The sequence below is a fragment of the Inquilinus sp. 2KB_23 genome (assembly GCF_052115705.1).
In the GTDB taxonomy this organism is placed as follows: Bacteria; Pseudomonadota; Alphaproteobacteria; order DSM-16000; family Inquilinaceae; genus Inquilinus; species Inquilinus ginsengisoli_A.
Genome location: NZ_JBFRHF010000005.1, coordinates 52089 through 163892 on the forward strand (window position 1 = coordinate 52089; position 111804 = coordinate 163892).

The window sequence follows — 111804 nt, forward strand, 5'->3', positions numbered from 1 at the left end:
CCCGGTCAGGAAGGCGGCGGCGCGGCGCGTCGCCTCCGCCGTCAGGGTCGCGACGGCGGCGTCAGGTGCCAGGCTTGCGAGGCGTTCGGCGGCGCGGCGCAGCGGCTCCGGCCAGGGCGGATTCGAGCTGGGCGACACGCTGTTCCAGAGCGGCAAGGCGGCGATCCCGCTCGTCCAGCTCAGGGCGGCCGCGCCCAGGTGCAGCGGCAGCGGCCGGGGGCCTAGCCTTGTCATCGCCGCCGGCTCCGGCCGCGCCGCCCAGCCCTGCCAGCCAGCGCGATGCATGGGCCGGGTCGAACAGGGCGGCCCAGCCTCGCAGCGTCTCGGGATCGGTCAGGGTTGCGGTCCAATGCTCTTGCCAGAGATCGAGGAAACGGCGGGCGAGGGCCTCGGGGCTGTCGCCGTCGCCATGGGGTGAATTTGGGGGGGCTGGATTCGGGGGAGGCGGTTTCGGCGCGGTCATGGCGGGCGATCATAACCACTGCAGGCATCCCTGCCTATGCCCCTGGTCCCGGGGTTCGGCGTGCTGCGATGCGAAAGGATCGTGACATGCCGATCCGGTCGGACCAGTATAGGCTCAAATCAGCGAAAGCGGCCGTGTCCGCGGCCCGAAGAAGCGATAGGGACCACCATGCCGACCACGCAGGCCGCGCCCAATCCCGCCCCGTCGGCCGAGGAGCCGAAGGCCGCTCCCATCACCATCAAGAAATACGCCAACCGCCGCCTCTACAACACGGCGACGTCGAGCTACGTGACGCTCGAAAACCTGGCCCAGATGGTCAAGGACGGCGCCGAATTTCTGGTCTTCGACGCCAAGTCGGGCGAGGACATCACCCGTTCGGTGCTGACCCAGATCATCGTCGAGGAGGAAGGCAAGGGCGGGCAGAACATGCTGCCGATCGGCTTCCTCCGGCAGCTGATCGCCCTCTACGGCGACAACCTGCAGTTCATGGTGCCGCGCTATCTGGAATCCTCGATGGAGGCCTTCGCCCGCAACCAGGACCAGATGCGGACCTACTTCAAGGATGTCAGCGGGGTGTTCCCGTTCGGCGCCTTCGAGGAGATGAGCAAGCAGAACATGGCGCTGTTCGAGCGCGCCATGCAGATGTTCACGCCCTTCGCCGTCCCCGGCACCGGCCCGGGCGCCGGCGGCAAGGCCCCCGGCCAGCCGGCCCAGCCCGCCTCGGCTGAAGCCACCGCAGCGCCGGAGACCGGCTCGCTCGACACGCTGCGCCAGCGCCTCGACGACCTTCAGCGCCAGCTCGACGCCATCAACAAGCCGAAGCGCTGATCGGCTGGAGCGCTCGCGTAGGTTGGGTTCGCCGAGGCGAACCCAACATCGTGTCGCCCGAGCCGCCGTTGGGTTCGCAAGAGCGAACCCAACCTACGAAGTCCCAATGCAATAGAAAAAGGCCCCGCCGAAACGGGGCCTTGCCGAGACTTGATCTGATGAGCCGACTTCAGCTCTCTTCGCTGGACACCAGCTGGATGTAGTTCTGCACGCCCATCTGGCTGATCAGGTATTGCTGCGATTCGATCCAGTCGATGTGCTCCTCGGTGTCATCGAGGATCTTCAGCAGGATGTCGCGGGAAACGAAGTCGCGCACCGATTCGCAGTGCACCATCGCCTCCTTCACCGTCTTCTGGTTGAAGGTCTCGAGGCCGAGGTCGGAGGCCAGCATTTCCGGCACATTCTCGCCGATACCGAGCTTGCCGAGATCCTGCAGGTTCGGCAGGCCCTCCAGCATCAGGATGCGCTCGATCAGCAGATCGGCGTGCTTCATCTCGCCGATCGATTCCTCATACACCTTCTTTGCCAGGCGCTTGACGTCCCAGTTCTTCAGCATCCGGGCGTGCAGGAAATACTGGTTGATCGCGGTCAGCTCGTTCTTCAGCACCGCATTCAGGTGGGTGAGAACCTTCTTGTCGCCCTGCATGGTCGCCTCGGCTTGTGTCTGTCAGTATCACGGGCCGCACCTTAGAACGATTACAAGAGTCCGTAAAGTTTTACTTGTGTGATTGAGAAACAGTCGCAGCATTACTGAAAGTCATTCCCAATATCCGCCGGCGACACCATGCCGAGCGCCAGCAACACCAGGCTTTCGGCGGCCAGCGGATAGGCGGTGGCCGCCGGATCGAACTGCGGCACGCTGGGCGTGCGCGCGGTGTCCAGCCAGGCGTGCCAGGCGCCCAGCGCCGGCAGGGTGAAGTCGACGTCCCCGGCGCCGGCGTTGAACAGCAGCAGCAGGGGTGGGGCGGTCGGTTCGCTCAGCAGCATGCCAAGGACGGCGTCCGGGGCGTCCCAGTCGCCACCGGCCATGGCCTGGCCGTCCGGCCGCAGCCAGGCCAGGTCGGGCAGGGCGTCCCCGGTGCCGGAGGTCGCTCCGCTCGGGGCGCCGTGCAGGAAGTCGGTGCGGCGCAGCGCCGGATGGGCCCGGCGCAGCGCCACCACGCGGCCCATGAAGTCGATGAAGGCCGGGTCGGCGCCGGCCCAGTCCAGCCAGGTCAGGGGACCATCCTGGCAATAGGCGTTGTTGTTGCCCTGCTGGCTGTGGCCCAGCTCGTCGCCGGCCAGCAGCATGGGGGTGCCTTGGCTGAACAGCAGCGTCGCGATCAGGTTGCGCCGGCGCCGCAGCCGCCGGGCCAGGATCGCCGGATCGTCGGCCGGGCCTTCGGCGCCGAGATTGTCTGAATGGTTGTCGCCGGTGCCGTCGCGGTTGCGCTCGCCATTCGCCTCGTTGTGCTTCCCGGCGTAGCTGACCACGTCGGCCAGGGTGAAGCCGTCATGGGCGGTGACGAAGTTGACGCTGGTGCGGGCGCCGCGCCCGTCATGGTCGAACAGGTCGGCGGAGGCGGACAGGCGGCGCGCCAGCTCCGGCCGCTGCCCGGCGTCGCCGCGCCAATAGCGCCGGATGCCGTCGCGATAGCGGTCGTTCCACTCCGACCAGCCGGTCGGGAAGCCGCCGACGCGATAGCCGCCGGGGCCGATGTCCCAGGGCTCGGCGATCAGTTTGCACGGCGCCAGCACCGGATCCTGCGCCGCCGCCTGCAGGAAGGGGGCGGCGGAGGTGAAGTCGCCGCCGACCCGGGCCAGGGTGGTGGCCAGGTCGAAGCGGAAGCCGTCGACATGCGCCGCCTCCACCCACCAGCGCAGGCTGTCCATCACCAGCTGCAGCACCCGGGGATGGCCGAGGTCGAGCGCGTTGCCGGTGCCGGTGGGGTTGAACGGCTCGCGCCGGTCATGCGGCGCGTGCTGGTAGTAGGACAGGTTGTCGATGCCGCGGAAGTTCAGGGTCGGGCCGAAGACATCGCTCTCCACCGTGTGGTTGTAGACGACGTCGAGGATGACCTCGATCCCGGCCCGGTGCAGCGCCTTGACCGCGTTGCGCAGGGCGTCGAGCGGCTGCAGGGCACCGGCATAGGCGGGATGGACGGCGAAGAAGGCGGCGGTGTTGTAGCCCCAGTAGTTGCGCAAGCCCCGCTCGAACAGCGCGCGCTCGTCGAGGAAGGCGTGCACCGGCATCAGTTCGACCGCGGTGACGCCGAGCCGGCGCAGATGGTCGACCATGACCGGATGGGCCAGGCCGCCCAGGGTGCCGCGCAGCGGTTCGGGGATGCCGGGGTGGCGCATGGTCAGGCCGCGCAGCTGGGCCTCGTACAGCACGGTCTCGCCCCACGGCGTGCGCGGCGCCTCGTCGCCCTCCCAGTCATGCGCCGGGTCGATTACCACCGATTTCGGCACGAAGGGCGCGCTGTCGCGTGGGTCGAAGGACAGGTCGGCCTCCGGGGCGCCGCGGCTGTACCCGTGCACGGCGTCATCCCATTGGAAGCCGCCGGCCAGCGCCTTGGCGTAGGGGTCCAGCAGCAGCTTGTTCGGGTTGAAGCGGTGCCCGTCCAGCGGCGCATAGGGGCCGTGGACGCGGTAGCCGTAGACGGTGCCTGGGCCGGCCCCCGGCAGCATTCCGTGCCAGACCTGGTCCGTCCGGGCGGTCAGGTCGCGGCGTGCGACCTCCTGCCGCCCCTCGGCATCGAACAGGCACAGCTCGACCCGCTCGGCATGGGCGGAGAACAGGGCGAAGTTCACGCCCCCTTCGGCGAGGGTGGCGCCAAACGGCCAGGGCTGGCCGGCCGGGAGGCGGTCGGGCAAGGGCATCGTGGATTCCTTCTGTCCGATCGGCAGGATGGGGCGTGCGGCGGGACCCGTCCACCGACCATCGCGATGGCCCTCGCGACCGGCCGGCGCGACGAGACGCCCTTGGCCTATGACACGATTTCACCAAGTTTCGTGGCTAAGGCATCTCGCCATCCGACGCGCCTTCGTCAACCGTCATCGCCGCCCCAATCGTCCGTTGAAAGGACCGTCCGCGTGACCCTCGCCGATCCCGATCACAGCCCGGCCGACCCGGCCGACCTGGCCGAACCCGCCCCGAAGCGCGATGCCGAGGCGCCGCGAATCGCCATCGCCGCCGCGATCATCGTCGCCTTCGTCGCGCTGGTCGCTGCGATCTATCTCGGCGTCGAAAGCCGCAGCGCCAGCCAGGCGCGCGACGCGGTGCAGGCCAAGCTCGGCGCCACGCAGCAGGAGCTGGCGGCGCTGAAGCAGGCCGGCGCCGAGCGTGATGCGCTGAAGGCCGAAGCCGCCCAGCTGCAGACGCAGATCGACCGCGGCCGTGACGCTGTGACCGAGGCCGAGTCCCGCCGTGCGGCGGTGGGCAAGGAGGCCGATGCGGTCGGGCTCCGGGTCCAGGCCGCGCAGGCCCGCGCGACCGAGGTCGAGGCCGCCGCCGCGGCGAAGCAGGCCGAGGTCGACAGCCTGGCCGGCCAGCTCGACCAGCTGCGGTCGCAGGAGGCGGCGCAGCGCGACAGCTACGCCCGGCTGAACGCCGATGCCGCCGCGGTGAACGGGCAGGTCGCCCAGGCCACCGACCAGCTCAGCAAGACCCAGGCGGACCTCGCCGCGGCGCGGCAGCAGCTGGCGGACCTGCAGAGCCAGATCGCCCGCACCGCCGACGAACTGAAGCGCCAGGCCGAGACCGTCAAGCCGTAGCCGGAGGGCGGGCCCTCAGCCCGCCCATTCGAACAGCACCGTCGCCAGCGGCGGCAGGGTCAGCAGCAGCGAATGCGGCTGGCCGTGCCAGGGCGAAGCCTCGGCCTCGACCCCGCCGAAATTGCCCAGGCCGGAGCCGCCATAGCCGGCGGCGTCGGTGTTCAGCCGCTCGATCCAGCGGCCGCCATGGGGCACGCCGATGCGGTAGCCCTGGCGCGGCACCGGGGTGAAGTTCGACACCGCCAGCACCGGCCGGTCGCCGTCATGGCCCAGGCGCAGCCAGGCCAGGATCGAATCGGTGCTGTTGCTGGCGTCGATCCAGGCGAAGCCTTCCGGCTCGCAGTCGCGCGCATGCAGCGCCGGGACCTCGCGGTACAGGCGGTTGAGGTCGCCGATCAGCCGCTGCATCCCGGCATGCCGCTCGTCACCCAGCAGGTGCCAGTCCAGGCTGCGGTCGTGGCTCCACTCCGCGGGTTGCGCGAACTCGCCGCCCATGAACAGCAGCTTCTTGCCGGGATGGGCCCACATGAAGCCGTAGAAGGCCCGCAGATTGGCGAATTTCTGCCAGTCGTCGCCCGGCATCTTGCCCAGCATCGAGCCCTTGCCGTGCACCACCTCGTCATGGCTCAGCGGCAGCACGAAGTTCTCGCTGAAGGCGTAGAGCAGGCCGAAGGTCAGGTCGGAATGGTGCCAGGTCCGGTGGATCGGATCCTTCTGCATGTAGCGCAGGGTGTCGTTCATCCACCCCATGTTCCACTTGTAGCCGAAGCCCAGCCCCCCGAGATGGGCGGGCCGCGACACCGCCGGCCAGGCGGTCGATTCCTCGGCCACCGTGGTCACGCCTTGATGCCGGCCGAAGACCTCGACATTGGTCTGGCGCAGGAAATCCACCGCCTCCAGGTTCTCGCGCCCGCCGAAGCGGTTCGGCACCCATTCCCCGGCCTTGCGGCTGTAGTCGAGATACAGCATCGAGGCGACGGCATCGACCCGCAGCCCGTCGACATGGAAGCGGTCGAGCCAGAACAGCGCGTTGCCGAGCAGGAAGTTGCGCACTTCGGCCCGGCCGTAATTGTAGATCAGCGTGCCCCAGTCCTGGTGCATGCCCTGGCGCGGGTCGGCGTGCTCGTACAGCGCGGTGCCGTCGAATCGGGCCAGGCCGTGCTCGTCGGTCGGGAAATGCCCGGGGACCCAGTCCAGCAGCACGCCGAGGCCGGCGCGGTGGCAGCGGTCGACGAAGCCGGCGAAATCCTCCGGCGGGCCGAACCGGCTGGTCGGGGCGTACAGCCCGATCGGCTGATAGCCCCAGGACCCGTCGAACGGGAACTCGCTGATCGGCATCAGCTCGATATGGGTGAAGCCCAGCCCGACGGCGTAGGGGATCAGCTGGTCGCCCAGTTCGCGCCAGGACAGCGGGCGGTCACCCTCCTCCGGCACCCGGCGCCAGGACCCGGGATGCACCTCGTAGACGCTGATCGGCGCGTCGCGCCGCTGCGCCGCGGCACGGCTGTCCATCCAGGCGGCGTCGTCCCAGTCATAGCGGGGCAGGCCGTGCACGATCGAGGCGGTGGCCGGTGGATGCTCGGCGCGGAAGGCGAAGGGGTCGGTCTTCGGCGGCAGCAGGGTGCCGTCCGGGCCGCGGATCTCGAACTTGTAGGTGGCGCCGGGGCCGATTCCGGGAAGGAAGATCTCCCACACGCCGATGCCGGGATGCAGGCGCATCGGATGCAGACGGCCGTCCCAGCGGTTGAAGTCGCCGACCACGGCGACGCGGCGGGCGTTGGGCGCCCAGACCGCGAAGACGGTGCCGTCGACGCCGTCCAGCGTCCTGGGATGGGCGCCGAGCCGTTCGTAGAGCTCGAGATGGGTGCCTTCGCCGAGCAGATGCAGGTCGAGCTCGCCGAAGCTGGACGGGAATCGGTAGGGGTCCTCGACCTCCCACACCCCGCCCGCCGCGCCGTAATCGATGCGCAACCGGTAGCGGGCGGGGAAGGGGGCGTCGATCCGGCCGTCGAATACGCCATCCGGATGGCGCCGCTCCAACGCGGCCAGCACCACGCCGCTGTCCGGGTCGATGGCTTCGATCGCTGCAGCGTCGGGGCGGAAGCAGCGCAGCACGGTGCCGCCGGCCGCGGGATGGGGGCCGAGCACGCCGAAGGGGTCGCGGTGGTCGGAAGCGACCAGCGCCGCGACGTCGGCGGCATCGGTCAGACCGGCCTTGGGCGGGAGGTCCGGGGCGGTCGGGGGACGGGGGGGCGCGGTCCGGGTCATCGAAGCCTCCATCGGCCCGTGATCTTGGCCGGTTCTCTCCTGAAACAACAAGGGCGGATCCCGGAAGGATCCGCCCTCATGGTCACGACAGGACCGGTTTCGCCGTCAGCCGCCCGGTGTTGTCGGGGCTGCCGGGGCGGCCTGGCCGTCGGCCGGCGGCGTCGCCGGTGCCGCAGGGGCGGCCGCCGGTGCCGGCTGGTCGGTCGGGGCGGCGGGCGCCGCGCCCTGGCTGCCTTCCTGCTTGGCCTTCTCCTCGACCAGCGCCATCTGCTTTTCGATGAAGTCGCCGAGCTTCTTCGACGCGTCCTCGGACAGCGACTTCTCGGCCAGCAGGCTCTGGTGGAAGAAGGCGGTGTAGTAGTTGTCGTCGAGGGTGAAGACCAGCGACGCGCTGATCGCCTGCTCGCCCATCTTGCAGCTTAGCTCGGCCCGCTTGATCGCGTAGGGGCCGTTGACGACGGAGGGCTGGTCGCTGCTCTGCCAGTCGGTGGCGCAGACCGACTTCATGATCTCGAGATAGCGCTTGGCGAACTGGTCGATCTCGATCGCGTCGCCACGCGGCTCCTGGTGCAGGCCGCCGACGACCTTGCCGTCGGTGCCGACCTGCCAGGCCTGGTTGATCTGCAGCGGGTCGCGCGGCAGCTTGCGCGGATCGGCGATGGCGACGTTCTCCAGCCCGGCGGCGTGGAGGGTGTCCTGCAGCGCGCCGACCGGCATGCCGAAGCCCTGGGCGCCGATCAGGGCGCGCGGATCGTTGTTCGCGGCAGCCGGCGCGCCCCCGCCGGCAGGGGCGGCGCCCTGCGCCGAGGCGATCAGCTTGCGCGCCGCCTCGTTGCAGTCGCGCAGCGCGTTGAGCCCGGCCAGCGTGCCGCTGAGCGGGAAGGTGAACTCGCCCTTCGGCGTGGTCACGATCGCCTTGCTGCCCTTGGCCAGCGCCTGGAACAGGTCGCCATTCTGACCGGTCGGCACGACATAGGCTTCCGGGCTGCCCGGGACCGCGTCGAATTTCTTGTCGTAGGTGGCGTCGACCCGGATGCGGGCCTGGCCCTTGTCGCCTTCCTTCAGCCCCCAGCCCTGCTTCAGCACGGCCAGGTTGAAGTTGTAGTTGGGGTTCATCTGGAAGACCAGAGTCAGCCCGGCGTCATAGACCTTCTGGATGCCGCAATAGCTGAACTGCCGGGTGTTCGGGTTGGCGAAAGCGCCACCCTTCCAGCCGCCGGCGTCGATCAGGAATTCCTTGGGCGTCGGGGCCTGCTGACCCTGTGCCGCCGGCGGCTGGGTCTGGGCGGCGGGTGCCGCCGGGGCCGGGGCTGCGGGCTGGGCCGGGGCGGCGGGCGCCGCCTCCGCCGGCTTTGCGGGGGTCGTGGCCTGCTGCGCGATCGCCGGAACGGCGAACAGGAGCGGGAGCAGCGCCACACCGGCGCGGAGGGTCGAAAGCTTCATTCCAGGACGCGTCCGTTCATTTTTCCGGGAGGAGAGTCTCGAGCCTCCCCTTCGGGGCGGGCCACACTCGTCCACAGCGGCGCGGCTTGTCAATGCGCCAGAACGCAGCGAAGCGGCTACCAGCGCAGCCAGAGTGCCAGGAACATGTAGGCCGAAAACACCAGCAGCAGCACGCCGGCGACCCGGTCGATCCACAGCAGCGTCCGCGGCGTCAGGCGGCCGCCGGTCGCGCTCACCACCAGGCTCAGCGCGGTGAACCAGGAGGCGGAGCCGAGGAACACCCCGGCGACGAGGATCAGGCCCGAGGCGAAGGACAGCGTCTCCGCCAGCCCGACCGCGGTGAACGCGGTGGCGAAGGTCAGGATCGTCATCGGGTTGCTGAGGGTCAGGAGGAACGCGCTGGCCACCGCCCGGATCTCACCGCCTTCGGTGCGGCCCTTCTCCGGATCGCGCTCGATATGGCCGGCATGGAGCAGGGTGCGGATGGCCAGAACCAGCAGGACGGTGCCGCCGATCAGGTGCAGCCCGGTCTTCAGGCTGATCAGCCAAGTGCTCAGCGCCACCATGCCGAAGGCGGCGATCAGGCCGAACACCCCGTCGGCAAGGGCCGCGCCCACGCCGGTCAGGATGCCGTGGCGGGGGCCGTGGATCAGCGTCCGTCGGATGGTCAGCACGCCGATCGGACCGACCGGCGCGGCAATGGCGATACCGAGCGCGATGCCCTTGGCGAACAGGAAAGGATCGATCATCACGGTCTTGTTAGCCGTCCGCCTCGTGTCAGAACAGAGAGATCGCGAATGGTGGTTCGCCGATCCTTCGATTAAACCAATGCGAGATCGAAACCAACGGGGGCGATTCGGATGGACGCGAAACTCCGCCTCGACGCCATCGGGCGCACCCTCGTGCTGGCCCTGCAGGAGAATGCCCGGGCCAGCTATGCCGAGCTCGGCCGGTTGGTCGGGCTGTCGCCCCCGGCGGTGGCCGAGCGGGTGAAGCGGCTCGAGGACCAGGGCATCGTCAAGGGCTTCCGCGCCGAGATCGACCGCGGCCGGCTGGGCTACAGCCTGTCGGCCTTCGTCCGGCTGCGCTGCCGCGCCGACAGGTTCCCAGCGGTCGAGGAATTCGCCCGGTCGGTGCCGGAGGTGGTGGAATGCCATGAGGTCGCGGGCGAGGACGCCTATGTCTTCAAGGTCGTGGCCCGGTCGATCCAGCACCTCGACGAGACGCTGCTGCGTCTCGCCGCCTTCGGCGCCACCACCTCGTCGATGATCCTGTCGTCGCCGGTCGCCAACCGCGTCCTGGCGCCGACGGGGGATTGATCCGCTTTGCTGTTGCGGCGCAGCGTGGGTGCGCCACAATCGACGCTTCGCTGGGAAGGCCGTAGACAGGGATGATGTTCGACAAGATCCTGATCGCCAATCGCGGCGAGATCGCCTGCCGCGTCATCCGCACCGCGCGGCGCATGGGCATCAAGACCGTCGCGGTCTATTCCGACGCCGATGCTGACGCGGTGCATGTCCGGATGGCCGACGAGGCGGTGGCGATCGGCCCGGCGCCGTCGTCCCAGTCCTACCTGCTGATCGACCGCATCGTCGAAGCCTGCCGCACCACCGGCGCCCAGGCGGTGCATCCCGGCTACGGCTTCCTGTCCGAGAATCCGCGCTTCTGCGCCGCGCTCGAGGCCGCCGGCATCGCCTTCATCGGCCCGGGCGTGCCCGCCATCGAGGCGATGGGTGACAAGATCGAATCGAAGAAGCTGGCCCAGGCCGCCGGCGTCTCGACAGTCCCCGGCCATCTCGCGCCGATCCTCGACGACGAGGAGGCGGTCGCCGTCTCCCGCCGCATCGGCTATCCCGTGATGATCAAGGCCTCGGCCGGTGGCGGCGGCAAGGGCATGCGCGTCGCCAACAACGACGAGGAGGCGCGCGAAGGCTATCGCTCCGCCCGCAACGAGGCGCGGTCCTCGTTCGGCGACGACCGCGTCTTCGCCGAGAAGTTCATCGACGAGCCGCGCCACATCGAGATCCAGGTGCTGGCCGACAGCTTCGGCAACACCGTCTATCTCGGCGAGCGCGAGTGCTCGATCCAGCGCCGCCACCAGAAGGTGATCGAGGAGGCGCCGTCGCCCTTCCTCGACGCGGCGACGCGCAAGGCGATGGGCGAGGAGGCCTGCGCCTTGGCCCGCGCCGTCGGCTACCGCTCCGCCGGCACGGTCGAGTTCATTGTCGGCGCCGACCGGTCCTTCTACTTCCTGGAGATGAACACCCGGCTGCAGGTCGAGCATCCGGTGACGGAGGCGGTGACCGGGCTGGACCTGGTCGAGCTGATGATTCGCATCGCCGCCGGCGAGGAACTGCCGTTCGGCCAAGAGGATGTCCGGCTGAAGGGCTGGGCGATCGAGGCCCGGGTCTATGCCGAGGACCCGCTGCGCGGCTTCCTGCCCTCGATCGGCCGGCTGACCCGCTACCGCGCGCCGGAGGAGGGGCCGCACGTCCGCGTCGACACCGGCGTCGAGGAGGGCGGCGAGATCTCGATGCACTACGACCCGATGATCGCCAAGCTGGTCGGCATCGGCGCCGACCGCAACGCCGCGATCGCCTCGATTCGCGGCGCGCTGGACGGCTTCGTGATCCGCGGCGTCAGCCACAACATCCCGTTCCTGGCGGCGCTGATGCACCATCCGCGCTTTGTCGCGGGCCGGCTGACCACCAGGTTCATCGCCGAGGAGTTCCCCGACGGCTTCCACGGCACCATGCCGGCGGGCGAGGTCGCCGAACGGCTGGCCGCCCTGGGGGCCGCGCTGCTGCACCGCCAGGCGTTGCGCGGCACGGTCGACGGCCCACGCAGCTGGGTGCTGCGCAGCGGCCGCGCCAACCGGCCGGTGACGGTGGAGGAGGCGACGGGCGGCTGGCGCGTCCTGCTCGACGGGCGCCTGTTCGTGGTCCATGGCGACTGGCGGCCGGGCGGCATGCTGTTCGACGGCACGGTCGAGGGCGAACGCGTGGTCGCCCAGATCGACCGGCGCCCGGTCGGCCTGCGCCTGACCCATGCCGGCGGCGAGGTCGACATGGTGCTGCTGACGCCGCGCGCTGCGGAGCTGTCGGAGCTGATGCCGGTCAAGGCCGCGCCCGACATGTCCCGCTTCCTGCTGTCGCCGATGCCCGGCCTGCTGGTCTCGCTGGCGGTCGCGGCGGGCGAGCCGGTCCGCGCCGGGCAGGAACTGGCGGTGGTCGAGGCGATGAAGATGGAGAACATCCTGCGCGCCGAACGCGACGGCGTGGTCGGGACCGTGCACGCCAAGCCGGGCGACAGCCTGGCCGTCGACCAGAAGATCCTTGAGTTCGCAGCGGCCTGAGAGCCGGGAGAGCGCCATGCCGAACCGATCCGCCCATCTCGTCCTGCCGGTGCTGCTGCTGCTGGCGGGATGCGGCGACTACTTCATCCCGCCGGAGAATCCGGGGCCGCCGCCGCCGGTCGGCGCCATCAAGGACGACGACCTGCACCCGCCGCCCGGCCCCTCCGACCCCTACATGATCCGGGTCGACGAACGGGCGATGGGCGCCTGGGCCGACTACTGCACCCGGATCAAGGACCTGGCCGGCCCGAAGCGCCCGCCCAGCCCCGAGAAGACGCGGATCGAGGGCGACCTGCGCAAATGCGAGGAGATCTTCGCCCAATGATCGTCCAGGCTCTGATGAGCGTCCGGGCTTGAGCAAGGGCGCCGCGGACGAGGTCGAGGCCCGCACCGGCTGGTTCGCCGACGTGATGGCCGGCAAGGGCGAGGGCGGCCGCCTGCGCGGCGCCGTGACGGTCGGCGACCACACCCAGGCGCTGCTGGTCGAGCTGGAGACCGTGTTCGGCGCCGGGGCCTGGGTCGCCACCGTGATCCTGGCCGTGGCGGTGGTCGAGGCGCATCTGCGCGAGCAAGCGATGGCGGCGGGCTGGGCGGTCGACCCTTACCTCAGCGCCGGCAGGCTGTTCGCCGAGGCCGGGCTGGACGAGCGCTTCGACACGCTGCGCCGGGCCCGCAACCGGGCGCTGCACGTCTCCGACCCGCCGACGCTGACGGTCGACATGTTCTGGTTCGAGGCCGAGCGGCTGGAGGCCGAGGCGCGCTATGCCATCCGCCTGGTCGCCACGGCGCTGTATGGCGGCGACCTGCCGGAAGCGCCGGAGCGGGATGCATGAGCGCAGACCGCAAGACGCTGTCGCTGCGCATCACCGGCCGGGTCCAGGGCGTCGGCTACCGTGCCTGGCTGGCCGGCGAGGCCGAGGCGGCGGGGCTGGACGGTTGGGTGCGCAACCGCCGCGACGGGTCGGTCGAAGCGCTGCTGTCCGGCCCGGCCGGCGCAGTGGATGTGGTGGCGGCCGCCTGCCGCCGGGGCCCGAACGTCGCGCTGGTCGACCGGGTCCAGATCGCCGAGGCGGCGGCTCCCGATCACCGAGGGTTTGCCCAATGGCCGACGCTGTGACCGATCCCGCCGCGACGGCGGTCCCGCGCCTCGGCGTCGGCGCCTTCATCCTGGACGACTACGACCGGCTGCTGCTGGTGCAGCGCCGGCGCGAGCCGGAGGCCGGGCATTGGGGCCTGCCCGGCGGCAAGGTCGATTTCGGCGAGACGGTCGAGGCCGCGGTGGCCCGGGAGATCGAGGAGGAGCTGGGCATCGCCATCCGGCTCGACGGGCTGCTGTGCCTGGTCGACCAGATCGACATGGCGGCAGGCACCCATTGGGTGGCGCCGGTCTATCGCGCGGTGATCGCGAGCGGGGCGCCAGTCAACCGCGAGCCGGCGGCGCTGGCCGAGATCGGCTGGTTCGCGCTCGATGCGCTGCCCGAGCCGCTGACCCTCGCCACCCGTGTCGCGCTGGCCGCCGGGGCCCGTTCCGCCGCGACGACGGCCCGCTCCAGGAAACCGTCGAGCCTGGCGATCTCGACCAAGCGTCGGTCGCGGATCTTCCGATAGCGCGTGCCGGCTGCGCTTCAGGGCGCGAAGAATAGAAGCCCAGCCCGGCACGAATGCCGGGAACCGCTACGCCGCGGCGGCCGCCCGCTCCAGGAAGTCGTCCGGCCCCTCGACCTCGACCAGGCGGCGGTTGCGGATCTCCAGGTAGCGCGTGCCGATGCCGCGCAGCATGCGCCGGTCATGGGTGACGAAGACGCAGGTGGTGTCGTCGCGCGACAGCAGGTCCTCCAGCCGCTCGCGGCCGGCGATGTCGAGATGGTTGGTCGGTTCGTCCAGCAGGTAGATGTTGGGCTGGCGCAGGCGCAGCAGCAGGAAGGTGACGCGCAGCTGCTCGCCGTAGCTCAGATTGCCGATCGGCGTGGCCTGCTTCTCGATCGGGATGCCGATGTTGTGCAGTTCGCGCACCAGCTCGGCGTCGCGCAGGGTCGACGCCGCCTGCAGCGCCCGGTTGACCGGCAGCTGCCGCGGCAGGTCGGACAGGTGCTGGTCGAGATAGCCGGGCCGCAGCTGCGGGTTGGCGGTGATCGACGCGCCGATCGGCGCGTCGCCTGCGATCGCCCGGGTGATCGCCGCCATCAGGTCCCGGATCAGGTGTGACTTGCCGGTGCCGTTCAGGCCCAGCAGCGCGATACGGTCGCCGCGGCGCACGAACTCCTGCTCGATGCGCAGCAGCTCGCGCCCGGTCTCGGTGCGCACGACATGGTCCTTGATCCGGATCAGCGTCGCGCGCTGGACCTCTGACGTGTCCAGGTTGATGTCCCGCCGGGCCTCTCGATGCGCCACCGTTGCCTCCGCCCGGCGCTGCTCGGCGCGCGACGCCACTGCCTTGGCCCGCTGGGCCATGCCGGGGTTGTGCCCCTTCAGGTTGGCCCACAGCATCAGCCGCTTGGCCGCGCGCTCCAGCCGATCGACCTCCTTCTCGTCGCGCTCGGCCTGCTGCATCGCCGCCAGGTCCTCGCGGATCAGCTCCTGCCTGGCCTGAGAGAACGAGGCGCCGTAGCTGCGTACCCGGTCGCCGCGCAGGATGATGGTGCGGTCGGTGACCCGGTCCAGGAACTCCCGGTCATGCGACACCAGGAGGAAGGGCAGGCGCAGATGCTCGGTCAGCCAGCGCTCCAGCCGCATCACCTTGCCGACGTCGAGATGGTTGGTCGGCTCGTCGAAGATCAGCAGGTCGGGCTCGGCCAGAGTCGCCCGCGCCACCAGCAGCAGGCGCTGCCAGCCGCCCGACAGCTCGGCGACTTTCTGCCGGTGCCACTGCTCCGGCTCGATCCCCAACTCGTCCAGCACCATGTCGGCGCGCCAGGCCTGATCGTCGCGGGCCTGCTCCGACAAGGCCTGGACCAACGCCTCGTGCAGGGTCAGGGGCATGATCGCGACCGGCACCGCCTGGGGCACATGGCCGATCACCAACCCGCGCCGGCGCATGATGCGGCCACGGTCGAGTTCGATCTCGCCCAGCAGCGCCTGGATCAGGGTCGACTTGCCGCTGCCGTTGTCGCCGACCAGCCCGACCCGCTCGCCGGGATGGATGGCGAAGCTGGCATCCTGGAACAGGGCCCGGCCGCCGATCTTGAGCGTGATGGTCTCGGCCTGGAGGAGCATGATGGGCCTCTGGACGGATGCGTCTATCGGACGGGGGAGGGTATCAGATGCCCGATCAGGATAAGGCGAAAGATTGTGACCCGACGGAGGCGGCCGATGCCGGCAGGCGCCGGGAGGCGGTGCTGTGGAAGGAGCGGAACGCCGAGGCGATCGCCAGCCACAACGAATGGGTCGAGCGGGAAGGTTTGAGCCTGGAGAAGCTTCGGTTGTTTTGATCCTTTGGATCTTCGGATTGGTTCGGTTCGGTAGGCCGAGTAGCACTTGCCATGCGCATAAACTTGCGCATAGATTTATCCATGTCCAAGCTCGATAGCCGCCAGAATCTGGATCGGGCGTTGCGCCGTCCGACCAATCTCAACCTCTCGGTCGAAGCCACTCGCCGAGCCAAAGAGTATGGGCTGAACGTGTCTCGGATCGCTGAGGACGCCATCGTTGAGGCCGTGCGCCGCCGCGAAGGCGAGCTTTGGAAAGAACAGAACGCGGAGGCGATCAAGAGTCACGTCGAAAGGATCAAGCGAGAGGGCACAATTCTCGCGAAGTATCGGCGCTTCTGATGCGATTCGATGTGCATCGGCTGAAAGGGGCCGATGACGTGCTGGCACTGGGCGTCCAATCGGAGTTTCACGACCACCTTCAGACGAGGATCATCGTCCCGATGGTCCCTGTCGGTTCCTATCCTGCGAAGCCGATGGTTCGGTTGGAGCCAATCTTGTCGGTCGACGGGCAGCAATACGTTCTCGTGACAACCGACATGGCCTCTATCCCGATCGGCGAACTGGGCGATGTCGTCGCCTCCCTGGCCGATCAGCACTCGGTGATCGTCGATGCCCTGGACTTCCTGCTCCAGGGCTTCTGAGGCCTACCCCTCGAACACCTCGTCCCAGGCTTCGCGCAGGGCCAGGTCGACATCGGCCATCGTCACCGGCAGGCCGAGATCGACCAGCGAGGTGACGCCGTACTGGGCCAGACCGCAGGGCACGATGCCGGCGAAATGCGACAGGTCGGGGTCGACGTTCAGGGCCACGCCGTGGAAGGTCACCCATTGCCGCACGCGCACGCCGATCGCCGCGATCTTCTTCTCGAAACCGTCGCGCTCGACCCAGATGCCGACCCGGCCCTCGCGCCGCTCGCCCTTCACCTGGAACCGCGCCAGGGCGCGGATCAGCCACTCCTCCAGCGACTGGACGTAGCGGCGCACATCCGGGTTGCGCCGCTTCAGGTCGACCATGACGTAACCGACCCGCTGTCCCGGCCCGTGATAGGTGTATTGGCCGCCGCGGCCGGTGCGGTAGACCGGGAAGCGGTCGGGGGTCAGCAGGTCCGCATCATGGGCGCTGGTGCCGGCGGTGTAGAGCGGCGGGTGCTCCAGCAGCCACACCAGCTCCGGCGCGGTGCCGGCGCGAATCGCTGCGACCCGGGCCTCCATCGCCGCCAGGGCCTCGGGGTAGGGCACGGCCCCGTCGTCGAATCGCCAGTCCGGGCTGTCTCGGAGGGCGGTTTCGGGAGCGACTGACGACGGAATCGCGATCATCTCATCGGGCTGCTTGATCGGGCGCATCCGATCTGCTAATCCCCCCGCACCTCGGAAGGCAAGGCCCTCTTGGTCCTGTCTGCCGTGCGGTCGTGGCGGAATTGGTAGACGCGCAGCGTTGAGGTCGCTGTGGGCTAACCCCCGTGGAAGTTCGAGTCTTCTCGACCGCACCATTATCGTAAGGCCCGCCCTAAAGGCGGGCCTTTCGCGTTTCGCGCCACTGCGCCCCGTTGCGGCCCTTCCGCCAGGGCGGAACGCTCCCTATAACGGGTCGACCCGAAACGCTTTCCGGATCCCGCGAATGTCCAGCGATCTGCGCGAAGCCGCGCTTGACTACCACCGCCTGCCGACGCCCGGAAAGATCGCGGTCACGCCGACCAAGCCGCTGGCGACGCAGCGCGATCTGGCGCTGGCCTATTCGCCCGGCGTTGCCGCGGCCTGCGAGGCGATCGTGGCCGATCCGGCCCAGGCGTCGCAGATGACCAGCCGCGCCAACCTGGTGGCCGTGATCACCAACGGCACCGCGGTGCTCGGCCTCGGCAACATCGGCCCCCTGGCCGCCAAGCCGGTGATGGAGGGCAAGGGCGTCCTGTTCAAGAAGTTCGCCGGCATCGACGTCTTCGACATCGAGGTCAACGAGACCGACCCGGACAAGCTGGTCGACATCATCGTGGCGCTGGAGCCGACCTTCGGCGGCATCAACCTCGAGGACATCAAGGCGCCGGAGTGCTTCGAGGTCGAATCGAAGGCCCGAGCCCGGATGAACATTCCGGTCTTCCACGACGACCAGCACGGCACCGCCATCATCGTCGCCGCCGCCATCACCAACGGGCTGCGCGTCGTCGGCAAGGATTTGAAATCGGTCAAGCTGGTGGCCTCCGGCGCCGGCGCCGCGGCGCTGGCCTGCCTCGACCTGCTGGTCGACATGGGGCTGCCGCTGGAGAACATCTGGGTCTCCGATGTCGTCGGCGTGGTCTGGGACGGCCGCAACGAGCTGATGGACCCGCGCAAGCAGCGCTACGCCCGCAAGACCGAGGCGCGGACGCTGGGCGAGGTGATCGGCGGCGCCGACATCTTCCTCGGCCTGTCGGCCCCGCGGGTGCTGACCGGCGAGATGGTCGCCAGCATGGCCGACCGCCCGATCATCATGGCGCTGGCCAACCCGACGCCGGAGATCATGCCGGAGGAGGTCAAGGCCATCCGTCCGGATGCGGTGATGGCGACCGGCCGGTCGGACTATCCGAACCAGGTCAACAACGTGCTGTGCTTCCCGTTCATCTTCCGCGGCGCGCTCGACGTCGGCGCGACGGCGATCAACGAGGCGATGAAGATCGCCGCGGTGAAGGCCATCGCCGATCTTGCGATGCAGGAGGGGTCGGACATCGTCGCCACCGCCTATGGCGACCAGCAGCTCAGCTTCGGCCCGGAATACCTGATCCCCAAGCCGTTCGACCCGCGGCTGATCATCAAGATCGCGCCGGCGGTGGCGAAGGCGGCGATGGATTCCGGCGTGGCCACCCGGCCGATCACCGATTTCGACGCCTATGTCGGCAAGCTGGAGGAGTTCGTCTTCCGCTCCGGCCTGGTGATGCGCCCGGTGTTCAACCTGGCCAAGCAGGAGCCCAAGCGCATCGTCTATGCCGAGGGCGAGGACGAGCGCGTGCTGCGCGCCGCCCAGGTGGTGCTCGACGACCAGCTGGCCAAGCCGATCCTGATCGGCCGCCGTGGGGTGGTCGAGCGCCGGATCGAGAAGCTGGGCCTGCGGCTGAAGCTGGACCGCGACGTCGAGCTGGTCGATCCCGAGGACGATCCCCGCTACAACGAATACTGGCGCCTGTACCACCAGCTGCTGGCCCGGCGCGGCGTCTCGCCCGACGTGGCCCGCACGGTGGTGCGCACCAACAGCACGGTGATCGCCGCGCTGATGGTGCAGAAGCAGGAAGCCGACGCCATGATCTGCGGCAGCTTCGGCCCGTACCGGCCGCATCTGCGCGACATCGTCAGCGTCATCGGCCTGCGCCCCGGCGTCACCGCCCCGGCGGCGATGAGCGCCCTGGTGCTGCCGCGCGGCACCTTCTTCCTGGCCGACACCTACGTCACCCCCGACCCGACGCCGGAGCAGATCGCCGAGACCACGCTTCTGGCGGCGGAGGAGATCAAGCGCCTGGGCATCGTGCCCAAGGTGGCGCTGCTGTCGCATTCCAACTTCGGGACCATGGACGGCGCGTCGCCGGTCAAGATGCGCCATGCCCTGTCGCTGATTCGCACGCAGGCGCCGGACCTCGAGGTCGAGGGCGAGATGCACGCCGACGCGGCGCTGTCGGAGGAGATCCGCCAGCGCATCTTCCCGGACAGCAAGCTGACCGGCACCGCCAACCTGCTGGTGCTGCCCTCGCTCGACGCCGCCAACATCGCCTTCAACATGCTGAAGGTGCTGGGCGAGGCGATCTCGATCGGACCTCTGCTGCTCGGCGTCGCCCGGCCGGCGCACATCCTGACCCCGTCGGTCACGGTGCGCGGCCTGGTCAACGTCACCGCGATCGCGACGGTCGACGCCCAGCTGGCGGGGGCGGTGTGCCCGATCGACACCCATGCCCGTCAGGCGTCGCACCTGGCGCTCGAAGCCCTGTCGGTGTGAGGTGACTTCGGGGCCTGACGTCGACACGGCCACGGCCGAACCCCAGGAGTACGGCCTGCCGCCCGGCTTCGTGCAGGCAATCGAGGAGGCGCTGGACGCCCAGCGCTTCGCCGAGGTGGAGGAGCGGCTGGCGCCGCTCCACTCCGCCGACCTGGCGGCGCTGCTGGAGGCCCTGCATCCCGACGACCGGCGCGTCGTCGTCGGCCTGATCCGGGTCCAGCTGACCACCGACGCCGAGGCGCTGACCTGGCTGAACGAGGACGTCCGCGAGGAGGTGCTCGACCTGCTCGGGCCGCGCGACGTCGCGGCGGCGGTGCAGGAGCTCGATTCGGACGACGCCCTCGCCCTGATCGAGAATCTCGATGAGGACGAGCGGCGCGAGGTCCTGGCCAACATCCCGGCGGAGGAGCGGCGGGTCCTGCTCGAAGGGCTCGACTTCCCGGAATATTCCGCCGGCCGCCTGATGCAGCGCGAGCTGGTGTCGGTGCCGGACTACTGGACCGTGGGCAAGACCATCGATTGGCTGCGCGCGGCCGAGGAGCTGCCGGACGAGTTCTATAGCCTGTTCCTGGTCGACGTGCACGGCAAGCCCAGCGGCCAGCTGCCGCTGTCGCGCTTCCTGCGCGGCCGCCGCCCGGCCAAGCTGGCCGAACTCGGGCTGGAGGACATCCACCCGATCCAGGCGGAGACGGACCAGGAGGAGGTGGCGCTGCTGTTCCGGCGCTACGGCATGGTCTCGGCGCCGGTGGTCGACCAGAACGGCAAGCTGCTCGGCGTCATCACGCTGGACGACGTGGTCGACGTCATCGACGAGGAGGCGGAGCAGGACATCTTTCGGCTGGGCGGCATCGGCGAGCAGAGCGACCTCTACCGCGACGTCGCCGCCACCACCCGCTCGCGCTTCTCCTGGCTGTTCGTCAACCTGTTCACCGCGGTGCTGGCCTCGGCCGTGATCGGCCTGTTCGAGGACGTGATCAGCCGGGTGGTGGCGCTGGCGGTGCTGATGCCGATCGTCGCCTCGATGGGCGGCAATGCCGGCACCCAGACCCTGACCGTCGCGGTGCGGGCGCTGGCGATGCGCGAGCTGACCGACAGCAACGCCGCCCGCATCCTGTGGAAGGAGGTGCTGGTCGGCGTGATCAACGGCCTGCTGTTCGCGGGGATTGCCGGCGGGGTGGTGTGGCTGTGGTTCGGGGATCCGCGCCTGGCGGTGGTGATCGGCGCGGCCATGATCATCAACCTGCTGGCGGCGGCGTTCTCGGGCACTGTGATCCCGCTGGCGATGCAGCGCTTCGGGATCGATCCGGCGGTGTCCAGCGCCGTGTTCCTGACCACCGTCACCGACGTGGTCGGCTTCTTCGCCTTTCTCGGCCTGGCGGCCCTGATCCTGCTGTGAACCGTCGCCCCATCCCGCCGGACGCGGGATGGGGGCTGGATCCGCATCCGCCTCAGGCGGTGCCGACGGTGCCGGCGATGCTGGCGTTCTTGGTCTCGCGCGCGGCCTTGATCACGTTGGAGGCGATGTTGACCGCCGGGATCGTGAGATTCTGACCGCCGGGCACGCCCTTGGTTAGGTGCTCGACGAGCTGCTTGACCTTCTCCTCGCTCACCGTCTCGACGCCCGGCAGCAGCGCCACCAGCGCCGCCAGTCCGACGACCTGGCCGAAGCGCAGATCGCTCGCGACCGCGAGCTTCTTCAGCGCGTCGCGCAGTTCGGCTTCGCCAATGCCCGTGGTCTCCATGGTCAACACGCCTCCATCAATCGGATCTGGGCCGACTGCACGATTGCAGTGCATAACCCGTCATGAATACTCAGGGTTGTAAGGGGCCATCATCGCTTCTGTCCAGCCGTTCCCGCAAGGTCAATGCGATGCGGCCCCCCAACACGGGCCCTGTTGCTCAGGGCAGGGCGATCGTCACCTCGCCGCGCTTGCCGGCCTCGACCTCGACCGGCTGCTCCGCCTTGCGGCCGTCGAGCTCGACCTGGACCAAGTAGCCGCCGGCCGGCAGGATGAAGCTGGCCTCGGCGTCGAAGCTGTAGCCGAACTCCTTGCGGTTGCCCTGGATGTCCGCCTGGGCCGAGACGATCTTCCAGCTCAGGCCCTTCTCCGCCGGGGTGCCACCAGCCGTGGCCTGCAGCACCACCTCCGGCTGCACCGTGGCGCCCGACCCGACCTCGACCGGCAGGCCGACCTCGGTCTGGCCGACCTCGAGCGACAGCAGGTACTTGCCCGCCGGCACGGTGAACACCGGCCGCGATGACCGCCTTCGCCATGATGCGCATAGTACTGCCCTCTCGGCGTCCATCCCCGGACCAGACGATAGCATGGCTTTTCGGGCGTGACTTGCCCGGCCGCAAGACCATGCCAAGAGCAGAGACCGCCGCGCGCTGGCGACGACTGACTGTTGATCCGTTGGACAGTATTGCTTTCGGTCGGCCGGCCGTAGCCGCTGCGCGCCAGGGTTGTGTTTGATACGTTCCGGATTCGGGCGCTGGGGCGATGGCCCCGGCGCGTGCGGTTCGACCCTGGCGGGATCCAGAGCGGCTTTGCGTATCAAACGGTCGCTTTCGATTGGAATTTGGAAATTAATTTATATTCGTAAGTTAATAAAATAACTGCAGGTGTGAAAATAAAGAACTCAACCTGCAGATAGAACTTATATGGAATCAAACTCATCTATCTATTTCGTCATTGAAAAGTAAAAAACGAGAATTTCTATGGACAGCCCTATCGTTTTTTGCCTGAATGCCGGCTGGCTGGCCCTGTGGGCGGCGGCCGGGCTGTCAGCTTGGCAAGGGTTTCTTGGAGGAGGAATTAGATGGGTCTTCTTGACGGCCTGCTCGGAGACGGCGGACTGCTCGGCGGATTGCTTGGCAACGACGGTCTCCTCGGCGGCCTGCTCGGCAGCGACGGCCTACTCGGCGGTCTGCTCGGTGGCGATGGAGCGCTCGGGGATCTCCTGAGCGAGGATCTTCTCAGCGGCGTGATCGGAACCGTGAAGGGCGTTCTGGGCGCGCTTGACGGCGTTCTCGGCAGCGGCGAGGGCGAAGGCCTGCTCGGCGGCGTGTTCGGTCTGGTCGACGGCCTGCTCAACGGCCTGCTCGGCGGGGCCCTCGGCACCGGGCTGACCGACGGCCTGCTCGGCTCGGTCGAGGATCTGCTGCACAACATTCTCGGCGGCGACCTGCTGGGCGGCGTGCTCGGCGGCGTGCTCGAGACCGTCAACGGCCTGCTCGGCGGCCTGCTCGGTGGCGGCCTGCTCGGCGGCGCCGCGGCTGACGGCGCCCTCGGCGGCGCGCTCGACACCGCGCACGGCCTGCTGGACGGCATTCTCGGCGGCAGCGACCTGCTTGGTGGTCTGCTGGACGGCGACCTGCTGGGCGGCGTGCTCGACACCGTCGGCGGCCTACTGAACGGCGTGCTCGGTGGCGACCTGCTCGGCGGCGGCCTGCTGGACGGCCTCCTCGGCGGCGATCTGCTCGGCGGCCTGCTGGATACCGTGAGCGGCCTGCTCGGCGGCATCCTCGGCGGCGACCTGCTCGGCGGCATCGGCGGCAGCAACGATCTCCTGGGCGGCGTGCTCGACCTGGTCAGTGGCCTGCTTGGTGGCCTGACCGGCGGCGGCGACCTGCTCGGGGGTCTGCTCGGCGGCGATCTGCTCGGTGGCCTGCTGCAGACGGTCGAAGGCCTGGTCGGCGGCCTGCTCGGTGGTGACCTGCTCGGCGGCGACCTGCTCGGCGGCCTGCTCGGCACGGTCGGCAACCTGCTGAGCGGCCTGCTCGGCGGCGACCTGCTCGGCGGCGTCGGCGGCGGGATCCTGGACGGCAACCTGCTCGGCGGCCTGCTCGGCACGGTCGAGAGCCTGCTCGGCGGCGTGCTCAGCGGCAACCTGTTGGGCGGCGACCTGCTCGGCGGCATCACCGACACGCTGCACGACCTGCTCGGCAACCTGCCGATCGGCGGCGACCTGCTCGGCGGCATCCTCACCACGGTCGAGGGTCTGCTCGGCGGCCTCACCGGCGGCAACCTGCTCGGCGGCGACCTGCTGGGCGGCCTGCTCGGCACGGTCACCGGCCTGCTCGACGGCCTGCTGGGCGGCAATGTGCTGGGCGGCCTCGGCGGCACCGGCGGCCTGGGCAACCTGGGCGGCGTGGTCGAGGGCATCCTCGGCGGCGTGCTGTCGACGGTCGAAGGCGTGGTTGGCGGCCTCCTGGGTCAGGACGGCGTCGGCAGCCTGCTGCACATCAACGACCTGCTGTCCGGCCTGCTCGGCGGCGGCAACACCCTCGAAGCGGCGCTCGACACCATCCTGTCCTCGATCGGGGACGCGCTGGGCGGCATCGACGTCAGCGGCCTGGGCCATGTCGGCCCGCTCAGCGCCGTCACCGGCCTGCTCGGCTCGGTGCTGAACGTGGTCGGCCTGGGCGCCAACAGCCTGGCCAACATCGTCGGCGACGTGGCCGGGTCGAGCGACCACATCAACGGCACCGCGAATGCCGACATCCTGAACGGCTATCTCGGCAACGACCTGATCCATGGCAACAACGGGTCCGATCGCCTCGATGGCGGCACGGGCAACGACACGCTCTATGGTGATGCCGGCAACGACACCATCACGGGCGGCCTGGGCAATGACGTCATCGTCGGCGGTGCCGGCGCGGACATCATGATCGGCGGCAGCGGCAACGACGTCTACTATGCCGACAACAACGGCGACCGGACGCAGGAGCTGGCCAACGGCGGGCTCGACACGGTGGTCGTGGCGAAGAACTGGGTGCTGAGCGATAACGTCGAGAACCTGCTGTTCGTCGCTCATGGCGGCAACAACGGCGTCGGCAATGCCCTGAACAACAGCCTGACGGGCAATGAGCTTGCCAACGGCCTGGCCGGCCTGGCCGGGAACGACATCCTCGATGGCAAGGCCGGGAACGACATCCTCGACGGCGGCGCAGGGACCGATACCCTGACCGGCGGCCTGGGCGCCGACACCTTCCGGTTCCTGTCGATCGGCCAGACCACGGTCGGCGCGGGTCGGGACGTGATCCTCGACTTCACGCACGGCCAGGGCGACAAGATCGACCTGCACTTCATCGACGCCAGCACCAAGGTTGTGGGCGACCAGGCCTTCAACTTCATCGGCGCGGCGAACTTCTCGGGTGTGGCCGGTCAGCTGCACTTCCAGAACGGGATCCTGAGCGGCGACATCAATGGCGACGGCCATGCCGATTTCGAGATCCAGGTGAAGGGCGCGACCGCGCTGGTCGTGACCGACTTCGTGCTCTGATCGGCTTCGGCTGATCGGGGGATCGGCCCCAGGCGCCTGGCCCACGGGCGCCTGGGACTCCGATCCCGTTGCGGGGGACGGGCCGCGCGATGCTTCCACATCGCGCGGCTTTTCTTTTGCCTCAGGGGCTGGGCGATGTCCCGGCATCGCAGGGCTTTTCATTTGTTGCCCGGGCTTTGCTACAGTGCGGCCAAACACGCTGTGACTGGGAGCGACGCCCGCCATGATCCCCAATGCGCCGCAAGGCCTCGACTTCATGCTCGGCGAGACCGCCGACATGCTGCGCGATTCGGTCCGCAGCTTCGCCGACGCCGAGATCGCGCCGCGCGCCGCCGCGATCGACCGCGACAACCAGTTCCCGATGGACCTGTGGCGCAAGATGGGCGACCTCGGCGTCCTCGGTGTGACCGTGGAGGAGGAGTATGGCGGCGCCGGTATGGGCTATCTCGAGCACATGGTGGCGATGGAGGAGATCTCCCGCGCCTCCGCCTCGGTCGGCCTGTCCTACGGCGCCCACTCCAACCTCTGCGTCAACCAGATCAAGCTGAACGGCAGCGACGAGCAGAAGCGCCGCTATCTGCCGAAGCTGATTTCGGGCGACCATGTCGGCGCCCTGGCGATGTCGGAGACGGGGGCCGGTTCCGACGTGGTCGGCATGAAGCTGAAGGCCGAGAAGAAGGGCGACCGCTTCGTCCTCAACGGCACCAAGATGTGGATCACCAACGGCCCGGACGCCGACACGCTGGTGGTCTACGCCAAGACCGACCCGGCGGCCGGGCCGCGCGGCATCACCGCCTTCCTGGTCGAGAAGGGGTTCAAGGGCTTCTCCACCGCCCAGAAGCTCGACAAGCTCGGCATGCGCGGCTCCAACACCTGCGAACTGGTGTTCCAGGATTGCGAGGTGCCGGAGGAGAACGTGCTGGGCCAGGTCGGCGGCGGCGTGCGGGTGCTGATGAGCGGCCTGGACTATGAGCGCACGGTGCTGGCCGCCGGCCCGCTCGGCATCATGCAGGCCTGCCTCGACATCGTCCTGCCCTATGTCCGCGACCGCAAGCAGTTCGGCCGGGCGATCGGCGAATTCCAGCTGATGCAGGGCAAGGTGGCCGACATGTATGTCGCGCTCAACGCCAGCCGCGCCTACGTCTACGCCGTCGGCCAGGCCTGCGACCGCGGCCGGGTCACCCGCCAGGATTCGGCCGGCGCCATCCTCTACGCCGCGGAGAAGGCGACCTGGATGGCGCTGCAGGCGATCCAGGCCCTCGGCGGCAATGGCTACATCAACGAATTCGCCACCGGGCGGCTGCTGCGCGACGCCAAGCTGTACGAGATCGGCGCCGGCACCTCCGAGGTCCGCCGCATGCTGATCGGCCGCGAGGTGATCGGGCTGCGGGGCTGAAGGGTCGGCGGATCGGACATGGGGGAGGGGACGGAGATGCCGTTGAGACTGCGGATGCTGGTCGCGGCCGTGCTGTTGCAGCCGGCGATCTTCGGCGCGGCGCTGGGGCAGACGACGGGGAATGAGGCGGCCGTCGCCAGCAAGGCGGCGGTCAAGGCCCTGATCGGCAACACGCTCGTCTTCGTCACGCCCGGCGATCCCGGCGACAAGGTCGCCCTCTACATCCTGGCGGACGGGACCGGCCGGTTCACCACGGATGGCGGCGACGCCGCAGGCCGGCCGAAATCCATCCACTGGTCGATTCGGGAGGATGGAATGTTCTGCGTGGTCGAAACCGGGGAAACGCGCAAGGACGGGGACTGCGTTGCACTCTCGATCGCCGGCAACACCGTGACCCTGAAGCCGCAGGGCGACCCGGCCATCCTCGGCAAGATCCTGAAGGGCAACGCCCGTAAGCTGTAGCACAGGCCGGGGAACGGCCGGCCCGTCGCCCGGCCGGCCGCTCTTTCCGGTCTATTTGTCGAAGGTGGTCAGCGTCGCGCCGTCGTCGCCGACCGCGATGGCCACCAGCTTCGCCGGCTCCGTGGTGCTGGCGTTCTCGCTGACGCCATGGGCCGAGCCGGGCGGCTCGATCCAGAACTGGCCGGCCTGGAACACCTCGGTCGGGCCGCCATTGACCTGGGACCGGATGGCGCCGGACACGACATAGGCGAACACCGTGGCCGAGGCGGCGTGGTGATGCGCCGGCGAGGCGCCACCCGGCGCGTAGTCGACGGTCAGCGCCGTCAGCGTCTTGCCCGGGATGTTGGCCAGCTTCTGCGCCGTCAGCGGGGTAACGGTCTCGCCACGCGCCGCCGCGGCGACAGCCGTCCAAGCCTGGCCGCCGGCGAAGCCCAGCGCCAGCATTCCGGCCAGGGCCGCGGTGGCGAGGACTCGCTTGGAATTCGAGGTCATGTCGTCTCTCCAGGACGGGCCGGGGCCGCACACCGCGTCCGTGCCCGTTCAGAGACAGAGACGAGACAGCCCGCACGGATGTGACGGTGGTCCCGGCGGCCTGTTGCACCGCCCGCCGGTTTCTGCACACTTGACCGGTTGGTCAGAACGACAAGAAACAGGGGGCATCGATGCTGGGACGAATCGGACGCCGCGCCGTGCTGGGCGTGGCCGCGTTGGCGCTGGGCGCCGCGACGCTGCCGCAGGCCTGGGCGGCGGACAAGCTGGCGGTGGCGGCGGTCTACACCGTGCCGGTGGAACAGCAATGGGTCAGCCGGCTGCACAAGGCGCTGAAGGCGGCCCAGGACCGCGGCGAGATCGACTACGTCTATTCCGAGAACGTGTCGAACACCGACTATGAGCGCGTGATGCGCGAATACGCCGAGGGCGGCAAGAAGCTGATCATCGGCGAGGCCTTCGGGGTCGAGCGCGGGGCCCGCGCCGTGGCCAAGGACTATCCCGACACCGCCTTCCTGATGGGCTCCAGCCTGCCGCCGGCCGAACCGAACTTCTCGGTGTTCGACAACTACATCCAGGACGCCTCGTACCTCACCGGCATGGTCGCCGGGCTGAAGACCAAGTCGAACAGGATCGGCATGGTCGGCGGCTACCCGATCCCCGAGGTCAACCGCCTGATGCACGCCTTCATGGACGGCGTGCTGGCGGTCAACCCGCAGGCGAAGTTCTCGATCACCTTCATCGGCTCCTGGTACGACCCGCCCAAGGCCAAGGAGGCGGCCTTCGCCATGGTCGATGCCGGCGCCGACGTGCTTTACGCCGAACGCTACGGCGTCTCCGACGCGGCGAAGGAGCGCAAGGTGCTGGCCATCGGCAACGTCATCGACACCCAGGCCGAATACCCCGGCACCGTGGTGGCCAGCGCGCTGTGGCAGATGGAGCCGACCATCGACCGCGCCCTCAAGGCGGTGGCCGGCGGCAGCTGGAAGGCCGAGGATTACGGCCCCTACAGCAGCATGAAGGCCGGCGGCGCCTCACTCGCCGCGCTGGATCCCAAGCTGGTCGACCAGGCCATCATCGACAAGGTCCTGGCCCGGCAGAAGGAGATCGAAAGCGGCGCCTTCACGGTCAAGGTCGACGACAGCGAGCCGAAGCCGACGCTGTGATGATCACCCCGGAGGCCGCGCAGGCCGCGCCGGCCCTGCGCCTGCGCGGCATCACCCGGCGCTTCGGCGCGCTGGTCGCCAATGACGGCATCGATCTCGACCTCGCCCGGGGCGAGGTGCTGGCGCTGCTCGGCGAGAACGGCGCCGGCAAGACCACGCTGATGAACATCCTGTTCGGCCATTACGTCGCCGATGCGGGAACGGTCGAGGTGGCGGGGCCGGGCGGCGGCCTGGTCCCGCTGCGCCCGGGCTCGCCCCAGGCGGCGCTGGCCGCCGGCATCGGCATGGTGCACCAGCACTTCACCCTGGCCGACAATCTCAGCGTCTTCGACAACATCGTGCTGGGGTCGGAATCGCTGTGGCGCCCGGCCCAGCGCCGCGCGAGTGCGCGGGCGAAGCTGGCGGCGCTGATCGAAAGCTCCGGCCTGGCCGTGCCGCTCGATGCCTCCGTCGCGTCGCTGTCGGTCGGCGAGCGCCAGCGGGTCGAGATCCTGAAGGCGCTGTACCGCGACGCCCGCATCCTGATCCTGGATGAACCGACCGCGGTGCTGACGCCGCAGGAGGCCGAAGGGCTGTTCGCCACACTGCGCCGGCTGGCGGAACAGGGCCTCGCCATCGTCTTCATCTCGCACAAGCTGGCCGAGGTGCTGGCGATCAGCCGGCGGGTGGTGGTGCTGCGCGGCGGCCGGGTGGTGGCGGAGATCGCGACCGCCGGCGTCGACCGCGCCGCCCTGGCCGAGGCCATGGTCGGCCGCCCGGTGCCGGTGACCCAGAAGCGGCCGGCGGCGCCTGGAAGCCCCGTGCTGGCGCTGGACGGCATCCGCCTGCGCGGACCCGACGGCCGGCTGCGGCTCGAGGATGTCTCGCTGCAACTGCGCGGCGGCGAGGTGCTGGGCATCGCCGGGGTCTCGGGCAATGGCCAGGCGGCGCTGGCCGGGTTGGTCTCCGGCCTGGCGATGCCCGAATCGGGCCGCATCGTGCTGTTCGGCGGCGCGGCCCCGGTCGGCGTCTCCGCCGCCATGGTCGCGGCCGGCGTCGGCCGCATCCCGGAGGACCGCCACCATGATGGCGTGGTCGGCGACATGGCGGTGTGGGAGAATTTCGCGCTGGAGGATTACCGCCGGCCCGATTCCCAGCGCTGGGGCCTGCTGCGCCGCGGCGCGCTGCGCGCCCGCGCCCGCTGGCTGATCGGGTCCTACGGCGTGAAGTGCCAGGGGCCGGAGGCGCGGACGCGGTTGCTGTCCGGCGGCAACATCCAGAAGCTGATCCTCGGCCGGGTGCTGGACCGGTCGCCCGGGTTGGTGCTGGCCTGTCAGCCGACCCGCGGCCTCGATGTCGGCGCGGTGGCCGAGATCCACGCCCGGCTGCTGGCGGCCCGCGACCGCGGCGCCGGGGTGCTGCTGATCTCTGAGGATCTCGACGAGATCTTCGCCCTGTCCGACCGTGTCGCCGTGCTGTATCGCGGCCGCCTGACCCCGCCCTGTCCGGCCGAGGGCCTCACCATCCGCGCGCTCGGCCTGATGATGGCCGGGCAGGAGCCGGAGTTCGCTCATGCGTCTTGAGCCGCGCGAGCGGGCCTCATCCTTGCTGGTGCTTGGCGTCTCGGTCGGCGCCGCAATCCTGGCGCTGCTGCTCTGCGCCATCCCGCTGCTCTGGGCCGGGGCGCCGGTGCTCGACGCCTACCGGGTGATGGCCGAAGGGGCGTTCGGCTCGCGCTTCGCCGTGGCCGAGACCCTGTCGCGGGCCACGCCGCTGATCCTGACCGGCCTGGCCGCCACCGTCGCCTTCCGCGCCAAGCTGTGGAACATCGGTGCCGAGGGCCAGCTCTATCTCGGCGCGCTGGCGGCGGCGGCGCTGGGCTCCGGCGCGCTCGACCTGCCCGGCTGGGCGCTGCTGCCGCTGGTGCTGGCCGCGGGCGCGGTGGCGGGCGGCCTGTGGATGCTGGGGCCGACCCTGCTCAAGACCCGGTTCGGCGTCGACGAGGTGGTGACCACGCTGCTGCTGAACTTCGTGGTGCTGCTGTTCGTGTCGATGATGCTGGAAGGCCCGATGAAGGACCCGATGGGCATGGGCTGGCCGCAATCGGCGCCGCTGCTCGACGCCGCCGCCCTGCCCAAGCTGATCCCGCGCACCCGCATCCATGCCGGGCTGGTGATCGCCGTCGCCGCGGCCGTGCTGGTCTGGCTGATGACCACGCGCACCGTCTGGGGCTTCGAGATGCGCGCCACCGGCGCCAACCCGGCCGCGGCGCGCTTTGCCGGCATGCCGGTCGGCCGGGTGATGCTGCGCGTCGGGCTGATCTCCGGCGCCCTGGCCGGCCTGGCCGGGGTGGGGGAGGTGGCGGGGCTGAAGGGCTACCTGACCCTCGACCTGTCGCCCGGCTACGGCTATGCCGGCATCGTCGTCGCCATGCTGGCGCAGCTGCATGCGCTGGGCGTGTTGCTGGCAGCGCTGTTCGTGGCCGCGGTGTTCGTCGGCGCCGACAGCATGAGCCGGGCGATCGGCGTCTCCAGCTACATCGCCAACCTGATCGTCGCCACCTCGCTGCTGACCGTGCTGCTGTCCAGCACCATCCTGCGCTACCGGGTGCGCTGGCGATGAGTGCTGTGCTCGACATCCTGCTGGCCGCCAGCTTCTGGGCCGCGGCGCTGCGCATCGCCACGCCGCTGATCTTCGGCACGCTGGGCGAGCTGATCTGCGAGCGCGCCGGGGTGCTGAACCTCGGCATCGAGGGCATCTTCACCGCCGGGGCCATGGCCGGCTGGATGTGGGTGTACCAGGGCGGCGACCTGTGGACCGGGGTGATCTTCGCGGCCGGGGTGGGCGCTGCCTTCGGCCTGTTGCACGCGCTGCTGACCGTGCCGCTCGGCCTGTCGCAGCACGTCACCGGCATCGGTGTCACCCTCTTGGCCAGCAGCCTGTCCTATTTCACCTACCGCATGGTGCTGCCGAATGCCTCGACCCCGCCGCGGATCGAGCCGTTCCAGCCGGTCGCGGTGCCCTTCCTGTCCGACCTGCCCTGGATCGGGCCGGTCCTGTTCCAGCAGACGCCGCTGACTTATCTCGCGCTGGCCGCCGTCGCCGCCACCGCCTGGGTGCTGTACCGCACGCCGTTGGGCCTGGCGCTGCGGGCGGTGGGCGAGAACCCGGCGGCGGCCGAATCCCAGGGGGTCGACGTGGTCGCGGTCCGCCTCGGCGCGGTCATGGCCGGGTCGGCGCTGATGGCGGTGGGCGGCGCCTTCCTGACCATGTCGGCCTTCAACGCCTTCTTCTTCGAGATGGTGGCCGGGCGCGGCTGGGTTTGCATCGCGCTGGTGGTGTTCGCCTCCTGGCGGCCGGGCAAGGCGCTGCTCGGCGCCGTGCTGTTCGGCGCCTTCGACGCCTTCCAGGTGCGGCTGCAGCAGCTGGCCGGCGGGGTGGTGCCGTACCAGGTCTTCCTGATGCTGCCCTATCTCCTCAGCATCCTGGCGCTGATCGCGATGTCGCGCCGCGCCGCGGTGCCCAAGGCCTTGATGGTGCCCTATCGCAAGGGTGAGCGTTAGACTGCGGTCCGGACCCGTGCTAGGGAAGGCGCGGATTGCGAGCCGGTCGCAAAGTGGGAGTGTGGGAATGAGCGAACCTCTGCGCCTCTATGTCGGATACGATTCGCGCGAGGACATCGCCTGGCAGGTCTGCCGCTATTCGGTGCTGCAGCACGCGTCCAAGCCGGTCGAGGTGACGCCGCTGAAGCTGCCGGAGCTGCGGGCCCGGGGCATCTACACCCGGCCGGTCGACACGCTGGGCTCCACCGAATTCACCTTCAGCCGCTTCCTGGTGCCGGCCCTGGCCGGGTTCGAGGGCTGGGCGGTGTTCTGCGACTGCGACTTCCTGTGGTTCGGCGACATCGCCGACCTGTTCGCCCAGGCCGACGACCGCTATGCGGTGATGGTGGTGCAGCACGACTACCAGCCGAAGGAAGCGGTGAAGATGGACGGCAAGGCCCAGGCCGCCTATCCCCGCAAGAACTGGTCCAGCCTGATGCTGTTCAACTGCGGCCACCCCTCGAACAAGACCCTGACGCCGGAGGTGGTGAACCGCGAGACCGGCGCCTTCCTGCACCGCTTCCAGTGGCTGTCCGACGACCAGATCGGCTCGCTCGACACCGGCTGGAACTGGCTTGAGGGCTGGTACCCCAAGCCGGCGCAGGGCACGCCGCAGGCGGTGCACTACACCCGCGGCGGCCCGTGGTTCGAGAACTACCAGGATGTCGACTACGCCCAGGAGTGGCGCGATACCGCCGAAGAGGTGAAGCGGCTGGGGATCAAGGCCTGAGGGCCGTCAATCCTCCTCCGCCCCGGTCACGCTGCGCCAGCCTTCGGTGATCGGCAGCAGCAGGCCGGCGGCCTGGGGCAGGTATTGTTCGGCGAAGAAACGGGCATGGGTCAGCTTGGCGGCGCGGAAGGCCGGATCCCCCTCCTTGCTCCCGTTGGCGTCGTGCATCACCGTCAGCGCCGCCCGCGCCATCAGCCAGCCGCCGGCCACCAGCCCGAACATGCGGAGGTAATGGACCGCGCTGGCCGCCACCGCCGCCGGATCCTCCGGCGCGGTCTCGACGACCCAATCGGTCGCCGCCATCAGCGCCGCCAGGCTTTCGATCAGCCGGTCGCGGATCGCCGCCGCCGCGGAGTGGTGGGCGCCGGCCAGCTCGGCCTGGGTCCGCGCCATCTCGTCGAACAGCACCCGGGCGGCGACGCCGCCGTCGCGCGCCACCTTGCGGAACACCAGGTCGTTGGCCTGGATGCCGTTGGTGCCCTCGTAGATCGGCGTGATCCGGGCGTCGCGCAGGTGCTGGGCGGCGCCGGTCTCCTCGATATAGCCCATGCCGCCATGGACCTGGATTCCGGTCGAGGCGACCTCGCAGCCGGTGTCGGTGCACCAGCCCTTCACGACCGGGGTCAGCAGGTCGACCCGCGCCTGCGCCTTCGCTCGCTCGATCGGGTCGGGATGGCCGCGGGCGAGGTCCAGCGCGGCGCCGGCGGCATAGGCCAGGGCCCGCATCGCCTCGGTCTGGCTGCGCATCGACAGCAGCATGCGGCGGACATCGGGGTGGGCGGCGATGGGGGCCGGAGCATCGAGCCCGATCGGCTTGCCCTGGACCCGGGTGGCGGCATAGGCCTCGGCGGCCTGGGTGGCGCGCTCGGCGATCGCCACGCCCTGCAGCCCGACGGTCAGCCGGGCGTTGTTCATCATCGTGAACATGTATTCGATGCCGCGGTTCTCCTGCCCGATCAGGAAGCCGGTGGCGCCGCCGCCGTCGCCATAGGCCATGACGCAGGTCGGGCTGGCATGGATGCCCAGCTTGTGCTCGAGGCTGACGCAGCGCAAATCGTTGCGGGCGCCGGGGTTGCCGTCGGCATCGGGCAGCAGCTTCGGCACCAGGAACAGGCTGATGCCCTTGATCCCGGCCGGCGCCTGCGGGGTGCGGGCCAGCACGAGATGGACGATGTTCTCGGCCATGTCGTGGTCGCCATAGGTGATGAAGATCTTCTGGCCGGTGATGCGCCAGGTGCCGTCCGCCTGCTTCTCCGCGCGGGTCCGCACCGCGCCGACGTCGGAGCCGGCCTGCGGCTCAGTCAGGTTCATGGTGCCGGTCCACACGCCGGAGACCAGCTTGGGCAGGTAGGTCTTCTTCTGCTCGTCCGAACCATGGGCCTGCAGCGCCTCGACCGCGCCCTGGTTCAGGACCGGGCACAGGCCGAAGGCCATGCTGGCCGACTGCCACATCTCCGACACCGCCATCGCCACCGCCCAGGGCAGCTCCTGCCCGCCCCATTCCGCTTCGAAGGGCAGGGCGTTCCAGCCGCCGTCGCGGTACCGGGCATAGGCGTCGCGGAAGCCGGGGGCGGTGCGCACCACCCCGTTCTCCAGCGTGGCGCCGGCGCGGTCGCCGCCGGCGTTCAGGGGCGCGATGACCTCGCCGGCCAGCCGCCCGGCCTCGTCCAGCACCGCCTCGACCAGCTCCGCCGTGGTCTCCCCCTTGCCGGGCAGGGCGGCGATGCGGTCCAGCCCGACCAGGTGCCGCAGCACGAAGCGCATGTCGGCCAGCGGCGCGGCATAGGCGGTCATCGGACGATTCCTTGGCTTCCGTTTTGGTTGGGATTTCCGTTTACGTAAACGGGAGATTTCCCCGAAGCGGCGACGGAATCAAGTCCCAGTCGCCGGTCGAGGAAGCCCAGCGTCCGCCGCTCGGCGTCGTCGACCGGGGTCCAGCTCGGGCTCAGGGCCGGCGGATCGGCGATCGGCGTGGTGCGGTCCAGCAGCGCCGTGGTCGGGGCGGTGAAGTCGAAATTGTGCTGCTGGCCGGGATAGACGATCAGGCTGACCGCAGCACCCTTCGACAGCCAGGCGCCGAACAGCGTGCCGCAGGCGGCGGCCGGCGTCACCGTGTCGGCCGACCCCATCAGCACCAAGAGCGGCGTGTCGCCGACCGGCTGGGTGTTGGTCATGTACTGGTCGCAGCGCGGGTACAGCGCGATCGCCGCGGCGAAATGCGGGGCGGTCTTGGCGATCAGGGACTGGCGCATCGTCGCGGTGGCGGCGACGGCGGTGGTCGCACCTTGAGACCAGCCGAGAACGGCGATCTCCTTCGGATTGATTTCCTTGCGGGTCTGCAGATATTCCAGCGCCCCGACCGCGTCCTTGACCCGCAGCTCGACCGGGACGGTCGACAGCCCGACCGAGATGATCTCGCGGTAGCCGCGCGGGGTGTAGCTGTCGACCAGGAACATGGCGTAGCCGCTGGCGGTCAGCCGGGTCGCCCAGCGGTCATGCGCCGGGGCGTAGCCGCCCGACCCGTGCAGCCCGACCACGGCCGGGAAGGGGCCGGCGCCCTGGGGCAGGAACAGGCGTCCGGTGATGACCTCGCCGGACAGGCTCTTGAACATGACGGTTTCGGCCGGCGCGACGCCCTGGGCCTGGGCGGCGGGGATCCGGACGACCGAGGCCGTCAGCAGCAGGATGGCGATGCAGAGACGAAACACGGTCGATCCAACCCTCCAGGCGGGAGTGTTCCACGAATTCGCTGTCCCCGGGAGCAACGAATCCATTCCCCCGGGAAATGACGAATTTTCCGGGGATTTGCGGCATTCATTTCCCAGGGAACCTCGCCTGCGATGAAGCGTTCCCTCAATGCATCGTCATGTCGCGCGATGCAGGCCGGAGTGGTGAAATGACCGCACAGAAGCCGGTGCGGGACGTTCGGATCGATTTCTTCCGTGGTCTCGCGCTGATCATCATCTTCATCAACCATACGCCGGGAAATATCGTCGGATATTTCACGCCGCGGATGTATGGATTGAGCGATGCGGCGGAGATCTTCATCTTCCTCGCCGGCCTGTCCTCGGCCGTGGCCTTCGGCCGCAGCTTCGGCCGGGCCGGATTCCTGGCCGGGCTGGGCCGGGTGGCCCTGCGCGTGTGGCAACTCTACCGCGCCCATATCGGCCTGTTCATCCTGATCTGCGGCATCATCGTCACCGCCGACCGCATCTTCGTCACGCCGAACTACGTCTCTCAGCTCGGCCTCGACCGGTTCTTCCAGGATCCGGGCGGGTCACTGGTCGCCCTGCTGTCGCTGCACTACGTGCCGCATTATTTCGACATCCTGCCGCTCTACATCCTGCTGCTGACGGCGGTGCCGGTGATGGTGCTGCTGGCGCGGATCTCGCCGGTGCTGGTGGTGCTGGCCTCGGCCCTGCTCTATGTCGGCGCGGTGGTCGAGCGCTGGAACCTGGTGGCCGACACCACCGAGGGCCGCGGCTGGTTCTTCAACCCATTCGCCTGGCAGGTGCTGTTCGTCGCCGGCTACGGCTACGGCGCCGGCTGGTTCGAGGTGCCGCAGGCGACGCGGGCGCGCATCACCGCGGCGCTGGTCTACATGGTGTTCTGCGCCGTGTTGGCGCTGTCGCTGGTGCGGCTGGACGGCGGCCTGTTCGCCGGCATGCGCGACATCCTGGAGCCGATGGCGCGGAAGACCGATGTCGGCCCGCTGCGCCTGCTGCACTTCTTCGCCCTGGCCTATCTCGTGGTGTCGCTGCTGCGCGCCGCGCCGGACCTGATCACGCCGCGGCGGGCCGAGCCGGTGGCGCTGATGGGGCGGCATTCGCTGTCGGTGTTCCTGCTCGGCATGGCCCTGTCCTTCGTCGGCGGCATCGTGTTCGACCAGGCCGGCACCGGGATCCTGCCGCATCTCGCGGTCAATCTCGGCGGCATCGGCCTGCTGTGGGCCTGGGCCCGCGGCGCCGCCTGGTTCAACGGCCAGCCCTGGAAGCGTGGCCGCGACCTGCCGGCCCGGCCGGTCCCGGCCACTCGGATGCGGCCCGCCCGCACCGCCCCGATGCCGGCCCCGGCCATGGCCCGGCTGCGCCTGGCGCCGCGGCGGGGGTTGTAGGCTGCGGCGGAGCTGTCCTTGTGCCGTCGCCGGCCTGAACCTGGCTTTCCATGTCATTGCCCGGCTTGACCGGGCAATCCAGGGGCCACGAAGAGCGCTCTCGCCGCCCCTGGATGCCACGGTCAAGCCGTGGCATGACGAGTGAGGGGGGCGACGTCGCTCCGGATTCTGCTGCCGCCCGTCCGCTCCGGCCGTCCCCTGACCCCGAACATAGCGGACCGCCGACAAGGCGCTTTACGCCGCCGCCAATTAAGGATACTTAAGATCCTTAAGGATTCTTCATATCCTTAATGACTTTGGCCGACGGCCCCCGTTCGCCCGGGCCCTGCCGGCCCTGCGTGCCACCCGGGAGATCGAGAATGTTCACCAGAATCCTCTGCGGCCTCGCTTTCGCAGGCCTCCTCGTCACCGTGGCCTCGGCCGATGGCTGGGCGGCCGAGAAGGCCAAGGTGTCGGTGGTGTTCGACCGCGCGCTGCCGAACGTGCCGGGCAAGAGCATGAAGGGCGTGCTGGTCGAGTACCAGCCGGGGGGCGCGTCGCCCGGGCACACCCATGCCCACTCCGCCTTCATCTACGCCACGGTGCTGCAGGGGGCGATCCGCAGCAGCGTCAACGGCGCGCCGGAGAAGGTCTATCACGCCGGCGAGAATTTCTACGAAGAGCCGGGCGCGCATCACGGCGTCAGCGCCAATGCCAGCGCGACCGAGCCGGCGAGCCTGCTGGCCGTGTTCGTGGTCGACACCGACGAGACGGTGCTGACCACCGACGACAAGTAGGGCAGGCGGCCACGTCCCGGGCCCGGATCGTGGTTCCGTTGATCGCTGCGGGGAATTGCATCACCATCGGCCGCGCGACCGCACCGGGCTCATCCGACGCATCGGTCGGACCGGATAAGGCAGGACCCAGCGCATGCAGTTGAAAAGCCAGGTCGAGTGGGCGCTGCACTGCTGCGCCATACTCTCAGGGCTCCCGGCCGGCCGGTACCTGGCGACCAAGGTCCTCGCGGAATTCCACGGCGTGCCGAAGGAATACCTGTCCAAGGCGCTGCAGGGCCTGTCTCAGGCCAAGATCGTCGAAAGCACCCTGGGTCCAGCCGGGGGCTACCGCCTGGCCAGGGGGCCGGACCGGATCAGCTTCCTCGACATCGTCGAGGCGGTGGAGGGCAAAAGCTCCACCTTCGTCTGCAGCGAGATCCGGAAGAACAACCCCTGCCGGCCCACGGGACATTGCGAGACCAAGGCCTGCTCCATCGCCCGGGTGATGTGGCAGGCGGACCAGGCCTGGCGGAATTCGCTGAAAGGCGTGCTGCTGTCCGATCTGGGCAAGATGCTCGAGACGGACATCCCGGCCGATCTCTACCGGAAAAGCTTCGAATGGGTGCTGGCGCGGGCCTGATGGCCGGCCAGGTGCTGCGGCGCAGGCTTACACCGGGGGTGCAAAGCCACCCCCTTCATTGTCATTGCCCGGCTTGACCGGGCAATCCAGGGGCCACGAAGAGCCGCTCTGGCCGCCCCTGGATGCCACGGTCAAGCCGTGGCATGACAAGCAAAGGCGGTATGCTCAGGCCCGGACCACCTTGCCCGGGTTCATGATCCCGGCCGGATCGATCGCCTGCTTGATCCGGCGCATCAGCTCGATCTCGATCGCCGGCTTGCGCTCCGCGACCTCGTCGCGCTTCAGCAGGCCGACGCCGTGCTCGGCGCTGATCGACCCACCCATCGCGGCGACGATGTCGTGCACCCGGTGGTTGATCTCCGCCCAGCGCCCCATGAAGGCGGCACGGTCGGCGCCCTCAGGCTGGTTCAGGTTGAAATGGATGTTGCCGTCGCCGAGATGGCCGAACGGCACCACCCGCGCACCGGGAATCGCGGCCTCGACCGCCGCCGTGGCCCGCTCCAGGAACGCCGGCACCCGCGCCACCGGCACCGCGATGTCGTGCTTGATCGACCCGCCCTCGTGGCGCTGGCCCTCGACGATYGCTTCGCGCAGGTGCCAGAAGGTGCGGCGCTGGGCCTCGCTGGCGGCGATGACGGCGTCGTCCACCAGACCGGCCTCCAGGGCGTGGGCCAGGATCGATTCCAGCTGCTGCGCCAGCGGCGCGTCGGCCGCGGTGGAGGACAGCTCCAGCAGCACGTACCAGGGGTGGGGTTCGGCCAGCGGGTCGATGACGCCGGGCACGTGGCGCAGGGCGAAGTCGATCGCCAGGCGCGGCATCAGCTCGACCCCGGTCACCGCGCCGCCGGCCTCGGCCCGGGCGCGGCCGAACAGGGCCACGGCCGCCGCCGGGTCGGGCACCGCCACCAGCGCCGCAGCCACGCTGCGCGGGCGCGGAAACAGCTTCAGCACCGCCGCGGTGATGACGCCCAGCGTGCCCTCGGCGCCGATGAAGATCTGCTTCAAATCATAGCCGGTGTTGTCCTTGCGCAGGGCCCGCAGCCCATCCCAGACCCGGCCGTCGGGCAGCACCACTTCCAGCCCCAGCACCAGGTTGCGCATGCTGCCGTAGCGCAGCACCGCGGTGCCGCCGGCGTTGGTCGACAGGTTGCCGCCGATGCGGCAGCTGCCCTCGGCGCCCAGGCTCAGCGGGAACAGCCGGTCGGCCGCCTCCGCCGCCGCCTGGACCTGGGCCAGGACCACCCCGGCCTCGACCGTGATGTGGTCGCCCTCGGCGTCCAGCTCGCGGATCGCGGTCAGCCGGTCGGTGGCCAGGATGATCTGGCCGGCCTCGGCCACGGCGCCGCCGACCATCCCGGTGTTGCCACCCTGCGGCACGATGCCGATGCCGCGGCCGGCGCACAGCTTGACCACCGCCGCGACCTCGGCGGTCGACCCCGGCCGCACCACGACCCCGGCAGTGCCGCGGTAGTTGCCGCGCCATTCCTGCAGATAGGGTTCCAGGTCAGCAGCATCGCGCAGCACGGCCTGGGGGCCGATGAGGGCGATCAGCTGGTCGATCAGCGCGGCATCGTTCATGGTCCGGTTCCCTACGGGCGGGGTGCCGCGGCGCGGCGCAGGCGGTCGTTGATCGCGGCGCCCAGGCCGGTCTCGGGGATCGGCACCACCGCGATGGTGCCGGCGCCGGTCTTGTCCAGTGCCCGCAGCATGGCGAACAGGTTTGCCGCCGCTTCGGCCAGGTTGCCCTTGTCGCTCAGGTTCATCACTTTCGGGCCGCTGCGCAGGTCGGGGCCGAAGGTCAGCAGCACTTCGCCCGGGCCGATTGCGCCGGCGTTCAGCCGCACCTGCGCCCGCGGGGCGTAGTGGCTGGCCAGCTGGCCGGGCGAGGCCGGGCGGTCCGGATCCTTCTCCGGCACCGCGATCGGGCCCAGCAGGGCGGTCAGCTCCTCCACCGTCACCCCGCCGGGGCGCAGCAGCACCGGCTGGTCGCCGGTCAGGTCCAGCACGGTCGATTCCAGCCCGACGGCGCAGCGGCCGCCGGCCACCACCATCGCCACCCGGCCGGACAGCCCGTCCAGGACATGCTGCGGCGTGGTCGGGCTGACCGCGCCCGAGACATTGGCGCTGGGCGCCGCCACCGGGCGGCCGACCGCGGCCAGCAGCTTGCGCGCCGCCGGATGCGCCGGCACCCGGATGGCCAGGCTGTCCAGCCCGGCCGAGGCCAGCAGCGACACGCGCGCGTCCGCGCGCCGCGGCAGCACCAGGGTCAGCGGCCCCGGCCACAGCGTCTCGGCCACGCGCCGGGCGCGGGCGTCGAACAGCACCAGGTCCTCGGCCTGCTCGGCCTCGGCCAGGTGGCTGATCAGCGGGTTGAAGCTGGGCCGCCGCTTGGCCTCGAAGATCGCGGCCACGGCGCGGTCGTCGGTGGCGTCGCCGCCCAGGCCGTAGACGGTTTCGGTCGGGAAGGCCACCAGCCGGCCCTCGCGCAGCAGCGCGGCGGCGCGCGCGATGCCGCTGGGGCCGTCATCGACGATCTCGGTCCGGATCGGGTCGGTCTCGGGGGTGCTCATGCGTCGTTCTATAGCCCGATCCGGCGCCGGGGTGCCATGCGCAGACAGTGAATCGGACATCCCCGACGCAGGGCCGAAGGCCTGCGGTGATATCATGTTGCACTGCAACAAAAGTCGCGCGACAGTGCTTCCACAGCAGGAGAACAAGAATGGCCGGTCGAACCATCACCGTGGCGCAGCAGAAGGGCGGGGCCGGCAAGACCACGCTGGTCGCCCATCTCGCCGTCGCCTTCGTCCGGTCCGGCCTCACGGTCGCGGTGATCGACATCGACCCGCAGGCCAGCCTCAGCCGCTGGGTCGAGGCGCGCGGCGCCAACCCCGGCTTCAGCCACCAGCACATCACCGGCTGGCGCGTGCCGGCCGAGGTCGACAAGGCCCGCGCCAGCCACGACGTGGTGCTGATCGACAGCCCGCCGCACGCCTCCTCCGACGCCCGCATCGCGGTGCGCGCGGCGCAGCTGCTGCTGGTGCCGGTCCAGCCCAGCCCGATGGATCTGTGGGCGACCCAGCCGACCCTGGCCCTGGCGGCGGCGGAGAAGGTGCCGGCCCTGATCGTGCTGAACCGGGTGCCGGCGCGGTCCAGCATGGCGGATGCGCTGGAGGTCGAGATCGCCAAGCTCGGGATTCCGGTGCTGGCCGAGCGCATCGGCAACCGCACCGGCTTCGCCGCGGCGATGCTGACCGGCCGCACTTTGGTCGAGACCGCGCCCAGCACCAAGGGGGCGGACGAGATCCTGGCCCTGGCGCACGCGCTCAGGGGCTGACGTCCGGTCAAGGCTTGCCCCATCCGTCGTTTCCAGCGAGGCTGCGGCCCTCCCGCCCGCCCGTCGCTGAACGAGTCCGTCCGATGACCGCCGATCCCTTCGTCGCCTTCGCCGAAAGCCTCGCCGACGCCGCGCGCCCGGTGGCGATGCGCTGGTTCCGCACCGGCATCGCGGTCGAGGACAAGGCCGACGCCTCGCCGGTGACCCTGGCCGACCGCGCGGTCGAGCGCCAGCTGCGCCAGATGATCGGCGAGCGCTATCCCGAGCACGGCATCCTGGGCGAGGAGCAGGGCGGCGAGGGCATCGACCGCGACCTGGTCTGGGTGCTGGACCCGATCGACGGCACCCGCGCCTTCATCGCCGGGGTGCCGATGTTCGGCAGCCTGATCGCCCTGGTCCGGAACGGAACCCCGGTGGTCGGGGTGATCGAGATGCCGGCGCTGGGCGAACGCTTTACCGGCCATGCCGGCCACCCGACCCTGGCCGACGGGAAGGTGTGCCACACCCGCGACTGCGGCGGGCTGGACCACGCCATCCTGTCCGCCACCTCGCCGGAGATGTTCTCGGGCGCCAGCGCCGAGGCCTTCGGCCGGCTGGCCAGGGCGGTGAAGCACCGCCGCTACGGCCTCGACTGCTACGCCTTCGCCCTGGTGGCGCTGGGCTGCATCGACCTGGTGATGGAGCGCGACCTGCAGCCCTATGACTACATGGCGCTGGTGCCGGTGATCGAGGGCGCCGGCGGGGTCATCACCGACTGGCAGGGCAAGCCGCTGGGGCTCAATTCGACCGGCGAGGTGCTGGCCGCCGCCACCCCGGCGCTGCACCGCGCCGCCCTTGCCGTGATCGGAGCCGCCTGATGCCGCGCCTGTATTTCGCCGCGCCGCTGTTCTCGGCGGCCGAGCTGGTGTTCAACGCCGTGCTGGTCGAGCGCATCGAGGCGCTGGGCTTCGACGTGTTCCTGCCGCAGCGCGATGGGGTCGAGAGCCGCCGCGAGCCCTGGGCCTCGATGACGCCGGAAGACCGCCGCCGCGTCCTGTTCGACACCGACCGCGACCAAGTCTTCGCCTGCGACGTGCTGCTGTATGTGCTCGACGGACGGGTGCCGGACGAGGGTGCCGCGATCGAGCTCGGCATGGCCTATGCCCATCGTCAGCTGACCAAGCCGGGGCGCCGCCTGGTCGGGCTGCACACCGATTCGCGGGCCGCCTTCCTCGGCGCCCGGCTGAACCCGATGCTGGCGGGCGCGCTCGACGTCGTGTTCGAGGATGCCGACGCGCTGTTGGGATATCTCGCCGGCATCCGCTGAAGGCTGGTCCCCGGCCGGGCCGCCGCTCTCCGCGCGGCGGCCCGGCCGCGCGGACGCTCAGCGATAGTAGCCATACGGGACAGGATGGGCATAGACCACGGCCGGCCGGGCGTAGTAGGCGGGCCGCACGGGATAGACGACACAGCCGGCCAGGGAAGCGGCCGCGGCCAGGGCGGCGGCGAGCTTGAGCAGACGTGCAGGCGTGGGCGACATCACGAGGGTTCTCCGGTTGCGGTCCACACCCGATCGGGGGTGCATGGACTTCACGCCGGATAACGTCGTGTCCGTCGAAAAGATCCATTCCTTACAAGGAGTTAATCGTCCTCCGGAACGGCGCCGACCGTCTTCGGCGTCTCGAAGGCCACCAGCCGGCCGCTGCCGCCGGCCTCGGCCCAGCGATCGATCGGCAGCTCGATCACCGCCAGCCCCGCGGTCGGCACCTTGCCCGCCAGCCGGGCCAGCGCCGCCGCTTCGCCCTTGGTCGTCAGCCGGCGCGCCAGCTGCTCGGTGTCGGGGTTGTGGCCGACCACCATCACCACCGCCGCGGCGTCCGGCGCCTGGCGCAGCCGGGCCAGCACCCCGGCGCCGCCGACCAGGTAGAGGCCGCGGTCGAACGCCGTCTCCGGCGCGATGCCCCAGGCCTCCAGCGCCAAAGTCAGGGTCTGCCGGGCGCGGGTGGCGGTCGAGCACAGCACGAGGTCGGGCACCGGGCCATGCGCCTTCAGCCATTCGCCCATCTTCGGCGCCGCCTCGCGGCCGCGCGCCGCCAGCGGCCGGTCGTGGTCGGCCAGCTCGGGGTCGTCCCAGTCGGATTTCGCATGCCGCAGCAGGATCAGGGTCTTCATTGTGCCTCCCAGCCGTCATACCCTGCGCGACGGGCGGACCATCGTCCAGACATGTCGGCCGCATGGCCGTGGGAGACAGGATGAGCGACCAGACCGGGCTGTATTTCGCCAAGGGCCAGCGCGAGCACCAGCTGCTGCTCGGCCTCGGCAACCGGCACGGGCTGATCGCCGGCGCCACCGGCACCGGCAAGACCGTGTCGCTCAAGGTGCTGGCCGAAGGCTTCAGCCGCGCCGGCGTGCCGGTCTTCGTCGCCGATGTGAAGGGCGACATCGCCGGCATCTGCCAGCCCGGCACGGCCAATCCGAAGCTGGCCGAACGGGCCGCGGCGCTCGGCCTCAGCGACCTCGCCTTCCAGGGCTTCCCGACCGTGTTCTGGGACCTCTACGGCAAGCAGGGCTACCCGATCCGCGCCACGGTGGCGGAGATGGGGCCGCTCTTGCTGTCGCGCCTGCTGCAGCTGAACGACACCCAGGAGGGTGTGCTCAACATCGCCTTCAAGGCGGCGGACGAGAACGGGCTGCTGCTGCTCGACCTCAAGGACCTGCAGGCGCTGCTGGCTTATGTCGCCGAGAACGCGTCGACCTTCACCGGCACCTACGGCAACGTCTCCAAGGCCTCGGTCGGCAGCATCCAGCGCCAGCTGCTGGTGCTGGAGCAGCAGGGGGCGGAGGCGTTCTTCGGCGAGCCCGCGCTCGACCTGATGGACCTGATCCGCACCGGGTCGGACGGGCGCGGCGTGGTCAACGTGCTGGCGGCCGAGACCCTGATCCAGGCGCCGCGGCTCTACGCCACCTTCCTGCTGTGGCTGCTGTCCGAGCTGTTCGAGCGCCTGCCCGAGGTCGGCGATCCCGACAAGCCGAAGCTGGTGTTCTTCTTCGACGAGGCGCACCTGCTGTTCGACGACGCGCCCAAGCCGCTGGTCGAGAAGGTCGAGCAGGTGGTGCGGCTGATCCGCTCCAAGGGCGTCGGCGTCTACTTCGTCACCCAGAACCCGATCGACGTGCCGGACAAGGTGCTGGCCCAGCTGGGCAACCGCGCCCAGCACGCGCTGCGCGCCTTCACCCCGCGCGACCAGAAGGCGCTGAAGGCCAGCGCCGACACCTTCCGCACCGAAGGCAAGCTCGACGTCGTCAAGGCGCTGCAGGAGCTGGCGGTGGGCGAGGCGCTGGTCTCGTTCCTCGACGGCAAGGGCATCCCCGAGGTGGTCGAGCGGGCGCTGGTCTGCCCGCCGGTGTCGCGCATCGGCCCGATCACCGATGCCGAGCGCCGCACGGCGATCGCGGCCGGCGGGTTGGACCTCAAATACGCCACCGCCATCGACCGCGAGTCGGCCTATGAGAAGCTGACGGCGCGGGCGGCCGAGACCCAGCAGCAGGCCACGACCGCCGCCGAGGCCAAGGCCCAGGCGAAGGCCGGGCCCAGCATGGTGGAATCGATCTTCAAGGACGTGGTGCGCAGCGCCGGCAGCTCGGTCGGCACCCAGCTCGGTCGCAGCCTGGGGCGCAGCGTCGGCGGCACCGCCGGCGGCACCTTCGGCAGCTCGATCGGCCGCGCTTTGGTGCGCGGCGTGCTCGGCTCGCTGTTCGGCGGACGGCGGTAGGGACCTTTCAGGACTCCTAAACATCGTCATTGCGAGCGCAGCGAAGCAATCCATGCCAGGCGGCACCATGGATTGCTTCGTCGGCTTCGCCTCCTCGCAATGACGATTGAGGAGAGGTATGCTCCGGCCATGCACGACAACGACGCCCTGTTCGACGCCCTGCGCCGCTCGGCCGACGCCGGCGTGGTCGACGCCATCGAGGACCTCGTCCGCAACGGCCGCGACGAGGAGCTCGCGCGCCTCAACGCCCTGGGCCTCGCCACTGCCTGCGGCCTGGATGAGGAGAAGGTGATCGCGGCCCTGCTGCACGCGTCGCGGCTGGGCCTGTTCGAGATGTCCTGGAACATCCTGTGCCCCAGCTGCGGCGGCGTGCTCGGCGCCAACGCCACGCTGAAGAGCGTGCGGCAGCAGGATTATCATTGCGCGTTCTGCGCGCTGGACAGCGAGCCGACGCTCGACGACACGGTCGAGGTCAGCTTCACCGTCAGCCCCCGCATCCGCAGCATCGGTGCCCACGACCCCGACAGCCTCGGCTTCTGGGACTACCACCGGCAGGTGTTCTACGGGTCCGGCCTGGCCTTCCCCGAGCCGGGCATGTTCGACGCGCTCAGCCGCAAGGCCCTGCTGGAGGCCGTCGAGCTGAAGGCCGGCGAACGCATGATCCTGGCCCTGCAGCTTCCGGCCGAGACCGTCATCATCTTCGACCCGGTGACCCACACGGCGCATCTGGTCGAGAGCGCGGGCGAGCCGACGGCGGACCGTCGCGAGATCACGATGATCTTCACCAGCGCCCGTGCCGAAGTCGGCCGCACCACCCTGGCCCCGGGGCCGCTCCGCCTCCTCTTGGACAACCGCACCGAGCGCCGGGCCCTGGTCGGCGTCTATGTCGCGGGCCCGGAGATGTGCAGCCTGATCGGCGGCCGCCGCCCGTTCCTGACCGCCAAGCGGCTGCTGACCAACCAGACCTTCCGCGACCTCTACCGCACCGAGACGCTCGACGTCGAACAGCGGCTCAAGATCATGAGCCTGACCTTCCTGTTCACCGATCTGAAGGGGTCGACCGACCTGTACGAGCGGGTCGGCGACCTCGTCGCCTACGACCTGGTGCGCTCCCACTTCCAGGTCCTGCACGAGATCGTGGCGTCCGAAGCCGGCGCCGTGGTCAAGACCATCGGCGATGCCGTGATGGCGACCTTCCCGGAGCCGCGCCGCGCCGTCTCGGCCGCGCTGCGCATGCGCGACTCGATGCGCCAGCTCAACGCGCGGCGGGGGGCGGAGGAGCTGATCCTGAAGATCGGCATCCATGAGGGGCCGTGCCTCGCGGTGAACCTCAACGATCGCCAGGACTATTTCGGCCAGACCGTCAACATCGCGTCGCGGGTGCAGGCGCTGGCCACCGAGGACAGCATCTTCGCCACCCAGGCGATCGTCCGGGACGCGGATTCGGCCCGGCTGCTGTCCGCGCGCGGGGTGGACGCCACGCTGCAGGCCCTGACCCTCCGCGGCGTCGGCGACCGCGTGCCGGTGTTCGCGATGACCTGACGGGGGCGGTTGCGTCCGGATGGCGTCGCCTTTCCGCCCCCTCATCGTCATTGCGAGCGCAGCGAAGCAATCCATGCCAGGCGGCGCCATGGATTGCTTCGTCGGCTTCGCCTCCTCGCAATGACGGAGGGGGAGGGGCGGCGCGCCCGTCGTCCCGTAAACACTTTGTTCATTGCGCAAGCGGTCCGTTTTGTTCATGATATGTTCCATGGACACCGCGCCGATCGACGCCGCCCCTGCCGAGACCCCGCCGGTCGACCCCGACCGGGCGTGGACGGTGTGGGCGCTGGGCACGCTGCGCGAGCTGGTCGACATCGACATGCGCACCGCCCGCCGGCTCGAGGGCCAGCACATCGTGGCCGGGAACCGGTCCGAGCCGCCGGTGATCGACTTCGCCTTGTCGCAGGCGCGGATCGCCCGTGCCGTCCGCCTGACCATCGCCATGACCGAGCGCATCCGCGAGGCCTACCGGACCCGCAAGGACGCGGCGGAGAAAGCCGCCGCCGAGATCCAGGAGCGCCGGCAGCGGCGGCGGGCGCAGGTCGCCCGCGCCGTGGCCGAGGCGCTGGGGCCCGAGCGGCCGGCTGACGGCACCAAGAGCCCGGCCGCCGCACCGCGGGAGAGCCTGACCGAGACCGAGCCGCTGGACGTCGAACTCGACACCCTGCCGATCGACGAGATCGTGCGGCGCATTTGCCGCCGCCTCGGCCGCGAGCCGGGCCGGTTGCCCCAGGGCTGGGACGAGGTCATCGCCGGGGACGAGGCCGCCGAGCCGCTGGACGAGGCGCTCACCGATCCGCCTCCCGAAGCGCCCGAGCCCGGCGAGCCCGCCCCGCCGGCCCGCAAGCCAGATAGCAGTTGAGGGGCGCTCCGTTCGCGTTGCCTCTCCCGCTTGCGGGAGAGGTCGGAGACGCGAAGCGGCTCCGGGTGAGGGCTCTTTGTCGAGGCCTGGGCCCGCCCTCACCCGGTCGTCCTGCGGACGCCCGGCCTCTCCCGTCAGGCGGGAGAGGCAACGCGAAGAGCTGTCTGAGTCGCCTCACCCGCCCCCCCAATCGTCATTGCGAGGAGGCGAAGCCGACGAAGCAATCCATGGCGCCGGTACGAGCGGCCCGATGGATTGCTTCGCTGCGCTCGCAATGACGAGGGAGGGGTGGCGGGAGAGGCGCCGCGCCTTTCCTCTCGGGTCGGAAAAGGACGTCGGCCCATCATTTCATCGGCCGGACCGGCCCGACCGGCGACGGCTGTCACCAAACTGCATAACCTTCCAGGTACATGGGGGTGAGCAGCAGGAGACAGGCACATGACCGAGCTGAAAGACACCGGGACCCGCAGCTGGCTCGAGATCGAGCTCGAGGACGACATGGACGAGGAGCTCGAGCAGGCGGTCGACGACGCCCGCATCGCGCCCGAGCTGCGCGCCCTGCTGGCGACGCGCAAGAAGCACAGCCTCGACCGCCACACCTATTTCAACGAGCTGCTGCGGCTTCAGAGCGAACTCGTGAAGCTGCAGGACTGGGTGCAATACAAGGGCCTCAAGATGGTGGTCCTGTTCGAGGGCCGCGACAGCGCCGGCAAGGGCGGCGCCATCAAGCGCATCACCCAGCGCGTCAATCCGCGCACCTGCCGGGTGGTGGCGCTGCCCGCCCCCTCCGACCGCGAGAAGACCCAGTGGTACTTCCAGCGCTATGTGCCGCACCTGCCGGCGGCCGGCGAGATCGTGCTGTTCGACCGCAGCTGGTACAACCGCGCCGGCGTCGAGCGCGTCATGGGTTTCGCCAGCGAAGGCCAGGTCGAGGACTTCTTCCGCGACGTGCCGGAGTTCGAGCGCATGCTGCTGCGCTCCGGCATCATCCTGGTGAAGTACTGGTTCTCCATCACCGACGAGGAGCAGCAGCTGCGCTTCCTGATGCGCATCCACGACCCGATCAAGCAGTGGAAGCTGTCGCCCATGGACCTGCAGTCCCGCGTGCGCTGGGAACAGTACACCAAGGCCAAGGAGGCCATGTTCGAGCGCACCAGCATTCCCGAGGCGCCCTGGCACATCGTCGAAGGCAACGACAAGAAGCGGGCGCGCCTGAACTGCATGTCGCACCTGCTGTCGGTGGTCCCCTATGAGGAGGTGCCGCATGAGGAGATCGCGCTGCCGGAGCGGGTGTTCGACCCGAACTACGAGCGCCGCACGCTGCCGGAGGAACTCTACGTGCCCCACCGCTACTGAGGCACAAGAGCCGGGCGCGGCGACACCGCGGACGTGGAAGCCTCAGGGAAGCATTCATCGATAAGGACGTTGCGCAAATGGATTTCGGTGTGCCGATCAATATTGGATTCGGCTTCGAATCTTGACGTAAAAGGGTAACAGTCTTTGTGTAACCGTGGCGCGCGCAACTATCAGCCCCCCATTCTCTCGCGCTGACATCTCCCCGAGGTCGCACCCCATGGTCACACAGAAACGCCGTGATTTCCTTCGCATGAGCGCCGCCTCGGTGGGCGTCGCCGCGGGCGGTTCCGCCTGGCTGGACCTCGTCCAGCGGGCACTGGCCACCGAACCTCATCGCGTCCACAACGACATCCGGGATGTCGAACACGTCGTCATCTTCATGCAGGAGAACCGGTCGTTCGACCATTACTTCGGCATGCTGCCGGGCGTGCGGGGATTCGGTGACCCGCGGCCGGTTCCGCTGCCGAGCGGCAAGCCGGTCTGGTACCAGCCCGAAGGCACCAATCCCACCGTCAAGATCAGCGACCACGTCTCGCATGACAAATGGACCGCGAAGGACACGTGGTATCAGCCGGATCGCAGCAAGCGGCAATCCCGCTACGTCCTGCCGTTCGCACTCAGCGGCACGGCCGGAACCGCCAACTTCCAATACGCCGGCGACCTGGACCACAGCTGGAAGGCATCCCAGGACATCTGGCAGGATTGGGACGTCTGGGTCCCGCTCAAGAGCAAGCAGACGATGGGGTATCTCACCCCGGAGGATCTGCCGTTCTACACTCTGCTGGCGAACAACTTCACGGTCTGCGACGCCTACCATTGCTCCGTCTTTGCTGCGACGGACCCCAATCGGCTCTATCTCTGGTCCGGCACCTGTCCTCCGCCGATGAATTTCCCGGACAACTACAGCCGGGACGACAAGGGCAATGAGGTCTACGTCGCCGATATCCGCAACGACAACAATTCCAAGATCACCCCTGCCATGTATGGCGATTCGCCGACCGCCAAGAAGACGGCAGTCGCCGCCGGCGTGGCGGATTGGCTGACTTATGCCGAGGTGCTGGAGAAGAACGACGTCAGCTGGAAGGTGTTCCAGGAATACGACAATTACGGCGACAACTATCTGCAGTACTTCAAGAATTTCCGCATCGACAGCACCGGAAAGCCGATCAGTCAATCGCGGGACGACAGATTCAAGGGCCTCTATGAGCACGGCCGGACCTTCGCCGCTTCGAGCACGGTGCTGGGAGAGAGTGTGATCGACCAATTCCAGAAGGCGATGGAATCGCCCGAGGGCCTGCCGCAGGTGTCCTGGATCGTGGCGCCCTACAAATATTGCGAGCATCCGTCGGCGGCTCCGGGGGATGGGGAGAACTTCACCGCGGCCATCCTGAACGCCCTCGTCCAGAACCCGAAGGTGTGGGCCAAGACCGTCTTCCTAATCATGTATGACGAGAACGACGGCTATTTCGACCACGTCCCGGCTCCCATCCCGCCGATCACCAACGCCTATGGCCAGACCACGCTGGCGCAATGCGGCGCGGATGAAATCATGACCGGGACGACCCCGGTCGGCCTGGGGCCGCGCGTGCCGATGCTGGTGATCTCGCCCTGGAGCGTGGGCGGGCGGGTGTGTTCCCAGCTGTTCGACCACACCTCGGTGCTGCGCTTCCTCGAGGAATGGCAGATCGCCAAGGGCGCCGATCCCCGCAAGATCCGGTGCCCGAACATCTCCCCGTGGCGCCGGACGGTGTGCGGCGACCTGACATCGGCCTTCGACTTCAGCGGCGGGAAGAATTGGCCGGCGGCGGTGAAGACCGTGCCGACCCCGCTGAAAAATGGCACTGGCCCCCTGGCGGTGCCGAACCCTCAGGCCCTCCCCAGCGTCACCTATCCGTTCAAGCGGGCGGCCTGCCCGCTGCCATATCGTTTCTTCGTCCACGAGAACGTCACGCGCGACGGCGAGTTCGGCATCGATTTCGACAATCTCGGAAAGGTCGGCGCCCACTTCATCGCCTACCGGAACCCGGGGCAGGATCGCCAGGCGGCCTACCACTACACGGTCGAAGGCGGGAGATCGCTCACCGCCACCCTGCAGCCCGACGACGTGGACGGCCAGTATCACTGGAGCGTCTTCGGCCCGGATGGCTATCTCGCGGAGTTCAAGGGCATCGCGGATCAGCCCAATCGGCGTCGCAAGCCCGAAGTCCGGCTCGACTACGACCGGGATGGCAGGGGGGTTCGGGTGACGTTGCGGAATTCCGACGACCGGCCGTGTGAATTCGAAGTGTCCGAGGCCTACAATTCCCTGACCAGAACGCAGTCCGTCAGGGCCCGGTCCACAGAGGAACTGCATTTTTCAGTGTCGAGGTCGTTGTCCTGGTTTGACGTGAGCGTCCGGCTGAAGTCGGAACCGGGCTTCCTGCGGCGCTTCAGCGGCCGTGTCCAGACCGCGGACGAAGCCTGGAGCGACCCGGCCATCGGGAAACCCCAGCCGGCCTAGCGGATTGCCGGCCCGGCCTCGCCGTCCTCCATCGCGGCGGCGAGGCCTGCCTCGAAAGCAGCCACGGCCGCGGCGCTACTGGTCGAAGCGCCGCGGGTCGACCTCGGCGAAGCTGCCGCCACGGGAGAAGTCGTCGAACCTCACCACCAGCGGGTTGGGCGACGGGTCGCGATAGGGCCCGAACTTGAAGTACTGGGCGCCGCCATCGCGGAAGCCGACCGGGCCGCGGATGGTGACGATCGGACGGCCGTCGGCCCAGATCTCGATGAGGTCGTCGGGCCCGGCGGCGACGCGCAGATGCACCACCATGTCGACCCAGGCGCCGAAGGGCGACGGCAGCGGCCCCTTGCGGTCGATGGTCAGCCCATGGCTGCAGTCGCCGCGGCGGTCGGTCGGCAGCCTGCCGCCGACGGTGTCCTCGCCGCCATGCAGGAAGCTGGGATAGCCCGGGAAGTCCGAGAAGTCGTAGCCGTCCTGCCAGGCCACCAGCACCCGGCATTGCTGTCCCGGCGTCGGGCCCTCCTGCTCGACCGTGATGTGGAAGGCGCCGTTCTTGAAGCGCTGCGCCAGGATCGGGCTGTGGCCGCCGCTCTGCTTCCACTGGCCGATGATCAGGCGGTTGCCGTCGGTCCGCACCGGCTCGTCGATGCGGAAGCTGAAGCCGAACCAGCGGTCGGCGCCGTTCGGCTCGGCCGGCTGCAGCCACAGCTCGGCGCGCTGGTCGCGCTCCGGCGCGAACACCGCGCCCGGCATGGTGTCCATGCAGCCGCTGCGCCGCCGCCTGGCCTCCATCGGCGGGATCGCGGCCGGCACCGCATCCCCCGGCAGCAAGGCCATGCCGGCGGCGTAGCGGCCGGACCGGACCACCGTGTCGTCGATGAAGAAGCGGTTCTCCTGGCGCGGGCAGGGGGCCCAGACCTTCGGGTCGATGCGCCCCGATTCGAAGCCGTCCGAGATCTCGGCCGCCATCGCCGGCGCGGCGGTCGGGAGCAGGCTGGCCAGGAGCAGGACGACCGGCAGCATCGGCTGCCGCAACAGGGCTGCGAGCATGATCATCGCGGTTGGTGTCGGGCCACGCACGATAGGGGCCCGCCCGGGTGCCGCCAAGCCGCGCCGGGCCTATTTGTCGAAACGCCGCGGATCGACCTCGTCGAAGCTGTGGCCCAGGCCGAAATTGTCGAGGCGGACGACGACCGGCGTGTCCGCCGGGTCGCGATATGGCCCGATCTTGAAGTACTGCTTGCCGCTGTTGCGGTAGCCCAGCGGGCCGCGGACGGTGACGATCGGCTGGCCGTTGGCCCACACCTCAACGATGTCGTCGGGCGTCGCGGAAATGCGCATGTGCACCACCATGTCGACCCAGGCGCCGAAGGCCTGCGGCAGCGGTGCCTTGCGGTCGATGGTCAGGCCACGGGTGCAGTCGGCGCTGTAGTCGGGCGGCAGCTTGTTGCCGTCGCCGTCGAAGCCGTCATGCAGGAAGGGGCGGCGGCCGGGGAATTCCGAGAAGTCGTAGCCGTCCTCCCAGGCGATCGGCACCCGGCACTGCTGGAACGGCGCCGGGCCGTCCTGCTCGACTGTCAGGTAGAATTTCCGGTTGCGGAAGCGCTGCCCCAGGATCGGGCTGTACGGGCCGCTCTGCTTCCATTGGCCGACCACCAGGCGCCTAGCATCGGCCTCGGGCGACGGCGGCGCGTCGACGCGGAAGCTGAAGCCGTACCACAGGTCGGTGCCCTTCGGCGCGGTCGGCTGCAGCCACAGCTCGGCCCGCTGGTCATGGCCGGGGTCGAACTCCACCATCGGCATCGGGTCCCGGCAGCCGCTGCGGCTGTGGTCGATGTCCAGCGGCTCGATCGCCGGCGGCAGGTCCGGCGTCGGCAGCAGGGCCATGCCGGCGGCATAGCTGCCGGAGCGGACCTGCGACTGCTCGATGAAGAAGTAGCCCTCGTCGCGCTGGCAGGGGGCCCAGACCTGCGACATGATCCGGCCGCCCTCGAAGCCGTCGCTGAAGCTGTTCTTGACGTCCATGGCGGCCGCCGGGGCGGCGGCGCCCAGCACAAGGGCGATCGGCAGCAGGAGGCGCTGCAGCAAGGCAAAAGGCATGGATCTGTCGCAACCGCCGAATCGGAAGGGAAACGGCAGGATAGTTCAGCGCGGTGGCCGGCTGGCGCCCAACAGCCGCGGCAGGTCGCCGCGCCACGCCACCAGCGAGAACACCAGCGCCGCCACCACCACGAACAGCGCCGTCACCGCTGCCATCACGGGGGTGTAGCCGTAGCGCAGGGCGTTGAAGATCTTGATCGGCAGCGTCTCCACGGTCGACCCCGCCACCATGTAGGCGATGATGTACTCGTTCAGGCTCAGCACGAAGGCGAAGGCGTAGCCGGAGATGATGTAAGGCCTGACCGAGGGCAGTACGATGGTGCGGAACACCGTGCGCTCGTCGGCGCCCAGCGTGCGCGCCGCCTCCACCGCCGCGCGGTCGATCGAGGCCAGGCCCAGGGCGATGTTCACCAGCGGCAGGGTGACGAAGAAGATGCCGTGCGAGACGATGGTGGCGGCGATGTGCCCGTACAGGCCGACGATCTGCCAGAAGATCAGGAAGCCCAGGGCCGAGACCACCGGCGGCAGGATGAAGGGGGCGATGCCGAGGGTGTAGAGGGCGCGGCCCCAGCGCGGGTTCCAGCGCCACAGATACCAGGCCATCGGCAGCGCGATCGACACCGACAGGGCGGCGGCCAGCACGGCGATGATCACGCTGTGGCCCAGCGCGCCGACCCATTCCGGGTCCCGCAGCATCTCGCCGTACCAGGCGACCGACAGGCCCTGCGGCGGAAACAGCAGGCGCTTCTTCTCGTTCAGCGACACGCCGATGATGACGATGATCGGCGCCAGCAGGATGGCCCCGATCAGGCCCATATAGAGGCGGGAGAGGACGCGGCCCATGGTCAGCGCCCCCCGGCCGGCTTGCGGCCCTGGCCCAGCAGCAGGGTCAGCCCGATCAGGGCCAGGCTGACCAGCACCAGGAACACCGCCAGCGCCGCGGCGAAGGGGATGTTCGACTGGTAGATCGCCTGGTCGGTGATCAGCACCGACAGGGTCCAGTGCTCCGGCTTGCCCAGCACCTGCGGCAGCACATAGCAGCCGAGGGTGAAGACGAACACCAGGATGGCGGTGGCCAGGATCGCCTGGCGCAGCGACGGGATCACCACGGTGAAGAAGCCGCGCAGCGGCGAGGCGCCCAGAGTGCGGGCGGCCTCGGTGATCTCGGGGTCGAGGCGGTTCACCGCCGGGTACAGCATCAGCACCGAATAGGGGAAGCCGATGAAGCACAGCCCCATCAGCAGGGCGCCGAAGCTGGGCGTCCAGGCCTCGGGTGTATCAAGGATGCCGAGCGTGACCAGCAGGTTGGACAGCCCGGCCGACCGCGACAGCAGGATCGACCAGGCGAAGCCCATGATGACCTCGGACAGCGACAGGATCGACAGGATGCAGACCAGCCAGGCCACCTGCGCCCGACGGGGCGTGCGGCTGAGGCACCAGGTGAAGGGTACCGCCGCGACGACGCAGACCACGGCGGCCAGACCGCAGATCATCAGCGAGAAGCCCAGCACCCGGGTGAACAGTGGCGTCCAGAACCGGGCATAGTTGTCGAGCTCGAAGGCCGGCTCGTACAGCCCGCCCTCGACCCGGTGGTAGAAGCTGAACGCCACCATGATCAGGAACGGGACCAGGAAGAACACGCACAGCATCGCCGCCGGCCACAACGCCGGCAACCGGGCGACCAGGCCATGAGGGGCGTTATGGGTTGTCGCCGGGGCGGCCGAGGCCGTGGTCATGGCCGGTGCGGTCATGCCGCCAGCACCACGCAGGATTCGGGCGGCAGCTCGACCGTGATGCTCTGGCCGGCCGCGATCGGCGGCAAGTCTTTGCGCGCGGCGGCGGCGACCAGCCGGGTGCCGGCGCAGTCGACATAGACCTCGACCGAATTGCCGACATCGCGCACGAAATCGACCGTGCCCGCGACCCGGTTCGGGCCCGCCTCGCCGGCCGGGCGCAGTTGCACCTCCTCCGGCCGCACCAGGAGGGTGGCGCCGGCGCCGGAAGCGAGACCGCCCAGCCCCTCGCTCGCGGTCAGCACGGTGTCGCCGAGGCGTAAGGTCCCGCCGTCGACCCGGACCGGCAGCAGGTTGCCGGTGCCGATGAAGTCGGCGACGAAGGCATTGGCCGGGCGGCGATAGATCTCCAGCGGCGCGCCGGATTGCTGGATCCGGCCCTTGCCCATGACGACGATGATGTCGGCCATGGTCATGGCCTCGCGCTGGTCGTGGGTGACCAGGATGGTGGTGACGCCCAGGCGCTGCTGCAGCTGCCGCAGCTCGATCTGCATCGCCTCGCGCAGCTTGGCGTCCAGCGCCGACAGCGGCTCGTCCAGCAGGAACAGGCGGGGGTCGATCGCCAGGGCGCGGGCGATGGCCACGCGCTGGCGCTGGCCGCCGGACAGCTGCGAGACATGACGGTCGGCCACGCCCGGCAGCTGCACCAGGGCCAGCAGCTCCTCCGCCCGCTTGCGCTGGGTAGCCTTGTCGGCGCCGCGGATGCGCAGGGCGTAGGCGATGTTCTCGCCAACCGTCAGGTGGTCGAACAGCGCCAGCGACTGGAACACCATGCCGAAGTTGCGCTGATGCGTCGGCACCGGAGTGACATCGCGCCCGTCCAGCAGCAGCTGGCCTTTGGTCGGCGATTCCAGGCCGGCGATGATGCGCAGCAGCGTGGTCTTGCCGCAGCCCGACGGGCCCAGGAAGCAGACCAGCTTACCGGCCGGGACGGCCAGGTCGACGTCGGTGACGGCGGTGACCCGGCCGTAATCCTTGGCGATGCCCTGGAGGCGGAGCTCGTGCATGCGGCGCGGGTCCTGTCTCGGAGGTAAAGGCCCCGGCCAGCGGTCCGGCCGGGGCGGGGCTCGATCAGCCGGTGATCATACCCGTCCACTTCTCCGCGACCCAGTCGCCGCGTTCGGTGTACAGCTTGTAGTCCGGGATGATCGGCTTGACGTCGCTGGAGACGGCGGCGAACTCCTCCGCCGACAGGCTCAAAATCTCGCGTGGCACGATCGGTGCGGTGCCGACCTTGCGCGACAGCGTTTCCTGCTGGGCTGGCTGGCACATGTAGTCGATGAAGACATGCGCCTCCTCCAGCTTCTTCGACGCCTTGGTGACGGCCCAGGAGCCGCGGTCGGACACGCCGCCTTCCTTCGGGAAAGTCGAGCGCACCGGGAAGCCGTCCTTGATCGCGAGGCCGGTGACGTCGTGATAGTACTCGCCCATCGGGATCTCGCCCGACTGCAGGGCGTTCTGGAACTGGCCCTCGTCGCGGTACCACAACGACACGTTCGGCTTCAGCTCCGCCAGCTTGGCCAGCACCTTCTCGACACCCTCATTGGTCGCCAGGATGTCGCTGTTGCCGCCGAAATGGGTGTGGGCGGCGATCTCCAGCAGGAACGAGTTGCTGGCCAGCGCCATCAGCCCCAGCTTGCCCTCATTCGCCTTGTCCCACAGGGCGGCCCAGCTGGTCGGCGCGTCCTTGTAGGTCTCGGTGTTGGTGACGAGGGTGATGAACCAAGCCACCGCTGCGACGCCGGCGATACGGCCATCGTCGTATTTGTTGAGGAACTCCGGGAACACCTTCGCGGCGCCCGGCATCTTCGCCGGGTCCAGCGCCTGCCACAGCCCGGACTTGATGCCGCGCAGCATCGCGACCTGGGCCATCATCGACACGTCGGCCGGGGCCTCGCCGGCATTGGCCGCGGTCTGCAGCTGCACCAGCCAGGCCTCGCCGGTCGGCTCGCCAACGCCCTCGACCTTGATGCCGGTCGCCTTGGTGAATTCCGGGAAGACGTGCTTGCCGAAGCTCTCTTCGAAATAGCCGCCATAGGTGCCGATCTTGATGCTGCGCTCCTGCGCATGCACGAAGGGCGCCCGGCCGGCGACGGCCAGGGCGGCGCCGGCGGCGGACAGCTTGAGCAGCGTCCGCCGACTCGGGGAGAAGCGATAGATCTCGCGGGTCATGAAGCCTCCTGATGTCTTCTTGTGCGGTGTTTTCTTACGCAGCGTCGCGGGACGACAGCGCATCCGTCAGCCGGGCCGCGACGACCGGCGCAACGTCGTCGCCGACATTGGCGAAGGCGGCGCGCAGGAACCGGTCCTGGCCCGGCCCGAACATGCTGCCCGGCAGGGTCAAGAGATTGTGCCGCAGCGCCAGGTCGCGGGCTACCTCGACCGCGCCGCGGCCGGGGAAGGGGTGCTCGAGATAGGCGAAGAAGGCGCCCAGGCTGACCAGCCGCCAGCCCTCCAGCCCCGACAGGGCGTCGCGGAACACGGTCGCGCGGCGGCGCATCGCCGCGGTGTTGGCCGCGACCCAGCCGCCCAGCTGCTCCAGCCCGAACAGCGCCGCCTCCTGCCCGATGCGTGGGGCGCAGATGGCGACGCAGTCCATCGCCTTCTCGACCTGGGCCATCAGCGCCGGGCCGGCGGTCAGGGCGCCGACGCGGTGGCCGGTGATCGCGAAGACCTTGGAGAAGCTGTAGAGGTGGATCAGGGTCGAGGCCCAGTCCGGGTCCTCGAACAGGTCGTGCGGCCGGGCGTCGGTCGGCAGGAAGTCGATATAGGTCTCGTCCAGCACCAGGGCGATGCCGCGGCGTTTCGCCAGGTCGTAGAAGGCGCGCAGCGTCGCCGCCGGGTAGATTGCGCCGGTCGGGTTGTTCGGCGTCACCAGCACGATGGCGCGGGTGCGGTCGGTGATCAGGGCCGCCGCCTCCTCGACATCCGGCACGCCGCCGGACTCGGGCCGGAAGGCCAGGGGCGCGGCCTCGATGCCCAGCGTGTCCAGCCACATCTTGTGGTTGAAGTAGTGCGGCAGCGGCAGGATCACCCGGTCGCCAGGCTGCGCCAGCGCCGTCATCGCCAGGCAGAAGGCCTGGTTGCAGCCGGCGGTGATCGCCACATGGGCGGCGTCGATGGTGCCGCCGTAGAACCGGGCGAAGCGCGCCGCCAGCGCCGCGCGCAGGGCGGGCACGCCCAGGATCTCGGTGTAGCGGTGCATCGCGGGGTCGCGCAATCGATCGGCGAGATGCGCGATCAGGCTATCCGGCGGGGCGTAGCCGGGGACGGCCTGGGCCAGGTCGACCAACGGCCGGTCGGCAGGGAAGCTGCGGCCCTGGATCCAGCGCTGGGCTTCGGCGATCGGGGGGGCCGCCACGGCGGCGAGGAGCGGGTTGAGCGTCGTCATGGTTTCTGCTTACACCGGATCGCGGCGCAGCGGCATGGTCATGCAATGGATGCTGCCGCCGCCGGCGGCCAGCAGGTCCAACTCGGGCTCCAGCACGGTGATGCCCTCGGCCCGCAGCAGGGCGTTCACCCGGCTGCTGTGCTTCGGCGACAGCACCCGGTCGTGGCCCAGCGCCAGCAGGTTGCAGCCCATCGCCATGACCTCCTTGTAGGTGACCGGGACCAGCTTGATGCGGTGTGCCTTCAGCCAGTCCAGCAGCCCGTCGTCCAGCACCTCGGTGCAGGCCACGGCCAGCCCGTCCGCGGCCATGCAGAAGATCACGTCGAGATGCAGGAAATGCTCGGGGAACGGCTCGACCCGGGTCTCCCAGCCCTCGGCCTCGAACCAGCGCGCGAACTGGCGGGCGCCGGCCTCGTTGGTGCGCTCGCCGGAGCTGCCGATCAGCACCAGCCCGGGGCGGATGATGTGGATGTCGCCGCCCTCCAGCGTGCCGTCGGTGGAATAGCGCCAGATGCCGCCATGCTGCTGGTAGAACTCGATCACCGCCGCGTATTCGCCGCGGCGCTGCGGCCGGAACAGCTGGGTGACCACCGGGCCCCAGGGCGTCACCTGGCTCGAATCCCGGGTGTAGACCTGGTAGGGCAGGTGCGGCTCGACCTTGAGGTAATGGCAGGCGACGCCGGCACCTTCGAGCGCGTCGACCATCTGGCGGTACTGGCCCTGGACGCGCTGGTGGTCATAGGCCGACCCGGCCTCCAGCGTGGCCCGGGCGATGCTGTTGGTCGGCTGCCACGAATAGTGGTCCGGGGTCGCCAGCAGCACGTCGCGCAGCACGCCGGTCTCGGAATCCAAGGTCCAGGGCACTCGAAGCCTCGCTGTTCGCACTGTTTCGTTGCCGGAAGGATGGCGCATGTTGCGCCGCCGAAAAATAGCGCTGACACGACGTTCACTTCGCAGATTCTCGATGTAATCTCGTCCGTATGAAGAACGTGACCCCATGAAGAACGTCACGGACGTCGAGCTGCGGCTCTTGCGGATCTTCGTGACCGTGGTCGATGCCGGTGGCTTCGCCGCGGCCCAGGCGGCGCTGAACCTCGGCGCCTCGACCGTCTCGACCCAGATGGCGCAGTTGGAGCGGCGGCTGGGCGCCCGGCTGTGCGAACGCGGCCGGGCCGGCTTTCGCCTGACCGAGAAGGGCCGGGCGGTCTACGAGGCTGCACGGCGGCTGCTCGACGCGGTCGAGGCGTTCCGCGGCGAGGCCTCTGCGCTGGACGCCCGGCTGGCCGGCGACCTCAGGGTCGGGCTGCTCGACGCCACCGCCGGCGATCCGGGGTCGCCGCTGATCCCGGCGCTGCGCCGCTTCGGCGGCCGCGACCACCGGTTGCATCTGCACCTGACCATCGACACCCCGCCCATGCTGGAGAAGCGGCTGCTCGACGGCCAGCTGGACCTCGCGGTCGGCAGCTTCCCGCGCCGTGTCGCCGGCCTGACCTACACGCCGCTGTACCAGGAGCGGCACCGCTTCTACTGCGGCGCCGGACACCGCCTGTTCGCGGTGCCCGACACGCCGGAGACGCTGCCCGAGATCCGGCGCGAGCGGCTGATCACCCGCGGCTACTGGAACCTCAGCGACCTGACCCGGCTCGGCCTGTCCGAGGCCTCGGCCGCGGCCACGGTCGACGCCATGGAGGCGCAGGCGGTGCTGATCCTGTCGGGCGGCTATCTCGGCTTCCTGCCGGTGCATTACGCCGCACCCTGGGTGGCCGCGGGGCGGCTGCGGCCGCTGCTGCCGGACATCCTGGACTATGATGCGCCGTTCGAGATCGTGGCCCGCAAGGGCGCCACCGGGTCGCGGGCGGCGCAACTCCTGGCCAAGGACCTGCTGGAGGCGCGGCGGCCCCCGTCAAGCCCGACCACGCGGGTTTAGGGCCGCAACCGTCAGGGCCAGAAAAGAGTCCTATGACTGCGCCAAACATGCACATTTGGTAATCATCTCAGGTCATTGTCAATTTGTCCGATAAATAGGATATTGCCGGCCCAGGCCGAAGCGCCGGGCAGAAGTTTCCAGGGAGGACCCCTCATATGCGTACCGCCACATCCCTCGCCCTCGCGGCGATCCTGAGCTGCGGCGTCGCCGCGGTCTCGGGCCTCGCCCAGGCGGCCGACGGCGCGGCCACCGGCGACACCTCGGGCAAGAAGATCGCGCTCAGCAACAACTACGCCGGCAACTCCTGGCGCCAGGCGATGCTGAAGAGCTGGGACGAGGTCGGCAAGGCCGCGGTCGAGAAGAAGCTGGTGGCCGAGGCGCCGGCCTTCACCACCGCCGACAACTCGCCGACCGACCAGGCGTCGCAGATCCAGAACATGATCCTGCAGGGCTATGACGCGATCGTGATCGACGCGGCGTCGCCGACCGCGGTCAACGGCGCGGTCAAGGAGGCCTGCGACGCCGGCATCGTGGTCGTCTCCTTCGACGGCATCGTCACCGAGCCCTGCGCCTGGCGCATCGCCATCGACTTCGCTGGCATGGGCAAGGCCCAGATGGACTACCTCTCCGGCCGGATGAAGGGCGGCAAGCTGCTGGAGGTCCGCGGCCTGGCCGGCGTCTTCGTCGACGACGAGATCCACAAGGGCATCGAGGACGGGGTGAAGGCCCATCCCGGCTTCTCCATCGTCGGTTCGGTGCATGGCGACTGGACCCAGACCGTGGCGCAGCGTGAGGTCGCCGGCATCCTGCCGACCCTGCCGCAGGTCGACGCGGTGGTGACCCAGGGCGGCGACGGCTACGGCGTGGCCCAGGCGTTCGCCGCGGCCGGGCGCAAGGAGCCGCTGATCATCATGGGCAACCGCTACGAGGAGCTGAAGTGGTGGAAGGAGCAGACCGCCAGCGGCTATGAGACGATGAGCCTGTCGATCGCTCCCGGCTCGGCCCAGGTCGCCTTCTGGGTGGCGCAGCAGATCCTGGCCGGCAAGGACGTGCCGAAGGACCTGCGCCTGCCGACCGTGGTGGTGGAGCAGGCCAAGCTCGACTACTGGCTGGCCCACACGCCCGAGGGCGGCGTCACCAACGCGACCTACCCGCAGGATTGGGTGGTCAAGCTGATCGACGCCATCGCCGCGGGGAAGGACCTGCCCGCGACCCCGACCGAGGGGTGAGGATAGGAGTGACTCCCTCCTGTCAGCCGTCATCCCCGCGAAAGCGGGGATCTCGGTGCGGCCTCAACGGTGAAGAGATTCCCGCTTTCGCGGGAATGACGTGGAAACTCGGAGATCCCGAAATCCGCAGGAACCCCGCATGACATCACCGATCGTCGACTTCATCGGCGTGGCCAAGAGCTTCGGCGCGGTGCGGGCGCTGGGCGGGGTCGACCTGTCCGTCGCACCCGGCGAATGCCTCGGCCTGGCCGGGCACAACGGCGCCGGCAAGTCGACCCTGATGAACGTCCTGGCCGGGACGCTGGCGCCCGACCAGGGCCGGCTGACCGTGCTGGGCGAGGACCGCACCGGCCGCTACGCCATCGGCCCGGCCCAGGCGCTCGGCATCCGCTGCGTGTTCCAGGAGCTGTCGCTCTGTCCCAACCTGACCGTCGCGGAGAATGCCCGGATCACCCATCCGGGCATCACCGGCCCGGGCTGGCGCCGCCGGGCGGGTGACCTGATCATCGGCATGCTCGACCGCATCTTCCCCGGTCACGGCATCGCGCCGGAGGCCGAGGTGGCGGACCTGTCGATCGGCCGACGCCAGATGGTCGAGATCGCGCGCGCCTTCAGCGTCAGCGACGCGCCGCTGCACCTGGTCATCCTGGACGAGCCGACCTCGTCGCTCGACGCCATCGCGGCCGGGCAGCTGCTCGACTTCGTGCGCCAGCGCGTCGCCGAGGGCCTGTCGGTCATCCTGATCACCCATATCCTGGGCGAGATCCTGTCCACCGCCGGCCGCATCGTGGTGATGCGCGACGGAAGGGTGGTCGGCGCCTGGGCGAAGGGCGCGATCGACAAGCCCGGCCTGGTGGCGGCGATGGGCCATGCCGCCGCCACGGCGACCGAGGCGGTGGCTGCCGCCGACCGGTCGGCGCCGGTCCGGGTCCGCGTGCCGGCCGCCGCCGGGCGCGGGCTGGAGCTGATGGCGCGCGAGGGCGAGATCATCGGCCTGGCCGGCCTCGCCGGCCATGGCCAGAGCCGGCTGCTGCACCGGGTCCACGACACCGCGGTGGGGTCCCGCTTCGGCTTCCGCCGCGGCGGCGCCGAGGTGCGGGGCCGCGTCGCCTTCGTCGCCGGCGACCGCCAGAGCGAGGGCGTGTTCCCGCTGTGGTCGATCGAACGCAACATCTCGGTCCGCTCGCTGCGGGCGCTGTGCCGGGGCGGGCTGATCGACCGGCCGGCCGAGGTCGCGCTTGGGCAGGAGTGGAAGGAGCGCATAGGCATCCGCGCCCCGGACCTCGGCAACGGGATTCTGACGCTGTCGGGTGGCAACCAGCAGAAGGCGCTGTTCGCCCGGGCCCTGGGCAGCGACGCCGAGATTGTGCTGATGGACGACCCGATGCGCGGCGTCGACGTCGGCACCAAGCACGAAGTCTACGGCCTGATCCGGGCCCAGGCGGCGCAGGGCCGCAGCTTCCTCTGGTACACCACCGAGATGGAGGAGCTGGAGCACTGCGACCATGTCTATGTCTTCCGCAACAACCGCATCGTCGCGGATCTCAGCCGGTCGGAGCTGACCGAGGCCGCGGTCCTCCAGGCTTCCTTCGAGGATGAAGAGCGCCGCGCGTCATGACCGAACTGTCCGTGCCCCGCCCGTCCCTGTCCCGCCCCAGGCCCAATTGGTGGGCGCCGTTCACCCGGGCCTCGACCTGGCGGGCGCTGCTGCCCTTCCTGTCGCTGGTCGCGATCCTGGTGCCGATCTTCCTGATCAACCCGCGGACCATGAGCTATCTCGGGCTGAACCTGATGCTCGGCCTGGCGATCCCGATCATGTTCGCGACCCTGGCGCAGATGTGCATGCTGACGGTCAACGACCTCGACCTCGGCATCGGCGCCTATGTCGGCTTCGTCACCTGCGTCGCTGCCACCTGGCTGGTCGACCAGCCCTGGCTGGGCATCGCCGTGCTGCTGGCCGCAATCCTGGCCTATGCCGCGGCCGGTGCCCTGATCCACCTGCGCAACGTGCCGTCGCTGGTGGTGACTTTGGGTATGAGCTTCGTCTGGCTCGGCCTCGCCATCCTGGTGCTGCCGTCGCCGGGCGGCAGCAGCCCGGCCTGGCTGCGCGCGGCGATGACCTGGAAGCCGCCCTTCGTGCCGCTGCCGATCCTGGTGGCCGTGGTCCTCGCCGTGGTCGTCCACCTGTTCCTGATGCGCTCCGCCCTCGGCGCGGTGCTGCGCGGCGCCGGCGGCAACCCCAAGGCGATCACCCGGGCCGGCTGGTCGCTGCTGCGCATCCGCATCGGCCTCTACGCCCTGGCCGGGGTGTTCGGCCTGCTGGCCGGGCTGTCGCTGCTGGGCCTGTCGACCTCGGGCGACAGCAACATCGCCCAGCGCTACACACTGCTGTCGATCGCCGGGGCCATCCTCGGCGGCTGCGACTTCGTCGGCGGCCGGGTGTCGCCGATCGGCGCGGTGACCGGCGCCCTGGTGCTGGCGCTCGCCGCCTCGCTCCTCACCTTTCTGAACATCTCGCCGGACTGGCAGATCGGCGCCCAGGGCGCGATCCTGATCATCGTCCTGGCGCTCAGGGCCCTGACCGGCCGGAGGCGGGCACGATGACCCGGATTTCAACTTGGACCGGCGACCGTCCCTGGCTGTGGTCCTGGGTCGGCGCCGTGCTGCTATGGCTGGCGATCGTCGCCATCGCCCAGGGCGAGGGGGCGGGGCAGGTGCTCAGCGCCGCGCTCAGCTTCGGCGTCTTCTTCGTCGTCGTCGCCATCGGCCAGATGTTCGTGATCGCGATGGGGCCGGGCAACATCGACCTGTCGATCCCGTCCAACATCGCCCTGTCCGGGTCGATCGCCATGATCGTCATGGCGGGCCAGGATTCGATGATCCTGCCCGGCTTGGCCGCGGCGCTGGTGGCCGGGCTGGTGGTCGGCATCGCCAACTGGGCGCTGATCCGCGGCTTCGCGATGCCGCCGATCATCGCCACCCTGTCTTCCAGCCTGGTGTTCCAGTCGGTCGCCATCGCCTATGGCCGCGGCCTGCGGGTGTCGCCGCCGGACGGCTTCGCCGGCTTCACCACCGACAAGATCCTGGGCGTGCCGCTGATGGCGATCGCCGGCTTCGTGCTGGCCGCGGTGATGGCGGTGGTGCTGCAGCGCACGGTCTATGGCCGGTCGGTGCTGGCGGTGGGGCAGAACCCGCGCGCCGCGCATCTCGCCGGGGTCAAGATCGAACGCACCCGGTTCCTGACCTATGCCGGCTCCGGCGCCTTCGCCGGCCTGGCCGGGGCGCTGATGGCGGGGTATTTCGGCGGCGCCTCGCTCGACATGGGCAAGGACTATCTGCTGAACTCGATCGCGGTGGTGGTGATCGGCGGCACCAGCGTCGCCGGCGGCCGGGCCAACCTGCCCGGGCTGTGGGGCGCGGCGCTGTTCCTGTTCCTGCTGGTGACGATGCTGAACACGCTCGGCGTCGGCACCGGCCTCAGGCTGGTGCTGACCGGGCTGATCATCATCGCCGTGATCGTCGCCGCCGGCGGCGAGAAGACGCGCTGAGGCGCGAGAGAGACGACGGAGAACGGACATGGCCAAGCACAGGATCGCCGTCATCGGCCTCGGCAAGATCTCACAGGACCAGCACCTGCCGGTGATCGACGCCAGCGGCGAATTCGAACTCGCGGCCGTGGTCAGCACGCGCGGCCTCAGCCAGGGTGGGGTGCCCAGCTACCGCACCCCGGCGGAGCTGTACCGGGCCATGCCGGAGATCGGCATCGTCGCGGTCAACACCCCGCCGGATGTCCGCCACGCCATCGCGCGCGAGGCGCTGGCGGCCGGCAAGGACGTGCTGCTGGAGAAGCCGCCGGCGGCGACGCTGACCGAACTCGCCGACCTCGAGGCGCTGGCCGAGGCGAAGAAGCGGGTGCTGTTCGCGACCTGGCATTCGCGCTTCAACCCGGCGGTCGAGGCGGCGCGGACGCTGCTGGCCGAGGCCGGCCTGCGCTCGCTGCGCATCGAATGGCGCGAGAACGTCAAGAAATGGCATCCGGGCCAGGACTGGGTGTGGGAGCCGGGCGGCTTCGGCGTGTTCGACCCCGGCATCAACGCCCTGTCGATCTTCACCTGGATCCTGCCGGCCATCCCCTTCGTCCGGAGCGCCGAGCTGACCTATCCGTCGAACCGGCAGACGCCGATCGCGGCCAGGCTGGTCTTCGCCAGCGCCGATCCGGCGGCGCCGGCGCTGACCGCCGATTTCGACTGGCGCGAGACCGGCGGCGAGACCTGGCACATGCTGATCGAGACGGCGGATGGCCGCCCGGCCCGGCTGTTCAGGGGCGGCGCGGCGCTGGAGGTCGACGGCCGCGTCACGGTCGAGGCGCCGAGCGAGGAGTACCAGCACATCTACCGCCACTTCGCCGGGCTGCTGGATGCGCGCCGCAGCGATGTCGACGGCGCGCCGCTGCGCCTGGTCGCCGACGCCATGCTGGTCGGGCGCCGGCTGACGACGGACGCGTTCGACTGGTAAAAACCCCTCCCTGTCATGCCCGGACTTGATCCGGGCATCCAGAGACTGTCGACATTCTCTGGATTGCCGGGTCAAGCCCGGCAATGACAGGGAGGGTAAGCGCCTGATCAGACCGACTTCGTGTCGCCCATGGCGGGGTCGGACACGCTGGGGTTGCCGTCCTCCATGCGCCCGGCGAAGCGCCGGGTGAACAGGGCGTCGCCATCGACCCGGACGGTGAAGTCGTACCACCGGCCCTGCAGCAGCAGCGGCAGGTAGGCGGTCGCCTGGCCGTGCGGCAGCACGATCTGGCGCCAGGGGATGTTGATCAGCTGGTAGGCGTTGGCCTTGATGCTGAAGAAGCCGAGGCCGTCGCCGCTGTTGGTCAGGCGCACGATCAGGCCACTGGCCCGCTTGTCGTAGGACACCGCGATCTCCCCCACCGGCGAACGGCTGTGGCCGCCCGGGGTGACGGTGCCGGTGAAGTGCCGGTGGAAGCCGTTCGGCCCCAGCACCCACAGGTCGTACTTGCCGAAATCGGCGGCGGTGTTCCAGTCGCCGGTCAGCTGCTTGCCGGCCTCCACCGAATAGCGGCGGGGGATCCGGTCGAGATGCAGCCGGTCATAGACCTGGAACACGGCGCCGACGTCGCCGGTGTTGACGAAGTGCAGCTGCATCCGGTTGGCCGAGCCATGGGCCTCGCCGGTCACCGTCAGCTCGTAGGGCAGGGCGCGGGACGGCTTGATGCCGCGGGCCTGGACCGGCGCGCGCTGGGCGGTCGGGTCCGGCAGGGGCACCTGGGGCAGAGTTTCCTGCTGCGCCCGCAAGGCGTCGGCCGCGGTCTTGGTCGTGCTCGGCAGGCGCGGCAGCCGCTCGGTGTTGGGGTCGCGGAAGTTGAAGGCCGAGGTCAGGTCGCCGCAGATCGCCCGGCGATAGGGGCTGATGTTGGTCTCCTTCACCCCGAAGCGCTCTTCCATGAAGCGCAGCACCGAGGTGTGGTCGAACACCTGGGAATTGACCCAGCCGCCGCGGCTCCAGGGCGAGACCATATAGCAGGGCACGCGGGTGCCCGGGCCGATCACCTTGCCGTCCGGCGTCGGCTGGCCCCGGGTGCCGGGGGGAACCGGCCAGCCGTAGCGCTCGTAGGCCAGGTCCTTGTCCGACAGGGTGGAGGCGCCGGCCGGGGTGCCGTCGGGGTTGAAGGAATGCGGCGCCGGCGGCGGGGCATGGTCGAAGAAGCCGTCATTCTCGTCGAAATTGACGATCAGGACCGTCTTGCTCCATACCTCCGGGTTGGCGACCAGGGCTGCCAGCACCTCCTGGGTGTACCAGCCGCCCTGGACCGGGCTGGACGGGCCGGGATGCTCGGAATAGGTGTCCGGGGCGACCACCCAGGTGATCTGCGGCAGCTTGCCGGCCAGGATGTCGGCCTTGAACTCCTCCAGCAGACCGCTGGTCGGCATGGTGTTGCCGACGCCCTTGTACAGCGGCTGCTTCGCATCCTGGGACTGCTGCCAGGGGATGTAGGGCGCGCCGCTCGGGCCGTTGCCGATCGCCTCGCTGGCGCGGCGGTACGGCTTGAAGCCGACCAGGGAGTTGTCGGTGAAGTTGTTCGGCAGGTTCTGGTAGACCTTCCAGGAGATGCCGGCCTTCTGCAGCCGCTCCGGATAGGTCGTCCAGGTGTAGCCCTCGCTCGACGGGCCGAAATCATCCCACTCGTTGACCACCGACGCGACGCCGGCGCCGGTCGGGCCGTTGGTGCCGGTCCACAGGAACAGCCGGTTCGGGTTGGTGCTGCTCAGGATCGAGTTGTGATACTGGTCGCAGATGGTGAAGGCATTGGCGAGGGCGAACTGGAAGGGCAGTTCCTCTTCCGTGTAGTAGCCCATCGACTGGTTCTGCTTGAACTGCGGCCAGTGGCTCATCACGCCGTCGGCCCAGGCGTTGTGCGTGTCGCTCCAGCCGTGCGGCGTGCCGTTGACGCGCTGGGCGTTGCCCTTCTTCTCGTCCAGGTGATAGGGCATCACCACGCGGCTGCCGTTGGACTGCTGGAACACGCTGCCACCGCCGGCCTGCGGAATGGTGAAGCGGTCGCCATAGCCGCGGACACCGGCCATCGTGCCGAAATAGCTGTCGAAGGACCGGTTTTCCTGCATCAGCACCACGATGTGCTCGACATCCTTGATCGAGCGGGTGGCGTTGTGCGCCGGGATGGCCAACGCGTCGCGGATCACCGGCGGGAACATCGACAGCGCAGCGGCGCCGCCGGCCGCCGTCCCGGCCATCTTCAGGAAGTCGCGTCTGCTTTCGGAAGTCATGAGTCTTGTTCCCCCAGAGAGAAGCGATTGCTTCTGTGGCGTCTGGACCGTGATTGCGTAAAATTCGAGCTTTCTGACACCATTTTCCCCTCGTGGAATCGCATCGATTCCAGCATTCCGAGGCGGTGCGACCGGGAATGCCGGGACCCTAGACAAGATGTGTTTCAGAAAGATGTCGTTCGTAGCGGTTTCTTAACAATAAGGTCGGTGATTTCATTTGCCGACGGCAATCCGAAGTTATGCGGATGCTTTCAGGTCCGGAACGACAACTATAATGTTCTGATGTTGATAATAACTCGCAAGAACTTGCCGGTGCTCACCCGGTTCCGCCGATGACTCATGGCCGGATTGCACGGCGCCGAGGCCAGCCAGCCGCCTCGACGTTCGAGCCCGCCTCTATCAGGTCGCGCTGGCCTGGCCGAAGGCCGGGTCGGAGACGCTCGGGGTTCCGTCCTCCATGCGTCCGGCGAAGCGGCGGGAGAACAGGGCGTCGCCCTCCACCCGGACGGTGATGTCGTACCAGCGGCCCTGCGCCAGCAGCGGCAGGCGCAGCGTGGCCTGGCCGCCCGCCGCGATCGGATGGCGCGGCGATCCCCCGACCGCCTGATAGGCGTTGGCGGTGACGACGAAGGTGCAGGCCCGGCTGCCGCGATTGGACATCTGCAGCGCCAGCTTGCCGGCCGTCTTGTCGTAGGCGGCCGTGACCTCCGGCGCCGCCTTTCCCGCGCCCAGCGCGGCGACGCTGCCGGTGAAGTGGCGGTGGAAGCCGTTCGGCCCCAGCACCCACAGGTCGTACTGGCCGAAATCGGGGCCGGTCGCCCATTCGCCGGCCAGCTGCTTGCCGGTCTCGACCGTATAGCGACGCGGCACCCGGTCCAGGTGCAGCCGGTCATAGACGTGGAACACGGCGCCGGCGGCACCGGTGTTGATGAACTGCAGCTGGAACCGGTTCCCGGCGCCATCCGCCTGCCCGTCGGCGGTCAGCTCGTAGGGCAGGGCGCGGGACAGGCGCAGGCCGGGCGACTGCTGCGGCGGCTGCTGCGCCGACACGCCGGGCACCGCCACCTGCGGCAGCAGCCCCTGGGTCAGGCTGATCAGGTCGGCGGCGACCTTGCTTCGGTTCGGCAGCTCCGGCGGGCGGTCGAGGTTCGGGGTGACGAAGTCGAAGGCCGAGGTCAGGTCGCCGCAGACGGCGCGGCGATGGGCGCCGATGTTTGGCTCCTGCACGCCGAAGCGCCGCTCCAGGAAGCGCAGCACCGAGGTGTGGTCGAACACCTCGGAATTGACCCAGCCGCCGCGGCTCCAGGGCGAGACGGCGTAGCAGGGCACCCGCGGGCCGGGGCCGTAGACCCGGCCGTCCGGCTGCGGCTGCGCCGTGCTGCCGGGCGGCTTGGGGTGGGTGAAGTATTCCGGCGCCAGGGCCGCATCCGACAGGGTCGAGCCGCCGGCCACGGTGCCGTCGGGATTGCGCGAGGCGGCGGCCGGCGCCGGCATATGGTCGAAGAAGCCGTCATTCTCGTCGAAATTGACGATCAGGACCGTCTTGCTCCAGACCTCGGGGTTGGCGACCAGGGCGGCCAGGGCCTCCTGCACGTACCAGCCGCCCTGGACCGGGCTCGACGGGCTGGGATGCTCGGAATAGGCGGCCGGCGCCACCAGCCAGGACACCTGCGGCAGCTTGCCGGCCTGGATGTCGGCCCGGAACTCGTTCAGCCGGTTGCTCAGCAGCGAGAGTGCGCTGGTCGGCGCGGTGTTGGCGACGCCCTTGTACAGGGGCTGTGCCTGGTCCTGCGCCGGGCGCCAGGGCAGGAAGGGGAAGCCGTTGGGCAGGTTGCCGATCGCTTCGTTGGCCCGGCGGTACTGCTTGAACCCGGCCAGCGGGTCGTCGCCGAAATTGTCCGGCAGGTTCTGGTAGACCTTCCAGGTCACGCCGGCGGCCTGCAGCCGCTCGGGATAGGTGGTCCAGGTGTAGCCCTGGCTGGACGGGCCGAGATCGGTCCATTCGTTCAGCACCGCGGCGACGCCGGCGCCGGTCGGGCCGTTGGTGCCGGTCCAGTGGAACAGACGGTTCGGGTTGGTGCCGCCATGCAGCGAGCAGTGATAGGCGTCGCAGAGGGTGAAGGCGTTGGCGAGCGCGAACTGGAAGTCCAGCTCGGTCCCCGTGTAGTAGCCCATCGACTGGTTCTGCTTGTAGCGCGGCCATTCGAACAGCCGGCCGTCGGCCCAGGCCTGGTGCGCGTCGCTCCAGGTGTGCGGCGTGCCGGTCACCCGCTGGGCGTTGCCGCGGCGCTGGTCCAGGTGATAGGGCATCACCACCCGGGTGCCGTTGGACTGCTGGAACACCGAGCGGCCGCCGGGCAGGGGGATGGTGAAGCGGTCGCCGAAGCCGCGGACGCCGGGGAAGGTCCCGAAGTAATGGTCGAAGGACCGGTTCTCCTGCATCAGGATCACCACATGCTCGACATCCCTAATCGAGCGGGTGGCGTTGTTCGCCGGAATCGCCAGCGCCTCGCGGATCACCGGCGGGAACACCGACATCGCCGTGGTCGCACCGGCCAGCGCACCGGCCGCCTTCAGGAAGTCGCGCCTGCTTTCGGACGTCATCGCCAGGATGCCCCCAGGAGAGGCCGGCGCTGTTCCAGCACCGGGGCCGCTGTTTCCAGGAATTCGCAAAAGAAGGGCGCCGGCACCCGTCTCGAATCACTGGGATTCGAACCCCCGGGCCGACGCCGTTCAAACGACGCCGGGACCCTAGACAAGATGTGTTGCAGGCCGATGTCGGTCGTAGCGGCTTCCCAACAATGTTGTGGATGATTTCTCTTTCCGGACGCCATCGCAGGCGATGCAGATGCTTTCGTGTCCGGAACGGCAGCGATATTGCGATGATATTAAGAATGATTTGCAGAAGATTGTTGACGGCCGCCTGCCCTTGCCGGTAACTCACGGCCGGATCGCGCGGTGCCGGGGCCAGTCAACCGCCGCGCCGTCGCACACCCGGTTTCGCCAGGTCGGATCACACCCCAGCCGCCGGATTCGTTTTCGCGGGATGGGGGAATCACCATGGTCTGTTCGCATCGGGGCGCGTTGCGCCTGGGGGTGGCGCTTGGCGCCTTGACGTTGGGCTGCCCGGCCTTCGCCGGGGGCGCCCTGGGGCAGACGGCGTCGGCCGCGACGGAGCTGCAGCCCGTCCTGCAGCTGGCGCCGATCCCGGTCACCGGCGCCGCGGTGGAGGAGCAGCCGGCCTGGACCGACAGCACCGACCGGCAGGAGCTGGACCGGCGCTTCGTCCGCAGCTGGGAGGATCTCGGCCGCCGCGTCGACGCCGGGGTGAACTTCAACCGGCAGAACGACAGCATCAACATCCGCGGCCTCGACGGCGACCGGGTGCTGACCACGATCGACGGCATCCGGCTGCCCTATCTCGACGACGGCGCCCGCCAGGTGCGGGGCGGGCTGCGCAGCTTCGACTTCGACTCGCTGTCGCAGATCGACATCGTAAGGGGCGCCGATTCCAGCCGCTACGGCTCGGGCGCGCTCGGCGGCGTGCTGGCGCTGCGGACCTTCGACCCCGAGGATCTGCTGGCCGACGGCCGCGACTTCGGCGGCATCGGCAAGTTCGGCTATCAGGGCGACGACGACAGCGTCGGCGGCACCACCGCGGTCGCCGGCCGGGTCGGCGACACCTATCTGATGCTGCAGGCCGGGCTGCGCTACGGCCATGAGCTGGACAATCGCGGCAATGTCGGCGGCTATGGCGCCGACCGCACCAAGAACAACCCCGACGACTACGACCAGCAAAGCCTGCTGGTGAAGCTGGCGCATCATTTCGAGGGCGGCCACCGCCTCAGCTTCACCGGCGAGTATTTCCGCCGCCAGGACAATCTCGACATCAAGACCGACCAGGGGCCGGGCGAAAGCTACCTGATCGGCCATGACGACGGCATCGAGCGCAGCGAACGCAAGCGCGCCTCGCTCGGCTACGACTATGTCGCGCCGGAGCCGGGCGGGCTGCTCGACCGGGCGCATCTGACGCTGTACTGGCAGCAGTCGGAGCGGACCGACGAGAACAGCGGCCTGCGCAGCACCGACGCCCGCGCCTTCATCATTCCGGGGGACCCGTTCCAGTACGGCTATCCCAGCGGCCGCTACACCAGGAACAACCGCATCGAAGAGACCCTGTGGGGCCTCAACGGCGAGGCCGAGAAGACGGTCGAGCTGGCGACGCTGCCCAACCGCCTGACCGTCGGCGGCGAATACTACCATCTCGGGATCGAGCAGCATTCGGGCGGCGCCGACAACTGCCCGGCGACGCCGACCACCCGGCCGGCGATCTTCGGCCCGCGGCTGTGCAGCTTCCTGCACACCAACCAGGCCGACATGCCGGAGGTGAACGGCAACACCGTCGGGCTCTATGCCGAGGACGAGATCGCCCTGTTCGAGGACCGGGTGAAGGTGACCCCGGGACTGCGCTTCGACTGGTACGAGCTGACCCCGCAGGAGACCGCCGCCTATCGCGACAACCCGAATGCGGCCGGCGGGCTGCCGAACTCCTCCTCCGACAGCGCGCTGTCGCCGAAGGTGATGGTGTCCTGGCAGGCGGTGGAGGAGGTGACCTTCTATGCCCAATGGGCCAAGGGCTTCAAGGCGCCGACCGCCTATCAGCTGTACCTGAACTATGGCGGCCCGGGCACCTATCTCAGCCTCGGCAACCCCGACCTGAAGCCCGAGACCAGCAGCGGCTACGAGATCGGGGCGCGGCTCGGCGACGACGACCTCGGCGGGTCGCTGACCTTCTTCGACACCTGGTACAACAACTTCATCGACACCCTCAGCGTCGACCCGGCCAGCGTCGGGGTGCCGTCGGGCAGCTACCCGCTCGGCGTCACCTCCTACCAGAACCGCGCCCGGGTGCGGATCTACGGCGTCGAGGCCGCGGCCCATTGGCGCTTCGGCGACGGCTGGCGCAGCTGGGCGTCGCTGGCCTGGTCGGTCGGCCGCGACGAGGGGGCGGAGACCTATCTCAACTCGGTGCCGCCGCTGCGCGCCATCCTCGGCCTCGGCTACGACGCCGCCAGCTGGGGCGCCGACGCCTCGGTGACCATGGCGACGCGGCGCGACAAGGTCGAGGATCCCGACCTGCAGTTCAAGGCGCCGGGCTACGCCGTCTTCGACATGACCGGCTGGTGGGAGCCGGAAGGGGCGAACGGCCTGCGCGTCCAGGCCGGGCTGTTCAACCTGTTCGACACGAAATACTACGACGCCCTGAACGTGCCGGACGCCCCGACCCAGCCGCTGCGCTATTACACCGAGCCGGGCCGCAGCGTGCGGCTGAACCTGACCTACAAGTTCTGAGGGGCGGGCAGGTTCCGAGGGGCGGGGCGCCTGGCGCGCCCTAGCCCTTCAGCCGCTCCATCAGGATGACCGGGTGGTCCTTGTAGGTCATGCGGTTGACCTCCCGGTAGCCGCAGGCGCCGCCCAGGCGCAGCGACGGGGTGTTGTCCGGGTCGATGATGCAGACGCTGCGGGTCCAGCCTTGCGCATCGACCCAGCCCAGGGCGGCGCGCACGGCCTCGCCGGCCAGGCCGCGCCCATGGGACCAGGGCGCCAGGACCCAGCCGGCTTCTGGCACGCCGTCGAACCCCAGGCCTCGGTGGAAATCGGCGAAGCCGACATCGCCGACGAAGCGGCCGGTGGCGCGCTCGCGCACCGCCCAGTAGCCGAAGCCGAGCAGTCCCCACAGCCCGCCATAGCGCAGCAGCCGGGCCCAGCTCTCCTCAGCGGTCGAGGGGCGGCCGCCGATGAAGCGGGTCACCTCCGGCTCCGCCCACATCGCGGCGAGGTCGTCGAAATCCTCCGCCCGGTGGGGGCGGAGGATCAGGCGCTCGGTCTCGATGGTATTGTCGGGCATCACTGCTTGGTCACCAGCCGGTAGTAGATCTGGTCGGTGGTGGCGCCGTTGACGTAGCCATGGACGGTGCTGCGCATCGCCACCTGGGCGACCGCCTGGAACATGATCACGATCGGCGAGGACTCCTGCACCTTGCGCTGCAGGTCGATGTACAGGGCGTCGCGCTTGGCGGCGTCGCGCTCCTGCAGCGCCGCCTCGGTCTCGGCGCTCAGCTCCGGCACCAGCCAGGAATTGCGCCAGGTGGTGGTGCTTTGCGGCGACCCGTCGCTGTTGTCGATGTTGTAGGAGAAGGCGCCGGCGTTGGAATGCGGGTCCATGAAGTCGGGGCCCCAGTACAGCAGCACCGCCTCGTGGTTGCGGGCGCGGTACTTGGTGATGACCTGGCTGCCGGTGCCGGGCACCAGGTCCAGCGTGATGCCGGCCTGGGCGAAGGTCGACTGCAGCGACTGCGCGATCTCGGTGAAGGGCGGGCTGGAGATCACATCCATCTTGATGGTCAGCCCGTCCTTGATCCCGGCCTCGGCCAGCAGGGCCTTGGCCTTGGCGACGTCCAGCTTGAACGGCGTGTCGTTCAGCGCGCCGGGGAAGCCCTCCGGCCAGAACGCCTGGTGCACCTTCATCTGGCCGCGCAGGAAGCTCTTGGTCATGCCGTCATAGTCGACGAGGTAGCGCACCGCCTCCCAAACCTTGGGGTTCTGCAGCGCCGGCACCTTCTGGTTCAGGCTGAAGAAATGCACCGCGGCCTGCGGATAGGTGCCGACGGCGATGCCGTCCTTGCCCTCGATCGCCGCCACCTGGTCCGGCGTCAGGTCGCGCGCCAGGTCGGCGTCGCCGGCCTCCAGCAGCAGGCGCTGGGTCGCCGGCTCCGACACATGGCGGTAGATCACCGACTTCATCGCCGGCGCGCCGCGGAAATAGGCGGGGTTGGCGCGCAGCGCGATCGATTCGTTCGGCTTGTAGGCGCGCAGCGAGAACGGGCCGGTGCCGGCCGAGTTCTGGCCCAGCCAGGCATTGCCGAAATCACCGTCCTTGGCATGCGCCGCCACCGTCTTCTCGTCGACGATCGAGGCAGGGCGCGAGGCCAGGATGTTGAGGATGAAGCTGGGGGCGAAGCTGCCGGTGGTGGTGACCGTCACCTCGGCGTCGCCGGTCTTGCGCACCAGCTGCCCGACATTCTCCGGGGTCCAGCCCAGCTGGGTCAGGATGAAGGCCGGCGCCTTGTTCAGCTTGACCACGCGGGCCAGCGAGTACACCACATCCTCCGGCCGCAGGGGGGCGCCACCCTGGAAGGTCACGCCGGGGCGCAGCTTGAAGGCCAGGCTCTTGCCGTCGTCGGACACGGTCCAGCTTTCGGCCAGCCCGCCGACCAGCTTCTGCATGTCCTCGGCCTCGTACTGCACCAGCCGGTCATAGGTGTTGGTGACGATCTCGCCGGAGGTGAACTCGTAGGCCTGGGCGGGGTCGAGGCTGACAATGTCGTCGATGTTCTTGGCCACCACCAGCGCATCGGCCGGCGTCGCCGCGACGGCCGGGGCCAGCGGCGCCAGCAGCGCCGCGGCGAGGAGGAAGAAGGGCAGGCTTCGCATCGTTTTTTGTCTCCCTGTTTGGTGTTGGTGGTCCGGGTCAGTCGGTCAGCAGCGCCGGGGCCAGGAATGGCGCCAGCCAGCGGCCACGGTCGATCGCGGCCTCGTCGTAGTGGCCTTCGGCGTCGAGCACGTTGATGGTGCCGAGCACCCGGTCGTCATAGACGATCGGGAAGTTCAGCACCGCGCCGCAGCCGAGCGAGGCGATCAGTTCATAGTCCGGGAACACCTCGGCGATCTCGGCCAGGGTGCGGCCAAGGAAGACCTCGCGCCGGCCGATCACCTGGGCCGACCAGCGGTCCTGATGCATCGGCTTGCGGCCGGTGACGGGATAGGCCACGGGGTCGTTGGTGTAGATCCGCTCGGCCTCCGCCGTCTCCGCGCGCAGCGCCATGATGGTGAACAGCCGGTGCCCGACCACGGCGCGGTAGGCGTCGTCCGCGGTGCGGAACAGCGTGCCGGGCTGGCCGGGGGCGGCCTGGGCGGCGATCAGCGCCGCCACCGCGGCGGCCACGGCGGGGTCGCCCAGCCCGGCCGGTTTCGTCGGATCCGTCATCTGTCCTCTCGCATGCGATCGAAAATCGGGGCGGTCCCGGTCCACAGCACCCGGGTCCAGCCGTCCTGGGCGTTGGTCCAGCGATGGGCCTGGCCGGCGGCGTAGTGCAGGCTGTCGCCGGCGTCGAGGCGGATGGTCTCGCCGGCGATGCCGACGATCAGCGACCCCTCCAGCACATAGGCGATCTCCTCGCCCTCATGCCGCACCGCCTCGGATTCGTAGCCGGGCGGGACATGGACCAGCACCGCGTTCAGCGACTGGCCGGGGAAGGCGGTGCTCAGCCGCTCGTACCGGATCTGGTCGATTCCGGCGGCACCGGTCGAGAACAGCGGCCGCTCGCCCCGCCGGGTCAGGCCGCTGGCGGGCCGCGGCGCCGCCAGGAAGGAATCGAGCGCGACTCCGAGCGCCGCGGCGATGCCGGACAGGGCGCTGAGCGAAGGCGTGGCGAGGTCGCGTTCGAGCTGCGACAGGAAGCCGACCGACAGGCCGCTGCGTTCGCCGAGGTCCTTCAGGGTCAGGTCCAGGGCGCGGCGGCGGGCGCGGATCGCCCGGCCCAGATGCGGCGCCGCGGGCCGTGTGTCGGCTGCCTGTTCCGCCATGCTGTCCGTCGCGCCGCCCCCTTGCTGTGACCGGAAGCCTAGACGGAATTTTGCTGCCATCAAAATTTTTTTGATGGCAGGATGGTCCCACAGGGAACGTTACCCGGGGCGGCCGGGGGAGCGGCTTGACTCCGGTTCGATGCGGCCCGGAAGATGGTCCGACCTCGGGCGCCGCTGCCTCCTCCGCGACGGATGGTTTTCCGGCGGAAGTCCGCGCGGCACCCGGTCTTCGTTCCGTGGTCGTGGAAAAAACAACAGGGAGGGGGACAACGTGATCAAGCGTTTCACCCGCAATCTACTCGCAGCGACAATCCTGGCCTGCGCCAGCCTTCCGGCCATGGCCGAGACACCGAAGGACACGCTGGTCGAAGCGTGGCAGATCGACGACATCATCTCGCTCGACCCGGCCGAGATCTTCGAGTTCTCGGCGGCCGAATACCAGGCCCAGGTCTATGAGCGGCTGATCGGCTACGACGTCAAGGACGTCAGCAAGATCCTGCCCGGCGTGGCGGAAAGCTGGACCGTCTCCGATGACGGCCTGACCTACACCTTCAAGATCCGCGACGGGGTGAAGTTCCACTCCGGCAATCCGCTGACCGCGCAGGACGCGGCCTGGTCGCTGCAGCGCGCGGTGAAGCTGAACCTGTCGCCGGCCTTCATCCTCGGACAGTTCGGGCTGACCCCGGAGAATGTCGAGCAGACGGTGACGGCGCCGGATGCCCGCACCCTGGTGTTCAAGACCGACAAGGCCTACGCCCCGACCTTCGTGCTGAACTGCCTGACCTCCGGCGTCGCCTCGGTGATCGACAGCAAGCTGGCGATGGAGCATGCCGCGAACGGCGATTTCGGCCATGAGTGGCTGAAGACCCATTCCGCCGGCTCCGGCCCGTTCAAGCTGTCGGCCTGGAAGCCGAACGAATCCCTGGTGCTCGACCGCAACGACGACTACTGGCAGGGCAAGGCGGGCTTCCGCCGCGTCTTCATCCGCCATGTGGCCGAGGCCGCGACCCAGATGCTGCTGCTGCAGAAGGGCGATGTCGACGTCGCCCGCAACCTCAGCGCCGAGCAGCTGAAGTCACTCGACGGCAACCCCGACATCAAGCTCGAGGACTCGCCGAAGGGCTCGGTCTGGTACATCAGCTTCAACACACGGCACCCGCCCTTCGACAAGCCCGAGGTGCGGCAGGCCCTGAAGTACCTGATCGACTATGACGGCATGGCCAACAGCTTCATGCGCGGCATCGCCGTGAAGCATGAGAGCTTCATTCCCAAGGGCATGCTGGGCGAGATCGACGACGCGCCGTTCAAGCTCGACGTCGCCAAGGCCAAGGAGCTGCTGGCCAAGGCCGGGCTGCCGGACGGATTCAAGACCACCTTCGACGTCTGGAACGCCTCGCCGTCGACCGACATGGCGCAGTCGATCCAGTCGACCTTCGCCCAGGCCGGCGTTCAGGTCGAGCTGATCCCCGGCGACAACAAGCAGACCCTGACCAAGTACCGGGCCCGCAACCACGACATCTATATCGGCCGCTGGGGCACCGACTATCAGGATCCGAACTCGAACGCCGAGACCTTCGCCATCAATGTCGACAACAGCGACGGTGCCAAATCGAAGACGCTGGCCTGGCGCAACGGCTGGCAGGATGCGGCGATGACGGCCGAGGCCCAGGGTGCTGTCACCGAGCGCGACGGCGCCAAGCGGGCGCAGACCTATGCCGACCTGCAGCGCAAGCATATGGAGGTGTCGCCCTTCGCGGTGATGTTCCAGCAGACCGAGGTGCCGGCCAGCCGCAAGAACATCTCCGGCATCACCTGGGGCCCGGCCTTCGACAGCAACTTCTACTGGACCGGCAAGAAGTCCTGAGCCGCAGCGAGGATCCGGAACCGTGCTGAAGCTGTTCGCCTGCGGCATCCTCGCGGCGATGATCGCCTGCTCTGGCCTCACGGCCAGGGCAGGCACGCCGCCCGACACGCTGGTCGAAGCCTGGGTGATCGACGACCTCGTCTCGCTCGACCCGGCCGAGATCTTCGAGGCCTCCTCGACCGAATACCTGGCCCAGGTCTATGACCGGCTGATCGGGTACGACCACAAGGACGCCAGCAGGATCGTGCCGCTGCTGGCCGAAAGCTGGGCCGTCTCCGACGACGGCGTGACCTACACCTTCAAGATCCGCGATGGGGTGAAGTTCCACTCCGGCAATCCGCTGACCGCGCAGGACGCGGCCTGGTCGCTGCAGCGCGCGATCAAGCTGAACCTGCCGCCGGCCTATATCGTCAGCCAGTTCGGCCTGACCGCGGACAATGTCGACCGCATGGTCACGGCGCCGGACGACCGGACATTGGTGTTCAAGACCGACAAGGCCTATGCGCCGACCTTCGTGCTGAACTGCCTGACCTCCACCGTCACCGCCGTGGTCGACAGCAAGCTGGTCAAGGCGCATGAGGCGAATGGCGATTTCGGTCATGGCTGGCTGAAGACGGCGTCGGCCGGCTCCGGCCCGTTCAAGCTGGCGTCCTGGAAGCCCAGCGAGCTGCTGGCGCTCGACCGGAACGACGGCTATTGGCAGGGCCAGCCCGGTTTCCGCCGGGTCTTCATCCGCCATGTCCCGGATGCCTCGACCCGGCTGCTGCTGCTGCAGAAGGGCGATGTCGACGTCGCCCGCAACCTGACCCCGGACCAGCTGAAGTCGTTGCAGGGCAATGCCGACATCACGCTCGAGCCGGTGCAGAAGATGTCGATCTTCTATGTCAGCCTCAACGTCCTGCACCCGCCCTTCGACAAGCCGGAGGTGCGGCAGGCCCTGAAGTATCTGATCGACTATGACGGCATCGTCGGGACCATCATGCATGGCCTCGCCACCGTCCATCAGACCCTGGTGCCGGCGGGCATGCTGGGCGCGATCGACGACGCGCCCTTCACCCTCGACGTCGCCAAGGCCAAGGCGCTGCTGGCCCAGGCCGGCCTGCCGGACGGCTTCAAGACCACGATGGATGTGATCAACCAGTCGCCCTACATCGACATCGCCCAGGCGGTCCAGGCCAGCTTCGCCCGGGCCGGCGTGACGCTGGAGCTGATCCCGGGCGACGCCAGGCAGGTCCTGACCAAGCAGCGCGCCCGCAACCACGACGTCTATATCGGCCGCTGGGGGCCCGATTATGAGGATCCGGATTCCAATGCCGGGACCTTTGCCATCAACACCGACAATGGCGACAACCCGGCGTCGAAGACCACGGCCTGGGCCAATGGCTGGCAGGATGCGGCGCTGACCGCCGAGGCCCAGCAGGCCGTGCTCGAGCGCGACAGCGCCAAGCGGGCGCAGATCTATGCCGATCTGCAGCGCCGCCACCAGCAGGCATCGCCCTTCGCCTTCATGTTCCAGCTCTCCGAGGTGATCGCCAGCCGCAAGACGGTCGAGGGCCTCACCTGGTCGGCGACCTATGACAGGAATCAGTATTGGACCGGCAGGAAGCCCTGATCCCGTGACAGCCACCAACCTCCAGCCGGTCCCGACCCGGCCCGGCGGCATGCGCCGCCGGTTCCGCCGCAGCCTCGCCATGCGGGTCGCCGGCGTCGTCACCTCGGTGGTGACGACGTTCTTCGGCCTGCTCCTCGTCACCTTCTTCATCGGCCGGGTGGTGCCGATCGACCCGGTGCTCGCCGTGGTCGGCGACCGGGCGCCGCGCGACGTCTACGAGAAGGCGCGGCTCGAACTCGGCCTCGACCAGCCGCTGTGGACCCAGTTCGGCCGCTATGTCGGCGACGTGCTGTCGGGCGATCTCGGCACCTCGGTGCTGACCTCGCGGCCGGTGCTCGAGGACATCGAGCGGGTGTTCCCGGCGACGCTGGAACTGGCGACGCTGGGCGTGCTGATCGGCATCCTGGCGGGGGTGCCGGCCGGGGTGATGGCGGCGGTCCATCGCGACCGATGGCCGGACCACCTGGTCAGGGTGGTCGGGCTGATCGGCTATTCCGTGCCGATCTTCTGGCTCGGCCTGGTCGGGCTGCTGCTGTTCTACGCCAAGCTCAGCTGGGTGGCCGGGCCGGGGCGGCTTGACGTGTTCTATGACGGGCTGGTCGACCCGGTGACCGGGGTGATCACAGTCGACGCCATCCTGGCCGGCGAATGGGACGTGTTCTGGAACGCGCTGGACCATCTGATCCTGCCGGCGGCGCTTCTCGGCTACTACAGCCTGGCCTATATCAGCCGGATGACGCGGTCCTTCATGCTCGACCAGCTGCGCCAGGAATACGTCGTCACCGCGCGGGTCAAGGGCGTGTCGGAACGGGCGGTGATCTGGCGCCACGCCTTCCGCAACATCCAGGTGCCGCTGCTGACCGTCATCGCCCTGTCCTATGCCGGGCTGCTGGAAGGCGCGGTGCTGACCGAGACGGTGTTCGCCTGGCCGGGCCTCGGCCAGTACATCACCAATTCGCTGCTGAACGCCGACATGAACGCGGTGCTCGGCGGCACCATCGTCGTCGGTGTCGTCTATATCGGGCTGAACATGCTGTCCGACCTGATGTACCGCATGCTGGACCCGAGGGCGCGATGACCGATCTGGCTTCCCCCCGGCCCGACACCTGGCGCGGCTGGCTGCTCAGCGACACCCCGCGGTCGCGCGGCCAGGCCCGGCTCGGCCGGCTGTACCTGCTGTGGCTCGGCCTGGCCCGCAACAAGCTGGCGATGGTCGGCCTGGTCATCGTCCTGCTGCTGCTGGTCGCGGCCGCCGCGGCACCGCTGCTGGCCCACCAGTCGCCGATCGAACAGGACTTGGCCAACCGGCTGCAATCCTTCAGCGCCGCCCATTGGCTGGGCACCGACGAGCTCGGCCGGGACATCTGGTCGCGCATCATCTACGGCGCGCGGCTGACCCTGCTGATCGTGGTCCTGGTCGCCATCACCGCGGCGCCGGTCGGCCTGCTGATCGGCACGGTCTCCGGCTATCTCGGCGGCTGGGTCGATGCGGTGCTGATGCGCATCACCGACATCTTCCTGGCCTTCCCCAAGCTGATCCTGGCGCTGGCCTTCGTCGCCGCCCTCGGGCCCGGCATCGAGAACGCGATCATCGCCATCGCCATCACCTCCTGGCCCCCCTATGCCCGCATCGCCCGGGCCGAGACGCTGACCATCCGCAACGCCGACTTCATCAGCGCGGTGCGGCTGCAGGGCGCCTCCAGCGCCCGCATCGTCGCCCGGCATGTGGTGCCGCTGTGCCTGTCCTCGGTGATCGTCCGGGTCACGCTCGACATGGCCGGCATCATCCTGACCGCGGCCGGCCTCGGCTTCCTCGGCCTCGGCGCCCAGCCGCCGCTGCCGGAATGGGGGGCGATGATCTCCAAGGGCCGCAGCTTCATCCTCGACCAATGGTGGGTCGCCACCATGCCCGGCATCGCCATCTTCGTGGTCAGCCTGGGCTTCAACCTGCTGGGCGACGGGCTGCGCGACATCCTCGACCCGAAGCAGGGGGGCCAGTCTTGAGCGCCCCGCTGCTGGAGGTCGAGAACCTCTCGGTCACCTTCGACACGCCGAAGGGCGAGGTGCGGGCGGTGCGCAAACTCAGCTTCGCCCTGGGGCGCGAGAAGCTGGGCATCGTCGGCGAGAGCGGGTCGGGCAAGTCGATGACCGGCCGCTCGATCCTGCGGCTGGTAACGCCGCCCGGCCGGGTCGAGGCCGACCGGCTGGTGTTCGATGGCATCGACCTGCAGCGCCAGAGCGAGCGGCGGATGCGCGACATCCGCGGCCGCCGCATTTCGATGGTGATGCAAGACCCGAAATTCTCGCTCAACCCTGTCGTGACGGTGGGCGAGCAGGTGGCCGAGGCCTACCGCATCCACAAGCGCGCCTCGCGCCGCGAGGCCAAGCGGCGGGTGCTGGAGATGTTCGAGGCGGTGCGCATCCGCGACCCGGAGCGGGTGTGGGGCCTGTACCCGCACGAGGTCTCGGGCGGCATGGGCCAGCGCATCATGATCGCGATGATGCTGATCCCCGACCCCGACCTGCTGATCGCGGACGAGCCGACCTCGGCGCTGGACGTCACGGTGCAGATGCAGGTGCTGGCGATCATCGACGACCTCGTCACCCAGCGCGGCATGGGGCTGATCTTCATCAGCCACGACCTCAATCTGGTGGCCAGCTTCTGCGACCGCATCCTGATCATGTATGCCGGCCGGGTGGTCGAAAGCTGCCGGGCGGCGGAGCTGCACCAAGCCAAGCACCCCTACACCCGCGGGCTGCTCGATTCGCTGCCGCAGATCGGCGACGCTCGCGAATTCCTGCCGGTGCTGCGGCGCGACCCGGCCTGGCTGGAGGCGTGAGCATGGAAGCGATGATTGCGATCACCGGGCTCGACGTCATGTTCGGCGACACCCATGCGGTGCGCGATGCCTCGCTGACCGTGGCGCCGGGCGAAAGCTTCGGCCTGGTCGGCGAAAGCGGGTCGGGCAAATCCACCATCCTGCGGGCGCTGTGCGGGCTGAACCCGGACTGGACTGGCCGCATCGTGGTCGACGGCCAGGCCCAGGGCCGGCGGCGTCAGAAGGGCTTCTTCAAGCAGTGCCAGATGGTGTTCCAGGACCCCTATGGCTCGCTGCATCCGCGCCAGACGGTGGATTCGACGCTGATGGAGCCGCTGGCGATCCATGGCTTCGACGACCGCGACAGCCGGGTCGAGCGGGTGCTGGCGGAGGTCGGGCTGGGACCCAGCTTCCGCTTCCGCTATCCGCACCAGCTGTCGGGCGGGCAGCGCCAGCGCGTCGCCATCGCCCGCGCCCTGGTGCTGGAGCCGCGGCTGCTGCTGCTGGACGAGCCGACCTCGGCGCTCGACGTCTCGGTGCAGGCCGAGATCCTGAACCTGCTCAAGCGCCTCAGGGCCGAACGCGGGCTGACCTATCTGATGGTCAGCCACAACCTCGCCGTGGTGTCGGTGATGTGCGACCGGCTGGCGGTGATGAATCGCGGCCGCATCGTCGAGACCCTGACCGTGGCCCAGCTGCGCGACGGCACGGTGACCCAGCCCTACACCGCGCAGCTGCTGCAGGCCAGCCAGGGCTACGACCGTGCCGCCGCCGACCGGATCGAGGATTTCGCCGCTTGAGGAACCGGGGGTCTTGCCCGATGGTTGGTGGCCCGGTCCAATCGGTGAGGTCCCCGATCATGCGCGTCCGACACTGGTTGATCCTCGCTTTGGCCCCGCTGGTCATGGCGGCCGCGCCCCAGCCGGTCACCGCCCCGGTCTCGCTGGGTTTCTCGGTCCGCGAGGGCGCGACGCCAGCCCACCCCGCCCTGGAGAAGGTCGAGGACGGGCCATGCGGCGCCATCGCCCGGTTGCGGGTCGACCACATCCCCGACTTCAAGCCGTCGGGCGTGTTCGCCACCGTCCCGGTGGTCGAGCTGAACGGCAAGGGCGAGGTCGTCCGCAGCTGGCGCCTGCCCTGGGACTACACCGTCAGCGGGCTGGACGGCGACTGGCTGCTGGCCGCCTATGCCGGCAAGTCCGATCCGCTGTGGATCGACCCGGCCGGCAGGCTGGGCGTCGCCAGCGCAGCCGATGCCAGGATTGCCCTGGCCGATGACAGCGCCAGGATGGTGGCATGCCCCGCCGGGGCGAAGATCCCCGATGGCGCGCAGTGCCTGTCGGTCGGCGACCCGTCGCAACGCGCCCGGCGCATCGTTGCCGCCCCTGGGGTATGCAGCTAGACGGGATGCTCAGCCTCGGGGCGCGCCCCAAAGCAGAGGGCTCGGAATCGTGACTCTTCGTTCAATCGCGATGGTGATGGCTGCGCTGGTGACGGTCCCCGACCTAGTTTGGGCCGATGCGGATCCATGCGGTCCTGTGCTGAATGTGATCACTAGAATGAATGCCGCGCCGCGTCTTCAGCAGCACGGAACCGTGACCCATGATGGCAAGTCCTATTCGTCGGATCTGCAGGCGTTTGGCGACAAAGAGTATGCCCGTAAGGGGGCCGGCTCCTGGCGGTCCGGACCGCGCCAGCTGGTGCCGCTCGTCGTCGACGGCAAGGCCGCCGTCTTCGACTGCCGGCGTGTCGGCTCCGAAGACTGGGGCGGGATCGCGACGACGGTGTACACATACAAGCGTCGGATGCCGCTTCGGCATATCGTGAGAGACGTCCGCCTCTGGGTTGCCGATGGCACGGGATTGGCCGTTCACTCGCGGATCGCGATCCACGAGGGCGGGACGATCGGCGGAGCGGAGTTCACGCAGAGTTACGATCCCGATGCGACTCCTCCGGAGGGGGCCCCAACACCGTGATCGCCTACGACCTGCTGCAGCGCCCGGACTTCGTCGCCGAATACGAGCCAGCGAAGGCCGAGTTGCGGCACGCACTCGGCTACAGCGGTTCCTGATCGGATGGTCCGGAGGCGCGGCGGACCGCGCCTCCGGCGCCGCTTACTTCCCGAGCTTGGCCACCTGCTCGTCGGACAGCTGCATCATCTTGCCGTCCTTCCAGGCGTAGAGGACGTAGTTGCTGCCGGCCGGGTCGCCCTTGGCGTCGAAGCTCAGCTTGCCGATCACGGTGTCGTAGGCCGACCCGTCATGCAGCGCCGCGGCGACCTTGGTGCCGTCGACCGAACCGGCCTTCTTCGCCGCCTCGGCCCAGGCCTCGACCGCGGCGTAGGCATACAGGGTGTAGCCTTCCGGCTCGTAGCCGTCGGCGCGGAACTTGGCGACCGCGTCCTTGGCCTGCGGCACGTCCCGCGGCTCCGGCCCGAAGGTGACCAGCGAGCCCTCGCCGGCCGGGCCGGTGATGCCCCAGAACTCCTGCGACACGGTGCCGTCGTCGGACAGGAACTGCGCCTTCAGTCCTTGGTCGCGCATCTGGCGCAGGATCAGCCCGGCCTCGTTGTGCAGCCCGCCGAAGAACACGGCGTCGACATTCGCCGCCTTCATCTTCGACACCACCGCCGAAAAGTCGCGCTCGCCGACGGTGATGCCCTCATACAGCACCTCGGTCAGGCCCAGGGCGTTCATCCGCGCCCTGGTCGCGTCCGCCAGGCCTTTGCCGTAGGTGGTCTGGTCCTGCAGGATCGCGACCTTGCCGCCCTTGTAGGCGGTGGCCAGGAACCTGCCGGCGACGTCGCCCTGCTGGTCGTCGCGGCCGCAGGTGCGGAACACCGTCTTGATGCCCTGCTCGGTCAGCTGCGGGTTGGTCGAACCCGGGGTGATCTGCAGCACGCCTTCCTCGGCATAGATGGTCGAGGCCGGGATCGAGACCGAGGAGTTGTAGTGGCCGATCACGGCCACGACCTTCTGGTCGACCAGCTCATTCGCCGCCGCCACGCCCTGGCGCGGGTCCGAGGCGTCGTCGCCATAGACGATGGTGACCTGCTCGCCATTGACGCCGCCGGCGGCGTTCAGGACCCTGACCGCGGCCTCGGCGCCGCGGCGGAACTGCTCGCCCACCGAGGCGTTCGGGCCGGTCAGCGGCCCGGCGACGCCGAGCTTCACATCGGCCATCGCCGGGGCGTGGGCGGCCAGCGTGCCCAGGGCAGCCGCGGCCAGCAGAATTCTCGCAAAACGTGATCTCAAAGTGACCCTCCTCGGTCTGGATCGGCGGCGCCTACCGCCGGGTGTCGCGTTGGTCCGGGCCATGGCCGCAGCCGCTGAAACCCGCTTCCCCCAACAGCGATGGCGTGTCCGTCCCGAGCCTTCTCTGTCGGCACCGACAGACGCTCAAGGACGGCAATTGCGATCTCCGGCATCTCAGGGATGGCAGAGTTCATTTTTGCGATTACCAAGCCATGTCAAATCCATCCTCGATGGCTACAAACGAAACTGTCGGCGGATTGAAGACAGGTGCAGGTCTGGTGCGGTGGCTACAGGTAGAAGTCGCCGGCGGTGAAGTGGATCTCGCCGCTGCAGCGGATCTCGAGGTCCGCGTTGCCATCGGAAATCAGAGCAGGAAGTCGCCCGTGACCAGGGTGATCGCGCCGGTCAGGGTGACGCTGAAATCCGCCGTGCCGTCGCCGTTGACGTCGCCGCTGACCGTGGTCACGCCGCCGGCCACGTTCTCGCGCAGCTCGCCGGCATGGTGGGTGAAGGCGGCGCTGCCGATGAAGTGGAAGGCCTGGTCGCCGGCGGCCGTGGTGTCGGCGTCGATGCCGTGCAGGTCGATGCGGTCGCCCTGGGCATGGCTGAAATCGGTGATCCGGTCGGCATTGACACCGACCGGGCTGTCCGACAGGGCGGCGTAGTAGAAGCGGTCGGCCCCGGCGCCCCCGGCCAGGGTGTCCTTGCCGCCCATGCCCGCCAGCACATCGTTGCCGGCGTTCCCGACCAGGCCGTTGGCGCCGGCATTGCCGATCAGCGCGTCGTTGTGGCTGCTGCCATAGACGTTTTCGATCGCCACCAGCACGTCGCCCTGGGCGTTGCCGCCGCTGCCGGCGCCGCTGGTCAGGTTGATCGTCACCGCGGCCGCGCTTTCGGAGTACATCACCGAGTCGGTGCCGGTCCCGCCGTCGAGCCGATCGGCCCCGGCGGCTCCGCGGAGCACGTCGTTGCCGTTCCAGCCGAAGAGGGTGTTGGCGCCATCATTGCCGTTGATGACGTCGTTGCCCGGGCCGCCAGTGACATTCTCGATGCCGGTGAAGGTGTCGCCTTCGGCATCGCCGTTATGGCCGACGCCCGTGGCCAGGTCGATCGTCAGCCCCGCCGTGCTGCCGGTGTTCCAGTACACGACGGTGTCGTTGCCGGCCCCGCCGTCGAGATGGTCAGCCCCGGCGGCGCCTGCGAGGCTGTCGTCGCCGGCGGCTCCGGACAGGGCATTGGCGCCGGCGTCGCCCACCAGGATGTCGTTCCATTGGCTGCCGTCGACATTCTCGATCGAGAACAGGCGGTCGCCCTCGGCATCGCCGCCATGGCAGCTGCTGTAGCCGTCGCCGGCGTCGAGCATGATCGACACCGCGGCGCTGCTGCCGGCATAGCTCGCGGTGTCGGTGCCCGTCCCGGCATCGAACGAGTCGGCGCCGGCGCCGCCATTCAGCACATCGTCGCCATCGCCGCCGCCGAGATAGTCGTCGCCGGTGCCGCCATCGAGATGGTCGTTGCCGCTGCCGCCATACAGCCAGTCGCCGCCGTCGCCGCCGGCGAGGCTGTCGTTGCCGTCATTGCCGCCGAGGACGTTGCCCACCGAGGACCCGGCCAGGATGTCGTCGAAACCGGTGCCCTCGATGTTCTCGACATAGGCGATCAGGTCGCCCGTTGCCTCGCCGGTATAGCCGTACCCGGTGCCGAGATCGACATGGACCCCACCCTGTTCGCCGGTGTAGCCGATGGTGTCGATGCCGTCGCCGCCGTTGAGCTGGTCCGCACCGGTGCCGCCTTCGAGATAGTCGTCGCCGCCATTGCCGGCAAGGAAGTCATTGCCGCCATAGCCGTGGATCGAGTCGTTGTCGCCGGTGCCGGAGAGGAAATTGTCGCCGTCATCGCCGGTGATGGTCGCCATGGATGTCTCCTGTGATCAGGGAAAAGGGGGCGGCGCGGATTGGCCGGCGCCGCGGCTCTCAGCTGGGGCGGCCGGGCCGGATGTCAGGCGGGCTCCGGCGTCGGGCAGGCCTCGGCCGGCCCGAATCTCACATCCTCGAACCAAGGGATCGCATCCGCCGGGTCGCCGGTGTCGGACCAGATGTCCGGCAACAGGTCCAGACGCAGTCGAAGCGCGTCGTCGCCGTCGATCCACCCGGTGTCGCTGGCCCCGCCGGGGCCGACGTGAACAGGCATTGAGTTCTCCTGACCGGCGGCCAAGCAGACCGCCCCGCCGGCCGCCGCATGCGGTCCGCGCGATATTCAATGGCAGGTCCCTGTTCTGCCTCGCCTCCCTGGATCGAGAGCCCGCTTGGCCGCGGGGTATCCGGTCACGGGACGATCCTGCTGGTCGTCGTCCGGCCGGTGCGAAGCTTGTGGATGGTATTGTCCAGGGATGGGAAGGTGGTCTCAATCCCCCAGGAATCGGGGATTGCCGAGGCCGGGTTCAGGCGTCGAGCAGGCCGAGCGTGAGCGCCATGGCAACGGCCTCGGTCCGGTTGGTCGCCTGCAGCTTGCGCATCGCCGAGGCGACATAGTCGTTGACGGTGTGGACCGACAGCGCGAGCCGCTGGGCTGCCTGCTTGCTGGAAGCGCCGCGGGCGACGCAGGCCAGGCAGTCGCGCTCACGCGGGGCCAGCAACGGGGCCGGGGCGTCGGGGCCGTGCGCAGCGATCACCATGAGGCGGCGCTGGATCTTCAGCGCCCGGCCGATATGCGAGCCGAGATGCCGCAGCAGCCGGACCTGCTCGTCGTCCCAGTCGGGCTTGCGCCGCGACCGCCACAGCGAGAGATGGGCGCTGAGGCCGTGCTGGTCGAAGTCGACCCAGTAGAGGCCGCTGTGCCCGCCCTGCGGCTTCACATAGTCGTTGTAGAACTCGGTCCTCAGGAAGGCCGGTTCCGGCACCAGCATGCGGTCGATGAAGACGGACCCGGCCTGCAGCCGCGGCAGCATCGGGATGATCGGCCAGGTCTGGTGGTAATGGGCGTTGTAGACCGGGATATAGCTGGGGTCGCAGCCGACCCGGAGCGCCACGTCGGTCGGCTTCGGCGAGCCGGTCGGATGCAGGGCCGCGGCCTCGCCGCCAAGCAGCGTCGACACCCGGCCGAGCACGACCGTCCAATCCTCGTCGCCGAGCGCGGCGTCGTAGGTTTGGCCAACCAGACTGGCGATTGTGCGATCATCCGACATGACAAGGGAAAGCATGCACTGAACCTGCAGCGACGGAAAGATCGGCCGACACCATTGAGGACTATGTCGGGATTTGGGATCTTTGGCGGCCAGGCCCCGCCAGGGTGCCCCGACTTGCCTTGTCCTAGGGTAGGAAGTCCGTCGCCTGCAAGGCGATAGCGCCGGTCAGGGCGATGCTGAAATCGGCGGTGCCGTCGCCGTTGACGTCGCCGCTGACGGTGGTGACGCCGCCCGACTGAGCGAAGCGCGACGGCCGGGCCGCGCGGGCTTGCCCAGCCGGCGCGCAGGCGGATCGTGATCACGTGGGGAGGGTCTGCGGTGGTCGCGGGACGTCCGTCGCCGCTTGGCGCTTCGCGACCGTCAGGCCAGACGCTTCCAGCTTTCGAACACCTGCTCGCGAGCGATCTTGCCGTCGCGCATGTGAAACACATGCAGCAGCCGGAGTTCGATCCTCTCGCCGACCGAGTAGGAGGCATCGGCGAAGCCATCCGCGGTCAGCCGGCAGCGGACGATGCAGTCATCCACCACCCGGTCTGCGGTGGCGAATCGGTCCAGCGGCTCGATCTCGACATCGGCGATGGAGGAGAAGATCCTGACGTAGTTCGCCTGGATCGCGGCCTTGTCGGTCAGGACGAGGCCGCTGGCCGGCGCCTCCAGCACGATGTCGTCGGTGTAGAGCCCCATGACGGAGGCCGGATCCTGCGCCTCGCCGCGGATATGGGCGTCGACGACGGCGAGATTGGCCGCGATCGCTTCAATGGACATTCTGCTTCCTTGAGAGCTGCGAGGTCCGTGGGACCTGAGATGTCAGAAAGCCGCCCTGTTTCCTGCGCCTTGATCGGCTCTTGGCGTGGGCGCTGCTTCCGGCCTGCCGGGCAGCGCTCCGATGCCGGGAAATATCGTGGAGTGGACGAAAGGCCTCAATCCCCGAGGATTAGGGGATATGTGCCTATGGCCTGTCGCTGTGCCGGACTGCGCTCCCAGGCGACGGCCTGACGCGGCGTCCGTTCACCAGTGCAGGGTGAGGAGGAGGGCCGTCGCCGACAGCGCCGTCCCGCCCGCCACGGCGGCGAAGGCCGGCCCGGCGCGCCACAGCAGCACCGCGAACAGCCCGACACTCGCCATCAGAACCGCATGCATCGCTCGTCCTCCCAGACCCTGCTTCCCCGCGCCACGCCCGCCGGCACCGGGATCGCAAGTCGACCTCGCCTTGCGACAACAACGGCATTTGCGTCGAATTGGTTCGTTCGAAACGCAAAAATCGACAGGTGACATCCTGTCCGGGCGCGATTCACGGAACCTCCGTGACGCCATCAGTGTCCCGGATCGGGACGAGGCCCTCAATCCCCCAAGATTAGGGGACGGCTGGGGTCGATCGCGGCGAGGATCAGTCGTCGAGCAGGCCCAGCACCCGCGCCGTGGCGACCGCCTCGGTGCGGCTGGTCGCCTCCAGCTTGCGCATCGCCGATGCCACATGGTCGTTGACGGCGTGGGTCGGCAGTTCGAGCTGGCGGGCGATGTCGGCGCTGGAGGCGCCCTGGGCGATCCGGGCCAGGCAGTCCCGCTCGCGCCAGGTCAGGTCGGCCCCGCTCTGGAGCAGGCCGACGGCCGCCCGGCGGACCGCTGCGTCGACGAGGCGCCGCTCGATCTCCAGCGCCTGGCCGAGATGGGGGCCGATCTGGCGCAGGAGGCGAAGCTGCTCAGGCTCCCATTCCGGCGCTCGCCGCGGCCGCCACAGCGAGATCGTGGTGGGAAGGACGCCTTCCTCCTCCCGGCCGCTGTCGATCCAGGACAGGCTGGCGTGCTGGTCCTGCGGCATCAGGAAGTCGTTGTAGAATTCGGTCCTGACATAGTCCCGGTCGGACAGCAGCATGCGGTCGAGGAAGACCGACCCCGCCGGCAGGCGCGGCAGCCAGGATCGGATCGGCAGGATCTCATGGTAATAGGCGCCGTAGAGCTCGACATAGGCGGGGTCGATCCCAGCGACCAGGGTCTGCACCGCCTGCCCTGGGGCGCTGCGCCGCTGCAGCACCGCGGCCCGGCCGCCGAGTATCCCCGACAGGGTGTCCAGCGCCACGGCCCAATCCGTGTCGCCGACCGCGGCGTCGTAGAGCTGTCCGATCAGATTCAGGAACGCGCGTTCATCCGGCATGAAGAATCACGATGGTGGCGGACCGGCCCCTGACCGGGCGGCCGATCCCGGCAACGGAGTGATATAGCACGCCGCAACCGTCGTCATCGGCGGTCCGGCGCCCCCCGCTACTCCGCCGGGGCCGACGCGATTTCGGAATCGAGCCGGGCCTTGCCGAAGGCGACGCCGCGCCGCTCGGGACCGAAGGCGATCAGCACGGCGATGACCACGGCGACGATCCCGGTCACCAGCGCCATCGCCATCCCGTAATCGTTGCCGTTGCCGACGGCGATGTGGGTCTGCAGCGTCAGGTTGATCGCCGCCAGCAGGTTGCCGGTCTGGTAGACGAAGCCGGGGAAGGTGCCGCGCGCCTCCTCGGGCGACAGCTCGTTCAGATGCGCCGGGATCACGCCCCAGGCGCCCTGCACCGCGACCTGCATCAGGAAGGCGCCGGCGGCCAGCGTCACGGCGCCGGAGGAGAAGGCCCACAGCGGCAGGGCCGGCAGCGCCAGCAGGGCGGCGATGACGATGACCCGGCGCCGGCCGAAGCGTTCCGACAGGATGCCGCAGGCCAGGCCGCCGATGATGGCGCCGATGTTGTAGACGATGGCGATCAGGCTGACCTCGTGCGGGGTCATGCCGTGCTGGACCTTCAGGAAGGTCGGGTAGATGTCCTGGGTGCCGTGGCTGAAGAAGTTGAACGCGGTCATCAGCAGGATGGCGTAGATCCCCAGCCGCCAGTGCCGCCGGATGGTGTCCAGCAGCGAGATCGGGGCGGCGGCGGTGCGGGTCTCGGTCCAGGACGGGGATTCCGGCACGCTGCGGCGGATGTACAGCACCAGCAGGGCGGGCAGCACGCCGATCATGAACATGCCGCGCCAGCCGATCGATTCGTAGAACAGGCCGTAGACCACCGAGGCCAGCAGGTAGCCGGTGGGATAGCCCGCCTGCAGCAGGCCGGAGACGAAGCCGCGCGACCTGACTGGGACCGTCTCCATGGTCAGCGAGGCGCCGACGCCCCATTCGCCGCCCATGGCGATGCCGTACAGCATGCGCAGGATCAGCAGCACGGTGAAGGTCGGGGAGAAGCCCGAGGCGAATTCGAGCAGCGAGTACAGCAGCACGTCGACCATCAGCGTCGGCCGGCGGCCGAAGCGGTCGGCGGCGCGGCCGAACAGGAAGGCGCCCAGCGGCCGCATCACCAGGGTCAGCGTCACCAGCCACGACGTGGCCTCGGCCCCGGTACCGAATTCCTGGGCGATGTCGGTCAGGATGAAGATTCGGTCAGGATGAAGATGAGGAGGAAGAAGTCGAAGGCGTCGAGGGTCCAGCCGAGAAAGCTGGCGACGACGACGCTGCGCTGCTGGGCGGTCCATCCCTGCATGTCGGAGCCTCTTGAGCCGTTGAGTGCGCAGGGCGGCGCCCCCTCCGTCGCCGCCCGCCGCCTCAACCCAGTTCATCCCTCGATGCCGCGCCCGTCTTGCGCGCATCGGGCATGGCTCATGTGCCGGAACCGAAGCTCCGGGGCTCAGTCGGTCGGCATCTGGTCGATGCCGCCATGCGCGGCCGACCAGGACACCGGGTCGTGCAGGAATGTCTCGACCTCGCCCAGGGTCTTGGTGTCGAAGTGGTTGCCGGCCTTGCACACCTCCAGCACGTCCCACCAGGTGGCCAAAGCGTGCAGCTCGACCCCGATCGAGTGGAAGAACTTCGGCGTGTCCTTGAAGATGCCGTAGTTGAAGATGACGAAGACGTGCTCCACCACCGCGCCGGCGTCGCGCAGTGCCTGGCAGAACTTGGCCTTGCTGCGGCCGTCGGTGCTCAGATCCTCGACCAGCAGCACGCGCTGGCCCTCGGTCAGCACGCCCTCGATCTGGGCGTTGCGGCCGAAGCCCTTCGGCTTCTTGCGGACATACTGCATCGGCAGCGCCAGCCGGTCGGCGATCCAGGCGGCGTAGGAGATGCCGGCGGTCTCGCCGCCCGCCACCGCGTCGATCTTCTCGAAGCCGATCTCGCTCAGGATGATCGAGGTGGCGAAGTCCATCAGCACGCCGCGGATGCGGGGGAAGGAGATCAGCCGCCGCGTGTCGGTGTAGACCGGGCTGGCCCAGCCCGAGGTGAATTTGTAGGGCGTCTCGACGTTGAAGCTGATCGCCCCGGCCTCGAGATAGGCCTGGACCGTCAGGCGGGCGATGGTCTTGCGGTCGGCAAAGCTGGTCGAGAGGATCATGGCGGGCTCCGGCGCAGGGGTTTGCGCGTCTTAGGGCGGGGACAGCCATCTGGCAAGCGGGCTTGCGGGGGAAAGCCCGCATGGCCATGATCCGCGCGCCGCTTCAGGGACCCCGCCATGACCACCCAGCCTGACCGCCTGACCCTCCGCCGCCCCGACGACTGGCACCTGCATCTGCGCGACGGCGCCATGCTGCGGGCGGTGCTGCCGCACAGCACGGCGCATTTCGGCCGCGCCATCATCATGCCGAACCTGACGCCGCCGGTGGTGACCACCGCCGATGCCGTCGCCTATCGCGACCGCATCCTGGCGGCGCTGCCGGCCGGGGCGCGCTTCACCCCGCTGATGACCGCCTACCTGACCGAGGGCACCGACCCCGACGACCTCGCCCGCGGCAAGGAAGAGGGCGTGCTGACCGCGGTCAAGCTGTATCCGGCCGGCGCCACCACCAACTCCCATGCCGGGGTGCGCGACCTCGCCAAGGTCCGGCCGGTGCTGGCGCGGATGCAGGCGATCGGCCTGCCGCTGCTGGTGCATGGCGAGGTGGTCGACCCCGCGATCGACATCTTCGACCGCGAGGCGGTGTTCATCGAACGCCACCTGCAGCCGATCCGCGCCGACTTCCCCGAACTGCGCATCGTGTTCGAGCACGTCACCACCCGGAACGGGGTGGATTTCGTGCTGGACCAGGGCGACGGCCTGGTCGGCGCCACCATCACGCCGCATCACCTGATCCTGAACCGCAACGACCTGCTCGTCGGCGGGGTGCGCCCCCACTACTACTGCCTGCCGGTGGTGAAGCGCGAAAGCCACCGCCTGGCGCTGCGGGCGGCCGCGACTTCGGGCGACCCGCGCTTCTTCCTCGGCACCGATTCCGCGCCGCATCCGGTGCATGCCAAGGAGGCGGCCTGCGGCTGCGCCGGCGTGTTCAACGCCCTGGCCGCGGTGGCCTGCTACGCCGAGGTGTTCGCGGAGGAGGGGGCGCTGGACCGCTTCGAGACCTTCGCCTCGCTCAACGGCCCGGCCTTCTACCAGCTGCCGGTGAACGACGAGACCATCACCCTGGTCCGCGGCGAGGACGACCTGCCGGAGCGGCTGGCGGTCCCGGGCGGCGACGACGTCCATGTCTTCCGCGGCAAGACCGTGCCGGGCTGGCGGGTGGAGGCATAGGCACGGCCGGCGGCCGCTTCCGAACCCTCAAAGGTACAATCCGACGTCGTTTCTGAGGTGCTCGCTCAGCGCGCTGATGTCGGGCGGCTTGCGGGCTGCCCTGGTCCGGCGGGCCGGACGCCACCAGACGGCGGCGCGCAGCAGGGACAGGCGTGCCACGCGCGCCGCCGCAACCAGAATGAACATGATCGCTGCCCATCGAACCAAGGGTGGAGAAGCGGGCCGCCCGGCGCGGCCTATTTGCCCATCTCCATCGCCGCGTCGCACGAGACGTTCGGGTTCATGTCGGCGAAGGTCCCGGTCGGGTTCGGCCGCCAGGCCCAGACATGAAGCTCGTAGAACGCATCCAGCCCGTAGCGGTTGGGGGCGCTGTTGAAGTTGAACAGCTGGCCCTCGATCGCGGCCGGGCCTTTGGAGGTGATGTACTCGACCGCCACCAGCTCGAGCTTGCCGTCGGGTTTCGGCTCGTACATCACCGCTTCGGGCCTGGCCAGATCGATCGCGTCGTCCTTCAGATAGGCGGCATTGACGTAGTGGATCCCCATGGCCCCCCCGCTCACGCCGCTGGCGCAGGGAATCGGGGTGTAGCCCTCGGCCGTGGCCGCCGACACGTCGTGAAAGCGGTCGTTGGCCGTGCGCACCTTGTCCGCCAGCGGATTGCCGGCCGCATGGGCGACCGCGGTGCCGATGACCATCAGGGATATGACGACGAGAGTCCGGGCATGGCGACGTGATTTCATCTGCCTCTCCATTTGATTGTGGATCGGGCGCCGCAGGCGGCGGGGCCGGGCTGGCCACCGTGCCTGCGGCGTCGATCGGGATGTTTGCGGTTTCGGAAGGGAATCGAGGCGTCGGCCCCGATCCGGTCAGGCGCGGCCTGGGCAGGCCCGGCGCGCTCGGCCTTGCGGGGCGCGGCCCGCCATCTTCGGCTGACGCGGCGGAGTCCGTCACCCGCCCCGCTGGAAATCCACCCTAGAGGTGGAAATACGGATCGAGCACGCGGACCTCGGTGATCCGCTCCACCGGCAGCCCGTTGCGGTCCGCGGCCTTGCGAATGGCCTCCGGGGTCGGGGCGTCGTAGATGCAGAAGGTCTGCTTCTTGTCCGCGGTCACATAGGAATGCACCCAGGTCACCCCGTGCTGGGCGTTGTTGGCGATGACGGTGGCCGCCGTCTGGCGGCCCGGCTGGTCGGGGGCGAGACCGAGTCCATCCGGGAAATGGCGTTCGATCAGATAGCGGGGCATGGCGTCGTATCTCCTGCTTGCGGCATCGGGCCGTGTTGAGGTGATCAGGCTATGCGCCGCGGCGTTCCCGCACATCGGGAGGGCTTCCCCATTTTGCGGTGGGGCCTTCCCCATTTTTCGCCATCAGATTCTGCTCATGGGCGATGCGAACCGCCTCGCCACGCGTCGCGGCACCGAGCTTGGCCAGCACGGACGAGACATGATGGTCGACGGTCTTGGAGGAGACGTGGAGCCGGTCGCCGATCCGGCCGTTGCTGAGGCCTTCGGCCAGGCAGCCCAGGATCTCCACCTCGCGCCTGGTCAGGCCAAGCGGGTTCCGGCGTGTGCTGGCCCTGGGCCCGCGCGGGATGCGGCGAACCCCCTCGCCGCGCATCCGCTGGCGCAGCATCGCGGCCGCGGGGGCCGCGCCGAGCCGATCGAAGATCTCTAGCGCCGCCAGCTGCGCCGGCTGGTCGCCATCGGCCAGCGCGCGCGCCTGCTCATAGGGGCAGCCCAGGCGGTGCCAGGCTTCGGCCGCGCGGTGCCAATCGCCCCTGATCTGCAGGACGAAGGGTGGCGCGGCCCAGCCCGGCGCGGCGATGGTGTCGCCGGCCCGCCAGCGCCAGAACGAGAACTCGCCCGCATGCCAGGGGTGGCGATGCCTGATCGCGAGATCGTAGACCGCCGTCGCCTCCGCCATCGCGCGGTCAGGCTCGCCGGCGAGCCATGCCGCCTCCGCCCGGGCGGCGCGGGCCGGCGCCAGGCGCTGCAGCGTGTCGGTCTGCAGCACCTGCTCGAGGGCTTCGTCAAGCACCGCGGCGGCACCCGGATCACCGCGCCGGGTCCGCACGCGGCCCAGGGCGATCAGCGCCATGATCCGGCTGACGGCCCCGACATGGGGGCGCTCGACCAGCGACACCGCGATGTCGCCGGCCTCGTCCCAGCGGCCCTGATAGAACCGCGTCAAGGCGAGCCAGGACCGCATGTAGTGGTTCGCATGATCCAGGTCGCGTTCGGCCGTGTAGGCGATGCCGTCGGCGAGATGGCGCTCCGCCTCGGCGAACTGGTACTGCTCGCCATAGCACGAGCCCAGATTCGAATGGGCGAGGCCGACCAGGGAGTCCAGCCCCGCGCGGCGCGCCAGGGCGAGGCTGCGGTCGAGATGCGGGCGGCCGCGCTCGTCTCCGAAGGCGAGCATCGCCGACCCCACGACATTCTCGGCGGCCGCGATGGTGGCCTCGTCCCCAAGACGCGTGGCCAGTGCGATCGCCTTCCGGCCCCAACGCACCGCCGGCTCGCGATCCCGGTGCAGCATCCGCAGATGGGCCTGGATCCGATAGGCGGCGGCCAATTGGCGCGTCGGGGGCAGCGCCTCCAGCACCTCGATGGCGCGGCGGCTCGCCTCCTCGGCGGCGGCGTTGCGGCCGCTCCGGACCAGGGGCCAGGCGAGGGCGGCGAGGTTCTCCCCCTCCTTCAGTCGGTCCCCGGCCTGGCGCCACAGCTCGATCGCCTCCTGGCGGGCCCGGCTGGCTTCGGCGAGGTCGTCGATGATGGCGCATTCCTCGGCATAGGCCTCGAGCAGCTGCGCCCGTTCGGCCGGCGGCCGATCGCCGGCGAAGCCGAGGACACGGAGATACTGGGCCGCCGCCGCCCGGTGGGCCCCGGCAGCGACGGCGGCACGGGCCGCCGCCGGCCCGAATTCGAGGACCGCGTCGCCATCGCCCGCGCCCTCGGCGAACTGCGCCAGCTGCGCCAGGTCGATGCGCCCGGCCCCGGAGGTCCTCAGGCCGTCGAGCGCCGATCGATGGAGCTCCCGGCGGCGTCCGGGCTCGAGATCGGTCAGCACCGCCTCGCGAACCAGCTCGTGCCGGAAGGAGATGCCACCTTGCGTCGCCTCGAGCAGTCCGGCCCTGATGCATTCGGCCAGGCCCTCGGCTGCGCCGCCAAGCACCCGCTCCACCGCGATATGGTCCATCCGGCTGCCGATCACGGCCGCGGCCTCCAGCACATATCGGCCGGCCGGCGTCAGCTTCGCCGCCCGGGCCAGCACCGCGTCGCGCACCGTCTTCGGAAGTCCCCGCTCCGCCCAAGACAGGATCTCGGTGATGAAGAATGGGTTGCCGCGGGTCTGCCGGTACAGCGCCTCGGGGTCGAACGGTCGGCCCGCGATCAGGCTGCGCACGGCGTCGATCGTCAGGCGCGGCGGCTCGATGCGGAGGGTCGCCCCCGACGTCGCCAGGTCGCCGAGGAGCACGCGGAGGGGATGCCGGGCGCCGACCTCGTCGTCGCGATAGGTGAGGATGAGAAGAACCTTGGTCTGCGCAATGCGGCGGCTCAGGAACCTGATGAGGTCGAGCGTCGCCTCGTCGGCCCAATGGATGTCCTCGATCACGAGGAGCGTTGGCCGGCTCGGCTCGTCAAGCAGGTCGAGCACGGTCGAGAACACCGCGGTGCGCGGCGCCTCGTCCTGCAGCTGCGCCAGCAGTCTTCCGCCGGTCTGGCGGGCGATGTCGTGCAACGGGCCGAGCGGCGAGGGGGTGAACAGCGCGTCGCAATGCCCCTTGAGGATGCGCATCGCCTGGCCGCTCGTCGCGATGAAGCGATCGACGAGTGAGGTCTTGCCGATACCGGCCTCGCCGTTGACCAGCGCGATGCGTCCCGCGTGGGCGCACGCCTCCTGCAGGGCGGCGGCCAGCAGCTGCAGTTCGTAGCCCCGTTCGAGCAGCTCCATCGGCAAGGCTCTGTCAGATTGGGTGGCCCATTCTGCCTCGCCTTCTGGGCAGGATCATGTCAGTGCCGGATGCCGGGCCGCTCCCGGATGGCCGTGGTTCAGGGCGGGTGCTAGCCTGTGCCGATGATCAGCTCAGCAGTGTTTCACGACGCGACGATTGCCCGTCTCTCCGTGGAGGGCAGCGTGATTCACATCGAAGTGAACGAATTTGCTTTGTCCCCGGTTGAGATGTGCCCGCCGACCCGCATCTCGATCCGGAATTGCCGAGAGATCCTTCGAGATGGCCTCCTGGCCGAGGGGATAGTGCCGGAATCCGAAGATGGCGAGATCTATAGGATCGAAGAGGATGCGGTCGGCATTACCTTGATGGTCATCTGGTTCAAATACAAACCGCGCACCGAGTCGCTCGTGGCCTACAAGTTTGTGGGAGCGGATTTGGACGTGACGGCTTTGTAGCCGTACCGGCTGTGAACGCCGACTGCCCCGTCCGGCTCAGCCCTCAGTCCCGACCGGCCGGAAGAATGACCGCTCGTAGCGCAGGAAGCAGCGCGTCTCCTTGGCATAGGCCATGGCCTTGGCGACCTCCGGATCCGTGGCGGCTTTGCGCCGGTAGTCCTCGTAGGCGGCGAAGCTGGGGAAGCTGAACAGCCCCAGCGCCACGTCGCTCTCGCCCTCGGACGGCAGGAAATAGCCGTGATGGGTGCCGCCGAACCGCGGCAGTAGCTCGAGCCACATCCGGGCATAGGTCTCGAACTCGGGAAGCTTGTCCTGATCGACGATGTAGCGGATGTGGCAGGTGATCATCGGCGGCTCCCTGGAGAAGGCGAGGAATCGGGTCGGTGCTGGTCTACCCCAGATTCGACGGTGCGGTGAGGGGAACAGATCCTCGCTTGACGCGGCCGCCGGTGCCGCCTTCGATGGGGCCGGAACTCATCGGAAGGAATTCGTCCGTGGCTGTCGCGATCGATGCGTTGGATATCACCGTGCTGGACGACCGCATCCGGGGCGTGCCGCCGGGGACCGCGCCGCTGCCGCTGGCGGCGGTGGCGGCGCAGGGCTGGCACCCCGCCGAAGGTGTGATGTCGCTGCCGGTGCTGACGCTGGACGAGGCCGCCTTCGCCGGCAACCGCGACCTGATGCTGCGCTATGCGGCGGAGCAGGGCGTGGCGATCGCGCCGCATGGCAAGACGCCGATGCTGCCGGAGCTGGCGGGGTCGCTGGTCGCGGCCGGGGCCTGGGGCGCCACCGTGGCCGACATCCGCCAGGCCGCGGTGATGCTGCATGCCGGGCTGAACCGCCTGATCCTGGCCAACGAGGTCGGCGGCCTGGGCGGCGCCGGGCGCCTGGCCCGGCTGCTCGACGCCTATCCGCAGGCCGAGCTGTATCCCTTCGTCGATTCGGTCGAGGCGGCCCAGGCGCTTGACACCGCCTGGCGCGAGGCCGGGCGGCCGCCGCTGCCGGTGCTGGTCGAGATCGGTGCCGGCCGCGCCGGGGCCCGCGACCTGGCCGCGGCCGAACGGGTGATCGCCGCGGTGGCGGCCAGCCAGGGCCGGCTGCGCCTGGCCGGCGTCGCCACCTATGAGGCCGCGGCGGCCAGCGCCGCCCCGGGCCGGGCCGAAGCCGTCGTCGCCGGGCTGGCCGAGCTGGCGGCGGCGACCTTCCAGCGCGTCCGCGCCGCGGCGGGCGCCGGCGCGCCGCTGATTGTCACCGCCGGCGGGTCCTACTATTTCGACCTGGTGGTGCGCCATCTCGGCCCGGTGGTCGCGGCGGATGGCGCGGCGACGCTGGTGCTGCGCAGCGGGTCGCTGTTCCTGGGCGACCACGCCTTCACCGCCCGCGGCCTTGCCGAGATCGATGCGCGCCAGGGCTTCCGCATCGGCGGCGAGGTCCGCAGCGCGGCCCAGGGCTTCCGCCCGGCGCTGCGGCTGTGGGCCGAGGTGCTGTCGCGGCCGGAGCCCGGCCTGGCCCTGTGCGGTATGGGCATGCGCGACGTGTCCTACGACCAGGACCTGCCGATGCCGCTGCGTCTGCACCGCAACGGCCGGGTGCTGGCCGATTTCGCCGGGCCGGACGACGCCCGGGTGGCCAAGCTGAACGACCAGCACAGCTTCCTGGCGCTGCGGCCGGACAGCCCGGTCGCGGTCGGCGACGTGGTCGAATTCGGCATTTCCCATCCCTGCACCTGCCTGGACCGCTGGCGCCTGGTCTGGGGCGTGGATGCGGCCGGCCGGGTCCGCACCGCCTATCCCACCCGCTTCGGCTGACGGCTGGCGGTCAGGCCCGCCGAAACACGACGCTGAGGTTGTTCGCCGGCATCTCGGTGACCGCCGGGCCTGCGAATCCGGCGGCGGCCGCCAGGGCGGCGACCGCCTCCAGGTCGCGCAGGCCCCAGGCCGGATCGCGGCTGCGCAGGCTGCGGTCGAATTCCTCGTTGCTCGGCGCGGTCGGCGCGCCGGCGCGGCGATACGGGCCGTAGAGGTACAAGGGTGCGCCGGGCGGCAGGAGGGCGGCGGCACCGCGCATCAGCCCTTCCGTCGCCGCCCAGGGCGAGATGTGGATCATGTTGATGCACAGCACCGCATTGGCCGCCGCGATCGGCCAGGGCGGCGCCGCCGCGTCCAGGACCAGGGGCGGGCGCAGATTGGCCAGGCCGCTCTCCGCCGCCCAGGCCGCGATGCTCTGCCGCGCCTCCGGGCTGGGGTCGGATGGCTGGAAGACCAGGTCCGGCATGGCTTGCGCGAAATGCAGGATGTGCTCGCCCGACCCGCTGGCGATCTCCAGCACCGTGCCGGCGCGGGGCAGCACCTCGCGCAGCACGGTCAGGATCGGGTCGCGGTTGCGCGCCGCGGCGGGGGCATGCTGGCGGTGATCGGTCATCATCCCGCCAGGATCGCACGCCGCCCCCGGCGATCCAACCGGGCGCGGTCGACTTCGGCGTGCCCTCCGGCCACACTGCGGCGCCAAGACACGCCGCGCGGCTGGAGACGCCATGATCACCGTCCATCACCTCAACGATTCCCGGTCGCACCGCATCCTGTGGCTGCTGGAGGAACTCGGGCTGCCCTATGCGGTCGAGTACTACCGGCGCGATCCGCAGACCCGGCTGGCCCCGCCCGAGCTGCTGGCGGTGCATCCGCTGGGCAAGGCGCCGGTGATCGTCGATGACGGCCGGGTGATGGCCGAATCAGGCGCCATCATCGACTACCTCATCCGCCGTCACGGCGGCGGCCGGCTGCAGCCGGCGCCCGACACGCCGGCCTATGACGACTATGTGCACTGGCTGCACTTCGCCGAGGGCTCGGCCATGCTGCCCTTGATCCTGAACCTCTATGCCGGGCGGCTGGGCGCGGCCGCGGCGCCGGTGCAGCCGCGGATCGACAGCCAGGTGGCCAGCCACCTCGCCTATGTCGACGGGGCGCTGCAGGGCCGGCCCTACCTGCTCGGCGATTCGCTGACCGCCGCCGACATCCAGCTCAGCTTCATCGGCGAGGTCGCCGGCGCCCAGGGCCGGCGCGGCGCCTATCCCGATCTCGACGGCTGGAACCGGCGGATGCAGGATCGCCCGGCCTACCAGGCCGCGGTGGCGAAGGGCGGCCCCTACGCCCTGGCGCGCTGACCCCACCCGACACGGAGCACCGACCATGCCTCACGTCACCGTCGACGGATGCCGCCTGCACTATCGCCTCGATGGGGCGGAGGATGCGCCGCCGCTGCTGCTGATCCACGCCGTCGGGGTCGATCTCGGCATGTGGGCGCCGCAGGCCGATCGCTTCGCCGGCCGCTTCCGGGTGCTGCGCTACGACCATCGCGGCCATGGCGGCAGCGACGTGCCGGTGGGGGCCTACAGCCTCGACCGGCTGGGGCGGGATGCGGTCGGGCTGCTCGACGCGCTCGGCATCGCCCGGACCCATGTCGCCGGCCTGTCGATGGGCGGGATGGTGGCGCTGTGGCTCGGCATCCACGCGCCGGACCGGGTCGACCGGCTGGTGCCCTGCTGCACCACCGCCTATGCCGGCGGCGCCGCGGTGTGGGACCCGCGGATCGCGGCGGTGCAGGCGGGCGGCATGGCGGCGCTGGCCGACGGCGTGATCGAGCGCTGGTTCACGCCGGGCTTCCGTAAGCGCGCGCCCGGCACCATCGCCGGCGTGCGCCAGACCCTGCTGGGCACCTCGCCGGAAGGCTATGCCGGCTGCTGCGCCGCGATCCGCGACATGGACCAGCGCGACGCGATCGGCCGCATCGCGGCGCCGACCCTGGTGATCTCGGGCGCGCACGACGCCGGCACCCCGCCGGAGCGGGGGCGGGAGATCGCCGCGGCGGTTCCGGGGGCACAATTCCTGGCCCTCGACGCCGCACACATCGCCAACATCGAACAGCCCGACGCCTTCGGCGCCGCGGTCGAAGATTTTCTGGGCTGAGACTTCGACCGATCTACCCCGCCGGCCGTCTTGCGGCGGCCAGCAGCAGGCCGAAGCCGATCATCAGGCTGCCGGAAATGCGGTTGAGCCAGCGGAACGGCCGGGCGGTGCGGAAGACGCGGCCCAGCCGGGCGCCGATCAGGGCGTAGGCGGTGATCGCCACGACTTCCAGCACCAGGAAGCTGGCGCCGAGCAGGGCGAAGCTGGCGGCGTAGTCCGACGGCACCACGAATTGCGGGAAAAAGGCGGTGAAAACCAGGATCGCCTTCGGGTTGCCCGCGGCGACCCAGAACTCCTGCCGGATCAGGGCCTGCAACGGCTGCGGCCGGCCGGCGGCGTCGCGGTCCAGCACCGGCGCGTCGGCGCGCAGCAGCTTGATGCCGAGCCAGACCAGATAGGCGGCGCCTATCCACTTCACCGCCGCGAAGGCGACCTCCGAGGCGGTCAGCAGCGTGCCGAGGCCCAGCCCGGCGACCGCGATCATGATGGCGAAGGCGACCAGCCGGCCCGATGCGGCGGCCACCGCGCGGAATGTGCCGTCGCGGGCGCCGTTCGACAGCGACAGCAGGTTGTTCGGCCCGAACGCCATGTTGATGGCGAAGCAGGCGGGCAGGAAGAGCAGGTAGTCGTCGAGCGTCATGATCGGGTCTCCTCCGGCCTTGCCGGTCGGCACAGCCTGCCAGAGATCCGGCGCCGGTGGAACCGGCCGGCGGCGGCATGAAGGCGCCAGATATTCTGATGAATTGGAGTAATTTTCACAAAATTTGAACTCAATGGCTGAAGAATTTCATCTTGGATTCATGGGTGAAAGATCGGATTGTCCAGCATAGTTGGCCTTCATCTGCATGATGCCAGGACAAGGATTTCTGTGTCGATCTCTCCCGATGCCATCGCGATGCGGTTCTATCTTGGCGGCGTCGAACCGCTGCTGTTCCGGTTGCGGAAGCAGCCGCGGCTGCGCCTGTGGGGGCACAGCGCCGCCGACCTGCCCGAGGCCCCGCTGACGCTGGAGGCGGAGGGCTGCACCGACGAGCGCTGCCGCCACATGGTCGAGAAGCATCGCGACTATCTCGCCAAATTCGCCCGGCGCGGCCCGGACGGCACCGCCGGCCTGTGGTACGGCACGCCCTGCCTGCTCGACCTCGACGGCTTCGCGGACGCCGCGGCCTATGAGCGGGACATCCGGAAGCACAGCTTCGGCTACATCCTGCGGGAGACGCGCAAGGCGGCCAAGGCCGGCTACCGCTGCCGGATGTTCGACCGCTTCGGCCAGGGCGACGACATGCGCGACATCGAGGCGTCGAAGCTGTTCCGCTCCGGCGGGCCGGTGCCGCAGGCCTTCGCCCAGCGCTTCGGCCGGGGCAGCGGGGTGAAGGGCGACCCGTGGCTCGATTCGGCCTGCCCGGCGCATTGGGCGGCCGACTGGGGCGTCTTCGTCGACGATGGCGGGCGGGACCGGCTGGTCGGCACCATCGTGCTGCGCCGGATCGGCAACATCATCCGCATCGTCAGCTTCCTCGGCCATGCCGACCACCTGTCCTCGGGCGCGATGAAGCTGCTGTTCGTCGAGATCGTGCGCTGGCTGCTGCGCCGCGACGATCCGCGGGTGCTGGGCGCGCGCTTCCTGCTGTACGGCGCGGCGGAGCAGGGGCGGCTGGGGCTGCTGCACTGGAAGCGCCGGCTGCTGGTGCGGCCCTTCGTCTTCGCCGATCCGGACGGGCCGGTCACCTCAGGCGCCGGAATTCCCCGCGCATGATCGGGGTGAAATCGGCCTGATCGGCCAGCCGGGTCTCGATCTCGTGGCGGAAGCGGTCGGGCCCGACGGTGAAGACCGACCGGCCGATGCCGCGCGGGGTGTGCTTGACCAGGATCAGCCGGTCGCCCTCCCAGCTGCCGCGCGACGGGGCCAGCGGCGGGAAGCCGTAGCTGTCGAACCAGAACCAGACGATCTCCTGCGCCGCCGGGTCGACCGTCAGCACGCCATGCGCGTCGAAGCGGCAGCCGCCCGCCCGCTCCTCGGCGAAGTCGTGGATCAGCGACAGCCGGGCCGGATCGAAGCGGAAGTCCCAGCGCCCCTTCGCCGGGCCGCTGGGGCCCCAGGGGTTGGGGAACACCTCCTCCTCGCCCTCCCAGGCGCCTTCAAGGCGGGCGAGGGACTCGTGCAACGGGCCGGGGGTCAGGGGCGTCATCGGGGACCTCGATCGGGTGATGGCGGCACCCTAGCGGCCCGTGAAATGGCGTGCTAACCGGATCGGGCCCGCCAATTGCGCATTCTGGCCAGGTCGTGCCGATTGAGATCCGCCGCTTCCGCCATGACGGCCGTTTCGACGGCCCGATCCATGCCCATGGCCGCGGCCAGCTTTTCGCCCTCGACCATGGCACCGCCCTGATCCGCAGCGCCGCGGGCGACTGGATCATGCCGCCGGGCCGGCTGTGCTGGATGCCGGAAGGCGTGCCGCACGGCGTGCTGACGCTGGGGCCGGTGGCTGGGCTTAGTCTTTATTTCGATGCCGGGACAAGCGCGGGCCTGCCGGACCGGCCGCAGGTGCTGCGGGCGCCGCCGCTGGCCCTGTCGCTGCTGGTCCGGATCGCCGAGGTCGAGGCCGATGCGGACCGCCGCTCCCGGCTGCTGGCGGTGCTGCTGGACGAGTTGCGGGCGGCGCCGGAAGAGCCCCTGCGCCTGCCGACGCCGCGCGACCCGCGGCTGCGCCGGATGACCGCAACGCTGGCTGCGGACCCGGCCGATCCGCGCCGCCTCGACGACTGGGCGGCCGAACTGGCCCTGCCGAAGCGCACGCTGGTGCGGCGCTTCAAGGCAGAAACGGGGCTGAGCTTCGTGCAGTGGCGTCATCACGCCCGGCTGATCCGGGCGGCGGCGCTGCTCGGCGCCGGGGGTTCGGTGACCGACACGGCGTTCGCCGTCGGCTATGACAGCGTCAGCGCCTTCATCACCCGTTTCCGGGCCGGCTTCGGCGTGACCCCTGGGCGATTCTCCGAGTAGCCGCCGAATTGTGGCAGGCCGGACGGGGATCGGCCCAAAGAAACCATCTTCCCCCTCTCAACTGGCGATCGACCAGCAGCGGGGGAAGAGGATGAGCCTGGACCACAATGACGCTTTCGACATCGAGCGGCCGGATGCCGACGAGGCCGCCCGGCATGCGCCGTCCATGACGGCACAGCCCGCTTGCGGCGGGGGCCGCTCGGCCGAGAACCGGGCCCGGATCGTCGCACATCTGCGCTCCACCCTGCTGATCGGCGACCGCTCGCAGGTCTGGGACTAGCGGCCGGTCAAGGGAACAGCAGCGACACTCTCAGCCCCGGGCGGTTGTCCGACAGCGCGACCGTGATGCGGTGCAGCTGGGCGGTGGCCGACACCAGGCTCAACCCCAGCCCGTTGCCCGGCGTGTTGCGGCTCTGCTCCAGCCGGTAGAAGCGCTGGAACACCTTGTCGCGCTGCTCCTCCGGAATGCCGGGGCCGTCATCGGCGATCACCAGCTCGGCCCGCCCGTCGGGCCGGCGGGCCAGGTGGATGTCGATCTGGGTTCCGGGCGGCGTGTGGCGCAGCGCGTTCTCGATCAGGTTGGCGACCATCTGCGACAGCAGGTCGACGTCGCCCGTGACCTCGACCGGCGGCGGGCTGTCCCACCGGATGGTCTGGCCGCTTTCCTCGGCCGTCGGCTGGAACACCTCGACCATGGTCGAGGTCAGCTCCGACAGGTCGCAGCGGGCGAAGCCCCGGCGCGCGCTGCCGGCCTCGAGCCGGGCGATGCGCAGCAGGGCGTTGAACACGGCCAGAAGCTGGTCCGCCTCGACGATCGCGCCCTCCACCGCCCGTTCGTATTCCGCCGTCGACCGTGATTTCAGCACCGCCCCCTCCAGCCTTTGGCGCAGCCGGCCCAGCGGGGTGCGCAGGTCGTGGGCGATGTCGGTGGAGACCTGGCGCAGCCCGTCCATCAGGGCCTCGATCCGGTCGAGCATGGTGTTGACGATGTCGGTCAGCCGGTCGAACTCGTCGCCGGTCTCGCGGCCCGGCAGGCGCTGGGTCAGGTCGCCGTCCATGATCTTCTGGCAGATGCGGTTGATGGCATCGACCCGGCGCAGGACGCCGGCGCTGACCAGCAGCCCGCCGCCGACGCCGAGGATGGCGGTCGCCAGCAGGCTCCAGCCAAGGCCACGCAGCCACAGCTCGCGGAGGTCCTCGAGCGGGGCGCGGTCGGCGGCGACCAGCAGGAATGCGCCATCCGGCAGGATCTTCCCGACGCCGCGGAGGTCGCGGTCGTCTCCGGGGGGGCCGGGGAGGCTCAGGTCCTGGGCCCCCGCCGTCGGCGGCATCACCGGCAGGTTGCCCACAAGGCGCTTGCCGTCGCGGTCCTGGTACAGGAAGAAGCCGGGGCTGTTCGGATCGCTCTTCAGGCTCTGTTCGATGTCCGAGGCGATCTCCTCGGGCGGATCGCGCGGATAGTCCTCGGTCAACTCGGCGACGATGGCGGTCAGCGAGCCGTCGAACTGCCGTGCCGTATAGCCCGCGGTCGCCCAGTAGAGCACGCCGAGGATCGCCGCGACCGACAGGCCGAACACCCCGGTGTACAGCGCGGTCAGCCGGAAGCTGGTGGTGCGGAAGATCCTAACCGGGCGGGCCAAGGCGGTACCCGGCGCCGCGGATAGTGGTCAGCAGCTCTCCGGCGAAGGGCCGGTCCAGCTTCCGTCGCAGCCGGCTGACATGGGCCTCGACCACATTGGTGGTGGGGTCGAAGCGCAGGTGCCAGACCTTTTCCAGCAGCATCGTCCGGGTCACCACATGGCCGGCGTTGCGCAGGAGGTATTCGAGCAGCTGGAACTCCCGCGGCTGCAGCTCGATCGGCTGGCCGGCCCGGACCACGGTGCGGCGGATCAGGTCGACCTCGAGATCGGCGACGCGCAGCACCGTCTCGGCCGAGGCCTGGCGCGCCCGCCGGCCCAGCGCGTCGACCCGCGCCAGCAGTTCGGCCAGGGCGAAGGGCTTCGGCAGGTAGTCGTCGCCGCCAGCCTCCAGCCCGGCCACCCGCTCGTCGATGTCGCCGAGCGCGGTCAGGAACAGGACCGAGGTCCGGATGTCGGCGGCGCGCAGGCGCCGGACCAGGGCGAGGCCGTCCAGGCCGGGCACCATCCGGTCGACGATCAGCAGGTCGAAGGCGCCGCCGGCGGCGGCGAGGAAGCCGCGCGGACCTTCGGCCACGGTCTCGACCCGATGCCCTGCGCCGGCCAGGCCCTCGGCGACATAGGCCGCGGTGTCGGCATCGTCCTCGATCAGGAGAATCGTCAGCGTCTGCAAATCGCATCCCCGGACAACAAGCTGTCAAAGATATGATATGCGATTTATCGCCGACGATCAGCCATTTTCCAAATGTGGCGGAGGTTAATTATCGGTTAACTGGGGAAACTCTGTTCATATCGAACGGACGGAGAAGTAAATTCAGGAAACTGAAGGTCTGGTTTCTTTCTCTTGTTTATAAGTAGTGACAGGTGAAGCGGATGGTTGTGGATCGCAGTGGTCGTCCGGCGGAGCCGCCGCAGACAGGGGGGCAGCCGGATCCGCTCGACGGTTCGGGCGCCGCCGATGCATCGGACGGGTGGCATGAACCGGACCGGCTCACCGCCGTGCCGGAGGGGCTGGTCATCGCGGGCGGGCGGGCACCGAAGAACCAGTCCCGGATCGTCGAGCACCTCAAGGCGGTGCTGCTGGCGCCCGCCGGCGTGCGCCACTGGGACTAGCGGCCGGCCGCCTACAGCACGAAATCTGCGGCCGCCAGGGTGACCGCGCCGGTGAGCGCAATGTCGAAATCCGCCACGCCGTCACCATTGACGTCGCCGGCCACCAGCGTCTGGCCGCCGGACTGGGTGACCCGGATCTGTCCCGCTGCCGAGAAGGCCGCCGCGCCGATGAAGGCGAAGGCCTGATCGCCGGCGACGGCCGTGTTCGCATCGATCAGCGTGAGCTGGATCCGGTCGCCGGCCGCATGGCTGAAATCGGTGATCAGGTCGTGCGTCGCCGCCCCCACCGGGCTGTGCGCGACGGCCGACAGGATGAAGCGGTCGGCGCCCGCCCCGCCGGTCAGCGTGTCCGCGCCGGCACCACCCTCCAGGGTGTCGCTCCCGTCATTCCCAGCCAGCACGTTGACGCCGGCGTTGCCGACCAGGGCGTTGGCCAGCGCATTGCCCGTGCCGTTGATCGCGCCGGCCCCGAGCAGGGTCAGGTTCTCGATCTCGCCACCGAGCGACCAGGTGATCCGCGACAGCACCGTGTCGATGCCGCCGCCGGCGGCTTCGGTCACGACGTCGCCGGCATTGTCCACGACAAAGGTGTCGTTGCCGCCGCCACCGAACAGCCGGTCCGCCCCGGCGCCGCCGTCCAGGATATTGGCGGCATTGTTGCCGACGATGACGTTGGCCAGGATATTGGCGGTGCCGCTGATCGCCGCGGCGCCGGTCAGGACCAGGGTCTCGATTTCGGCGCCGAGGGTGAAGCTGACCGACGACCGCACCGCATCGGTGCCGCCGCCGGCCGCCTCGACCACGACGTCGCCGGCATTGTCCACGACATAGATGTCGTGGCCGCCGCCGCCGGTCATCCGGTCCGCCCCGGCGCCGCCGTTCAGGGTGTTGGCGGCGGCGTTGCCGGTGATGGTGTTGGCCAGGGCGTTGCCGGTGCCGTCGATGGCGGCGGCGCCGGCCAGGATCAGGGTCTCGACCTCGGCGCCCAGCGTGTGGGTGACGGAAGACTGCACCGTATCGACCCCGCCGCCTGCCGCCTCGACCACGACGTCGCCGGCATTGTCGACGATATAGGTGTCGTTGCCGCCGCCGCCGGTCATGCGGTCCGCCCCGGCGCCGCCGTTCAGCAGGTTGGCGGCGGCATTGCCGACGATGGTGTTGGCCAGGGCGTTGCCGGTGCCGTTGATCGCCGCGGCGCCGGTCAGGACCAGGATCTCCAGCGTCGGGCCGAGGACATAGGTGATCGAGCTCTGCACCGTGTCCGTGCCCTCGTTCGCATTCTCGGTGACGATGTCGCCGGCATTGTCGACGATGTAGGTGTCGTTGCCGGTGCCGCCGGTCATGCTGTCGGCTCCGGCACCCCCGCTCAGCACGTCATTGCCGCCGAGGCCGACCAGCCGGTCCGTCCCGGCGCCGGTGGCCAGGACATCGTCCAGGGCGTTGCCGGTGAGGGTGTCGCTGCCGGATCCGGAGGTGAAGCGGATGCGCTCCACTCCGGTCATGTAGACGCTGAAATCCGATGACGAGGACGACGTGTCCGGCGCCAGCAGCTGGAAGGTCAGGTCGGCGGTCACGGCGCTGCGGTCCACCACGGCGGTGTCCAGGCCGATGTCGCCATAGGCGGAATCGCTCCCCGCCCCGGTCTCGAGGATGTCGTCCCCCTGGTTCCCGTTCAGGGTGTCGTTTCCGGCCCCGCCCTTGAGGCGGTCGTCGCCGGTTCCGCCATAGAGGTAGTCCCGCCCGGCGCCGCCATCGAGGATGTCGTTGCCGTTCTCGCCGGACAATGAGTCTTCCCCCGCGCCGGAGGTGACGGTGTCCACCCCGGCCCCGCCGCGGAAATCGAGGCTTTCGATGCCGATGACGGTGGTCCCGTCCGACGCCAGGGCCGACACCGCCGGCGATGCGACGGTCAGGGCGAAGGCGACGGCGAGGTCCGTCCGGTCCAGCACCAGCTGGTCGGTTCCGGCGCCGCCGTCGATCGCGTCGACGCCGGTGCCCGACTGGATGCGGTCGTCGCCGTCGCCGCCGTCGATCGTGTCGTTGCCGGTGCCGCCATAG

General features: G+C 69.5%; 107 protein-coding genes and 1 tRNA gene (2 of these 108 running past the window's edge). 57 read left to right on the forward strand and 51 right to left on the reverse strand.

The window, feature by feature from the left end:
- Positions 1 to 285, reverse strand: the 5' portion of a protein-coding gene (locus AB4112_RS08035; RefSeq protein ID WP_441718418.1) for a dienelactone hydrolase family protein. The gene continues 1074 nt to the left of window position 1, outside the view; the window shows 285 of its 1359 coding nt (coding positions 1-285); the start codon lies at positions 283 to 285; its stop codon lies off the left edge, out of view.
- 346 nt (positions 286 to 631) lie between these two features.
- On the opposite strand from AB4112_RS08035, the gene phaR reads away from it, so the two are divergent.
- The gene (gene phaR / locus AB4112_RS08040; RefSeq protein ID WP_441718421.1) at positions 632 to 1291 is read left to right on the forward strand and encodes a polyhydroxyalkanoate synthesis repressor PhaR; all 660 of its coding nucleotides are present in this window, start codon (positions 632 to 634) and stop codon (positions 1289 to 1291) included.
- A gap of 169 nt (positions 1292 to 1460) precedes the next feature.
- Here the strand turns inward: phaR and bfr are convergent, their stop codons facing one another.
- The gene (bfr, locus tag AB4112_RS08045; protein WP_309791425.1) at positions 1461 to 1937 is read right to left on the reverse strand and encodes a bacterioferritin; all 477 of its coding nucleotides are present in this window, start codon (positions 1935 to 1937) and stop codon (positions 1461 to 1463) included.
- A gap of 101 nt (positions 1938 to 2038) precedes the next feature.
- Entirely contained in the window at positions 2039 to 4153 is a 2115-nt protein-coding gene (glgX, locus tag AB4112_RS08050) for a glycogen debranching protein GlgX (protein WP_441718424.1), read from the reverse strand.
- A 213-nt stretch (positions 4154 to 4366) separates the two neighbouring features.
- Here glgX and AB4112_RS08055 point away from each other — a divergent pair, with 213 nt between their 5' ends.
- The gene (locus AB4112_RS08055; protein WP_309791428.1) at positions 4367 to 5047 is read left to right on the forward strand and encodes a hypothetical protein; all 681 of its coding nucleotides are present in this window, start codon (positions 4367 to 4369) and stop codon (positions 5045 to 5047) included.
- A gap of 15 nt (positions 5048 to 5062) precedes the next feature.
- Here AB4112_RS08055 and glgB read toward each other — a convergent pair whose 3' ends face one another.
- From glgB to AB4112_RS08070, 3 genes are all read right to left on the reverse strand, one after another.
- Positions 5063 to 7315, reverse strand: a complete 2253-nt coding sequence (gene glgB / locus AB4112_RS08060) for a 1,4-alpha-glucan branching protein GlgB (protein ID WP_309791429.1) — start codon at positions 7313 to 7315, stop codon at positions 5063 to 5065.
- Between the two features lie 105 nt (positions 7316 to 7420).
- Positions 7421 to 8758, reverse strand: a complete 1338-nt coding sequence (locus tag AB4112_RS08065; protein WP_309791431.1) for a hypothetical protein — start codon at positions 8756 to 8758, stop codon at positions 7421 to 7423.
- Positions 8759 to 8874: 116 nt separating this feature from the next.
- Positions 8875 to 9507 carry a LysE family translocator gene (locus AB4112_RS08070; RefSeq protein ID WP_309791432.1) on the reverse strand — a complete coding sequence of 211 codons (633 nt, stop codon included), beginning with the start codon at positions 9505 to 9507 and terminating at the stop codon, positions 8875 to 8877.
- Positions 9508 to 9618: 111 nt separating this feature from the next.
- Between AB4112_RS08070 and AB4112_RS08075 the strand changes: the two genes are divergently transcribed.
- From AB4112_RS08075 to AB4112_RS08100, 6 genes are all read left to right on the forward strand, one after another.
- Positions 9619 to 10077, forward strand: coding sequence for an Lrp/AsnC family transcriptional regulator (locus tag AB4112_RS08075; RefSeq protein ID WP_309791433.1), 459 nt, complete (start codon positions 9619 to 9621; stop codon positions 10075 to 10077).
- 74 nt (positions 10078 to 10151) lie between these two features.
- On the forward strand, positions 10152 to 12113 hold the full coding sequence (locus AB4112_RS08080) for an acetyl/propionyl/methylcrotonyl-CoA carboxylase subunit alpha (RefSeq protein WP_309792231.1): 1962 nt from the start codon (positions 10152 to 10154) through the stop codon (positions 12111 to 12113).
- 16 nt (positions 12114 to 12129) lie between these two features.
- Complete coding sequence (locus tag AB4112_RS08085) at positions 12130 to 12438, forward strand: hypothetical protein (RefSeq protein ID WP_309791434.1); 309 nt, start codon at positions 12130 to 12132, stop codon at positions 12436 to 12438.
- Between the two features lie 28 nt (positions 12439 to 12466).
- Positions 12467 to 12946: a hypothetical protein gene (locus AB4112_RS08090; RefSeq protein WP_309791435.1), complete on the forward strand. Its 480-nt coding sequence runs from the start codon at positions 12467 to 12469 to the stop codon at positions 12944 to 12946.
- Positions 12943 to 13230 (forward strand): acylphosphatase, encoded by a 288-nt coding sequence (locus tag AB4112_RS08095; protein WP_309791436.1) that lies wholly within the window; start codon positions 12943 to 12945, stop codon positions 13228 to 13230. The genes AB4112_RS08090 and AB4112_RS08095 overlap by 4 nt, the downstream gene beginning before the upstream one ends.
- The gene (locus AB4112_RS08100; RefSeq protein ID WP_309791437.1) at positions 13215 to 13721 is read left to right on the forward strand and encodes an NUDIX domain-containing protein; all 507 of its coding nucleotides are present in this window, start codon (positions 13215 to 13217) and stop codon (positions 13719 to 13721) included. The genes AB4112_RS08095 and AB4112_RS08100 overlap by 16 nt, the downstream gene beginning before the upstream one ends.
- Before the next feature lie 66 nt (positions 13722 to 13787).
- On the opposite strand, the gene AB4112_RS08105 is transcribed toward AB4112_RS08100, so the two are convergent.
- Positions 13788 to 15326 carry an ABC-F family ATP-binding cassette domain-containing protein gene (locus AB4112_RS08105; RefSeq protein ID WP_309791438.1) on the reverse strand — a complete coding sequence of 513 codons (1539 nt, stop codon included), beginning with the start codon at positions 15324 to 15326 and terminating at the stop codon, positions 13788 to 13790.
- Positions 15327 to 15373: 47 nt separating this feature from the next.
- Here AB4112_RS08105 and AB4112_RS08110 point away from each other — a divergent pair, with 47 nt between their 5' ends.
- From AB4112_RS08110 to AB4112_RS08120, 3 genes are all read left to right on the forward strand, one after another.
- Positions 15374 to 15541 carry a type II toxin-antitoxin system CcdA family antitoxin gene (locus tag AB4112_RS08110; protein WP_309791439.1) on the forward strand — a complete coding sequence of 56 codons (168 nt, stop codon included), beginning with the start codon at positions 15374 to 15376 and terminating at the stop codon, positions 15539 to 15541.
- Positions 15542 to 15622: 81 nt separating this feature from the next.
- Positions 15623 to 15880, forward strand: a complete 258-nt coding sequence (locus AB4112_RS08115; RefSeq protein ID WP_309791440.1) for a type II toxin-antitoxin system CcdA family antitoxin — start codon at positions 15623 to 15625, stop codon at positions 15878 to 15880.
- Positions 15880 to 16182, forward strand: a complete 303-nt coding sequence (locus AB4112_RS08120; protein ID WP_309791442.1) for a CcdB family protein — start codon at positions 15880 to 15882, stop codon at positions 16180 to 16182. Before AB4112_RS08115 ends, AB4112_RS08120 begins: the two co-directional genes overlap by 1 nt.
- Positions 16183 to 16185: 3 nt before the next feature.
- On the opposite strand, the gene lipB is transcribed toward AB4112_RS08120, so the two are convergent.
- Positions 16186 to 16857, reverse strand: a complete 672-nt coding sequence (gene lipB / locus AB4112_RS08125; RefSeq protein WP_309792232.1) for a lipoyl(octanoyl) transferase LipB — start codon at positions 16855 to 16857, stop codon at positions 16186 to 16188.
- Between the two features lie 86 nt (positions 16858 to 16943).
- Here lipB and AB4112_RS08130 point away from each other — a divergent pair.
- The 3 genes from AB4112_RS08130 (at position 16944) to mgtE (ending at position 20891) form a co-directional block, all read left to right on the forward strand.
- A tRNA-Leu gene (locus AB4112_RS08130) sits at positions 16944 to 17030 on the forward strand.
- Positions 17031 to 17158: 128 nt separating this feature from the next.
- On the forward strand, positions 17159 to 19495 hold the full coding sequence (locus AB4112_RS08135; RefSeq protein ID WP_441718434.1) for an NADP-dependent malic enzyme: 2337 nt from the start codon (positions 17159 to 17161) through the stop codon (positions 19493 to 19495).
- 1 nt (position 19496) lies between these two features.
- Positions 19497 to 20891: a magnesium transporter gene (gene mgtE / locus AB4112_RS08140; protein ID WP_309791445.1), complete on the forward strand. Its 1395-nt coding sequence runs from the start codon at positions 19497 to 19499 to the stop codon at positions 20889 to 20891.
- 52 nt (positions 20892 to 20943) lie between these two features.
- On the opposite strand, the gene AB4112_RS08145 is transcribed toward mgtE, so the two are convergent.
- Both AB4112_RS08145 and AB4112_RS08150 read right to left on the reverse strand, forming a co-directional pair.
- Positions 20944 to 21243: a hypothetical protein gene (locus AB4112_RS08145; RefSeq protein WP_441718437.1), complete on the reverse strand. Its 300-nt coding sequence runs from the start codon at positions 21241 to 21243 to the stop codon at positions 20944 to 20946.
- 151 nt (positions 21244 to 21394) lie between these two features.
- Positions 21395 to 21745: a hypothetical protein gene (locus AB4112_RS08150; RefSeq protein WP_441718440.1), complete on the reverse strand. Its 351-nt coding sequence runs from the start codon at positions 21743 to 21745 to the stop codon at positions 21395 to 21397.
- A gap of 570 nt (positions 21746 to 22315) precedes the next feature.
- Between AB4112_RS08150 and AB4112_RS08155 the strand changes: the two genes are divergently transcribed.
- The 3 genes from AB4112_RS08155 (at position 22316) to AB4112_RS08165 (ending at position 26639) form a co-directional block, all read left to right on the forward strand.
- Positions 22316 to 24781: a calcium-binding protein gene (locus AB4112_RS08155; protein WP_441718443.1), complete on the forward strand. Its 2466-nt coding sequence runs from the start codon at positions 22316 to 22318 to the stop codon at positions 24779 to 24781.
- Between the two features lie 223 nt (positions 24782 to 25004).
- Complete coding sequence (locus tag AB4112_RS08160; RefSeq protein WP_441718446.1) at positions 25005 to 26177, forward strand: isovaleryl-CoA dehydrogenase; 1173 nt, start codon at positions 25005 to 25007, stop codon at positions 26175 to 26177.
- A gap of 36 nt (positions 26178 to 26213) precedes the next feature.
- Positions 26214 to 26639, forward strand: coding sequence for a hypothetical protein (locus AB4112_RS08165; RefSeq protein WP_441718449.1), 426 nt, complete (start codon positions 26214 to 26216; stop codon positions 26637 to 26639).
- A gap of 51 nt (positions 26640 to 26690) precedes the next feature.
- On the opposite strand, the gene AB4112_RS08170 is transcribed toward AB4112_RS08165, so the two are convergent.
- Positions 26691 to 27131, reverse strand: a complete 441-nt coding sequence (locus AB4112_RS08170; RefSeq protein ID WP_441718451.1) for a cupin domain-containing protein — start codon at positions 27129 to 27131, stop codon at positions 26691 to 26693.
- 170 nt (positions 27132 to 27301) lie between these two features.
- On the opposite strand from AB4112_RS08170, the gene AB4112_RS08175 reads away from it, so the two are divergent.
- The 5 genes from AB4112_RS08175 to AB4112_RS08195 all read left to right on the forward strand — a co-directional run bounded on the left by AB4112_RS08175 (position 27302) and on the right by AB4112_RS08195 (position 32605).
- On the forward strand, positions 27302 to 28294 hold the full coding sequence (locus AB4112_RS08175; RefSeq protein WP_309791458.1) for a BMP family protein: 993 nt from the start codon (positions 27302 to 27304) through the stop codon (positions 28292 to 28294).
- Entirely contained in the window at positions 28294 to 29856 is a 1563-nt protein-coding gene (locus tag AB4112_RS08180; protein ID WP_441718454.1) for an ABC transporter ATP-binding protein, read from the forward strand. Before AB4112_RS08175 ends, AB4112_RS08180 begins: the two co-directional genes overlap by 1 nt.
- A complete protein-coding gene (locus tag AB4112_RS08185) occupies positions 29846 to 30895 on the forward strand; it encodes an ABC transporter permease (RefSeq protein WP_441718457.1) in 1050 nt (349 codons plus the stop codon). The genes AB4112_RS08180 and AB4112_RS08185 overlap by 11 nt, the downstream gene beginning before the upstream one ends.
- Positions 30892 to 31836 carry an ABC transporter permease gene (locus tag AB4112_RS08190; RefSeq protein WP_441718460.1) on the forward strand — a complete coding sequence of 315 codons (945 nt, stop codon included), beginning with the start codon at positions 30892 to 30894 and terminating at the stop codon, positions 31834 to 31836. Before AB4112_RS08185 ends, AB4112_RS08190 begins: the two co-directional genes overlap by 4 nt.
- A 67-nt stretch (positions 31837 to 31903) precedes the next feature.
- Positions 31904 to 32605: a hypothetical protein gene (locus AB4112_RS08195; protein WP_441718462.1), complete on the forward strand. Its 702-nt coding sequence runs from the start codon at positions 31904 to 31906 to the stop codon at positions 32603 to 32605.
- 6 nt (positions 32606 to 32611) lie between these two features.
- Here the strand turns inward: AB4112_RS08195 and AB4112_RS08200 are convergent, their stop codons facing one another.
- Together AB4112_RS08200 and AB4112_RS08205 are read right to left on the reverse strand one after the other, a co-directional pair.
- On the reverse strand, positions 32612 to 34399 hold the full coding sequence (locus AB4112_RS08200) for an acyl-CoA dehydrogenase (protein ID WP_441718465.1): 1788 nt from the start codon (positions 34397 to 34399) through the stop codon (positions 32612 to 32614).
- On the reverse strand, positions 34396 to 35313 hold the full coding sequence (locus AB4112_RS08205; RefSeq protein ID WP_441718467.1) for a dienelactone hydrolase family protein: 918 nt from the start codon (positions 35311 to 35313) through the stop codon (positions 34396 to 34398). The genes AB4112_RS08200 and AB4112_RS08205 overlap by 4 nt, the downstream gene beginning before the upstream one ends.
- A gap of 188 nt (positions 35314 to 35501) precedes the next feature.
- Here AB4112_RS08205 and AB4112_RS08210 point away from each other — a divergent pair, with 188 nt between their 5' ends.
- From AB4112_RS08210 to AB4112_RS08220, 3 genes are all read left to right on the forward strand, one after another.
- Positions 35502 to 36719, forward strand: coding sequence for an OpgC family protein (locus AB4112_RS08210; RefSeq protein WP_441718470.1), 1218 nt, complete (start codon positions 35502 to 35504; stop codon positions 36717 to 36719).
- Positions 36720 to 37078: 359 nt separating this feature from the next.
- A complete protein-coding gene (locus AB4112_RS08215) occupies positions 37079 to 37495 on the forward strand; it encodes a cupin domain-containing protein (RefSeq protein WP_309791469.1) in 417 nt (138 codons plus the stop codon).
- A 133-nt stretch (positions 37496 to 37628) separates the two neighbouring features.
- Entirely contained in the window at positions 37629 to 38114 is a 486-nt protein-coding gene (locus tag AB4112_RS08220; RefSeq protein ID WP_309791471.1) for an RrF2 family transcriptional regulator, read from the forward strand.
- A gap of 165 nt (positions 38115 to 38279) precedes the next feature.
- Here the strand turns inward: AB4112_RS08220 and AB4112_RS08225 are convergent, their stop codons facing one another.
- Entirely contained in the window at positions 38280 to 39692 is a 1413-nt protein-coding gene (locus tag AB4112_RS08225; protein WP_441718474.1) for an FAD-binding oxidoreductase, read from the reverse strand.
- An 11-nt stretch (positions 39693 to 39703) separates the two neighbouring features.
- Positions 39704 to 40684 (reverse strand): L-threonylcarbamoyladenylate synthase, encoded by a 981-nt coding sequence (locus AB4112_RS08230; RefSeq protein ID WP_441718477.1) that lies wholly within the window; start codon positions 40682 to 40684, stop codon positions 39704 to 39706.
- A 149-nt stretch (positions 40685 to 40833) separates the two neighbouring features.
- Here AB4112_RS08230 and parA point away from each other — a divergent pair, with 149 nt between their 5' ends.
- The 3 genes from parA (at position 40834) to AB4112_RS08245 (ending at position 42754) form a co-directional block, all read left to right on the forward strand.
- Positions 40834 to 41448 (forward strand): ParA family partition ATPase, encoded by a 615-nt coding sequence (gene parA / locus AB4112_RS08235; RefSeq protein WP_309791476.1) that lies wholly within the window; start codon positions 40834 to 40836, stop codon positions 41446 to 41448.
- Between the two features lie 83 nt (positions 41449 to 41531).
- On the forward strand, positions 41532 to 42305 hold the full coding sequence (gene hisN / locus AB4112_RS08240) for a histidinol-phosphatase (protein WP_441718480.1): 774 nt from the start codon (positions 41532 to 41534) through the stop codon (positions 42303 to 42305).
- Positions 42305 to 42754, forward strand: coding sequence for a nucleoside 2-deoxyribosyltransferase (locus AB4112_RS08245; RefSeq protein WP_309791480.1), 450 nt, complete (start codon positions 42305 to 42307; stop codon positions 42752 to 42754). Before hisN ends, AB4112_RS08245 begins: the two co-directional genes overlap by 1 nt.
- 57 nt (positions 42755 to 42811) lie before the next feature.
- Here the strand turns inward: AB4112_RS08245 and AB4112_RS08250 are convergent, their stop codons facing one another.
- Positions 42812 to 42967, reverse strand: a complete 156-nt coding sequence (locus tag AB4112_RS08250; RefSeq protein WP_441718483.1) for a hypothetical protein — start codon at positions 42965 to 42967, stop codon at positions 42812 to 42814.
- Between the two features lie 101 nt (positions 42968 to 43068).
- Entirely contained in the window at positions 43069 to 43599 is a 531-nt protein-coding gene (locus AB4112_RS08255; RefSeq protein ID WP_441718486.1) for a SixA phosphatase family protein, read from the reverse strand.
- A gap of 80 nt (positions 43600 to 43679) precedes the next feature.
- Between AB4112_RS08255 and AB4112_RS08260 the strand changes: the two genes are divergently transcribed.
- From AB4112_RS08260 to AB4112_RS08280, 5 genes are all read left to right on the forward strand, one after another.
- The gene (locus AB4112_RS08260) at positions 43680 to 45200 is read left to right on the forward strand and encodes a helicase HerA-like domain-containing protein (protein WP_441718489.1); all 1521 of its coding nucleotides are present in this window, start codon (positions 43680 to 43682) and stop codon (positions 45198 to 45200) included.
- 129 nt (positions 45201 to 45329) lie between these two features.
- The gene (locus tag AB4112_RS08265) at positions 45330 to 46742 is read left to right on the forward strand and encodes an adenylate/guanylate cyclase domain-containing protein (protein WP_441718492.1); all 1413 of its coding nucleotides are present in this window, start codon (positions 45330 to 45332) and stop codon (positions 46740 to 46742) included.
- Positions 46743 to 46950: 208 nt separating this feature from the next.
- A complete protein-coding gene (locus AB4112_RS08270) occupies positions 46951 to 47604 on the forward strand; it encodes a hypothetical protein (RefSeq protein ID WP_441718494.1) in 654 nt (217 codons plus the stop codon).
- A 438-nt stretch (positions 47605 to 48042) separates the two neighbouring features.
- Positions 48043 to 48960: a polyphosphate kinase 2 gene (gene ppk2 / locus AB4112_RS08275; RefSeq protein ID WP_441718497.1), complete on the forward strand. Its 918-nt coding sequence runs from the start codon at positions 48043 to 48045 to the stop codon at positions 48958 to 48960.
- 217 nt (positions 48961 to 49177) lie between these two features.
- Positions 49178 to 51460 carry a phosphocholine-specific phospholipase C gene (locus AB4112_RS08280; RefSeq protein ID WP_309791492.1) on the forward strand — a complete coding sequence of 761 codons (2283 nt, stop codon included), beginning with the start codon at positions 49178 to 49180 and terminating at the stop codon, positions 51458 to 51460.
- A gap of 75 nt (positions 51461 to 51535) precedes the next feature.
- Here the strand turns inward: AB4112_RS08280 and AB4112_RS08285 are convergent, their stop codons facing one another.
- The 8 genes from AB4112_RS08285 to AB4112_RS08320 all read right to left on the reverse strand — a co-directional run bounded on the left by AB4112_RS08285 (position 51536) and on the right by AB4112_RS08320 (position 59608).
- The gene (locus tag AB4112_RS08285) at positions 51536 to 52516 is read right to left on the reverse strand and encodes a heparin lyase I family protein (RefSeq protein ID WP_309791493.1); all 981 of its coding nucleotides are present in this window, start codon (positions 52514 to 52516) and stop codon (positions 51536 to 51538) included.
- A 63-nt stretch (positions 52517 to 52579) separates the two neighbouring features.
- Entirely contained in the window at positions 52580 to 53560 is a 981-nt protein-coding gene (locus AB4112_RS08290) for a heparin lyase I family protein (protein ID WP_309791495.1), read from the reverse strand.
- A gap of 45 nt (positions 53561 to 53605) precedes the next feature.
- Complete coding sequence (locus tag AB4112_RS08295) at positions 53606 to 54403, reverse strand: ABC transporter permease (RefSeq protein WP_309791496.1); 798 nt, start codon at positions 54401 to 54403, stop codon at positions 53606 to 53608.
- A 2-nt stretch (positions 54404 to 54405) separates the two neighbouring features.
- Positions 54406 to 55311: an ABC transporter permease gene (locus tag AB4112_RS08300; RefSeq protein WP_309791498.1), complete on the reverse strand. Its 906-nt coding sequence runs from the start codon at positions 55309 to 55311 to the stop codon at positions 54406 to 54408.
- A complete protein-coding gene (locus AB4112_RS08305; RefSeq protein WP_309791499.1) occupies positions 55308 to 56360 on the reverse strand; it encodes an ABC transporter ATP-binding protein in 1053 nt (350 codons plus the stop codon). The genes AB4112_RS08300 and AB4112_RS08305 overlap by 4 nt, the downstream gene beginning before the upstream one ends.
- A 64-nt stretch (positions 56361 to 56424) precedes the next feature.
- Positions 56425 to 57525, reverse strand: coding sequence for an ABC transporter substrate-binding protein (locus AB4112_RS08310; protein WP_309791501.1), 1101 nt, complete (start codon positions 57523 to 57525; stop codon positions 56425 to 56427).
- 34 nt (positions 57526 to 57559) lie between these two features.
- Complete coding sequence (locus tag AB4112_RS08315) at positions 57560 to 58744, reverse strand: aminotransferase (RefSeq protein WP_309791502.1); 1185 nt, start codon at positions 58742 to 58744, stop codon at positions 57560 to 57562.
- Positions 58745 to 58753: 9 nt separating this feature from the next.
- On the reverse strand, positions 58754 to 59608 hold the full coding sequence (locus AB4112_RS08320; protein ID WP_441718505.1) for a dimethylarginine dimethylaminohydrolase family protein: 855 nt from the start codon (positions 59606 to 59608) through the stop codon (positions 58754 to 58756).
- Positions 59609 to 59741: 133 nt separating this feature from the next.
- Here AB4112_RS08320 and AB4112_RS08325 point away from each other — a divergent pair, with 133 nt between their 5' ends.
- From AB4112_RS08325 to AB4112_RS08350, 6 genes are all read left to right on the forward strand, one after another.
- Entirely contained in the window at positions 59742 to 60671 is a 930-nt protein-coding gene (locus AB4112_RS08325) for a LysR family transcriptional regulator (RefSeq protein ID WP_441718508.1), read from the forward strand.
- A 155-nt stretch (positions 60672 to 60826) separates the two neighbouring features.
- Complete coding sequence (locus tag AB4112_RS08330; protein WP_441718511.1) at positions 60827 to 61900, forward strand: ABC transporter substrate-binding protein; 1074 nt, start codon at positions 60827 to 60829, stop codon at positions 61898 to 61900.
- A 139-nt stretch (positions 61901 to 62039) separates the two neighbouring features.
- A complete protein-coding gene (locus AB4112_RS08335) occupies positions 62040 to 63518 on the forward strand; it encodes an ATP-binding cassette domain-containing protein (RefSeq protein ID WP_441718512.1) in 1479 nt (492 codons plus the stop codon).
- Complete coding sequence (locus AB4112_RS08340; RefSeq protein ID WP_309791509.1) at positions 63515 to 64504, forward strand: ABC transporter permease; 990 nt, start codon at positions 63515 to 63517, stop codon at positions 64502 to 64504. The genes AB4112_RS08335 and AB4112_RS08340 overlap by 4 nt, the downstream gene beginning before the upstream one ends.
- Positions 64501 to 65448, forward strand: a complete 948-nt coding sequence (locus AB4112_RS08345) for an ABC transporter permease (RefSeq protein WP_441718514.1) — start codon at positions 64501 to 64503, stop codon at positions 65446 to 65448. Before AB4112_RS08340 ends, AB4112_RS08345 begins: the two co-directional genes overlap by 4 nt.
- Before the next feature lie 28 nt (positions 65449 to 65476).
- Positions 65477 to 66415 (forward strand): Gfo/Idh/MocA family protein, encoded by a 939-nt coding sequence (locus tag AB4112_RS08350; protein WP_441718517.1) that lies wholly within the window; start codon positions 65477 to 65479, stop codon positions 66413 to 66415.
- A 107-nt stretch (positions 66416 to 66522) separates the two neighbouring features.
- Here the strand turns inward: AB4112_RS08350 and AB4112_RS08355 are convergent, their stop codons facing one another.
- Both AB4112_RS08355 and AB4112_RS08360 read right to left on the reverse strand, forming a co-directional pair.
- Positions 66523 to 68712, reverse strand: coding sequence for a phosphocholine-specific phospholipase C (locus AB4112_RS08355; protein ID WP_309791513.1), 2190 nt, complete (start codon positions 68710 to 68712; stop codon positions 66523 to 66525).
- A 399-nt stretch (positions 68713 to 69111) separates the two neighbouring features.
- The gene (locus AB4112_RS08360; RefSeq protein ID WP_309791514.1) at positions 69112 to 71316 is read right to left on the reverse strand and encodes a phosphocholine-specific phospholipase C; all 2205 of its coding nucleotides are present in this window, start codon (positions 71314 to 71316) and stop codon (positions 69112 to 69114) included.
- Positions 71317 to 71772: 456 nt separating this feature from the next.
- On the opposite strand from AB4112_RS08360, the gene AB4112_RS08365 reads away from it, so the two are divergent.
- Positions 71773 to 74064, forward strand: coding sequence for a TonB-dependent hemoglobin/transferrin/lactoferrin family receptor (locus AB4112_RS08365; protein ID WP_441718522.1), 2292 nt, complete (start codon positions 71773 to 71775; stop codon positions 74062 to 74064).
- 40 nt (positions 74065 to 74104) lie between these two features.
- Here AB4112_RS08365 and AB4112_RS08370 read toward each other — a convergent pair whose 3' ends face one another.
- Genes AB4112_RS08370 through AB4112_RS08385 form a run of 4 tightly spaced genes read right to left on the reverse strand, consistent with a single transcriptional unit; the run spans position 74105 to position 77358 of the window.
- Positions 74105 to 74620, reverse strand: a complete 516-nt coding sequence (locus tag AB4112_RS08370) for a GNAT family N-acetyltransferase (RefSeq protein WP_309791517.1) — start codon at positions 74618 to 74620, stop codon at positions 74105 to 74107.
- On the reverse strand, positions 74620 to 76206 hold the full coding sequence (locus tag AB4112_RS08375) for an ABC transporter substrate-binding protein (protein ID WP_309791519.1): 1587 nt from the start codon (positions 76204 to 76206) through the stop codon (positions 74620 to 74622). Before AB4112_RS08375 ends, AB4112_RS08370 begins: the two co-directional genes overlap by 1 nt.
- A gap of 37 nt (positions 76207 to 76243) precedes the next feature.
- Entirely contained in the window at positions 76244 to 76759 is a 516-nt protein-coding gene (locus AB4112_RS08380) for a GAF domain-containing protein (protein WP_309791521.1), read from the reverse strand.
- Positions 76756 to 77358, reverse strand: a complete 603-nt coding sequence (locus tag AB4112_RS08385; RefSeq protein WP_309791522.1) for a helix-turn-helix domain-containing protein — start codon at positions 77356 to 77358, stop codon at positions 76756 to 76758. Before AB4112_RS08385 ends, AB4112_RS08380 begins: the two co-directional genes overlap by 4 nt.
- Before the next feature lie 271 nt (positions 77359 to 77629).
- On the opposite strand from AB4112_RS08385, the gene AB4112_RS08390 reads away from it, so the two are divergent.
- The 8 genes from AB4112_RS08390 to AB4112_RS08425 all read left to right on the forward strand — a co-directional run bounded on the left by AB4112_RS08390 (position 77630) and on the right by AB4112_RS08425 (position 85629).
- The gene (locus tag AB4112_RS08390) at positions 77630 to 79222 is read left to right on the forward strand and encodes an ABC transporter substrate-binding protein (protein WP_441718527.1); all 1593 of its coding nucleotides are present in this window, start codon (positions 77630 to 77632) and stop codon (positions 79220 to 79222) included.
- A gap of 22 nt (positions 79223 to 79244) precedes the next feature.
- Positions 79245 to 80834 carry an ABC transporter substrate-binding protein gene (locus tag AB4112_RS08395; protein WP_309791526.1) on the forward strand — a complete coding sequence of 530 codons (1590 nt, stop codon included), beginning with the start codon at positions 79245 to 79247 and terminating at the stop codon, positions 80832 to 80834.
- A gap of 79 nt (positions 80835 to 80913) precedes the next feature.
- A complete protein-coding gene (locus tag AB4112_RS08400) occupies positions 80914 to 81912 on the forward strand; it encodes an ABC transporter permease (RefSeq protein WP_309792233.1) in 999 nt (332 codons plus the stop codon).
- Positions 81909 to 82838 carry a nickel transporter permease gene (gene nikC / locus AB4112_RS08405; protein ID WP_309791528.1) on the forward strand — a complete coding sequence of 310 codons (930 nt, stop codon included), beginning with the start codon at positions 81909 to 81911 and terminating at the stop codon, positions 82836 to 82838. Before AB4112_RS08400 ends, nikC begins: the two co-directional genes overlap by 4 nt.
- Positions 82835 to 83674: an ABC transporter ATP-binding protein gene (locus AB4112_RS08410; RefSeq protein ID WP_309791530.1), complete on the forward strand. Its 840-nt coding sequence runs from the start codon at positions 82835 to 82837 to the stop codon at positions 83672 to 83674. The genes nikC and AB4112_RS08410 overlap by 4 nt, the downstream gene beginning before the upstream one ends.
- An 11-nt stretch (positions 83675 to 83685) precedes the next feature.
- On the forward strand, positions 83686 to 84453 hold the full coding sequence (locus AB4112_RS08415) for an ABC transporter ATP-binding protein (protein ID WP_309792234.1): 768 nt from the start codon (positions 83686 to 83688) through the stop codon (positions 84451 to 84453).
- 59 nt (positions 84454 to 84512) lie between these two features.
- On the forward strand, positions 84513 to 85055 hold the full coding sequence (locus tag AB4112_RS08420; protein WP_309791531.1) for a hypothetical protein: 543 nt from the start codon (positions 84513 to 84515) through the stop codon (positions 85053 to 85055).
- Positions 85056 to 85131: 76 nt separating this feature from the next.
- Positions 85132 to 85629, forward strand: coding sequence for a hypothetical protein (locus AB4112_RS08425; protein WP_441718533.1), 498 nt, complete (start codon positions 85132 to 85134; stop codon positions 85627 to 85629).
- Between the two features lie 138 nt (positions 85630 to 85767).
- Here the strand turns inward: AB4112_RS08425 and AB4112_RS08430 are convergent, their stop codons facing one another.
- The 9 genes from AB4112_RS08430 to AB4112_RS08470 form a co-directional block, all read right to left on the reverse strand.
- Entirely contained in the window at positions 85768 to 86907 is a 1140-nt protein-coding gene (locus tag AB4112_RS08430) for a branched-chain amino acid ABC transporter substrate-binding protein (protein ID WP_309791533.1), read from the reverse strand.
- Between the two features lie 364 nt (positions 86908 to 87271).
- Positions 87272 to 88822, reverse strand: coding sequence for a calcium-binding protein (locus AB4112_RS08435; RefSeq protein WP_441718536.1), 1551 nt, complete (start codon positions 88820 to 88822; stop codon positions 87272 to 87274).
- Between the two features lie 83 nt (positions 88823 to 88905).
- A complete protein-coding gene (locus AB4112_RS08440; RefSeq protein ID WP_309791536.1) occupies positions 88906 to 89097 on the reverse strand; it encodes a hypothetical protein in 192 nt (63 codons plus the stop codon).
- Between the two features lie 250 nt (positions 89098 to 89347).
- Positions 89348 to 90106 carry a response regulator transcription factor gene (locus AB4112_RS08445; RefSeq protein ID WP_309791538.1) on the reverse strand — a complete coding sequence of 253 codons (759 nt, stop codon included), beginning with the start codon at positions 90104 to 90106 and terminating at the stop codon, positions 89348 to 89350.
- Positions 90107 to 90451: 345 nt separating this feature from the next.
- On the reverse strand, positions 90452 to 90856 hold the full coding sequence (locus tag AB4112_RS08450; RefSeq protein ID WP_309791540.1) for a nuclear transport factor 2 family protein: 405 nt from the start codon (positions 90854 to 90856) through the stop codon (positions 90452 to 90454).
- A 243-nt stretch (positions 90857 to 91099) separates the two neighbouring features.
- A complete protein-coding gene (locus tag AB4112_RS08455; protein ID WP_309791542.1) occupies positions 91100 to 91231 on the reverse strand; it encodes a hypothetical protein in 132 nt (43 codons plus the stop codon).
- A 247-nt stretch (positions 91232 to 91478) separates the two neighbouring features.
- Positions 91479 to 92243: a helix-turn-helix transcriptional regulator gene (locus AB4112_RS08460; protein WP_309791544.1), complete on the reverse strand. Its 765-nt coding sequence runs from the start codon at positions 92241 to 92243 to the stop codon at positions 91479 to 91481.
- 107 nt (positions 92244 to 92350) lie between these two features.
- Positions 92351 to 93502, reverse strand: a complete 1152-nt coding sequence (locus AB4112_RS08465; RefSeq protein ID WP_441718814.1) for an MFS transporter — start codon at positions 93500 to 93502, stop codon at positions 92351 to 92353.
- A 248-nt stretch (positions 93503 to 93750) separates the two neighbouring features.
- Positions 93751 to 94452, reverse strand: coding sequence for an orotate phosphoribosyltransferase (locus AB4112_RS08470; protein ID WP_309791548.1), 702 nt, complete (start codon positions 94450 to 94452; stop codon positions 93751 to 93753).
- 117 nt (positions 94453 to 94569) lie between these two features.
- Between AB4112_RS08470 and pyrC the strand changes: the two genes are divergently transcribed.
- A complete protein-coding gene (gene pyrC / locus AB4112_RS08475; RefSeq protein WP_309791550.1) occupies positions 94570 to 95622 on the forward strand; it encodes a dihydroorotase in 1053 nt (350 codons plus the stop codon).
- A 27-nt stretch (positions 95623 to 95649) separates the two neighbouring features.
- Here the strand turns inward: pyrC and AB4112_RS08480 are convergent, their stop codons facing one another.
- The 4 genes from AB4112_RS08480 to AB4112_RS08495 all read right to left on the reverse strand — a co-directional run bounded on the left by AB4112_RS08480 (position 95650) and on the right by AB4112_RS08495 (position 99577).
- The gene (locus AB4112_RS08480; RefSeq protein ID WP_309791551.1) at positions 95650 to 95808 is read right to left on the reverse strand and encodes a hypothetical protein; all 159 of its coding nucleotides are present in this window, start codon (positions 95806 to 95808) and stop codon (positions 95650 to 95652) included.
- A gap of 50 nt (positions 95809 to 95858) precedes the next feature.
- Positions 95859 to 96362: a hypothetical protein gene (locus AB4112_RS08485; RefSeq protein WP_309791552.1), complete on the reverse strand. Its 504-nt coding sequence runs from the start codon at positions 96360 to 96362 to the stop codon at positions 95859 to 95861.
- A 232-nt stretch (positions 96363 to 96594) separates the two neighbouring features.
- Positions 96595 to 96867: a DUF4242 domain-containing protein gene (locus AB4112_RS08490; protein ID WP_309791553.1), complete on the reverse strand. Its 273-nt coding sequence runs from the start codon at positions 96865 to 96867 to the stop codon at positions 96595 to 96597.
- A gap of 49 nt (positions 96868 to 96916) precedes the next feature.
- Positions 96917 to 99577, reverse strand: coding sequence for an ATP-binding protein (locus tag AB4112_RS08495; RefSeq protein WP_441718543.1), 2661 nt, complete (start codon positions 99575 to 99577; stop codon positions 96917 to 96919).
- 117 nt (positions 99578 to 99694) lie between these two features.
- Between AB4112_RS08495 and AB4112_RS08500 the strand changes: the two genes are divergently transcribed.
- The gene (locus AB4112_RS08500) at positions 99695 to 100033 is read left to right on the forward strand and encodes a hypothetical protein (protein ID WP_309791555.1); all 339 of its coding nucleotides are present in this window, start codon (positions 99695 to 99697) and stop codon (positions 100031 to 100033) included.
- Between the two features lie 36 nt (positions 100034 to 100069).
- Here AB4112_RS08500 and AB4112_RS08505 read toward each other — a convergent pair whose 3' ends face one another.
- Positions 100070 to 100381 (reverse strand): NIPSNAP family protein, encoded by a 312-nt coding sequence (locus AB4112_RS08505; RefSeq protein WP_309791557.1) that lies wholly within the window; start codon positions 100379 to 100381, stop codon positions 100070 to 100072.
- A gap of 146 nt (positions 100382 to 100527) precedes the next feature.
- Here AB4112_RS08505 and AB4112_RS08510 point away from each other — a divergent pair, with 146 nt between their 5' ends.
- Complete coding sequence (locus AB4112_RS08510) at positions 100528 to 101841, forward strand: alanine racemase (RefSeq protein WP_309791558.1); 1314 nt, start codon at positions 100528 to 100530, stop codon at positions 101839 to 101841.
- A gap of 10 nt (positions 101842 to 101851) precedes the next feature.
- Here the strand turns inward: AB4112_RS08510 and AB4112_RS08515 are convergent, their stop codons facing one another.
- Entirely contained in the window at positions 101852 to 102457 is a 606-nt protein-coding gene (locus AB4112_RS08515; protein WP_309791560.1) for a DUF938 domain-containing protein, read from the reverse strand.
- Positions 102458 to 102566: 109 nt separating this feature from the next.
- Here AB4112_RS08515 and AB4112_RS08520 point away from each other — a divergent pair, with 109 nt between their 5' ends.
- The gene (locus AB4112_RS08520) at positions 102567 to 103193 is read left to right on the forward strand and encodes a glutathione S-transferase family protein (RefSeq protein ID WP_309791562.1); all 627 of its coding nucleotides are present in this window, start codon (positions 102567 to 102569) and stop codon (positions 103191 to 103193) included.
- A gap of 25 nt (positions 103194 to 103218) precedes the next feature.
- Complete coding sequence (gene pcaD, locus AB4112_RS08525; RefSeq protein ID WP_309791564.1) at positions 103219 to 103995, forward strand: 3-oxoadipate enol-lactonase; 777 nt, start codon at positions 103219 to 103221, stop codon at positions 103993 to 103995.
- A gap of 13 nt (positions 103996 to 104008) precedes the next feature.
- Here pcaD and AB4112_RS08530 read toward each other — a convergent pair whose 3' ends face one another.
- Entirely contained in the window at positions 104009 to 104635 is a 627-nt protein-coding gene (locus AB4112_RS08530) for a LysE family translocator (RefSeq protein WP_309791565.1), read from the reverse strand.
- Positions 104636 to 104890: 255 nt separating this feature from the next.
- On the opposite strand from AB4112_RS08530, the gene AB4112_RS08535 reads away from it, so the two are divergent.
- Positions 104891 to 105751 (forward strand): hypothetical protein, encoded by an 861-nt coding sequence (locus tag AB4112_RS08535; protein WP_309791566.1) that lies wholly within the window; start codon positions 104891 to 104893, stop codon positions 105749 to 105751.
- Here the strand turns inward: AB4112_RS08535 and AB4112_RS08540 are convergent.
- On the reverse strand, positions 105720 to 106184 hold the full coding sequence (locus AB4112_RS08540) for a DUF1579 family protein (RefSeq protein ID WP_309791568.1): 465 nt from the start codon (positions 106182 to 106184) through the stop codon (positions 105720 to 105722). The two genes, AB4112_RS08535 and AB4112_RS08540, sit on opposite strands and share 32 nt — an antisense overlap.
- Positions 106185 to 106279: 95 nt before the next feature.
- On the opposite strand from AB4112_RS08540, the gene AB4112_RS08545 reads away from it, so the two are divergent.
- Entirely contained in the window at positions 106280 to 106996 is a 717-nt protein-coding gene (locus AB4112_RS08545) for a helix-turn-helix transcriptional regulator (RefSeq protein ID WP_309791569.1), read from the forward strand.
- Between the two features lie 91 nt (positions 106997 to 107087).
- The gene (locus tag AB4112_RS08550; protein ID WP_309791570.1) at positions 107088 to 107276 is read left to right on the forward strand and encodes a hypothetical protein; all 189 of its coding nucleotides are present in this window, start codon (positions 107088 to 107090) and stop codon (positions 107274 to 107276) included.
- A 7-nt stretch (positions 107277 to 107283) separates the two neighbouring features.
- Here the strand turns inward: AB4112_RS08550 and AB4112_RS08555 are convergent, their stop codons facing one another.
- Together AB4112_RS08555 and AB4112_RS08560 are read right to left on the reverse strand one after the other, a co-directional pair.
- Positions 107284 to 108636, reverse strand: coding sequence for a sensor histidine kinase (locus AB4112_RS08555; RefSeq protein ID WP_309791572.1), 1353 nt, complete (start codon positions 108634 to 108636; stop codon positions 107284 to 107286).
- Positions 108620 to 109297: a response regulator transcription factor gene (locus tag AB4112_RS08560; protein ID WP_309792236.1), complete on the reverse strand. Its 678-nt coding sequence runs from the start codon at positions 109295 to 109297 to the stop codon at positions 108620 to 108622. Before AB4112_RS08560 ends, AB4112_RS08555 begins: the two co-directional genes overlap by 17 nt.
- Positions 109298 to 109506: 209 nt before the next feature.
- Here AB4112_RS08560 and AB4112_RS08565 point away from each other — a divergent pair, with 209 nt between their 5' ends.
- Positions 109507 to 109746, forward strand: a complete 240-nt coding sequence (locus tag AB4112_RS08565) for a hypothetical protein (RefSeq protein WP_309791573.1) — start codon at positions 109507 to 109509, stop codon at positions 109744 to 109746.
- Positions 109747 to 109757: 11 nt separating this feature from the next.
- On the opposite strand, the gene AB4112_RS08570 is transcribed toward AB4112_RS08565, so the two are convergent.
- Positions 109758 to 111804 carry the 3' portion of a hypothetical protein gene (locus tag AB4112_RS08570; protein WP_441718552.1) on the reverse strand. The gene runs 1799 nt beyond the window's last position, so 2047 of the gene's 3846 nt are visible here — the last part of the coding sequence; the start codon falls outside the window, past its right edge — the gene reads right to left on this strand; it ends in the stop codon at positions 109758 to 109760.

Excerpts from the sequence above, each read along its gene's own strand:
- AB4112_RS08400 (WP_309792233.1), top strand. The coding sequence starts at position 80,914 with ATGCGGGTCGCCGGCGTCGTCACCTCGGTGGTGACGACGTTCTTCGGC.
- glgX (WP_441718424.1), bottom strand. The coding sequence starts at position 4,153 with ATGCCCTTGCCCGACCGCCTCCCGGCCGGCCAGCCCTGGCCGTTTGGC.
- AB4112_RS08210 (WP_441718470.1), top strand. The coding sequence starts at position 35,502 with ATGACCGCACAGAAGCCGGTGCGGGACGTTCGGATCGATTTCTTCCGT.
- AB4112_RS08295 (WP_309791496.1), bottom strand. The coding sequence starts at position 54,403 with ATGGGCCGCGTCCTCTCCCGCCTCTATATGGGCCTGATCGGGGCCATC.
- AB4112_RS08420 (WP_309791531.1), top strand. The coding sequence starts at position 84,513 with ATGCGCGTCCGACACTGGTTGATCCTCGCTTTGGCCCCGCTGGTCATG.
- AB4112_RS08215 (WP_309791469.1), top strand. The coding sequence starts at position 37,079 with ATGTTCACCAGAATCCTCTGCGGCCTCGCTTTCGCAGGCCTCCTCGTC.
- AB4112_RS08495 (WP_441718543.1), bottom strand. The coding sequence starts at position 99,577 with ATGGAGCTGCTCGAACGGGGCTACGAACTGCAGCTGCTGGCCGCCGCC.
- AB4112_RS08355 (WP_309791513.1), bottom strand. The coding sequence starts at position 68,712 with ATGACTTCCGAAAGCAGACGCGACTTCCTGAAGATGGCCGGGACGGCG.
- AB4112_RS08385 (WP_309791522.1), bottom strand. The coding sequence starts at position 77,358 with ATGGCGGAACAGGCAGCCGACACACGGCCCGCGGCGCCGCATCTGGGC.
- AB4112_RS08450 (WP_309791540.1), bottom strand. The coding sequence starts at position 90,856 with ATGTCCATTGAAGCGATCGCGGCCAATCTCGCCGTCGTCGACGCCCAT.
- AB4112_RS08285 (WP_309791493.1), bottom strand. The coding sequence starts at position 52,516 with ATGATCATGCTCGCAGCCCTGTTGCGGCAGCCGATGCTGCCGGTCGTC.
- AB4112_RS08440 (WP_309791536.1), bottom strand. The coding sequence starts at position 89,097 with ATGCCTGTTCACGTCGGCCCCGGCGGGGCCAGCGACACCGGGTGGATC.
- AB4112_RS08535 (WP_309791566.1), top strand. The coding sequence starts at position 104,891 with ATGCGGTTCTATCTTGGCGGCGTCGAACCGCTGCTGTTCCGGTTGCGG.
- AB4112_RS08480 (WP_309791551.1), bottom strand. The coding sequence starts at position 95,808 with ATGTTCATTCTGGTTGCGGCGGCGCGCGTGGCACGCCTGTCCCTGCTG.
- AB4112_RS08310 (WP_309791501.1), bottom strand. The coding sequence starts at position 57,525 with ATGACCCGCGAGATCTATCGCTTCTCCCCGAGTCGGCGGACGCTGCTC.
- AB4112_RS08505 (WP_309791557.1), bottom strand. The coding sequence starts at position 100,381 with ATGATCACCTGCCACATCCGCTACATCGTCGATCAGGACAAGCTTCCC.
- AB4112_RS08290 (WP_309791495.1), bottom strand. The coding sequence starts at position 53,560 with ATGCCTTTTGCCTTGCTGCAGCGCCTCCTGCTGCCGATCGCCCTTGTG.
- AB4112_RS08455 (WP_309791542.1), bottom strand. The coding sequence starts at position 91,231 with ATGCATGCGGTTCTGATGGCGAGTGTCGGGCTGTTCGCGGTGCTGCTG.
- AB4112_RS08380 (WP_309791521.1), bottom strand. The coding sequence starts at position 76,759 with ATGACGGATCCGACGAAACCGGCCGGGCTGGGCGACCCCGCCGTGGCC.
- hisN (WP_441718480.1), top strand. The coding sequence starts at position 41,532 with ATGACCGCCGATCCCTTCGTCGCCTTCGCCGAAAGCCTCGCCGACGCC.
- AB4112_RS08325 (WP_441718508.1), top strand. The coding sequence starts at position 59,742 with ATGAAGAACGTCACGGACGTCGAGCTGCGGCTCTTGCGGATCTTCGTG.
- AB4112_RS08470 (WP_309791548.1), bottom strand. The coding sequence starts at position 94,452 with ATGATCCTCTCGACCAGCTTTGCCGACCGCAAGACCATCGCCCGCCTG.
- AB4112_RS08270 (WP_441718494.1), top strand. The coding sequence starts at position 46,951 with ATGGACACCGCGCCGATCGACGCCGCCCCTGCCGAGACCCCGCCGGTC.
- AB4112_RS08230 (WP_441718477.1), bottom strand. The coding sequence starts at position 40,684 with ATGAGCACCCCCGAGACCGACCCGATCCGGACCGAGATCGTCGATGAC.
- AB4112_RS08335 (WP_441718512.1), top strand. The coding sequence starts at position 62,040 with ATGACATCACCGATCGTCGACTTCATCGGCGTGGCCAAGAGCTTCGGC.
- AB4112_RS08445 (WP_309791538.1), bottom strand. The coding sequence starts at position 90,106 with ATGCTTTCCCTTGTCATGTCGGATGATCGCACAATCGCCAGTCTGGTT.
- glgB (WP_309791429.1), bottom strand. The coding sequence starts at position 7,315 with ATGACCCGGACCGCGCCCCCCCGTCCCCCGACCGCCCCGGACCTCCCG.
- AB4112_RS08135 (WP_441718434.1), top strand. The coding sequence starts at position 17,159 with ATGTCCAGCGATCTGCGCGAAGCCGCGCTTGACTACCACCGCCTGCCG.
- AB4112_RS08170 (WP_441718451.1), bottom strand. The coding sequence starts at position 27,131 with ATGACCTCGAATTCCAAGCGAGTCCTCGCCACCGCGGCCCTGGCCGGA.
- AB4112_RS08415 (WP_309792234.1), top strand. The coding sequence starts at position 83,686 with ATGATTGCGATCACCGGGCTCGACGTCATGTTCGGCGACACCCATGCG.
- lipB (WP_309792232.1), bottom strand. The coding sequence starts at position 16,857 with ATGATCGCGATTCCGTCGTCAGTCGCTCCCGAAACCGCCCTCCGAGAC.
- AB4112_RS08515 (WP_309791560.1), bottom strand. The coding sequence starts at position 102,457 with ATGATGACCGATCACCGCCAGCATGCCCCCGCCGCGGCGCGCAACCGC.
- nikC (WP_309791528.1), top strand. The coding sequence starts at position 81,909 with ATGACCGATCTGGCTTCCCCCCGGCCCGACACCTGGCGCGGCTGGCTG.
- AB4112_RS08435 (WP_441718536.1), bottom strand. The coding sequence starts at position 88,822 with ATGGCGACCATCACCGGCGATGACGGCGACAATTTCCTCTCCGGCACC.
- AB4112_RS08070 (WP_309791432.1), bottom strand. The coding sequence starts at position 9,507 with ATGATCGATCCTTTCCTGTTCGCCAAGGGCATCGCGCTCGGTATCGCC.
- AB4112_RS08360 (WP_309791514.1), bottom strand. The coding sequence starts at position 71,316 with ATGACGTCCGAAAGCAGGCGCGACTTCCTGAAGGCGGCCGGTGCGCTG.
- AB4112_RS08185 (WP_441718457.1), top strand. The coding sequence starts at position 29,846 with ATGCGTCTTGAGCCGCGCGAGCGGGCCTCATCCTTGCTGGTGCTTGGC.
- bfr (WP_309791425.1), bottom strand. The coding sequence starts at position 1,937 with ATGCAGGGCGACAAGAAGGTTCTCACCCACCTGAATGCGGTGCTGAAG.
- AB4112_RS08550 (WP_309791570.1), top strand. The coding sequence starts at position 107,088 with ATGAGCCTGGACCACAATGACGCTTTCGACATCGAGCGGCCGGATGCC.
- AB4112_RS08350 (WP_441718517.1), top strand. The coding sequence starts at position 65,477 with ATGGCCAAGCACAGGATCGCCGTCATCGGCCTCGGCAAGATCTCACAG.
- AB4112_RS08175 (WP_309791458.1), top strand. The coding sequence starts at position 27,302 with ATGCTGGGACGAATCGGACGCCGCGCCGTGCTGGGCGTGGCCGCGTTG.
- AB4112_RS08375 (WP_309791519.1), bottom strand. The coding sequence starts at position 76,206 with ATGCGAAGCCTGCCCTTCTTCCTCCTCGCCGCGGCGCTGCTGGCGCCG.
- AB4112_RS08115 (WP_309791440.1), top strand. The coding sequence starts at position 15,623 with ATGTCCAAGCTCGATAGCCGCCAGAATCTGGATCGGGCGTTGCGCCGT.
- AB4112_RS08200 (WP_441718465.1), bottom strand. The coding sequence starts at position 34,399 with ATGACCGCCTATGCCGCGCCGCTGGCCGACATGCGCTTCGTGCTGCGG.
- AB4112_RS08065 (WP_309791431.1), bottom strand. The coding sequence starts at position 8,758 with ATGAAGCTTTCGACCCTCCGCGCCGGTGTGGCGCTGCTCCCGCTCCTG.
- AB4112_RS08340 (WP_309791509.1), top strand. The coding sequence starts at position 63,515 with ATGACCGAACTGTCCGTGCCCCGCCCGTCCCTGTCCCGCCCCAGGCCC.
- AB4112_RS08110 (WP_309791439.1), top strand. The coding sequence starts at position 15,374 with ATGCCCGATCAGGATAAGGCGAAAGATTGTGACCCGACGGAGGCGGCC.
- AB4112_RS08485 (WP_309791552.1), bottom strand. The coding sequence starts at position 96,362 with ATGAAATCACGTCGCCATGCCCGGACTCTCGTCGTCATATCCCTGATG.
- pcaD (WP_309791564.1), top strand. The coding sequence starts at position 103,219 with ATGCCTCACGTCACCGTCGACGGATGCCGCCTGCACTATCGCCTCGAT.
- AB4112_RS08425 (WP_441718533.1), top strand. The coding sequence starts at position 85,132 with ATGGCTGCGCTGGTGACGGTCCCCGACCTAGTTTGGGCCGATGCGGAT.
- AB4112_RS08160 (WP_441718446.1), top strand. The coding sequence starts at position 25,005 with ATGATCCCCAATGCGCCGCAAGGCCTCGACTTCATGCTCGGCGAGACC.
- AB4112_RS08265 (WP_441718492.1), top strand. The coding sequence starts at position 45,330 with ATGCACGACAACGACGCCCTGTTCGACGCCCTGCGCCGCTCGGCCGAC.
- AB4112_RS08245 (WP_309791480.1), top strand. The coding sequence starts at position 42,305 with ATGCCGCGCCTGTATTTCGCCGCGCCGCTGTTCTCGGCGGCCGAGCTG.
- AB4112_RS08085 (WP_309791434.1), top strand. The coding sequence starts at position 12,130 with ATGCCGAACCGATCCGCCCATCTCGTCCTGCCGGTGCTGCTGCTGCTG.
- parA (WP_309791476.1), top strand. The coding sequence starts at position 40,834 with ATGGCCGGTCGAACCATCACCGTGGCGCAGCAGAAGGGCGGGGCCGGC.
- AB4112_RS08220 (WP_309791471.1), top strand. The coding sequence starts at position 37,629 with ATGCAGTTGAAAAGCCAGGTCGAGTGGGCGCTGCACTGCTGCGCCATA.
- AB4112_RS08460 (WP_309791544.1), bottom strand. The coding sequence starts at position 92,243 with ATGCCGGATGAACGCGCGTTCCTGAATCTGATCGGACAGCTCTACGAC.
- AB4112_RS08490 (WP_309791553.1), bottom strand. The coding sequence starts at position 96,867 with ATGCCCCGCTATCTGATCGAACGCCATTTCCCGGATGGACTCGGTCTC.
- AB4112_RS08080 (WP_309792231.1), top strand. The coding sequence starts at position 10,152 with ATGTTCGACAAGATCCTGATCGCCAATCGCGGCGAGATCGCCTGCCGC.
- AB4112_RS08305 (WP_309791499.1), bottom strand. The coding sequence starts at position 56,360 with ATGCACGAGCTCCGCCTCCAGGGCATCGCCAAGGATTACGGCCGGGTC.
- AB4112_RS08165 (WP_441718449.1), top strand. The coding sequence starts at position 26,214 with ATGCCGTTGAGACTGCGGATGCTGGTCGCGGCCGTGCTGTTGCAGCCG.
- AB4112_RS08345 (WP_441718514.1), top strand. The coding sequence starts at position 64,501 with ATGACCCGGATTTCAACTTGGACCGGCGACCGTCCCTGGCTGTGGTCC.
- AB4112_RS08370 (WP_309791517.1), bottom strand. The coding sequence starts at position 74,620 with ATGCCCGACAATACCATCGAGACCGAGCGCCTGATCCTCCGCCCCCAC.
- AB4112_RS08190 (WP_441718460.1), top strand. The coding sequence starts at position 30,892 with ATGAGTGCTGTGCTCGACATCCTGCTGGCCGCCAGCTTCTGGGCCGCG.
- AB4112_RS08520 (WP_309791562.1), top strand. The coding sequence starts at position 102,567 with ATGATCACCGTCCATCACCTCAACGATTCCCGGTCGCACCGCATCCTG.
- AB4112_RS08255 (WP_441718486.1), bottom strand. The coding sequence starts at position 43,599 with ATGAAGACCCTGATCCTGCTGCGGCATGCGAAATCCGACTGGGACGAC.
- AB4112_RS08120 (WP_309791442.1), top strand. The coding sequence starts at position 15,880 with ATGCGATTCGATGTGCATCGGCTGAAAGGGGCCGATGACGTGCTGGCA.
- AB4112_RS08195 (WP_441718462.1), top strand. The coding sequence starts at position 31,904 with ATGAGCGAACCTCTGCGCCTCTATGTCGGATACGATTCGCGCGAGGAC.
- AB4112_RS08260 (WP_441718489.1), top strand. The coding sequence starts at position 43,680 with ATGAGCGACCAGACCGGGCTGTATTTCGCCAAGGGCCAGCGCGAGCAC.
- AB4112_RS08280 (WP_309791492.1), top strand. The coding sequence starts at position 49,178 with ATGGTCACACAGAAACGCCGTGATTTCCTTCGCATGAGCGCCGCCTCG.
- phaR (WP_441718421.1), top strand. The coding sequence starts at position 632 with ATGCCGACCACGCAGGCCGCGCCCAATCCCGCCCCGTCGGCCGAGGAG.
- AB4112_RS08300 (WP_309791498.1), bottom strand. The coding sequence starts at position 55,311 with ATGACCGCACCGGCCATGACCACGGCCTCGGCCGCCCCGGCGACAACC.
- AB4112_RS08365 (WP_441718522.1), top strand. The coding sequence starts at position 71,773 with ATGGTCTGTTCGCATCGGGGCGCGTTGCGCCTGGGGGTGGCGCTTGGC.
- AB4112_RS08540 (WP_309791568.1), bottom strand. The coding sequence starts at position 106,184 with ATGACGCCCCTGACCCCCGGCCCGTTGCACGAGTCCCTCGCCCGCCTT.
- AB4112_RS08105 (WP_309791438.1), bottom strand. The coding sequence starts at position 15,326 with ATGCTCCTCCAGGCCGAGACCATCACGCTCAAGATCGGCGGCCGGGCC.
- AB4112_RS08075 (WP_309791433.1), top strand. The coding sequence starts at position 9,619 with ATGGACGCGAAACTCCGCCTCGACGCCATCGGGCGCACCCTCGTGCTG.
- pyrC (WP_309791550.1), top strand. The coding sequence starts at position 94,570 with ATGACCACCCAGCCTGACCGCCTGACCCTCCGCCGCCCCGACGACTGG.
- AB4112_RS08530 (WP_309791565.1), bottom strand. The coding sequence starts at position 104,635 with ATGACGCTCGACGACTACCTGCTCTTCCTGCCCGCCTGCTTCGCCATC.
- AB4112_RS08100 (WP_309791437.1), top strand. The coding sequence starts at position 13,215 with ATGGCCGACGCTGTGACCGATCCCGCCGCGACGGCGGTCCCGCGCCTC.
- AB4112_RS08095 (WP_309791436.1), top strand. The coding sequence starts at position 12,943 with ATGAGCGCAGACCGCAAGACGCTGTCGCTGCGCATCACCGGCCGGGTC.
- AB4112_RS08250 (WP_441718483.1), bottom strand. The coding sequence starts at position 42,967 with ATGTCGCCCACGCCTGCACGTCTGCTCAAGCTCGCCGCCGCCCTGGCC.
- AB4112_RS08180 (WP_441718454.1), top strand. The coding sequence starts at position 28,294 with ATGATCACCCCGGAGGCCGCGCAGGCCGCGCCGGCCCTGCGCCTGCGC.
- AB4112_RS08155 (WP_441718443.1), top strand. The coding sequence starts at position 22,316 with ATGGGTCTTCTTGACGGCCTGCTCGGAGACGGCGGACTGCTCGGCGGA.
- ppk2 (WP_441718497.1), top strand. The coding sequence starts at position 48,043 with ATGACCGAGCTGAAAGACACCGGGACCCGCAGCTGGCTCGAGATCGAG.
- AB4112_RS08565 (WP_309791573.1), top strand. The coding sequence starts at position 109,507 with ATGGTTGTGGATCGCAGTGGTCGTCCGGCGGAGCCGCCGCAGACAGGG.
- AB4112_RS08315 (WP_309791502.1), bottom strand. The coding sequence starts at position 58,744 with ATGACGACGCTCAACCCGCTCCTCGCCGCCGTGGCGGCCCCCCCGATC.
- AB4112_RS08330 (WP_441718511.1), top strand. The coding sequence starts at position 60,827 with ATGCGTACCGCCACATCCCTCGCCCTCGCGGCGATCCTGAGCTGCGGC.